This window comes from Enterovirga sp. CN4-39, assembly GCF_049446235.1.
Lineage (GTDB): Bacteria > Pseudomonadota > Alphaproteobacteria > Rhizobiales > Beijerinckiaceae > Enterovirga.
The window spans coordinates 1-115,343 of record NZ_JBMSEF010000017.1; the positions used below are offsets into that span (position 1 = coordinate 1).

The following is a 115,343-nucleotide window of genomic DNA, read 5'->3' on the forward strand; positions in this document are numbered from 1 at the left end:
TGGCGGCGACGGCCGCGAGCCGCGGCCCCGCGCCGGCGACCACGATGCGCCGCCCCGGCACCCGGCCTTCCGTCTTGAGCAGAACCGTCGCGGCCGCGCGGCCGATCACACCGGGAAGCGTCCATCCAGGAAACGGAACGACCCGCTCATGTGCCCCCGTCGCGGCCACGAGCGCCTGCGCCCGCACCGTCTCCGGTCCGTTCGGGCCGAGCGCCTCGATCCGGAAACGCTCCGTCACCGACCAGATGCGCCGGCCGAGGCGGGCCGACACGGAGGAAGCGGCCAGGGAGGACCGCAGCGCCTCGCCTTCCCGTTCGACGCCGGCGCGGCCGCCCGCCGTGCGCGGGGCGCGATAGATCTGGCCGCCGGCTTCCTCCTGCTCGTCGAAGAGGACGACGCGGGCCCCGGCCTTGGCCGCCGCGACCGCGGCCGCGCAACCGGCGGGGCCGGCGCCGATCACCGCGAGGTCGAAGGAGGTCGGATCGCTCATGCGAGGCTCGGCCGCGACACGACCATGCCGTCCTGCGCCGTGACGAGGCAGGCCTGGCGGATCACCCCGTCGATCGTCAGCACGCATTCCTGGCACACGCCCATGAGGCAGAAGGCGCCGCGAGGCGTGCCCGCGCGCGGCGAGCGCCGGAGAACGCGCACCTCGTTCGCCAGGAGCAGGCTGGCCACGGTGGATCCGACAACGCCGCTCAGCGGCTCTCCGTCGAGGGTGAGCGTCACGGTGCCGGTTTCGGCTAAGGGAGGCATCTGGCGCGCGGATGTGTCTTTACACGGTGCCAGGATTGTATACCGTCTGTGGACCGCGGGGCAACCGTTTCGCCCCGTGCTACACGTCGACTACTTGCACGGAGATCGCGTTATGGTTCGTCGGTTAGCCCTCGCGCTCAGTCTCGGCCTGGCGGCCGTGACGGCGTTTGGACCTGTCGGGGCAGCCGCCCGTTCCCTGGACGAGATCCTGAAATCGGGCACGCTGAAGGTCGGCGTGAACCCGACGCTTCCGCCGCTCGGGAAGTTCGACGACAAGAACGAGATCACCGGCTTCGACGTCGATTTCGCCAACGAGGTCGGCAAGATGCTCGGCGTGAAGGTCGAGATTGTCCAGACCGGCTCCCCGGACCGCATTCCCTTCGTCGCTTCCGGCAAGATCGACGTCGTGATGGGCGCGATGACCCGCAATCCGGAACGTGCGAAGGTGATCGACTTCACGGTCCCGGTGCACACGGAAGTGTTCGGCGTGCTGACGACCGAGGGCAAGCCCTACAAGGACTGGAAGGAGCTCAACAATCCGGGCGTGACCCTGATCCAGGTCCGCGGCACCACCCCGGTGAAGTTCATCGAGGACAACCTGAAGCAGGCCAAGGTCACACTGCTCGACAACTATCCCGACGCGGTGCGGGCGCTGGCCCAGGGCCGCGGCGACGCGATGGTCGACGTGATCGACTTCGTGGGCGAGCAGATGAACCTGCACAAGAACGTCAAGTGGCGCATCGTCGATACGCCGGTCGACGTCTATTACTGCTCGATGGGCCTGGCCAAGAACGCGACCGGCCTCAAGGACTGGCTCAACGTCGCCATCTTCGAAATGCACCGCCGCGGCCGTACGGACGCGCTGTGGGAGAAGTGGTTCGGCATGAAGATGATCAACCCGACCGGCTTCACGCCCTACTTCTGACGCCGCTTCCTCGACCGCGCGAGGTGGTGCCCACGCCACCTCGCGCATCGCAGCAGCCAGGCTGCTCCTGACCAGAACACAATCCGATCGCGATGGCCTTTCTCGAAATCCGGAACCTGTCGGCCTCCTACGGCGCCGTGCCGGTCCTCAACGACGTCTCGCTGTCGGTGGAGCGTGGCGCCATGCTGGGCCTCATAGGCCCCTCGGGCTCCGGGAAGTCCACGCTTCTGCGGTCCCTGGTCGGCCTGCTGCCGCCGAGTTCCGGGCAGGTCCTGGTCGCCGGCACGCCGATCGACTACCGGCGGCGCGAGGACCTCAAGGCGGTCCGGGACCGGTTCGCGATCGTCTTCCAGCAGTTCAACCTGTTCCAGAACATGTCGGCGATCGACAACGTGACGATCGCGCCCGTGAAGGTGAAGGGGCGTTCCAAGGAGGAGGCGCGGGCCGAGGGCGAGCGCCTGCTCGCGAAGGTGGGGCTCGGCCACAAGCTGAACGCCTATCCGGACGAACTCTCGGGCGGCCAGCAGCAGCGCGTCGCCATCGCCCGCGCGCTTGCCCTGAAGCCGGACGTGCTGCTCCTTGACGAGGTCACGGCCTCGCTCGATCCGGAACTCGTCAGCGAGGTCCTGGACACCATCCGGGCGCTCGCGGCCGACGGGATGACGATCCTCATCGTCTCGCACGAGATGAGCTTCATCCGCGGCGCCTCCAGCGAGGTCGCCTTCATGGCCGACGGCAAGGTCGTCGAGATCGGCGACCCGGCCTCGATCTTCGCGGCTCCCCGGGAGACGCGGACGCGCGACTTCGTCAACAAGATCCTCCACCACTAAGGTGGGACGGCAGCTTCCGCCCGCCTACCTCGCGGGGGCGGCGCTCATGGTGCTGTCCGTCACCCTGACGAGCTGCCTCGACACCATTCTCCGGAGTCTCTCGGCCCGGCACGACCCCATCTTCCTCGCCTGGGGCCGCCATGTGGTGCAGGCCGGTACCCTCGCGGCGATAGCGCCCTGGCTCGGACCCGCCCGGGTCTTTCGTACGACCCGGCTCTGGTTGCAGGTCGGGCGGGGGGTATGCCTTCTCGCCTCGACGGTCTTCATCATCCTGGCGCTACAGCGTCTCCCGATGGCCCAGAGCTATGCCATCGCATTCTCGACACCGCTCATAGCGACCGCGCTTGCGGCGCTGCTCCTGCGGGAGCGGGCCACGCCGCGCCAGCTCGCCTGCATCGGTGGCGGCTTCATCGGTGTGCTGGTGTCGCTCGACGTCACTGCGCCGACGGCGTCACTGGCCCTTCTGCTTCCCCTCGCGATGGCGGCTTTCAACGCCGGCTTCCAGGTGCTGACGCGCCTGGGCGGACGCGACCAGGACCCGTATTCCCTGATCTTCTACGGCGCGCTCTCGGCGGCCCTCGCGGCGACGCCTCTTCTGCCGTGGACGGCTGGGCCGATCGGGGCGGCCGATCTCGGCCTCCTGGCGGTCGGCGGCCTGTTCGGCACGGCAGGGCACCTTTGCCTGGTGCACGCCTTCCGCCTCGCGCCCACGGTGATCGTGTCGCCGATGGTGTACCTGCAGCTGATTGCCGTGAGCCTGCTCGGATACGGCCTCTTCGGCGAGGTGCCGAGCCTGCCGACGGTGCTCGGTGGGATCGTCGTGGCGATCTCCGGGATCGCTCTGCTGCGCTCGCCTATGAGGTGACGCTGGCGACCGCGAAACGGGTCAACGAACGCAGATGGGCCTGCACGGCGCGCCTGGCGCGGCGCGCGTCCCCCGATTCGAGCGCGGCGAGGATCTCCAGATGCTCCGCCGAGTCGGGCTCGAGCCTGTCCGACAGCCGCGCGATCTCGAAGAGACGGGTCGTGACCCGAAGGGAGGCGATCATCTGGGCCAGGACGGCATTTCCGCAGGCCTCGGCGTACAGCCTGTGGACCCTGTCGTCCGAGCGCCAGTGCGCATCCGTGTGATAGGTGGTCGCCGCCATCAGTTCGGCGATCTCCCGGCGCGCGGCCGCGATGCTGCCCGGCGGCACGCGGTCGATCGCCATCCCGGCGGCTTCCGCCTCCAGGATCTCGCGCACCTTGAGGCTCTGGAGGTACTCGGCGAGATCCACCGACCGGACCATGAAGGACCGGTTGGCGGCCTTCACGACCAAGCCTTCGCCCTCCAGCCGCTGCAGAGCCTCGCGCAGGGGCGTGCGGGAGAGGCCCAGCCCTTCGGCGAGCTTCGCTTCGACGATCGGAACCCCGCCCTTCAGGCGACGCGTCCTGATCAGCTCCGAGATGCTGTTGTAGGCAAGGTTCGAGAGATTGTAGCCCGGCTTCGCGGCGAGGCCGGGCTCCTGCACGGCGCGCTCGTCCGTCTCCTCCACGGCATCGCCTTTCCTGGCCGAATCCATGGCTCGCGCTCCCCGGATCAGGTGTCTGCGCCCGCGCCTGGTAGGGTCAAAAGACGACGAGGCGTGTCGACGAGCAGGGTTTCGATCTCGCCCTGTCCGAAGCCGCGCTCGCGCATGAGCGGAACGACGTTCTCCAGCAAATGACCATAGCCGTGCCCGCCCTGCGATTTCAGCCGCGCACGGGTACAGATGTCATGGGAGATCGCGACCCGATCGCCCAGCCCGGCATCGAACAGCCGGCGGATCGCCCGCAGCCGCATCCAGTCAGTCGGAAGATCCGCCACGCCGGCCCAGTACTTCGAGGTCTCGATCCCGAAGAAGTCGAATTCCACCACGCAGCCGCAGCGCGCAAGCGAGACGACCTCTCCGTCGTCGAAGAACGTGCGGTCCATATGGTCGATGATCGTGCGCGAGATGTCGCCCCCGGCCTCGCCCACGATGCGCAGGATCTCGAACGGCGCGGCAGGATGGCGGCCCGGATGGATCGTCAGCGCGGCGCCGGTCCTGGCCTGCGCCCGCGCGGCCGCCTCGAGGCAGCGGCGCTCGAAGGGCTCGAGGGGCCAGGAGCAACCGATCTCGCCGATCAGGCCGCAGCGGATCTCCGTCCCCCAGGCGCCCTCGGCAAGCTGGCGGAGGATGATCTCCTCCAACGCCTCGACAGGCAGGCCGAGCGTCTCCTCGTCCTGGAACTCCGCCGTGTAGAAGCCTGCGCCCAGCACCACGTGGACGCCGCTCCCGCGCGAGATCGTGGCGAGCCCTGCCGGATCGGGCACGATGCCGCCGGTCGTCACGTCCACGACCGTCCCGCCACCGGCTGCCGCAAAGTCCCTGGCCTCCTCAGTCGCCCGGCTGACATCCTGGAGGCGGTAGTTTCCGCGGATCCCGCCCGGCCGATAGGTGGCGGCGAATGCGTTCGCGAGCGTAATCTCGGTGTCGGGTTCCGCGCTCTGGCGCTCGGCGAGCGGGCGCAGGTCGCAGAGGAGATGCTCGTGCATCAGTGTCGATCCGAGTGCCGCTGGCTCGACCGGGCCGAGCACCGTCATGACGTGACCGCTAGCAGCCAAGCAAAAACCCTCGTCGCACTCGCATTGCATACACACTGTATGCGAAAGTTTCGGCTCCGTCGATGGATGCCGCCGTTGCGGTCGGGGCGTAACCAGTTCAACGAATGCTAGAACGTAACGGTGATGGGGCGCCGGGCATCATCAAGGTGCTCAGGGCGACGGCCCGGAATTGAGCTTGAGCCCCGGCCGGCCTGAGCCGGCTGGGCAGGAGTGGGGAGGGAGCGAGATGGTCTACGAGGAACGCGATTATCGCATCAAGGCGGGCAAGCTCGCCCAGTTCGTCAAGATCTACGGCGAGTACGGCCTGCCGCTGCAGAAGAAGCATCTTGGGACCTTCGTCGCCTATTTCACGACCGAGATCGGCGAGTTGAACCATGTCGTCGCGCTCTGGGGCTACGAGAGCCTCGGCGACCGCGAGACACGCCGGAAGACCATGCTCGCCGATCCCGAGTGGCAAACCTATCTCGACCGGGTGACGGACCTGATCGACATTCAGACCACCCGAATCCTGAACCCGGTATCCTATTCACCGCTTCAGTGAGCGTGCGCCGCGGGTCGTGAGGTGCTGACGGGACGGGGAGGGGGCATGTACGGTCTGGAAGGGCGTCGAGCGATCGTAACCGGCGCCGCCTACGGCATCGGCAGGGGGATCGCGTCGCGTCTCGTCGCCGAGGGCTGCGATGTCGGGCTGTTCGATCTCGATCTGGCCGCTGCCGAGCGCGTCGCAGCCGAACTGTCGACCTCCGGCCGGCGGATCGTGGTTGCGGCAGGTGACGTCTCGTCCAAGGCGGAGGTCGAGGCGGGAATGGGCAAGCTGCTCGCCGGGCTCGGCGGCGGGGCCGACATCCTGGTCAACAACGCTGGTATTTGCCGGATCGGCAGGCTCCTCGAGATGCCGGAGAGCGACTGGCGCGCGACCTTCGGCACCAATGTCGATGGGCTCTTCTATGCGACCCGCGCCGTCGTGCCCGGGATGGTGGAGCGGCGGTCCGGCGTCGTCGTCAATCTCGCCTCATGGATGGGCAAATCCGGAGTGGAGGCCTATGGCGCCTATTGCGCCTCGAAATTCGCCGTCGTCGCCCTGACGCAGAGCCTCGCGCTCGAGCTTGGCGAGCACGGCGTGCGGGTGAACGCGGTCGCGCCGGGGCTCGTGGTTCAGACGAAAATGCGGGACGAATCCGAGGAGAAGCGGCGGCGCGAGGGGCTGCCGCTCGCGGAGGAGCGCGCCAAGGCCATTCCTTTGCGGCGCGCCGCCATTCCCGACGATATCGCGAAGGCCGTGGCCTTCCTCGCCTCCGACCAGGCGGCGTACATCACCGGTGAGACCTTGAACGTGACCGGTGGGATCTGGAACGACTGACCCGAAGAAGGAAAAGAGAGTGCCGAGGTTCAAGGATTTCCAGCCGAAGGGCGTCATTCCGGCGACCCTGCTCGCGCTGAACGACGACATGAGCATCGACGAGGCGTCGACGCGCAAGCACCTCCGCGATTGCGCGCTGGTCGAGGGGGTCTCGGCCGTGACCGTGAACGGCCATGCCTCCGAGGTCCATGCCTGCTCGTTCGACGAGCAGCAGCGCATCCTGGCGGCCTCCCTCGCGGAGGTTGGCGACCGGGTGCCGCTGATCAACGGCATCTACGCGGATGGCAGCCTGGAGGCGGCTCGCATCGCCGCCATGGCGGCCCGCGAAGGCGCCTCCTGCCTCCTGGTCTTTCCGCCGAACAGCATGTCCATGGGCGGGCAGCTGCGGCCCGAGATGGCGATCGAGCATTTCCGCCGGATCGCGGACGCCACAGACCTGCCGATCATCTGCTTCCAGTACCCGATGGCGGGCGGGCTCGGTTACACGTTCGACACGCTGCTGAAGCTCTTCGAGGCCGTCCCGACCATCCGGGCCATCAAGGACTGGTCGAACGACGCGATGCTGCACGAGAAGCACATCCGCACCTTCCAGAACCTGCCGAAGCCCGTGACGGTGCTGACGACGCATTCGTCCTGGCTGATGGCCTCCCTGACCATGGGGGCGGACGGGCTGCTGTCGGGCGCCGGCAGCGTGATCGCGGACCTGCAGGTTGCGCTTTTCCGGGCCGTGAAGGCCGGCGACCTAACCCAGGCTCAGGCAATCAACGACCGCATCTACCCGCTGGCCCAGGCCTTCTACGCGCCGCCCTTTCTCGACATGCACAACCGCATGAAGGAGGCACTCCTCCTGCTCGGGCGGCTGGACAAGGCTGTCGTGCGGCCGCCCTTGCTGAAGCTCCCGGAGGCCGAGATCGCGCGTATCGGCGCGGCCCTTCAGGCGGCTGGCGTGACGCGCGAGGGCGGCGGGCTGCGCCTCGCCGCCTGAGGTTGCCGGCGGCGCGCTTCCTAGCGCGCCGTCCAGCCGCCATCGGCGACGAGCACCGTTCCGGTGCAGAACGACGAATCGTCGGTGGCGAGGTACAGGATCGCCTTCGCGATCTCGATCGGCTGGCCGAGCCGCTCCATGGCCTGCCGCATCTCGAGGCCGCGGCGCAGCTCCGCGCCATCCGGCCCGGCGAGGATCTGGGCGAAGTAGGGCGACTCGATCGTGCCCGGGGCGACGGCATTCACTCGGATCTTCGCGCCGACATGGTCGATCGCCATGGCGCGCGTCAGCGCCACGACAGCACCCTTCGAGGCGACATAGGCCGCCCGATCGAGGATGCCGACATTCGCGACGGCGGACGCCGTGTTCACGATCACGCCCCCGCCCTGCTTCTCCATGACGGGGATCGCGTATTTGCAGCCGAAGAAGACGCCCTTCACGTTCACGGCGAAGAGCGCGTCCCAGTCCGCCTCGGTCGTGTTCACGACGGTCCCGGCAAAGCCGTAACCCGCGTTGTTGACCAGGACGTCGAGCCGCCCGTGCCGCTCGGCAACGGACTTGATGAGGGTCTCGACCTCGGCCTCTCTGGCGACATCGACCGCCACCGCCTCGGCGCGGGCGCCGGTCGCGGCGAGCTCGTCCCTTACGCGCTCGGCTGCCTCGCGATTGCGATCCGCGACCACCACGATCGCGCCTTCGCCGGCGAAAAGCCTCGCTGCCTCATGGCCGATCCCGGACCCCGCGCCCGTGATGATGGCGACCTTGTCCTTGAGCTTCATGTGCGTCTCGCGTGTCTGAGGATGCCGTGTCGGTTACAGGAACTGGACCGTCGAGAAGTGCTGCTCGATTGCGGAGAGCAGGGAGCGGCTGACGATCCAGGACGTCTTGGGGTTGTCGGGCGAGGGGCGGTTGGCGACCGCGAGGTCGAGCGTTCCGAGCTCGCTGGTGACGCTGATCCCGTGCGTGTTCCCGCGGGCCTGGGGATCGACCACGACGGATACCTCCGTCGCCTCGAAGCCGGTCCCGGCCAGGGCCAGCGTCGCCGCCACATTCAGATTGGCGGGATAGCGCGCCGCGGCCTCCCGTGCGTTGCCGTTCAGCAGCGTGATCGTCTCGGGCGGCTGGTCCGGATGGCCGAGCCGCCGCAACTCGTCGGCCCAGGCGGCAGGCGGCTTTCGCGACTCGTAGCGGACGCGCAGCTCGCCGGCACCGCGCGCGGCCCGCACGTAGTCGAGCCCCGCGAGCGCGCCGGACGGCAGGTAAAGGCGCGTCCCTGCCGCCTCCGCGGCCGCCAGAAGCGCTGCCCGCAAGCTGTCGTCGTGCAATGCGCCGACGGAAGACAGCAGCAGCGGAACGCCGAGCGCGAGGGCCGCTGGTCCCCATTCGCGCACCGCCTCCGCGCCGGCCGCCTCGACGACGATTTCGGGCCTAAACGACGCCAGGGCGGCGCGATCATGAATAGCCGCACAGCCGGGCTCGACCCGGCCCGCGCTCGGCGAGCCCGGCCTCAGCACCACGGCAAGCTCATAACCGCCTCGCGCGGCCAGCGCTGCGGCAAGCTCGCGGCCGATGGCGCCGTACCCGATGATGGCCACGCTGCGCATCAGGATGCCCTCTGCGCGAAGGCCACGAGGTCGAGCAGGAACTGCTCCGTACGGGTCACGGGAAAGAAGTGGCCCCCGTCCGGATACATGACCACCTGCGGGTCGCCGGGCAGAGCCGCCGCGAGCTCTTCCTGCAGGAATGCCGGCACGATGACATCGTCGCGCGCCCCCAGGACGAGCGTCGGGCAGGGGATGGACGAGATCCAGGCGGAGCCGTCGAAGGAGACCAGGGCATCAATGCGCTCGCGCACGACACGACGGGCATCCTCGGAAACGGGCGGCTTGGCCAGGGCTGCCTCGTAGGTGCCCCAATGGGCCTCGAGCCATGCCGGCGCATAGCCCAGCACCGCCCCCGTCGCGGCATAGATCGCGGGGTCGAGGTCGAGGATGCGGCGGCGGGCGCCGAAAAGCGCCTCCATGTAGTGGGAGGGCTTCAGCCAGGTTGCGCTGAGGGCCAGCCCGCGCAGGCGGTCCGGCGCGATGCGCGCGAGCGCCTGGCCGATCGCCCCGCCCGTCGAGTGGCCGACGAACACGGCCTTCTCGATCCCCATCGCGTCCATGACCTGGAGGCAGTCGAGGGCGAGCTGGTCGATGCTGCAGGCCGCCGAGCCGCGGCTGCTCGCCCCGATGCCGCGCTGGTCAAAGCGCGTCACGCGAAAGTTGGCGGAAAGCCCGGGTACGACCGGTGACCAGAAGCCGGCCGTTCCGCCCAGCCCCGAGACCAGGAGGATGTCAGGACCGGCGCCCTCCGTGGTTGCGACGAGCCGGGCTCCATCGGGCGTGTCGAGGTGAGGCATCAGCGTCTCTCCGATCGGGCTACCAGGCCGTCATGCCGCCATCGACCGTGTACATCGCACCGGTCACGAAGGAGGCCTCGTCGGAAGCAAGCCAGAGCATCACGTTGGCGATCTCGGCAGGCTCGGCCATGCGGTTCATCGGCGAGCGCGCGCCAAGAGCCGCCACGAACCCCTCGGGATCGTTGTGGGAGGCGATCATGCGGTCGAAATAGGTGGATCGCGTCACGCCGGGGGCAACGCAGTTGACGCGAATGTTGTCTGCCGCGTGATCGAGCGCCATCGCCCGCGTGAGCGCCGCGACGCCGCCCTTCGACGCCACATAGGCGGCGCGATCAGCGATCCCGACCGCCGCGACGTTGGACGCCGTGTTCACGATCGCACCGCCGCCCTGGGCGACCATGACGGGAACGACGTATTTCGAGCAGAGGTAGACGCCCTTGAGGTTCACGGCCATCAAGGCGTCCCAGTCCTCCTCCTCGGTGGAGACGACCGAGCCCCGGATGCCGTAGCCGGCATTGTTCACCAGGATGTCGATCCGGCCGAAGCGGGAGACGGCCAGTTCCGCCATCGCCTTCACGTCGGACGTCTTGGACACGTCACCCACGAACGGAACAGCGGCGACGCCGAGCGAGGACGCCACGCTCCCCGCCAGCGCTCCGTCGCGATCCGCCACGAGCACCCTCGCGCCTTCCCGGACGAAGATCCTCGCCGCGGCTTCGCCCATCCCGGCGCCAGCACCGGTGATTATGGCGACCTTCCCTTCCAGACGCATGGCAGCTCCAAACTGAATACAATATCCGTACTCCCGGCCCTGCGGCTGCTTCAAGCCCCTCTCTGCTGCACATCTGAGCAACGGGTGCGCGCAGATTGCGCTTGCGGCAGAACGGCACTGTTGAATATCGTATTCAATCATGCCCATCGGTCGACAATCACTCACGGACCAGATCGTCGGCGAGCTTCGCCGGCGGATCGTGTCCGGCGAGCTCCCCGAGGCCACGCCTCTCCGGCAGGAGAAGCTCGCGGCCGAGCTTGGCGTTTCCCGCGTGCCCCTGCGGGAGGCGATCCGGCAGCTCGAGGCGGAGGGGCTCGTCAAGTCCGAGGTGCACAAGGGCACGGTCGTCTCGTCGCTCTCCTTGGCCGAGATCGAGGAGCTGTTCGAGATCCGTCTCCAGCTCGAGCCGTGGCTGTTCGGCCTCGCCATGCCGCTGATGTCGGAAAGCCATTTCCGGGCGGCGGAGGACCTCATCGCCGAAGCCAGCGCGACGGAGACGGTCGATTCCTGGGGGGAACTGAACTGGCGCTTCCACCACGCCCTGTATGAGGCGTGCGAGCGGCGGATCGCCCTCAAGGTCCTGAAGACGGTCCACGACAACGCGAACCGCTACATCAACCTCCAGCTGGCCGTGGCGGCCGATGTCGAGAACGAGCTCCTGGATCACCGGCAACTCGTCGCTTTCGCGCGGCTGCGCGACGTGAACGGGGGCGTTGGGCTTCTTCGGGACCACATCGGACGCGTCGCGCAGAACCTCACGCGATCGATCGGGCGCGAACGGCAAGTGGCGGACGTGGCATGAGGGGGCCTTCCTTCCTGACGGGCTTCCTGCGCGCGATCGGCTGGATGAATGTCGGGCTGCGCCACCTCGCCGGCGCGACCCTCGGTGTCATGGTGCTGATCGTCGGCCTTCAGATCGCGGTCCGCTTCGCCCTGCCGCCTCTCGGCGTGATGGTCTCGGTGCCCTGGTCGGAGGAGCTCGCCCGCTACCTCATGATCTGGTGCATCTTCCTGGGGGCTGCGGTCGCGGCACGTTCCGGCGCCCTGATCGCGGTGGATTCCCTGCCCGATGCGCTTCCCGAGCGCTGGGGCGATCTCCTCCGCCTGGCCGCGCTCGTGATCACGATCGCCTTCTTCGGCCTGATGATCTGGCTCGGCTGGCGATGGGTCGAGTTCGGCGAGACCGAGACCTCCACGGTCATGAACATGCCGATGGCCTGGGTCTACTTTGCGCTGCCGGCAGGATCGGTCGTCGCCATCCTGAACATCCTCGCCTTCATCGTCGAGCACCGGATCACGTCCAGGACGCCCCTGGTGGTGGCGCCTGAAGACAACCCCGAAGCCTCGCTGGTCTGATTCCGGAGTAAGATCGTGGCGATCCTGTTCGGATGGATGACCATCCTCCTCGCGATCTCGGTGCCGATCTTCGCCGTCATGGGGATCTCGTCGGTGATCGCCCTGCGGGCCAAGGGGATCGACCTGATCAGCGTTCCCCAAAACGTGTTCGAGGCGCTGGATTCCTTCGCGCTGCTCGCGGTGCCGTTCTACGTGCTCGCCGGCAACATCATGAAGGTGGGCGGCATCTCCGACCGCCTGATCCGGCTCGCAACCGCTTTGCTCGGCTGGATGCGCGGAGGCGTCGGCAGCGCCGCGATCCTGACCTGCATGTTCTTCTCGACCATCTCGGGCTCGTCCTCGGCGACCACCGCGGCGGTCGGCTCGACGATGGTCCCGGCCATGGCGCGGAAGGGCTATCCGAAGAACTTCGCGGCCGCGACCGTCGCGGTCGGCGGGGAACTCGGGGCCATCATCCCACCCTCCCTGCCGATGGTGATCTACGGCCTCGTTGCCAATGTCTCGATCGGTGGCCTGTTCATCGCCGGCATCGTGCCGGGGATCCTGATCGGGGTCAGCCTCATCGCGACCGTCTGCGTGATGGCGAAGGTGCAGAACTTCGACCAGACGCAGCGGGTGCCTCTCGGCGAATGGGCCCGGAATGTCGTCGCGGTCAGCCGCGAGGCGATCATCGCCCTGATGATGCCCGTCATCATCCTCGGCGGGATCTATTCCGGCGCCTTCACGGCGACCGAAGCCTCCGTCGTGGCGGTCATCTACGGCTTTGTGGTCGGCCGGTTCGTCTACAAGGAGATCTCCTTCGCCGACATGGTCCGGATCCTGAACGATTCGGCCGTGATGACCGGCATGGTGATGCTGATCGTCGCCTTCGCGGCTCTGTTCGGCTACGCGATGACGATCAACCAGATCCCGCAATATTTCGCGGAACTGATCGGCAAGGTCGCAAGCGGGCCGATCGGCTTCCTGATCCTCGTGAACATCCTCCTCTTCGTCGTCGGCACCTTCATGGAAGCCTTGGCGACGATCCTCATCCTGGCGCCGATCCTCGGCCCAATTGCGATCGCCTACGGGATCGATCCGGTCCATTTCGGCATCATCTTCATCGTCAACGTGGCGACCGGGATGATCACGCCACCGGTCGCCGTGAACCTCAACATCGCGAGCCAGGTCTCCGGTGTCCCCATGGACGCCATGATGAAGCCGGTCCTGGTCTTCCTCGCCGTCCTGACGATCGACGTCCTGATCATCAGCTACGTCCCGGCGATCTCGCTCGCCCTGCTCTGGTAGGCGCGCGCCCGTTCACCAGCCGCCGCACGCAAGTCCGGCATCGATCCCCGCGGGAATGGTCCCGCCCATAAGGAGCTTGAGATGAGGTGGTCCCTAAGTTCGACCCTCGCGGGAGCAGCATTGCTCTGCGCGGCCCACGCCGCGTCTGCCCAGACGGTCGAGCTCAATATCGGCCACGTCCTGACGACGACGAGCCACTACCACGCGGCAGCGGCCAAGCTCGCCGAAGTCGCGGCCGCGAAGTCGAACGGCCAGATCAAGATCAACGTCTTTCCGGCGGCGCAGCTCGGCGGCGAGGTGAAGCAGATCCAGTCCGCCCGCACGGGCACGCAGGACATCGTGGTCACGGGCGAGGCGCCGGTCGAGAACACGGTCAAGGAATACACCGTCTTCTCGTTCCCTTACCTCTTCAACAGCGTCGACCAGGCGAATGGCGTGCTGCAGGGGCCGGTCGGCCGCGAGATGCTCGACCTCTTGCCGAAGTACAACCTCGTCGGTCTTGGCTTCATCTCGGCGCTCGAGCGCAACATCTTCACCAACGGCAAGGTCATCAAGTCGGCCGCCGACATGAAGGGCCTGAAGATCCGCGTCATCCAGGGCCCGGGCTACGTGAAGGCCTACGAGGCGCTCGGCGCCCAGCCGACCCCGATGGCCTATACGGAGCTCTACATGGCGCTCCAGAACGGGGCCGTGGATGCCGCCGAGAACTCCCCGGACGTCTTCCTGCAGGACCGCTTCGTCGAGGTCTCCAAGACCTACGTGATGGCCAAGATCATGTACATGCCGGCCCTGATCATCATGTCGAAGTCGAAGTTCGACGCGCTCTCGCCCGAGCACAAGAAGATCATGCAGGAAGCCGCCGCGGAGGCCGTCGCGTTCGCGAATGCGCACTATAAGAAGGACTACGCCTCGAGCCTCGAGACGATGAAGAAGAGCAAGATCGAGATCATCGAGCCCGACCTCGAGAGCTTCCGCGTGACCGCCCCCGCCGTGCACGGGGCACTGCTGAAGGAATTCCCGATGGCGAAGCCGTGGCTCGAGAAGATCAAGGCCGCGGTCGGGCAGTAAGCCCGGTCACCGCCTTGGCCCGATTGTACAGGAGCATCGACACATGAGCGTGCTGGACCACGCGAGGCAGGACATCGAGGTGTGGCGGGATGGGGTCAACACGCGCATGCGCGTGTCGGCTCTCACCAACTCGCACCAGCTCCTGATCTTCGAGCAGTTCTGCGACCCGGGGCACGGCGCCCCGATGCACATCCACGCAGTGGAGGAGGTGCTCGAAGTGATGGAGGGGATCGCCGAGATCTACCTCGGCGACACGGCCCATGTCGTGACGCCCGACCAGTCGGTCATCGTCCCGGCCGGCGCGCGCCACGGCTTCAAGAACATCGGGGACGGCATCCTGAAGGTTCGCGCCACGATGGCGGCCTCGATCTTCGAGGCGAGCTACGATTCCCGTAGCGAGCTATCCCGCCGCTACAGCCCGGCCTGAACGGCGGCTGTCGGGAATCTTCCCTATTCCACGGGACGCGCTCCTATCGGTGCGCGTCCCTGATTGGTTGGGTCGGCCGATGCAGAGCCCTGCATCAGGCGCAGAACGCAGGCCATCCTACGGCCGCATTGGTGCTCATCCTCGCGCATCCTTTCGACGCCCTCTCGAGCGTCCGCGTGCGGGGACCAGGCCATGCTCATGGAGATTGTACGACCGGCGACGGTCGGGGCCGCCCGGGAGAATGTCGCGGCTCGCTGCCGAGACGTGCGGGCCGCGACCGAGCATCTTGCCGCCAGGCTCTCGGCGGAGGACCAGACCGTCCAGTCGATGCCGGATGCGAGCCCGACCAAGTGGCACCGCGCCCATACGAGCTGGTTCTTCGAACAGTTCCTGCTGCGCCCCAGGTTGCCCGGCTATCGGCCCTTCGACGAACGCTTCGCCTTCCTGTTCAACTCCTACTATGTCGCGGCTGGCCCGCGGCACGCCCGCTTCCAGCGCGGCCTCATCACGAGGCCGAGCACCGAGGACGTCCGGCGCTACCGGGCACACGTCGACGCGGGGCTGGAAAAGCTCCTCGCCGGCGCGGCTGCTGACCCGGAAGTCGAGGAAATCCTCGAGATCGGACTCAACCACGAGCAGCAGCACCAGGAATTGATCCTGGCGGACATCCTGCACGCCTTTGCGCAGAACCCGCTGCTCCCGGCCTATGATCCCGACTGGGTGCCGCCGCGCCCCTCGGCGAAGGGCGGCGAGGTCGCGTTGCCCCGCGGCATCTATCCGATCGGGCACGAGGGCGAAGGCTTCTTCTTCGACAACGAGGGGCCGGCGCACGAGGTTCTCATCCATGACGTGAAGCTGTCGCGCCGGCTCGTGACGAATCGCGATTGGCTCGCCTTCATGGAGGACGACGCCTATGGGCGGCCGGAGCTGTGGCTTTCGGACGGGTGGGCAACCGCCCAGGCGCAGTCGTGGCAGGCGCCCGGGTATTGGCAGAACGAGGGTGGCGCCTGGCGCCAGATGACGCTGGGCGGCCTGCGCCCGATCGATCCCGACGCGCCGGTGAGCCACGTGAGCTTCTACGAGGCCGATGCCTTCGCGCGCTGGTCCGGCAAGGTCCTGCCGAGCGAGTTCGAATGGGAAGCCGCTGCGCGGGAAGGCGAGCTGGAGGATGCCTTCGGGATCGTCTGGCAATGGACGCGAAGCCCCTATGTCGCCTATCCGGGGTACAGGCCGGTCGAGGGAGCCCTCGGCGAGTACAACGGCAAGTTCATGTCGAACCAGATGGTGCTGCGGGGCTCCTCCCTGGCGACGCCCGCCGGTCATAGTCGCATCACGTACCGGAACTTCTTCCAGCCGGGCCAGCGTTGGCAGTTCACGGGCCTGCGGCTCGCGGATGATGGCGCATAGCGGCAGGGCGAGGGTGACAGCGGGGTCCAGGCTCAAACCTCCCTCACGGAGCAGCGCTGGCGCGAACCCGGCGTTCTTGGCCGACGTGCTGTACGGCCTCGGGCGGCAGCCCAAGACGCTGCCGGCCAAGTACTTCTACGACCTCGAGGGCTCGCGCCTCTTCGAGGAGATCACGAGGCTGCCGGAATATTACCCGACCCGCACGGAGCTCGGGATCCTGGACGCCTCCGGCCCCGAGATCGGCTCGCTCTGTCCTCCGGGCGCCGCGCTCGTGGAATTCGGCAGCGGGTCGACCGCGAAGTTTCGCCGCCTGCTGCCGCACCTTCCGCGGCTTTCGGCCTACGTCCCCGTGGACGTCTCGGCCGACTTCCTCGGCGCGGAAGCGGAGCGGCTTCGGGCGGATTACCCGGATCTGCGTGTGCTGCCGGTGGAAGCCGATTTCTCAAGGCCCTTCCGGCTGCCGGCAGGAATTGGCGAGAGGCCGCTTGTCGGCTTCTTTCCGGGCTCGACGATCGGGAATTTCGAGCCGGAGGATGCCGGATTGCTCCTCGCCCGTTTCCGGGACCTCCTTGGCCCCGATGCCGTGCTCATCGTCGGGGTCGATCTGGTGAAGGACGTCGGGGTGCTCGAGGCCGCCTACGACGACGCCCAGGGCGTGACCGCGCAGTTCAACCTCAACATGCTCCGAAGGATCAATCGCGAGCTCGGCGCCGATTTCGACCTGGACGGCTTCTCGCATCGGGCCGTCTACAACGCCCCGCTGAGCCGGATCGAAATGCATCTCGTGAGCCGTCGCGCCCAAACCGCGCAGGTTCGCGGGCACCCGATCCATTTCGCCGCCGGCGAGAGCATCCACACCGAGAGCAGCTACAAGTACACGACCGATAGGTTCGAGGAACTGGCAGATCACGCCGGCTGGCCGAGGGCCAGGATGTTCACGGATCCACGGCGGCTCTTCGCGGTCTTCGCGCTCCAGCCGCGCTAGCTGTCCACCCCGCGACGGAGTGGAGGCCGGTCGGGCGCACATGCCTTGGCGCCGCTGGCTGGCGACGCGTGGCGTGCGGCCGCATGGCGGCAACTGGCTGAGTGGCGCGACGCCCGTCAGACGGCGTCGCCGCGCATGCCTTCAGGCTATCCGGGTGATTATCATTTGATATAGAGGTCGGCACGAAACGATACGCCCACCTCCCTCCTCAAGCTCTCCCACCTGGAAAGATGATGATCTCCACCCGATCGGTCGCGGCGGCCTTTTCCGCTGCCTTCGCGATGCTTGCTGCCGCCGGCGCCTCTGCCGGACCGACCGTGGACAAGATCAAGGCCCGCGGCGAAGTCGTCTGCGGGGTCAGCCAGGGCTCGGCCGGACTGTCCCTTCCGGATTCAAATGGTCGCTGGGCCGGACTCGATGTCGATTACTGCAAGGCGCTCGCGGCGGCCGTGATCGGCGATGCCGGGAAGGTCCGCTACGTGCCGGTCAGCTCCGCCCAGCGCTTCGCCGTGCTGCAGAACGGCGAGATCGACGTCCTGTCGCGCAACACGACCTGGACGTCCACCCGGGACGCGTCGCTCAACCTCTCGTTCGTCGGCACGATCTTCTACGACGGCCAGGCCTTCATGGTTCCCAAGAAGCTCGGTGTGACGAGCGCACGCCAACTCGACGGGGCCACCGTCTGCGTGCAGCCGGGCACCGTGAACGAGCAGAACCTCGTCGACTACTTCTCGGCCAACAACCTCAAGTTCAAGTCGGTGGTGATCGAGAGCCTGCCTGAGCTCGAGTCGGCTTTCTATGCCGGGCGTTGCGACGTGTACCTCTCGGACGCCTCCACGCTGTCGGCGAGCCGCGCCGTCCGGGCCCCGAAGATCGACGATTTCGTCATCCTGCCGGAGCGCATCACGAAATCTCCCCTCTCGCCGGTCGTGCGCGCCGATGACCCGCAATGGTTCGCGATCGCGCGCTGGACGCTCAACCTCCTGATCGAGGCGGAGGAACTCGGCCTTACCAGCCAGAACGTCGAGGCGCAGAAGCAGTCGAAGAACCCGTCCATCCAGCGGCTGCTCGGCGTCTCGGCCGGGATCGGCAAGGCCTTCGGCCTCGACGAGGCCTGGGGCGCGCGGGTCATCGCCTCCGTCGGGAATTACGGCGAGATCTTCGACCGCAACCTCGGCCCCGCCACGAAGCTCGGGCTGGAGCGCGGCCAGAACGCGCTCTGGTCGAAGGGCGGCCTGCTCTACGCGCCACCCTTCCAATGATCTTCTCGGCCGTCCCGGCGCGACCGCGTGGGTTGGCGGTCGCATTCGGGGCGCTGGGAGCGGCGCTCGCCACCGCCTATGTGCTGACCGGCGGGCACGAGCTTGCGCTTCCCGCCCTGCGGCTCGACTTCCTCTGGCAGCAGGCCGGGTTCCAGATCGCGGAATCCCTGGTCCCGGTCGGGCCCGCGGATCCGGTCTGGCGGGTCCTGCTCGCCGGTGTGCTGAACACGCTGCTCGCGGCGTCGATCGCCGTGAGCCTCGCCCTGCCGATCGGGATCGCGCTGGCGCTCGGGCGCGAGGCGCCCGCCCGGCCGCTCGCCTGGTGCGCGACGGGGGTCGTCGAGGCCATCCGGAACACGCCGGTCCTCCTCCAGCTCTTTCTCTGGTACGCGATCGTCACCCAGGCGCTGCCGGGGCCCCGGGAAGCGCTGGAGATCCTGCCCGGCGTTCTCCTTTGCAATCGCGGCCTCTTTCTTCCCTGGTTCGCCGAGGGCGGGATCGACTGGCCCCGCTTGGGTGGATTCAACATCTCGGGCGGGCTGGCGCTCTCCCCGGAAATGACGGTCCTGGCGGGCGGCCTGGCGCTGTTCCACGGCTGCTATCTGGCGGAGATCTTCCGTGCGGGCATCAGGGCCGTTCCGGCCGGCCAGCACGACGCGGCGCGCGCGCTGTCGCTCGGGCGGGTGCTGGCTTTCCGGAGGGTCGTGCTGCCGCAGGCGCTCGGCTTCGCGCTGCCCTCCGTGGCGGTCCAGGTTCTCGCCCTCCTCAAGAACACCTCGCTCGCTGTCGCCATCGGCTTCCCGGATTTTGTCGGCACGCTCGCGACCGTGGTCAACCGGAACGGCCGCGCGCTCGAAGGGCTGGTCCTGACCGCGATCGTCTTTCTGGCGATCAACGCAGCCCTCGGGGCCGTTATCGACAGGCTCGCCCGCAGGCCCGGGGCCGCGCTGACCGTGGAGCCCGGCCGTGCCTCCGGCCGCCGCGCCATCTCCGTCGGGGAAATCGCCTTCGGGCTTGCGCTGCTCGCGCTCGCTGCCCCGCTGCTGTGGAACGCGCTCCGGTGGGGCGTGCTCGATGCCGTCTGGACGGGGCAGGCGAGCGCATGTGGGGCCGCGGCAGGAGCCTGCTGGGCAGTGGTGCCCGAGAAGGCGCGGCTCCTGCTCTTCGGCCTCTATCCATCCGGTGAGACTTGGCGGGCGGCCCTCGCGGCCGCGCTCGTGGTCGTGGCCGCGATCGCGGCGATGTCTGGGGGACAATGGCCGCTCCGCCGCGTGGTGGCTCTCGTCGTCGGGGGCGTTGCGATTCCGCTCTGGCTGCTGGGAGGCGGCGCCGGGCTCCGGGCTATCCCGAGCAGCCAGTGGGGCGGTCTCTCGCTAACGATCGCGCTCGCCGCCTCCGTTGTGGTCGCGGCATCGGCCGCCGCGATCCCCCTGGCGCTGGCGCGCATGTCCGGCTCCGCCTGGATTGCCCTGCCCGCGCGCGGCGCGATCGAGCTGTTCCGCAGCGTGCCGCTCGTTGCGCTCCTGCTCGCGGCGGATCTTCTGCTGCCGCAGCTCCTCCCCGCGGGCACCGAAGTGCCGAAGCTGCTGCGCGCCTTCGCGGCTGTCGCGCTGCTGGCGACCGTGAACCTCGCCGAGGTGCTGCGCGGGGCGTTGCGATCCGTTCCGCCCGGACAGCGGGAAGGTGCGAGGGCGCTCGGCCTCTCCCGGCAGGCAACCTTCCTCCTCGTCGTGCTGCCGCAGGCGCTGCGCATCGCGACGCCGGCGGCCGTGAACGTCTATGTCGGCGCCATCAAGGACACGTCGCTCGTGGTCATCGTCGGCATCTTCGACGTGACGGGCGCCGCCAAGGCCGCGATGGCCGATCCGAGCTGGATGCGCTACGCGCCGGAGCTCTACCTCCTGCTTGCCGCGACCTACTTCTCGATCTGCTTTCCGATCGCGCGCTTCGCTCGCGGGCTGGAACGTCAGGCGAGTTCGGCGAGCGCCCCGAGGAAGCGCTCGATGTCGGCCGCATCGTTGTAGAGGTGGGGCGACACGCGGATCGCGCCGTTGCGGGCCGCGACATGGATGCCCCGCTCGGCGAGACCGCCGACGACGGCGGCAGCGTCCATGCCCTCGCGCCGCAGGCCGATCAGGTGGGCGGCACGCCTGCCGGGCGGCGGCGCCGTGAAGCCGAGGTCGGCCGCGCCTTCGACGATTCGGGCGGCGAGGGGCTGCAGATGCGCCTCGATCTTGGCCGGGCCGAAGGCCTCGATGAGCCGCATCCCGGCGACCGCCATCGGCAGGGTGACGAAGTTGCTCCGCTCCCCCATGTCATAGCGACGAGACCCCTCCATGAACCGCAGCTCGCGCGCGTAATGGTTGGTGATCTGGTCGGCGCCTAGCCGAGAGAAGGTATGCTCCTCGAGCGGGATGCCCGCCTGGCGCTCGGGATCGGCGTACAGGAAGGCGAGGCCGTAGGGGCCGAGCAGCCACTTGTAGGTCGGGAAGACCAGGAAATCCGGCCGGACCTCGTGGACGGAGAAGGGCTGCGCTCCCACGGCTTGTGTGCCGTCGACAACGAGCGCGGCGCCCACCCGGTCGGCGGCCCTCCGGATCGCCGGGAGATCCACGAGCCCGCCATCGTTCCAGTGGAGCGGCGTGAGGGAGAGGACGGATACGCGTGGCCGGTTCTGGTCGGCGAGGCGCTCCAGGATCGCGGCCGTCCAGTCGTGGTCGGCCGGGCGGGCCAGCTCGTCATGGACGGCGCCGTTCTCCTCGGCTGCGCGCAGCCAGGCATAGACGGGGGAGGGGTGTTCCTCCGCCAGCGTGACCACGGCCGTCCCGGCCGGAAGCGGCAGGTTGCGGCAGGCGGTGGCAATTCCGTAGCTCGCCGATCCCACGATCGCGATGTCGCCCGGCTGCGCCCCGATCAGGCCCGCCGCAGCCGCGCGCGCCTCCTCGACGATATCGTAGAAGCTCGCGCGGGACAGCTTCCAGGGCTCGACCTTGCGGGCGACGCCCGCTTCGCCGGCCGCCCAGACCGGCACCGGGATCGGCGAGACGCCGGCGCTGTTCAGGTAGGTGACATCCTCCGGGATGGCGAAAAGCTTGCTGCGCCCGAAAGACGGCGTTCCGAGTTGACCCACGATCTCTTCCTTCACGGAGCCGGGTTGCGCAACGCGTCCCTACGCGCCCGCCCCGCCCGCGGCTTCGCCCGCTGGCTTACCCAGTCCGCGCTCGCCGGGCCAGGGCTCCCGGGCCGAGCGGAGCCGGGCGGGACCCGCCGGATGACGCAGGCACGCCTGTTGCCTCGGCGGGTTCGTTGCCCAGGCGGGTCTTGCTGATGAGCAGCCGAGGCGGGGAGCGCGGACAGCTTCTGCTCAGGGCTTCGCGGCGGCGGGGAGTTCCCAGGCCCTCTTGATGTTCGTGAGCGTCTTGGCGCCGAGCTTCAGGGGCGGGACGGAGCCGCTGCCGTCCGCCGGGAGGGTTTTTCCGTTCACGGTTCCACCCACAGCGATCACGAGCTTTCCGATGAACACGTCGTCCTGGCTATGGGCGGAGTTCGTCAGGCCGATGCAATGGATCAACTCATGCACCAGGATGTGGAGCCGCACGGGGGCGCCGACGTCGACTCCGTTGATCTGAGGGGTGGCCGGTACGCGCAGCTTCAGCGAACCGAGGCGTTCCCGATCACCGGAGCCGACCAGTGACAGCACGGCGCTGCCGTGCAGCCCGGTCCCTGTCATGGTCTCGGCCGTGATCTGGCTGCCCGCCTCGGTATCGGATTTCCGGAAGACGAGAGCCACGCTCTTGTCCTTCAGGAGCTGGTTGATCGCTGCGATCGCCCGGTCGAGGTCCGTACCCCATACGCTTCCGCCGAAACCCGGGCCGGGAAAGACCTTCAACTCGCCGCCTCGACGGATCCGGTCGGGCCAGGGGATGATCTCCGGCTCTGCTGCGGTCTTCACGTCGCCCATGGGCCGGCCTCGCGAAGGTGAGGGCATCATTCTAGGACGGGCTCCATCCGTCTCAAACCGCGCAAACTGAGTAGCGGCTCGATCCCCGGCACTGTCCCGGCGAGCAGGCTGCCCTCGGGACGTCTCTCGCCCGTGTTGAGACTTTGCGAGCGATCGCGGTTTTTTCCGCCGGCGTAGCGGCCTGTTGGGGCGGCCGGTTGCATTGAGCCCCGCCGGCAACCAAGAGTAAGTGCCCTAGCCAGAGTACAAGAATTGGAAAAATTCCAATCAGGCTTGAATTAGAACGAATACAAACTTCAATGTCCCTTCTTTGGAACTGTTGTATCTAGAAATCCACGTTGATTGCTTGCAGAATCTCTTTCCTCTGCTACAGCCCAAATCCCGGCCTTTCTTGCTGCCCGTTCGCTAATTCTCTGCGTGACGGGCGCACCTGGCCATCTCGGACTGTTCCAGGGATTCAGAGGTATGCACCGCGTTCACGGCAGGGTAGGGCCGCATCTGGAGGGCTGTGGACCCGGCCGATCGAAGGTGAAACCCGAGGCCCGCATCTCCCGTCTGGGGCAGGCCCTGGGAACTGCCGGCTTTGCGACCGGCAGCGTCCTTGCGGGCGCTCTCCTGATTTCTCCGGCTGCTGCCCATATCGGGGATCGTCCGGCCGTTTCGGCGGCGGCGCTGCTGGGACCGGGTGCCCTCCAGTCCGAAAGTGCCGCTCCGCTGCGCGACGAGGCACTCCGCCTCCAGCAGCGTGCAGGCGCCCGCAAGCTGCGATTCGCGCAGGCCGCAGGAGCGACAACGGGCGTCGCGTCGGATGCCCAGGCGCTTCCGAGCATCGAGGTCTCGAGCGAGGGCGCGCGTCGCCCCGGCGACCTGCCCGCGCCCTATGCCGGCGGGCAGGTGGCGACCGGGGGCTCGCTGGGCATCCTCGGGACGCAGAACACGCTCAACACGCCGTTCAGCACCGTGAACTTCACGCAGAAGCTGATCGAGGACCAGCAGGCGCGCACCGCCGCCGACACGCTGATCAACGATTCGTCAGTGCGCATGACGACGGGCAGCAACGGCTTCGACGACACGTTCCAGATCCGCGGCTTCCAGGTTGGTTCCGGTGACGTGGGCTTCAACGGCCTCTACGGGCTGATCTCGTCGAACCGCGTGGCCACGCCGTATGTCGAACGGATCGAACTCCTCAAGGGACCAGCCGCCTTCATCAACGGCATCCCTCCGGGCGGCAGCATCGGCGGCAGCATCAACATCGTCACGAAGCGGGCGCTCGACGTTCCCCTCATGCGCGTGACGCCGTTCTTCATCAGCGCCGGCAGCTACGGCGTCCATGTCGACGCCAGCATGCGGGCCGGCGACAACAAGGAATGGGGCATCCGGTTCAACGGCGTCGGCCGCAACGGGGAGGCCTCGATCAAGGACGGAAACTGGCAGACTGGGCTCGGCGCCCTGTCGCTCGATTATCGCGGCGAGCGGCTGCGCTGGGCGCTCGATGCCATCTCCCAGAACGACGACACCAAAAACTTCCGTCCGCAGATGACGATCCAGTCGACGGTGCCGTTCATCCCGCGCGTGCCGAACCCGCGCGGCAACTGGTACCCGGGCACCCAGCTCAAGCAGCGGGACAACACGATCGCCTCCTTCGTCGAGTACGATCTGACGGAGTCGCTGACCGCCTATGCGGGCCTTGGCTACCGAAGCGGCCTGAACCTGCAGACCTTCCCCGATTCCCGCGTCGCCGGCTACTCCAGCGGCATGGACGCGCTCGGCAATTTCCGGCTCATCAACGCCTACTACGATTCCTACAGCAGCACGGTCAGCGGGAATGTCGGGCTGCGGGCGCGCTTCGACACAGGGCCCATCAATCACTCCCTGAATGTCGTGTTCACGGGCTTCAACGAGGAAGCCGGCAACGCCTATGTCGCGAACACGCCGGCGCAATCGGTCGCGTCGAACATCTACAATCCGTCGCCCCTGCCGGTCGTCACGGGGGTGCGCACCGATCCGCGACGTGCTTCGGAGACGACGCTCACGAGCGTTGCCCTCGCCGACACCATGTCGTTCTTCAACGACACCGTCCTGCTGACTGCTGGCGTTCGCCATCAGATGGTGAGGCAGCAGCAATACAGCACGACGACGGGCCTGAGGACGAGCAACTACAACGCCGAAGCAACGACCCCTCTGGCCGGCATCGTCATCAAGCCATGGGAGAATGTCTCGCTCTACGCGAACTACGCCGAGGGCCTTACCCGCGGCACCATCGTGGGGCCCGGCTACAGCAATGTCGGCGCCGTGCTGGCTCCCTACAAGTCGGACCAGCAGGAAGTCGGCATCAAGGTCGATTGGGGAACGATCACCACGACGGCCGCGCTCTTCCAGATCTCCCGGCCCAACCAGGTTCGGACGGCCACCAACGCCCTGGCCTATGACGGCGAGCAGCGGAACCGGGGCCTGGAGCTCTCGGCCTATGGCGAGGTCCTTCCCGGCCTGCGTGCCCTCACCAGCGTAACCTTCCTGCACCCTGAGCTGACGAAGCCGACCAATCCTCTCGAGCGCGGGAACGATGCAGCCGGCGTGCCGGACCTGACCGTCTCTGCCGGCCTCGACTGGGACACCCCCTGGGTGCCCGGCCTCGCCTTCAACGGCCGCGTGATCTACACGTCCGGCTCCTATCTCACGTCCGCCAACACGCTGCGCTTCCCCGACTGGACGCGCGTCGATCTCGGCGTTCGCTACGCGACTTCGGTCGACAATCGGCCAGTCACGATCCGGTTCAACGTCGAGAACGTCGCCGACAGCCGCTACTGGCTGACCACCGGAACCTTCGTCACCGTCGCGTCGCCCCGGACCTTCGTGCTGTCAGCCGCGATGGATTTCTGACCCCCACCCGCAATTCGACAAGAGCATCGCATGATCAAGCTATCCGTCGCCCTTGCCGCGCTGCTGAGCCTCGCCGGTCAGGCGCAGGCCCACCAGATCTGGATCGAGCAGCCGGAAGGGCAGAACGCCGTGATCCGGTTCGGCGAGTTCGGCGACAACCTTCGCGAGACGACGCCCGGGCTTCTCGACAAATTCGTGAAGCCGACGGGAAAACTCATCTCCGGCGGCAAGGGCGAGCAATCCTCCCCCGCAGCCAAGACGTCAAACGGCTTCATGCTGCCTTTCAAGGCCGGGCAGGGCGACAGCATCGTGGCGGAAGAGGCGGATTACCCGCTCTATGCCTGGAAGCGTGAGGGCAAGGACACGACCAACCGGTACTATCCGGCCGCCCGGTTCATCACGAGCTTCGCCGAGCAGCAGCCCGCGCTGACGCTCGACCTCGTGCCGGCCGGGGAGCCGGGACGGTTCAAGCTCCTGTTCAAGGGGCAGCCCCGCGCCAAGACGAAGGTCACGCTGGTCACGCAGTCCGGGTGGGCCAAGGAGGCCCAGACGGACGAGCAGGGCCTCGTCTCGTTCGACCTGCCCTGGCAGGGGACATACGTGGCCGAGGTCAGCGTCGATGACCGGACGCCCGGCGAACGCGCGGGCGCCCAGGGCAGCGAGAAGTTCGACGGGACGAGCTACGCCACGACGCTGACCTATGTCAGCCCGAACGGCCTGCCCGCGGTCCCGGCCGGCCCGGCGGCCACGCCGAACAAGTGAGCTCCGTCGCGCACCGGGCCGCTCGCGTCGGCCCGCTGCTGTCGCGGATCGTAGCCGCCCTGTTCGGCGGCTACGCGCTGGCCGCGCTCGCGAGCGTCGCTGTGCTGGCCTTGCCGATCAGCAAGCCGCAAGCCGTGATCACGGGGATGCTGGCGAGCTTCGCCATCTATGCCGGCGGCGTGATCTGGGTCTTCGCGGTGCGCAGCGCCCTGCGCGCGTGGCTCGGCCTCGCGGCAGTGGCAGCGCCGCTCCTGGCGGCCGCATGGACCGTGTGGTGACGATGAACCGCGAGCCGATGGAGGACGAACCTCGCCTTTCCGGGCGCGGCATCCGGCAGAGCATGTCGGACCTGCACACCTGGGCGGGTCTGCTGTTCGGCTGGATCCTTTTCGCCATGTTCCTCACGGGGACAGTGGCCTATTTCAAGGACGAGCTATCGCAGTGGATGCGGCCGGAGCTGCCTTATCAGGCGCAGGTTCCGGATCAGGCCGAAGTGGCCCAGCGGGTCGCCGACGAACTCGGCAGGCTCGTGCCCGGCAGCTCCCAATGGAGCATGAAGCTCCCCGATGCGCGCAACAACAGCGTCTACGCGTTCTGGCGGACGCCCGCCCGCACCGCCGGCGGGCGCGGCTTCGGGGAGGGGCACTTCGATCCCGCCACCGGCCAGAAGGTGGGCTCCCGAGAGACGCAGGGCGGGGACTTCTTCCTCCGCTTCCACTTCCAGTTCCACTACCTGTCGGCGCTCTGGGGGCGTTGGATCGCGGGCGCCGCGGCGATGTTCATGCTGGTGGCGATCATCAGCGGCGTGATCACGCACAAGAAGATCTTCACCGACTTCTTCACCTTCCGCTGGGGCAAGGGGCAGCGCTCATGGCTCGACGCGCATAACGCGCTCTCGGTGTTCGGCCTGCCGTTCCACCTGATGATCACCTATACGGGGCTGGTCACGCTGATGGCCATGTACGTTCCCTGGGGGGAGCGCGCAGCGATCAAGACGCCCGCCGAGCGCCAGCAACTCACCGCCGAGCTCAGCGTCTTCATCCAGCCCGGCAAGGCTAGCGGCCAGGCGGCGCCACTCGCCTCGATCGAGGACATGGTCCGCCAGGCCCAGGAACGCTGGGGCCGGGACAATGTCGGCCGCGTGACAGCCGTGCATCCCGGGGACGCGGCCTCCCGGGTCGCGGTGGCGCGCGGGGAGGCCGGCCGCGTCTCTATGAGCCCGCAATACATGGAATTCGAGGGTGCCACCGGGAAGCTGCTTGGGATCCGCGACACGGTCGGGGCCGCCGCCGAGATACGCGGCGTGATGTACGGGCTCCATCTCGGCCGCTTCAGCGACACCGTGACGAGATGGCTCTACTTCCTGGTGAGCCTTGCCGGGACCGCCATGGTGGGAACGGGAATCGTGATGTGGACGGTGAAGCGGCGGCAGAAGCTGCCCGACCCGGATCGGCCGCATTTCGGCTTCCGCCTCGTGGAGCGGCTGAACATCGCCGGCATCGCCGGCCTGTCGATCGCCATGGCCGGATTTCTCTGGGCCAACCGCCTGCTCCCGAAGGATCTGACGGGGCGCGCGGACTGGGAGATCCACGTCTTCTTCCTGGTCTGGGCCGCGGCACTCGCGCATGCTGCCCTGCGCCCGCCGAAGCGGGCCTGGCTCGAGCAGCTCTGGACGGCAACCGCCTTGCTGGCGCTTGTGCCCGTCCTGAACGCCGTGACGACCGACCGGCCGCTCTGGCACAGTATCGCGCAGGGGGACTGGATCTTTGCCGGCACGGACCTCCTGTGCTTGGCGCTGGCCGGGCTCCACGCGATGCTCGCCATACTCACCGCGCGGCACCGGCCGAAGGCTCGCCCCCGCCGAGATGCCAACCGGGTGCCGAAAGCTGACGCCACGTTGGCCGGGACGGCAGCATGAGCCATCTGACGGCGCTCCTGCTGAGCCTCGCCGGCTTCGGCGGATTGGCGCTCGCGACGGATCGGCAGCAGCAGATGGTCCTCGAAAGGCCGCTGCCGTCAGCGGCGAAACTTGGGGTCCGCGTTGCGGCGGCGTGCTCGCTGGCGCTGGCCCTGGCGGTCCTTGCAGGCGGGCACGGATGGGGGCTCGGCCTCGTCATGTTCAGCGGCCACACAAGCCTGGCTGCCGGCCTCGTCTATTGCGCCCTGCTCGCCTACGGCCGATTCCGAAGCTGATTGGGCAGGGTTGCACGCCGAGGAAAACGTGGTGCGGAGACCGCCGACGACCGCATCCTGGTGCAGCTACCCGAACACCAGGACAAGGGATGCCGCGATACAGACAAGGAACACGATCGCCCACACCCAGTCCCAGAACGCGCTGTTCGGCTTGCGTACGGAGATGCTTTCCAGGGGAGCCTGCGTCGAACTGGTGTCGGTCGAGCGGTCGATTTCCGAACGCATCGCGGCGTTGATCTGGGAATCTTTCGCCGGTCGGTCAGGCATGACGTCATCCCTCCAGCTGTGGGTTCCGGGCACATGACCGCCTGCCCGAGCCTGGCCGTCCGGAGCCTGGCCGATGCATGCCAGCTACTCGACCCCCGGTGCCTCGAGCGCCACGCCCTCGATCTTCGCCCCTTCCGCGAGGCGTAGGATGTAGGCGGCGGTGTTCATGGTCCAGGCGCGGGCCTCCAGCATGTCCGCGATCTTCCCGGCCACCATCTCGAACGGAAGAACCCTGCCCGTGATGGTCCGCTGGTGCCGCAGCACATGCCAGCCGAAGCGCGAGCGGATCGGAATGCGTGACGTCGTGGACTCGGGCAGGGCCTCCAGCGCGCGCTGGATTTCGGCAACGAGATCCCCACGGCGCACCTGGCCCAGGGAGCCGTCCTGCTGCGCGGTCGGACAGGAGGAGAATTCCCGCGCGGCGGCTGCGAAAACCGTGGGATCGTCCCCGATCTCCTCCGCGATCGCCCGGGCCTTCGCCTCCGCCTCGCGCCATCCCTCCGCATCGTCCGAGGCCGGTTCGAACAGGATGTGTGATGCCTCGATAAGGTCGGCTGTGCGGAAGCGGTGGAGGTTCGCGTCGTAATATCTCCGGCATTCCGGCTCGCCCGCTTTGGGCGGGGCGAGCGCCTGGTCGAGGAGTGTCCGGATCATGGCCTCCTCCGCGGTTTCCGCACGTCCCGCTTCGTCGCGCTCGGGATGCACCGACAGCCCCGCGGAGTGGGCCGCCTGGAGCATCAGCTCGCGCACCACGAGCGCCTGGGCTGCGGCCTTCCAGGCCGTATCTCCGTCGGGCGCGGCGTGATGCTGGATCTCGCGTGCGATCGCTCCCGCCTCGATCTCCACGCCGTTGACGGAAACCCGGCCATGAGGCGGGATCGGAGCTTGCGGCTTTGCCGCGGAGGCGCAACCGCAGCCGCTGCCGCAGCTGCTCGGGATCTGCGTATCAGCGCGATGGTCAATGTTCAGGGTCGTGCTCATTGCGCGCTCTCCGCGTGCGCCCGGCTCATCGAGGCGGAGCCGCTCGTCGCCCCGAGGAGCGTGTTGCGGGCTCCCACCGGCACGCTCCGCCGCATCCGCACAACCTGATAGCCCGGCCGGAACAGGTACCAGACCGGTGCGCTGAAGGCGTGGACGAGCCGCGTGAACGGCGTGATGAGGAAGATTGTGAGCCCGATCACGATGTGCAGCCGATAGATGAAGCCCGTATCCAGCAGGAGCTCCGACGCGCCCGGCTGGAAGGTGATCAGGCCCTGGGCCCACCCCATGAAGCGCACCATCTCGTGGCCGTCGAGCCCCTGCAGGGTCCAGTAGAACGACGCGATACCGACGACCAGTTGCAGCCAGATCAGCGACAGGACGAGAATGTCGCCGATCGAGGAACTGCGCCGGATCCTAGCGTCGAAGAGCCGGCGATGCAGAAGGAGGGAACTCCCGACCAAGGCCGCGATCCCGGCGATTCCCCCGATCGTGACGGCCATGAGTTGCTTGGCCGTGTGCGTGATGCCGAAGGTCTCGAAAATGGTGATGGGCGTGAGAAGACCCACGAAATGGCCCACGAGGATGACCAGGATGCCCAGGTGAAAAAGGTTCGAGCCGATCAGCATCTGCTTGCGACGCAGGAACTGCGAGGATTCCGATCGCCAGGAATACTGCCCCCTGTCGAACCGCAGAATGCTGCCGAAGAACATGACCGTCACGGCGAGGTACGGGTACCAGCCGAACAGGAGATAGTTTACGACCTCACGCATGCCCGCCTCCCTTCGCTTGCGCCACCGCGTCGCGCTGGACGGCGCGCAGGCGCGTCATCAGCCTGGACGGCTGCGTCGCTTCCCCGAGGGGCGCATTGAAATTGACCGGAGCATCTTCCCACGCCTGGTCGATCTCCTCCGGAGTGACCGGGTCCTGGTGGTCGCTGAGGCCCCGAATGTCCTCGGCAGTGGGCGCTCTCCGCGACAGGACCAGGAGGCACTCAAACACGCCGGCATAGCGGCTTTCCCGGTTGCCGAGGCGCTCGGCTAGAGCGGCCAGCACATGAGCCGGTTGGGACAGCCAGGTTCGCGCCTCTTCCTCCGGCAGGATGGAGAGAAACTCCAGGAACATCGGCAGGTAGTCGGGCAACTCGGCCCGTTCCATCATGAAGCCTTGCGCGAGATAGGACTGCCCCAGATCGATCATCGCCTGACCGCGCTCGCGACTGTCGCCGTGGACGTGTTCGAAGAGATGAAGCGACAGCGAGCGGGAACCGTCGAAGAGATCGCAATAATCCGACTGAAGATCGTAGATGCTGTCTGTCTCGAAGGCGCGAAAGAGGGGCTCGAGCTGATCCAGGAGATCTTCCGGAAGCAGCGCATCCTCGTGCAGGGCAGACCGGATGACGCCGATGTTCGCCTGGATATCCTCGCTCGGGTAGGCGGTGAGCGCCGAGAGAGCGCGCAGCGTGTACCTCATAGCGGAACATCCATGTAGGGCTTCCGCGGCGTCGCCTTGGCGCCCCCGAACAGGTTCGTCCGGGTCGCGCCGTTGGTCGGTTCGTCGAAGGAGAAGCCGGTCGAGCCGCGCAGGTGATAGGCGTTCTCGTCCACCTCGCGGTGCGTCGTCGGGATGACGTAGCGGTCCTCGTAGGCCGCCAGCGCCATGTAGCGGTACATCTCCTCGACCTGGGGAACCGAGAGACCGACCTCGCCGGGGATCGCCTCGTCGATGCGCCCGTCGACCGTCTTCGCCCGCATGAAGGCCCGCATGGCGAGCATGCGCTTCAGCGCCATGACGATGGGGTCCTCCTGGCCCGCCGTCAGCATGTTGGCGAGATACCGCATGGGAATGCGCAGACTCTCGACGTCGGGCATCCCGTTCTTCGCCGAGATCTTGCCCGCCTCGGCGGCCGATTGGATCGGCGACAGCGGCGGGACATACCAGACCATCGGAAGCGTGCGGTATTCAGGATGAAGCGGGAACGCGACCCGCCAGTCCATCGCCATCTTGTAGACCGGCGACAGGGTAGCGGCATCCAGCCATTCCTCCGAAATGCCGTCGAGAAGCGCCTGCTCGCGCACGGCGGCGTCGTTGGGATCGAGAAAGATCGAAAGCTGCGCTTTGTAGAGGTCGGCGGTGTCCTCGGCGGAGGCGACCTCCTCGATGCGGTCCGCATCGTAGAGCATGACGCCGAGATAGCGGATCCGCCCCACGCAGGTCTCGGAGCAGACTGTCGGCTGTCCAGCCTCGATGCGCGGAAAGCAGAAGACGCATTTCTCCGATTTTCCCGACGACCAGTTGTAGTAGATTTTCTTGTAGGGGCAGCCGGAGACGCACATGCGCCAGCCGCGGCACTTCTCCTGATCGATTAGAACGATGCCGTCTTCCTCGCGCTTGTAGATCGCGCCGGACGGACAGGAGGCCACGCAGGACGGATTGAGGCAATGCTCGCAGAGGCGAGGCAGATACATCAGGAAGGTCTTCTCGAACTGACCGTAGACCTCCTTTTCCACGCCCGCGAAGTTGTAATCCTGCGATCGGCGGGAAAACTCGCCGCCGAGATCGTCCTCCCAGTTGCCCGACCACTCGATCTTGCTGAGAGCCTCGCCGGTGATCAACGAGCGGGGCTTGGCCGATGGTTGCGCCTGCAGTTCCGGCGAGTGCTGCAACCATCCGTATTCGAACGTGTAAGGCTCGTAGAAATCATCGATCTCCGGCAGGTCCGGATTTGCGAAGATCTTCGACAGGACCCGCCACTTCGCGCCGATCTTCGGCTCGATGCGGCCATTGGCCTTGCGCACCCAGCCGCCTTTCCAGCGCTGCTGGTTTTCCCAATCCTTCGGGTAGCCAATTCCAGGCTTGGATTCGACGTTGTTGAACCATGCGTATTCGACACCCTCCCGATTGGTCCAGACATTTTTGCAAGTTATCGAGCAGGTATGGCAGCCGATACACTTGTCTAGATTGAGAACCATCCCAATCTGCGCGCGCACTTTCATTTGACGGCCTCCAAGGACTGGTTCTTCTTGCCCCAATCGGCAGCGAACCGGTTGTCATCGCCGTCTTCGACAACTTTGTCGAACCAGTTCACCTCGTTCATCTTGCGGATGACCACGAACTCGTCGCGGTTCGCGCCGACTGTCCCGTAGTAGTTGAAGCCGTAGGCAAACTGGACATAGCCGCCGATCATGTGGGTCGGCTTCATGTTGATGCGCGTGATCGAGTTGTGCACCCCGCCGCGCTGGTTCGTGATTTCGGAGCCGACCGTGTTCACGATCTTTTCCTGAGCGTGGTACATGATGGCGGAGCCCTGCATGACGCGCTGGGACACGATCGCTCGGGCGGTCACCGCCCCGTTCACGTTGAACGCTTCGATCCAGTCGTTGTCCTCGATGCCGGCTTTCGCGGCGTCCACCTCGCTGATCCAGATCGTCGGACCTCCGCGATTGAGGCTGAGCATCAGGAGGTTTTCGGTGTAGCTGGAGTGGATGCCCCACTTCTGGTGCGGCGTCAGGATATTGAGCTGAATCTCCGGATTGCCGTTCGGCAGCTTGCCGGCGACCTGTGCCACCGTCCTGGTGTCTATGGGCGGACGCCACGTGACGAAACCTTCGCCGAAGGCAAGCATCCACTGGTGGTCGAGGAACAGCTGCTGCCGTCCGGTCAGCGTGCGCCAGGGTATGAGTTCGTGGACGTTGGTGTAGCCTGAATTGTAGCAGACGTGCTCGCTTTCCAGCCCCGACCAAACCGGTGACGAGATGATCTTGCGCGGCTGTGCGACGACATCACGGAAGCGGATCTTCTCCTCTTCTTTCCCAAGGGCGAGATGCCTGTGGCTGCGGCCCGTGGCCTTGCTCAGAGCCTCCCAGGCCTTCACGGCGACTTCGCCGTTCGTCTCGGGCGCCAGCATCAGGACTGTCTCGCAGGCGTCGATCTCGGTCACGACCTTCGGCCTCCCCGAGGTCGGCCCCTCCTCGACGCGACCATTGAGCTTCCCGAGGAGTGCGATCTCGTGCCTAGTGTCCCAGTTCAGCCCCTTGGTGCCGTTTCCGTGTTCGTCGAGGACCGGCCCAACGGACGTGAACCGTGCATAGGTGGCCGGATAATCGCGCTCGACCGCGGCGATGCTTGCCATGGTCAGGCCCGGTACGGGTTCCGTCTCTCCTCGCCCCCAGTCGAGCGCAGCATAGGGCTGGGCAAGCTCGGTGGCCGTGTCATGCTGGATGGGCGTGAGCACGATGTCCTTCTCTACGCCCAGTTCGCCTTCGGCGAGCCGTGAGAAGGTCTGCGCAATGGTCCGGAAGATGTCCCAGTCGCTCCGCGCCTCCCACAGCGGATCCACCGCGGCCGTGAGCGGGTGGATGAAGGGATGCATGTCGGAGGTGTTGAGGTCGTGCTTCTCGTACCAGGTCGCGGTCGGCAGCACGATGTCCGAGTAGAGGCTCGTCGTGGACATCCGGAAGTCGATGTTCACCATGAGGTCGAGCTTTCCCTTCGGAGCCTCCTCGCGCCACGTCACTTCCTTCGGGCGGATCCCGTCCTCGTTTCCGACCACGCCGTGCTGCGAGCCGATGAGGTGTTTGAGGAAGTATTCGTGCCCCTTGCCGCTGGCCCCGAGCACGTTCGAGCGCCAGAAGAACATGTTCCGCGGCCAGTTCTGCGGCGCGTCCGGGTCCGCCATTGCGAGCTTCACCTCGCCCGACTTGAGCATTCCGGGCAGGACCGCGACGGGGTCTCCGCCGCGCGTCTCGATGTCCCGCGCCAGCTTCAGCGGGTTGGTGCCGAGCTGGGGCGCCCCGGGCAGCCACCCCATCCGCACCGCGCGCAGGTTGTAGTCGAGCATCGAGCCGGACCAGTCCCCGGCGGGTGCTGTCGGCGAGAGGATGTCCGAGACGTCGAGCGTCTCGTAGCGCCACTGGTCGGAGTGAGCGTAGAAGAAGGACGTCCCGTTCATCTGCCTTGGCGGGCGGGTCCAGTCCGTCGCGAAGGCCAGCGGCAGCCATCCGGCTTGCGGGCGAAGCTTCTCCTGGCCGACGTAGTGAGCCCATCCCCCGCCCGACTTGCCGACGGTCCCGCACATGACGAGCAGCGCGATGATGCCGCGATACGTCATGTCCATGTGGTACCAGTGGTTGATGCCGGCCCCGACGATGGCCATGGCGCGGCCGTTCGTCTTCTCGGCGGTCTCTGCGAACTCGCGGGCCGTCTGCAAGATGGCCTGGCGCGGTACGCCGCAGATGTGCTCGGCCCAGGCAGGCGTGAAGGGCACATCGTCGTCGTAGCTTTTAGCCACGTCGCCGCCGCCGAAGCCCCGGTCGAGGCCGTAATTGGCGCACATCAGATCGAAGACCGAAGCGACGCGGGCCTCGCCCTCCTTCAGGGGAACGCGGAGGACGGGCACATGGCGGGTCAGCACCTCCGGGTGGCTCGTGGACACGAAGCTCCCGGGCGCATTGCCGCCGAAATAGGGGAAGGAGATCGGGACGCGGTCGTCCTCGATTCCTGCCAGCGAGAGGCGGAGCCTCGCCTCCGCGCCACGCCCCTCCTTCTCCTCGAGGTTCCACTTCCCGGGGTCGCCCCAGCGGAAACCCGCCGAGCCGTGGGGGCAGACGATGTCGCCCTCCTCGCTCATGGCGACGGTCTTCCAGTCCGGGTTCTTCGCCTCGCCCAGGGCGTCGGCGAAATCCGCCGCGCGCAGGAAGCGCTCAGGGACGAGCCGGCCATCCTGCTCGACGATTTTCACGAGGAACGGCATGTCGCTGTAGCGGCGCGCGTAGTCTTGGAAGTACGGCACCTGCCGGTCGAGGTAGAACTCCTTCAGCACGACATGTCCGAGCGCGAGCGCGAGCGCCGTGTCCGTGCCCTGCTTGGGGTGAAGCCACATGTCGGCGAACTTGCAGGCCTCGCTGTAATCCGGCGAGACCACGACGCTCTTGGTGCCCCTGTAGCGGGACTCCGTGTAGAAGTGGGCGTCGGGCGAGCGGGTCTGCGGGATGTTGGATCCCCAGACGAGCAGGAATCCCGCATTGTACCAGTCGGCGCTTTCGGGAACGTCCGTCTGTTCCCCCCAGGTCTGCGGCGAGGACGGGGGCAGGTCGCAGTACCAGTCGTAGAAGCTCAGGCTCGTGGCGCCGAGGAGGGACAGGTAGCGCGACCCCGCCGCGTAGGAGATCATGGACATCGCGGGAATCGGCGAGAAGCCGACGATGCGGTCCGGCCCGTATTCCTTGATGGTGTGGATGTTGGCCGCCGCGATGATCTCGGAGACCTCGTCCCAGGCGGCGCGCACGAAGCCGCCGCGCCCGCGGCGCGTCACCCAGCTCGATCGGGCCTCCGGGTCCGCAACGATCTTGCGCCAGGCATCGACCGGCTCGAGCGACCGGCGCGCCTCGCGCCAGGCCTTCAGCAGCCGTCCGCGGACGAGCGGGTATTTCACGCGCGTGCCGGAATACAGGTACCAGCTGTAGCTCGCGCCCCGGGGACAGCCGCGCGGCTCGTGGTTCGGCAGGTCCGGCCGCGTACGGGGGTAGTCGGTCTGCTGCGTCTCCCAGGTGACGATGCCGCCCTTGACGTAGATCTTCCAGGAGCAGGACCCGGTGCAGTTCACGCCGTGGGTGGAGCGCACGATCTTGTCCGACGCCCAGCGCTTCCGATAGGCGTCCTCCCAGGCGCGAGGCTCGTCTGTCGTGATGCCCCAGCCTTCGGAGAATTTGTCGCGTCGCTGGCGGAAGAACGTCAGCCGGTCCAGAAAGTGGCTCATGCGCGTTGCTCCGTCGTCCTGAAGAGCCCGCGCGGCCCGGTATAGAAATACCAGGTGGCGAAAGCGCAGGTGATGAAGAAGAGGGCGAAGCCATAGAGCGCAGCATCCGCCGTGCCCGACGCCTCGATCGAGGTGCCGAGCGTCTTCGGGATGTAGAAGGCGCCGTAGGCCGCGATCGCGGAGATGAAGCCGGTGATCGCCGCGCTCTCGCGCTCAGCCTCGTGGCGCCGCTCCTCCGCGCTCATCCCGGGTTCCGCGTCCACGACGCGCGCCATGATCCCCGGCACCATCTGGAACGTGGAGGCATTGCCGATCCCGCTCGCAAGGAAGAGCAGGAGCGTCATGGCGAAGAAGAAGGGGAAGCTCTGCATCCCGAGCGCCACGATCATGAGGATTGTCGCGATCGTCATCACGATGAAGACCCAGAAGCTGACGCGCTCGCCGCCTAGCCGGTCGGACAGCCCGCCCGAGAATGCGCGCGACAGCGCGCCGACGAGCGGCCCGATGAAGGCGAAGCGCAGGACGTCGATGTCCGGAAAGACCAGACGCGTGAGCAGCGGAAAGGCGGCCGAGACCCCGATGAAGGTGCCGAATGTGCCCGTGTAGAGCCAGCACATCACCCAGGTGTGCAGGCGCCGGAAGATCACCGCCTGCTCGGTGAAGGACGCCTTGGCCGAGCCGATATCGTTCATGCCGAACCAGGCGAGGATCACGCCGACGCTGACCAGCGGCACCCAGAAGAAGCCGGCATTCTGCAGCCATATCGGCGTGCCCTGCGCGGTGGTCTGCGGGCCGCCCGCGAGATAGCCGAACAGGCTCATCGAGACGACGATCGGCACCACGAGCTGCATGAAGCTGACGCCGAGGTTCCCGATGCCGGAATTGATGGCGAGCGCGCGCCCCTTCTCCTTCTTGGGGAAGAAGAACGAGATGTTGGCGACAGACGAGGCGAAGTTGCCGCCGCCGAATCCGCACAGGAGCGCAAGCGCCAGAAAGACGAGATAGGGGGTTTGGGGATTCTGCACCGCGTAGCCGATGCCGAAGGCCGGGATCAGCAGCGAGGCCGTCGATACCGCGGTCCACAATCGCCCGCCGAAGATCGGCACGAGGAAGGAATAGAAGATGCGGAGCGTCGCACCCGAGATGCCTGGGATGGCGGCAAGCCAGAAGAGCTGGTTCGGCGTGAAGTCGAAGCCGACCGCAGGCAGGCGCGCCACGACGATGCTCCAGACCTGCCAGACCGCGAAGGCCAGCGCGAGGCAATAGGTCGAGATCCAGAGATTGCGCCGCGCGATGCGTCGCCCGGTCTGCTCCCAGAAGACGGGATCCTCCGGCCGCCAGTCGGTGAGAAGGTAGTCTTCCTTCGCCTGGCGTTCCGGCGCCTGGAGTTCGCCGGCCACCCGCGCCGGTGCCGCGGCGGGTATCGCTCCGGCTCCACGCTGCGCCGCCGCGAGACCGCTCGGTGCGAAGGTCGCCGCGCCGGTGGCCGCACTCCGCTCCAGGCCCTGAATGGCGACATGCATCCAGATGAGGGACGCGGTCACGACCAGGAACAGGAGGGCGAAACAGGCCGTACGGATGCCGATCAGGTCCTCGAGCACCCCGAAGGCCAGCGGCAGCAGGAAGCCACCCAGGCCGCCAATCATCCCCACGAGGCCGCTGACCGCGCCGACCTGTTCCGGATAGTAGACCGGCACGTGCTTGAAGACGGCGGCCTTTCCCAGGCTCATGAAGAAGCCCAGCACGAACATGATCACCAGGAACGGCACGAGATCCATGCTCGTCGAGAAGGTGATCGGCCCGTTGATGCCCTGGATGATGTAGGTTGTCGGTGGGTAGGACAGCATGAAGGTGCAGACGACGCCGACACCGAATGTCCAGTAGAGCACCGCGCGTGCGCCGTAGCGGTCGGAAAGCGATCCGCCATAGATGCGAAAGATGCTCGCCGGGACCGAGTAGAAGGCGGCCAGCATGCCGGCGGTCTTGATCGAAAGACCGTAGACTTCGATCAGGTAATGCGGGAGCCAGAGCGAAATCGCAACGAACCCGCCGAAGACAAAGAAGTAGTACAGCGAGAAGCGCCACACCTGCGCGTGCGCCAGGACCCTGAACTGCGACAGGAACGGCTCGCGTGCGATCTGGGCACGGGCCTCGTCGCGCGGCTCGTCCTTGGTCAGCAGGAGAAAGATGACGGCGGAGATCGCGAGCCCGGCCGCCCAGACGTCGGCGACGCCGCGCCAGCCCATCGCGACCATGACCATGGGCGCCAGGAACTTGGTGACGGCCGCGCCGATGTTCCCGGCCCCGAAGATGCCGAGCGCCAGGCCCTGCTGCTCCCGCGGAAAGAAGCGGGACACATAGGGGACGCCGACGGAGAACGTACCACCCGAGAGCCCGACCAGTAGCCCGGCCAGCAGCATCTTCGGGTAGGTGTCGGCCCAGTTCAGCGCGTAGGTCGCGGCCGCGGATATGAACATCAGGGCCGCGAAGATCTTCCGGCCGCCGTACTTGTCGGTCCACACTCCCAGCACGATCCGCGACACGGAGCCGGAGAGGATCGGGATGCCTGCGAGGAGGCCGAACTGCGTCTCGGAGAGGCCGAGCTCGGACTTAATCCCGAGACCGATAATGGCGAAGATCGTCCAGACCGCGAAAGAAGCCGTGAAGGCAAAAGTGCTCGTCCACAGGACGCGATCAGCACCCTCAGCGACTTCAAAGGGACGAGCGATTGAAGTCGACAAACAGCTTCTCCGCCATCTGCGCCTCCTTAGGGAGGGGCGGGAAATTATTGATCTAGTCTAGAACCCATCGTATCTCGGAAGTCTAGCCCCGTTTACTGTTCCAAAACATACACAACGATCGGAACTACGGAGGGCAAGATCAGATCTTTGCTGGCTATAGAGCAGCGCCGCAGATCGACCCGCGCAGCGCTGTGGTGGCGCGGCCCCCAGTCCGGCATCTGGGCCGTCCGGTGAGCTTACGGCCCTCGAATTCAGCCGGCGACAGCCCCGGGTGGCGCCATTCTGACGCGGGAGTTGCGTTCGCGACGGCACCGGCGAATTCTAGCACTTCGCCGCGCATCAGGTACCGCGCTGCCGCTCTTGCCGGCGAAGATCCCGAGTGCGGCTTAGGCCTAACCGGCAACGAAAGTGCGTTCGGTCCTGGACTGAACTCGTCCTGCCGGAACGCTAGTCGATCCTGCTGTTTCTCCTGGGCTGGTTCAGACAAGCGGCGCGATGTCCGGCAGGTTCGAGATCCGCATGCGTGTAGTGCTCGCAGCACTATGCGCATTGTGTTTTCCCGCGGTCTCGACCGCGTTCGGGCAGGCCGGGCCGGCCGGCCCGCCTGCAGTGGGCGTCATTGCGGCTCAAACGGAGCCGATTACCCAGACAGAGCAGTTCATCGGCCGGATCGAAGCGGTGCAGCGCGTCGACGTCGTGGCCCGCGTGACGGCATTCCTGGACAAGCGATTCTTCGTCGAAGGCGCGGACGTGAAGGAAGGCGATCTGCTCTATCTTCTTGAGCAGGGCCCGTTCCAGGCGGCGGTCGCCGCGCAGCAGGCGCAGATCGCGCAGGTCGAAGCGCAACTGGAGAACGCGCGCCTCACCACGCAGCGAGCCAAGACCCTTCTCGGCGGGCCGGCCGGGCAGCAATCCACCTATGATGCGGCGCTCGCCAACCAGCGCGCCTTGGAGGCCCAAGTCGAGGCGGGCCAGGCTCAGCTCAAGGTAGCGGAGATCAATCTCGGCTACACGGAAATCCGCGCACCGATCAACGGCCAGATCGGACGTACCGCCCTCACGATAGGCAATGTGGTGGGGCCGAGCTCCGGCGTGCTGGCCACGATCATCAGCCAGGACCCGATGTACGTGACCTTCCCGGTTCCCGTCCGGGAGGCGATCGATCTGCGGGCGCGATATGCGCCGGCCGGCGGGTTCGACGCGGTATTGATCAGGGCGAGGCTCCCGGATGGGCGCCTTTACGACCACGCCGGGAAGCTCGATTTCGTCAACAACACGATTGCCACGAACACCGACACGATCCTGCTTCGCGGCGTGCTGCCGAATCCCCCGATCTTCAATCCGGCCCGGACACCCGTCACCGTCCGCGAGCTGACCGATGGCGAATTCGTGACCGTTCTCCTCGAAGGGGTCGAGCCGGTCGAAGTGGTCGCGATCCCCCGAGCAGCAGTGCTTGCCGACCAGCAGGGCAGCTACGTCTACGTGCTCGGGCCGGGGAACAGGGCCGAGGAGCGCCGAATCCAGCTTGGCCAGTCGACCACGACGGTCGCGGCAGTGACGAGCGGGCTGCGGGCCGGCGAGCAGGTGATCACGGAAGGACTTCAACGCGTCCGGGCGGGCGAGACGGTCATGCCTGGTCCCGCTGACGCGGCCCTTCAGAGGATGATGCGGGACTCGGCTCGAACCGGGATGATGCCGGCCGACTTCCAGGGCGGACAAGCTTCTGGAGGGGGCGCGGCGCGGAGAAGCGGCAGCGCAGGGCAGGCAGGTCCGGGAATGACGGGCGGCGAGGGAGGCGGCAAGCCGCCGGACGCCCCGGGTGCATCCGTGTCACCGCCGGCCGGGCAGGCTTCGGGAGGGGCTGCCGGCGGCGCGATACCGAGCGCCGGCAGCAGCCCGAGCAAGCGGCGTTAGCCCAGCATGGGACGCCGCCTGCCTCGCGCCGTCCCGTTCCCCGCTCCGCGGTCCGTCGTCCCGGATCGAACTCCGGTAGTCCCTGGTGATTTGGCCCGAGGCGCGTCATGATCTCGTCGATCTTCGTCGACCGCCCGCGGCTCGCGATCGTCATCGCGCTCGTCATCACGATCGCGGGTGGGTTGGCGCTGTTTCGGATCCCGGTCGCGCAGTTTCCTGACATCGTGCCGCCGCAGGTGAGCGTGTCGGCGAGCTACCCGGGCGCTTCCGCGGAGGTCGTCGAGGAAAGTGTCGCCCAGCCGCTCGAAGCACAGATCATCGGTGTCGACCGCATGATCTACATGAAGTCCACCAGCGCCAATGACGGCAGCTACAGCCTGTCGGTGAGCTTCGAGCTCGGCTCCGACCCGGACATCGATGCCGTCACTGTCAACAACCGCGTCCAGACCGCCCTGTCCCAGCTCCCCACCGAGGTGCAGCAGCAGGGCGTCGCGGTGGAGAAGAAGTCATCCGCGATCCTGCTCTTCCTCGTGCTCTACAGCGAGACGGGCGCGCAGGATCCGCTCTTCATCACGAACTACGCGATCATCAACATGCTGGACGATATCTCGCGTACGTCGGGAATCGGCCAGGCGAGCCTGTTCGCCAAGATGAATTACTCGATGCGCATCTGGTTCGATGCGCAGCGCCTGACGAGCCTGAACCTCGCCCCCTCGGACGTGGTGAGCGCGATCCGTGCCCAGAGCGTCCAGGCCCCGGTCGGCCGCATCGGGGCGCCTCCCATCACGGACGAGCAGCAGTTCCAGATGAACGTCCAGACGCAGGGTCGATTGTCGACCCCTGCGCAGTTCGGAGCGATCGTGCTGCGGACGAACCCGGACGGCTCCGCCTTGCGCGTCCGCGATGTCGCTCGGGTTGAGCTCAGTGCACAAAGCTTCGACAGCGAGTCCCGCCTCGATGGCCGCCCTGGCGTGCCGATCGGCATCTACCTTGCCCCGGGAGCCAATGCGGTGCGGGCCGCGACCGCCGTCAAGGCAACGCTGGAAAGGCTGTCGACGCGGTTTCCGGCGGGGCTGCGATACACGATCGTGCACGATTCGACGACCTTCGTGCAGGACACGATTTCCGAGGTGCTGCGGACACTGGCCGAGGCTTTCGTCCTCGTCGTGATCGTCGTGTTCCTGTTTCTCGGGAACCTGCGCGCGACCGTAATCCCTGCGGTCGCCGTGCCGGTGAGCCTGATCGGCACCTTCGCGGTGCTCTACGTGCTCGGCTACTCGGCCAACACGGTGTCGCTCCTCGCGATGGTGCTCGCCATCGGCATCGTGGTCGATGATGCGATCGTGGTCGTCGAAAACGTCGAGCGCGTGATGGAGGAGCGTCCGGAACTGTCCCCGCCCGAGGCGGCGAAGCTCGCCATGACGCAGATCACGGCGCCCATCATCGCCATCACGCTCGTGCTCCTGTCCGTCTTCGTTCCGATCGCCTTCATACCGGGCGTCTCGGGGACGCTGTTCCGGCAATTCGCCGTCACGATCAGCGCGGCGATGATGATCTCGGCGATCAACGCCCTGACCCTTTCGCCCGCGCTCTGCGGGGTATTCCTGCGCCCGACGGGCCCGCGGCGCGGCATCATGGGCCGGGTGCTCGGCGGGATCGACTGGGCGCGGGACCGTTATACGGCGGGCGTTCGCCGGCTCGTGCGCGTCTCGGCGCTCTCGCTCGTGGCGGTCCTCATCTTCGCGGGTGGCGTCTTCGGCCTCTCCCGGATCACCCCGGCCGGCTTCCTGCCGGAGGAGGATCAGGGTGCCTTCTTCGTCTCGGTCCAACTGCCCGACGGAGCATCGGTGGCCCGCACGAGCGCGGTCGTCGCGCAAGTCGAGACGCTCCTCAAGGACATGCCCGGCGTCAACCAGGTGCTCTCCATCATCGGGTTCTCGCTTCTGGACGGTGCCGCCGAGCCGAATGCCGCGTTCATGGTGGCGCAGCTCAAGCCCTTCGCCGACCGCCGGAGCGCCGCTGAGTCGGCGCGGGCCCTGATCGGGCGGACTTACGCCGCCGCAGCGCGGATCCAGCAGGCGACGGTGCTGCCGTTCAACCTGCCGCCGATCATCGGGCTCTCGACCAGCGGCGGCTTCGAGTACATGCTCGAGGCGCGGGAGGGCCAGGACCCGGCAGCGGTGGACGCCGTGATGCGCGGTCTCGTGGCGGCTGCGAACCGCGATCCGCAGCTCGCGCGCGTCTTCTCCACCTTCACGGCGTCGAATCCGTCGATCTTTCTCGATATAGACCGGACCAAGGCACAGGTGCTCGGGCTGACGCTCAGCGATGTGTTCAGTTCGCTCCAGGCGACGCTCGGCGGCGCCTATGTGAACAATTTCAACCTGTACGGCCGCACCTGGCAGGTGAACGTGGAGGGCGAGGCAGCCGACCGCGGCGACATCCGCGACCTCTGGAACATCTATGTCCGTGGCGGCTCGGGCCAGATGGTGCCGCTCCGCTCCATCGCGAGCGAGCGCATCGTGCTGGGGCCGCAGGTCCTCACCCGCTACAACAATTTCCGGGCCGTGACCGTGAACGGCAGCCCGGCACCCGGCGTCTCCTCCGGGGCCGCGATGACCGCGATGGAGCAGATCTCGGACCGGACCTTGCCGGCAGGCTACGGCTATGAGTGGACCGGGACCGCGTACCAGGAGCAGCAGGCCTCGGGGCAGACCTGGATCGTCCTCGGCCTCGCCTTCCTGTTCGCCTATCTGTTCCTGGTAGCTCTCTACGAGAGCTGGACGATCCCGATTCCGGTCCTCCTGTCCGTCGCGGTCGGCGCCTTTGGCTCCTACCTCGCCGTCAAGCTCGCCGGCCTGTCGCTCGACCTCTACAGCCAGATCGGCCTCGTGGTGTTGATCGCGCTCGCTGCGAAGAACGGCATCCTGATCGTCGAGTTCGCTAAGGACCAGCGGGAGGCCGGCGTGCCGATCAGGGAGGCGGCCATCATGGGCGCCCAGATGCGGTTCCGCGCCGTGATGATGACGTCCGCCGCCTTCATCCTCGGCCTCGTCCCGCTCGTGATCGCGACCGGCGCGGCCCAGATCAGCCGCCGCGACGTCGGAACCGCGGTCTTCGGCGGCATGATCGCCGCGAGCTCGATCGGCATCTTCCTCGTGCCCATGCTCTATGTCGTGTTGCAGACCCTGCGCGAGCGCGTGAAGTTCGGGAAGGCGACGCCGCGAGCAACCGCCTGACTACGGGCCCATCGATAGCATGTCCGATCAGTTGGTCGGGCTCTGGGCGTTGGCAGGCCCGGGGAACATGTGCACGTGGAAGCTCGCGTTCGTGGACTCCGGACGGAGGCGAGTTGATCTCCGCGCCGGAGCACCAGCGCTGCCTGAAGCTTAGGGCATCGGACCCCCGTGTCTGTCGATCGCCATCGACAGCAGTGCCGAACCGAGTTCTTAAATGATTGCGGCTTATGGGAGCCCCCGATCGGATGTCGTTTGAGATCGGCTCCGTCCACATCGCCACCGCCACCGCCGAGGTGACCGAGGGCTAAGCTCTACCTTCCTGTCTTGGCCTACGCCGAATGCGACGTTCCGGGCCATCTCGCGGCCGCCCTCAAGGGGCTAGGTCGCAATTCCACGGGCGCGCGTACTGAGACAGCGGCGCGGCCGCAGCGCAAGCGCTTCGCGCGTGCAAATAGGACCGTCAGAACATCCTGAGTGACCGCTAAGTCTGGTTCGAGAACCTACTCGGCCTCAATCTGGTCCGCCTCGCCGTCGTCCCAAGGCTTAGACCTAGAGCACGATCGCGCGCGGACCTGCTAAAAACTCGCGCAAATTCGTGGGGACGGGCCGCCACTCGCTGCGCGCAACTGCAGCAAAGGCAAGATTGCATAAAGGTAAGCAATTGCGGTGCGGTCTACATATCCCATTCAACCGGAGACACGAAGCACGTTTCGGGAAATAGTGCAGACATATCCTCGCGTAATGCGCAATTAATCGTGATGACAATGGTCGCATCACCGTAAAAGGGATCCATCATGCCTTGCCAAGCCGTGAAGTTGTAGAATTATCTGGGAATGGAGCAAACTCAGCAAGCTCAACTTCGCGAATAATAGGAATTTCTGTCCAAACACAGTCCGCCGATTTGCGCCAAGCTACTCGGTGGTTTATACCGTTGGCGGCTGATCGGTTCGGCAGTGCAGGAAGGTCGAGAAGGGTTCGATGGCATGGAGTGTCAAGATCCTGTTCGTTAAGGAAGACCTTTCGACTGGATTGCAGAAAGAGGTTGCCGATGGATCTGTGTCTACGAATGCAGCCTTTGAGGATGTTGTCAGGACATCCCAGCCCGATGCGATCGTTCTCAATCTCTCCTCCGTTGACACAGTCAGCGTCGGTGCGGAAGCCGTCCGGAAAGTCAGAAGCTTAACTGCGTTGCCGCTTGTTGTGGTCAGCGCTGGAGGTCCGGAGGAGGCCTTAGCGTACCGCCTTCATGGAGCGACTGAGTGCGTTCAGGTTCCGGTCGACCTCGGGGCGTTCGCGACTCTGATGCAAGAGCTTGTGCGGCGGTCTGCCGCAGGGGTCGACAAGGATGCGCGACAGTCCGCGAGCCAGGCCGAGCAAGTGGGTTCAGTCTCGCCTGAAGGTGTTCGCTTGAGTCTGCGTGGCAACATCATTAGGGGCCCAGCCCAAAGAGATGTTCTCCTGACTACGGCAGAAAACCGCCTTCTCCGAACGCTTGCGATGCGGCCTTGGTGTGTGTTGAGCCGCGCTGAGCTCGGCACTGCAATCTACGGAGCGCAGCAGCCGGCCAACGACCGTGCAGTAGACGTCCTCGTCACTCGTTTGCGCAAGAAGCTGATGCTTGCCGGGGGGGAGGCTGCTCGCGCATTGGTGAAGACCGAGTTCCGTTTCGGCTATAGCTGGACCGCGGACGCGCTGGCGGATTCCGAGTCTGAGCTGCAACTCCGACAAGGACGCGCCGAGATGTCTGTTTCACAAGATCCGCCCCCGCCGGCCGTTCGGTGGGCTGCTCGTTAAACCGTGCGACTACGCGTTTCCGCGGCTTCTGTATTCCCTGGCTGAGACAACGACCGCATCTGCATGGCTGAAGTCCGCAACCCGGTCGAACTGGAGGTCGATGAACGCGACACTCACCAGTTGCTCGCTTCGCTCGCCATTGTCGCGCGTCATCTCGGGGTCGCTCTCCCCGGCCGTCTCCAGGAGATCGCGCCCGAAGCCATCGCGTTTGAGGAAGGGACGGTCGCTTCATCGGCCTCGGCCGCGCGCGCACTCGGACCGCTCGCGGAGCGGTCGGGGTTACGGCTCGCTCCGATCTCTGGTCAGCGCGCCGACGACCTGCTGAAGTTGAGGTCGGCATTGCCTGCTGTTCTCATCCTGAAGAACGGCCAAGCTCTAGTGCTGCTCCGGGTCGAGCAGGCATTCGTCAGTCAGGAAGATCCATCTCCGGCCGCCAGGCGGCATGCTGCGCGATTCATCCTTGTCGACCCGGTCGTCGGAGAAGGGCGGCCGATTATCTTGGACGTCCTCGCCTTGGAGCGCGGGTGGAATGGGGAATTGCTCTTGGTCAAACGGGAGTTCCGAACTCCCGAGCATGGCAACCAGACGGACGCCCCATTCGGGATGGGGTGGCTCGCGCGAGAGATGCTTCAAGAGCGGGGCACGATTCGAGACATCGTGATCGCGGCGCTAGCGCTCGCAATCCTGTCTCTCGGCCCGATCATGTTCATCCGCCTGTTGGTGGATCGCGTTCTTCATCATAACAGCGCGAACACTTTCGCTGTTTTGTGTGTCTTCATGGCAGTGTTTATCTGTTGTGAAGCCGTATTAACGTTTTTGCGGCGCATCGTGATACTTTACGTTTCGGCGCGACTGGACGGAAAGCTCTCGGCGCACGCGTTTTCAAAGTTGCTCAGACTCCCTCTGGAATTTTTCGAGAGCACTCCGGTTGGAAACGTCGCCCGCGACATGAACGAGATCGGGCGAATTCGTGGCTTCATGACGGGTCAGCTCCTCGGCACGGCCATCGACATGATCGGTCTCGTCATCTTTCTGCCGATCATGGTCATCATCAGTCCTGTCATGACCGCCTGGGTTCTGGCGATCTGCTGCCTCATCATTCTGTTTCTTATCATGGTTTTGCCGCGATTGCGGCGGCGTTCGCAGGACGTTTTCGAGGCTGAAGGTAGGAAGAGCGCATTCTTGTTCGAGACGCTGCGTGGCATTCATACGGTGAAGACACTCGCCTTGCAGGAGCGCCAGCGGCGGGAGTGGGACCAGCGTGTCGCGGCGTCGATCCGCCTGCGGATCCGCGAGGGGAGGCTGGCGGCCGTCGTGCAGGCCACGGTCCTGCCGATGGAGCGCCTGATGACCACGGGAGCAATAGCTTTCGGGGTATGGCTTGTTCTGAGTGCCGAGGGGACCGTGTATGTGGGCGCCCTGATTGGCTTCATGCTCCTCGCCAACCGAGTAGCCTCGCCCCTCATCCAGCTTTCCTACCTGGTTCAGCAATACGACGATGCGAGAATGGCGGTCAGCACCGTGTCGGGCTTGCTCAACAGGCCTGCCGAGGAGGCAGACAATCGCGACGGACTTCGATCTCCAGTGCGGGGCGAGATCGAGTTCAACAACGTTACATTCTCGTACCTGCAATCGCCGACGCCGGCCCTGAGGGGCGTCAGCTTCGTCGTCCCCTCGGGAAAGGTGCTCGGGATTGTAGGAAGGAGCGGCTCCGGCAAGACTACGATCACCCGTCTGCTGCAGCGGCTGCACACTGATTATTCGGGGCAGATCAAGATTGATGGAACGGAGCTCAAGGAGTTCGACGTCAATCACTTGCGCGCCGGGATGGGGGTGGTCCTCCAAGAGAGCTTCCTGTTCTCGGGCTCAATTCGGGACAACATCGCCATCGGCGAGCCAGGCGCACCGCTCGAGCGTGTGATCGAGATGGCTCGCCTCGCTGGAGCCGACGAGTTCATCAGCCAGCTTCCGCGCGGGTACGAGACTCAGATCCTCGAAGGCGGGAGCAACTTCTCCGGGGGACAGCGGCAGCGCCTCGCCGTTGCTCGCGCTCTGATGCGCAATCCTGGGATGCTGCTCTTCGACGAAGCAACCAGTGCACTCGACGTGGAAAGCGAGGCGGTCCTCATCGCTAATTTTCGGCGGATTGCATCGGGTCGGACGGTCATCATGATCTCGCATCGACTCGCGTCGTTGTCAGTGGCCGACAGCATCCTCGTCATCGACGGAGGGCTGGTTATCGACCAAGGCACCCACGACGAACTTCTCGAGCGGTGTGAAATGTATGCTCGCTTGTGGCGGCAGCAGAACAGGACGGCACCACGCCCGCCGGAACCGCGTGCCCTCGCCAAGGACGCCGTCCCGCTCCTGGCGAGGTCGGCGTAGATGGGTGCCGTAGGTTCTGGATTGCCAGCCACGCATGATCGCGGGAATCGTGCCCTGGCAACCTTCCAGTCGGAGGTTGGGGAGATCATGCAGGAGGGCGAGCCTCCCGCCGCCCGATGGGTTCTCCGTACGATCGTGGCCTTCGTGTTCACACTGATCGCGCTCTCGGCCGTGATGAGGCTCGATCGGGTCGTGACGAGCATCGGTGGCGAGGTCACCGGCGTGGAGCCCAACCTTGTCCTGCAGGTGCTCGAAGACTCGATCATCCGTAGCCTCCTGGTGAAGGAAGGGGACGTCGTTACGGGCGGACAACTTCTGGCGAAGCTTGACCCCACGTTCACGACTGCTGACGTCAATCAGCTTGAAGTGCAGGTTGCGGCAGCGAATGCGCAGATTGCGCGGCTTGAGGCAGAGCGCGCGGGTCGGGATTTTCAGATGGAAAGCGCTGGTGCGGGTACAGACGCATTGAACGGGTACATTGCGCTCCAGCGTAGCCTCTATGTGCAAAGGAAGTCGCAGTTCCAGGCTCAACAGCGAAGCTTCGATGAGAAAATCGCTCTGACGAAAGCCACTATGGATAAGACTCGCGAGGATGAGCGCCAGCTTACGGACCGTCTCGCGATCTTCAAGGAGATCGAGGCGATGCGCACGGCGCTTGAAGCCTCTAAGATCACGAGCCGCCTGCAACTGCTTCAGTCGACCGACCAGCGGATTGAGATCGAGCGCAACCTGGAGCTCAGCCGGAACAGTCTGCGTGAATCCGGCCATCAGCTCCAGGCGCTGATCTCCGATCGTGAGGCATTCAACCAGCAATGGCTCGCGCAGGTGGGACAGGAGCTGGTCACCGCTAGCCAGAGCCGCGACGCCGCATTGGAACAGCTGGCGAAGGCAAAGAGGCGTCAGGACCTCGTTGTTATGACCGCGCCAGAAAACGGGATCGTGCTGCGTCTTGCGAAGGTGTCGCAAGGCTCGATCCTGAAAGCCGGCGAGCAACTGATGCAGATCGTGCCGACCCGCGCTCCGCTGGAGGCAGAGGTCAAGGTCGCTGCGGGCGACATCGGATTTATACGTCCGGGGGACCGTTGTGTGATCAAGCTCGACCCCTTCAATTTTGTCGAGCACGGATGGGCGGAGGGACGTCTGCGCTGGATCAGCGAAGGCGTGTTCACGACCGACGCAGACGGGCGCCCCGCTCCAGCGTACTATAAAGCGCGGGTCACCATTGATGACCTGCAACTGAAGAACCTCCCGGAATCGGCGCGCCTGATTCCAGGGATGCAGCTTAATGCCGACATACATGTGGGCACGAGGACGGTTCTTGCCTACTTTTTCCACGGATTGATCCGCCAGTTCGGCGAGGCGATGCGTGAGCGTTAATCGCGGCACCGCTACGGAACGAAGCATCCTCGCCCGCCTCACAGGGGGCAGAGACTTCTTTTCCCGTCAGAGGCCGGACCGCGTTGTAGCGGCATATGATGCTGGGAACACGAGCGAGCTCCTGCGTCTAGCGCAAGGGGGAGGCCTGGAGGCTCAGTATCGGCTCGGCTTAGCTTACGCGACCGGGCAAGGCGCTCAGCAGAACCTCGCAGAGGCAGCCTTCTGGTACCGGAAGGCCGCAGAGGGCGGCCATAAGGAGGCTCAGTTCCAGCTTCATCTGGTCCTCTTACACGGCGGTACGAAACGAGGGGGGGCGAATGCTGGCTGGTACGCGGCGGCAGCCTCGGGGGCACCGGCGCGTACGGACGCATTGTCGGCGGCGCTCTTTCCTAATGGGCTGGCAATCTCAGAAGATCCCGATGAAGCTTTGAGATGGGGCTTGGCTGCCGCGAGCGCAGGTCACGTCGCTGCTCAGGCGAGTGTCGCGAGGATGCTGGCGGATGGGCGGGGGTGTCCTCCAGACCGGCAGGCCGCCCGCCGGTGGTATGAGGCCGCCGCCGAGGGAGCTGATCCCGACGCAGAATTCGCTCTCGGCGTGATTTACGCCAACGGCCTTGACGTTCCTATCGACTTCGAGCGCGCGGCTTCATGGTACAAGCGCGCAGTCAGGCAGGGCAACGTTCGGGCAATGACCGCTCTGGGCCTCCTGTATCAAACAGGTCAAGGGGTTGAGCGCGATCTCGAGCAAGCAGCTCGTCTTTTCAGGATCGCTGGTCGAAAGGGAGACCCGAGGGCCAACTACCATCTGGCGCTGTTGCATCTAAGTGGAGAGGGCGTCCCTGCCGATCTGGATCAGGCAAAATCCCATCTCGAGCTTGCCGCGATGCATCAGTATCTCCCGGCAGTGCTGGTGCTTGCGAGGCATAATCGAGCGGAAGGAAGAACGGGTGTAGCGATCACGTGGGTCAGGCCGGCCGCGGAGGCGGGTGATCCTGAGGCGCAGTGCCTTCTCGGCTCCCTTCTACTCGAATCCGGTCGTGCCAATCTCGAGGAGGCTCTGAATTGGCTCGGCCTGGCAGCCGAGAAGGGGCACATACAAGCCCAGGTCTTGATGGCAAAGGCGCTGCGAGAGGTACCCACACAACGAGCCAGCGCTGTTGCGCTGCTCAGCAAGGCAGCCGCCGCAGGATCTGCCGAAGCAAAGTTCATGCTGGCCGGGGAGCATCTCAAAGGCGAGCGTCTCGACTACGATAAGGCCGTTCGAGCCCTGCGGGAATCTGCCGAACTAGGGCATGTTCCCGCCATGATGAGATTGGGACACCTTTACTCGGAAGAGCGCGCCGGGGTCGACATCGACGGTCACCGGAAACAGGCTGCATACTGGTTTCAAGCCGCGGCTGATGCTGGCAGCCCAGACGCTGGTTTCATTCTCGGATGGCTTTATCTCGATGGGAAGGGCGTTGAGCAAAGCGACGAGCGAGCCGTCGAGCATTTCGTTCTCGCGGCTGACCGAGGCAACGTTCGAGCTGCGTTTCAGCTTGGCGCGATGTGCGCCTCGGGGCAGGGGACAAGAAGAAATCCGAAGCAGGCAGTGTATTGGTACCGAATTGCCGCAGCTGGAGGGGAGCGCCGGGCGCAGTACAATCTTGCATCCATGCTCGCTCGCGGCGATGGCTGTGTTCAGGACATCGAGGAGGCCGTGAACTGGTACGAGGCTGCAGCCGCGAACGGTCTGCCCGAAGCTCGCTCTGCGCTCGCCAGACTGCAGCGAAATCAGGAGATGAGCACAGCCGGGCTCCCGGGCGCGCAGGTCTCGGTCTCAGAGATCTCCGTTCACGATCGCGCAAGCTGACACGATGTGCCGATGCGATCTAGCGAAGCTCGCTGTGCGAACTGCACGCGCGAGGCGTGTCACGGAGAATGCCGCAGTGATCGAGATCAGGGTTCGATCAATGCATCGCTCCTGACCGCCGATCTTTGGCGCCACTGATGCCACCCGCACTCCGTAATCATCCGCGTACCATCGGCAACCGCGCTGCTGGGGCGGCAGATCGCGTGTCCCGCCAGCGTGGGCGAATCGTCGAGCTCTCGTCTGAAGGTATCGAAATTCAAGTCGCGCAAGGCGCTGATTTAGTAGGGAGGAGTGCCAAGCTCGTTCTCAACAAGCGTTTCCCTCTCACGATCGGTGCGGAGGAAACCATCGACGGGGCGGCGGCAGGCCTTGAGACGCGCTCCCTGAGTAAACGTGTGCCGTTCTCCGAACTGGTTGCTTCCGTACGTGGACATTTTCCGGATTGGACGCCGGCGGATGAGGGCGCGCATCGCCTTGAACTCTGGCGCGGTGAAAACATCGATGACTGGCTGGAGTTTTGCTATGCTCCGGCCCCCACGGGAAAGGTGGAGCTCTACTCGGCCGAACTCGTTCAGGGTTGGGCAGTCGATACGGTCAGTCCAAACATACCGGTCACCGTCGAGTTGTTTATCGACGGAGTTCGATACAGTTCCGTCCGGGCGAGCGGCGATCGCCCCGATCTCGTGAGGGCGGGCATAACGGCCCAAGGCGGTGGATTCCGTTTGCCCCTCTCGAGCTATGCACTTGGCGAAACCTCGGAACACGAGCTGGAAGTGCGGGCGGCCTATTCAAGGCAACCGCTCCTGAACGGCATGGTAAAGGCCGAGAACCTGCCCCCGCTCAAGCCCGTCGTGCCGCATCCGCTGCAAATGCCGGATTTCTCGCAGCGCGGCGTTACGATAATCGTGCCCATCTACAATGCGCCTGTCGAGCTTCGAGCGTGCCTTGCATCGCTCTTCCGGCACACAAAAGCTCCGGCTCGCTTGCTTCTCATCGACGATGCGAGCCCGGATCCTGAGATCTCATCTATCCTCCTGGAAGCGAGGCGCCGCGCGAACGTTCGGGTCCTGCGCAACGAGGCAAACGCGGGTTACACCCGGACGATCAACAGAGGCCTGTCAGAAGCGGGACGTGATGACGTCGTCTTGCTGAATTCGGATGTCGTGGTCACGCCCGGATGGCTCGAGAGCCTACGGGTGGCGGCCTACCTCTCCCCCGAGATCGCGACAGTCACTCCGGTCTCCGATAACGCAGGCGCGTTCTCCGTGCCTGAACCAAACGTGGCCAACCACTTCCCGCCGGAACTCGGCCCGGACGACGCTGCCCGCCTGGTCCGGCAGGAGGCAGCAGGCATCCTGCCCTCGGTACCGACCGGGAACGGCTTCTGCCTCTTCATCCGGCGAACATGCCTGGACGCAATCGGTGCATTCGACGACGCAGGCTTTCCACGGGGATACGGCGAAGAGAACGACTTCTCGATGCGGGCCGTGCGCGCCGGGTTTCGACATATCGTCGATGACCGCACCTTGATCCAGCACACGCGCTCGGCCAGTTTCGGCTCTTCGAAGTATGCGTATTTGTCGTCGGGACGACGCCTCGTCGACGAGCGATATCCCGAGTACTCGCATCTCGTAGATCGCGCGTTCAACGGGCAGGACGTTCTTGCCACACGCTGGCGCGTCCGGCGTGCCCTCGCCAGGTACAAGATCTCGCGGTGCAGGCCGAAGCCGCGCATTCTGTACGTGATATCGACCACAACGGGGGGAACGCCTCAGACGAACCTCGATTTGATGGCGGGGGTTTCCGACCGATACGAAGCCTGGGTGCTTCGCTGCGACACCCGCATTGTCGAACTAACGAGGTGCACCACGGGAACTCAGGAGACGGTCCGGCGAGTGAAACTCATGACCCGATTGGATCCGATAGCCCACGGAACGGCCGAGTACGACGCTATCATCGCCGAGTTCGCGTTCCTGTATGCGTTCGAGATCGTGCATATCCGCCACATAGCGTGGCACAGCCTGAACCTTCCGGCGATATTCCGAAGATCCGGCGCCGATGTCATTTTTTCGTTCCACGACTACTATGCGGTTTGTCCGACCGTGAAGCTGCTGGACGATAGGCGCGCTTTCTGCGGCGGCACGTGCACGGCCGGACACGGCGAGTGCATCCCGGAGCTGTGGCCTGCGCACGAGATGCCGCGGCTCAAGCATAGATACGTCACGGAATGGCGGACGAGGATGTCACGTGCGCTGAGTTGCTGCGACGGCTTCATCACGACGACCGCTCCCGCTTTCGACGTGATCTTCCGCAGCTTCCCCGATCTTTCGAAGCTGCCACACACGGTGATCCCTCATGGCCGTGATTTCGATGGGTTTGTTCCCCCGCGGCCGGCAGTAGCGCGATCCAGCTTGCGGGTCCTCATTCCAGGCAACATCTCCGTTGCCAAGGGAGCCCAGTTGATCAACGAGATCGCTGCCCTTGCTCCTGTGGGGGAGATCGAGCTCCATATTCTCGGCGATCAAGGCACCGTCAGGACGGGCCCTGGCGTGATAGCGCACGGCAAGTACGACAGAGCCGAGTTCGCAGACCGCGTGAAGGAAATTGCCCCAGATATGGGGGCGATATTCTCAATCTGGCCAGAGACTTACTCTCATACACTGACTGAGATGTGGGCCTGCGGCCTTCCGGTTCTTGGGTTGGACATCGGCGCCGTCGGAGAACGGCTGCGCCAAGCCGGGGCTGGATGGCTTCTTCCGGTTAGCTCACAACCGTCCACTATCGTCGCTGAACTTCGCCGTATCAAATCGGACGTTGCAGGCTTCAGATTAGCCGCTGAGCGGGTCGCATTGTGGCAGCTTGGAGAAGGAGCGCACAATAGTGTAGCGTCGATGGCCCTTCGTTACATTGAGTTCTATGAGCTAGTTCGTAAATCGCGGCTTTCGTTCGTTGAGCAATCAGCGGCCTAGTGACATCAATGATCTGACGCGTTCGTCGCGTGCAGGAAGAGGTTGAAGACGGCGCAGTTGTGGAATGTCATCGCCGCCAAGCTCCATGAGCGCTCGATCTTGGCGATGGACTGCCTCTCCTCGTGAAACATTGAGTTGGTCCGAACGATTCCGATCTCTGCCCCCGCTGACCGAGCGCGAAGGCAAAGCTCGGCGTCTTCGAAGTCCCCCCTCACGAAAAGGGGAGAGAAGCCGCCTATGTTCTCGAACAAGGTTCTCGAAATCAGCAGTGCCGCGCCGGTTACGAACTCTGTCGCGGGAATGCGCTCGACGTTCTCTGCTGTCCCGCGTGTCGGCCGCGTGCCCTTTCCCGGGTGGTCCAGAACATGGAGATTGCCGAACGGCGGGTGCTTCACGAGCGTCATGCCGTCATGCTGGAGACCACCGCCCGGATACAGCAGCCGGAACCCCACGACTCCCATTTCGCCACTTGCAATCGATGCTCGTGCAGTCGCTATGGCTCGGTCGTCGTGAACCGAAACATCGGAATTCAGCAGAAGTAGAACATCACCCGTCGCGACCAGCGAGCCGATGTTGTTTGCCGCTCCATAGCCGTAGTTCTCCGAATTTTCGACCAGTATGGTGCGGTGGCGTATGCGGCCCGCGTGGCGAGCAACGACGTCTCGCACTTCATGGGTGCGTTCGGGATCATCGCACACGATGATCATCTCATAGAGGCAGCTCGAAAGACGGGATTGCATCGCCAGAATCTCGGCGAGCAGCGCCGTATTAGCGAAGATTGGGACAATGACGCTGATTTGCGGCGTGGTCGTGCTGTCCGGATCGGAGATGGTTTGAACCTTGGCAGAATACCGGGCAGGCCTGCGGGCGCCGCAGAGAAGATGAGCGAGAAGTTTCTGAAGGGTGAAGGGGCGATCGATCTTACCTGCCGCGCTTGCCCACAAACGGGCGGTCATGGTTTCGGGAGAAGTCAGGCTGGGAAGTTCGAGCCGAGCAATCGGGGCTAGGCTGCCGGCTGTGAGCCGACATAGAACGAGCTCCACGGAGCGGTCCCGGCTCAACGGGGCCACTGCCGCGAAGACGGGCGTGCCAGAGCGCACGCTCTGCTTAGCTCCGGCGAACGCTATGCGGGATTGCGATGACGACGCTGCTGTCCCATCCGCGGAGAGGATGACAAGGTCGTCGGCGGGCAGTCCGGTGAGATGAAGCTCGAGCACAAGGGTCGATCCTACCCACGCTGCGGCCTCGGCGGAAATGATCGGCAGCTTCTCGTCTCGAAGGGCCGGCCCGCCCGCGAGGAGGGCGCGAGTGATTGGGTTTCGGGAGCGGTCGATCGCGCGACGAACGTCGAGCGGAGCATCCGCCATTTTTCTGGCGTCGCTAAACTCCACCGCAAAGACCTGAGGGTCGGTGCGGGAGGGCGGCGTGAGGCAGATCTCTACCTGGGTCCGGGAGAAAATGTCGATTGCGACGAGTGCCTCTCCCGCGATCGCGAGACATAAGCCTTGCTGGCCAGGATGGCTTGGCGGGTGTTCCCAGGGGAGAGTTTCGATCTGATGAGCGCCAATGGTTGCAAGGCGCCCATTCTCGTCAGAGATGCTGATGCTCTGGATTTGGCAAGCCGGCCCACCGACGGCGAGCAGATACGCGCCACCCCCGAAGGCGTAGGCCGAACGCATGACTGTCAGCCCTTCGGCGCCAGACAACTCACCCAAAGCGTTGGCTTGCCTTCTGTGCACAGGCATCAAGGCCCGCGCCCGTTTTCCGACTGGACGAAACGCCCCTAAGCCACTCGGGCACTGCCAAAGTGCCGGGCGGATGGCTGCTTGGAAGATGCCTGATCAGCCTGCGTGAAATGTGCTTCGAGCACGTCGCAAATCCGTCTGGCTGCCTGACCATCCCCGTACGGAGACACGTGCTTCGCCATTGATCTGTAGTGGCGCGGATCGGTCAGCAGTCTTGCGACCTCACGAACGATTGCGTTCGCATCTGTTCCCACCAGCTTGACGACACCCTGGTCAACCGCCTCCGGTCGCTCAGTCTCTGTGCGCAGTACGAGCACTGGCTTTCCGAGCGCTGGCGCCTCCTCCTGCAAGCCACCACTGTCGGTGAGCACGAGATCGGCGCGCGTCAGAGTTGCGACCAGATCCTCGTAGGAGAGCGGTTCGCACAGGTGTACACGCTCTTCAGCGGAGAGCGTAGCATAGGCCAGTTTACGCACGTTCGGGTTTGGATGAACCGGATAAACGAATTCGAGCCTCGGAAACCGCTCCAACAAGGACCGTACCGCGGCAAACATGCCGCGCATCGGATCGCCGAGATTCTCCCTTCGATGCGTTGTCAGGAGAACGACTTGGGCCCCCGGAGCGAATTGAAATGGCGGTTCGGGGCGTCGATCACGCATCCATAGTAGCGCGTCGATTACGGTGTTGCCGGTGACGGCAATCACTGGGTCGCTGACGCCCTCGTTTAGCAGGTTTTTGCGCGCGCTTTCGGTTGGAGCAAAGTGGAGACGCGTCGCCAAGCTCGTAACGACGCGATTGAACTCTTCCGGGAAAGGGTTTCCAGTGTCGAACGTCCGCAAGCCCGCCTCAATATGGCCGAATGGTACGTTGCGATAGAAACAGGCGACCGCTGTTGCCAGTACGGTCGTCGTATCGCCTTGCGCGAGCACGAAATCGGGCTTCTCGCGGGCAAGATACCCATCCGCTCGGAGGAGCAGCCTCGCGGTGAGAGAGGCTAGGCTCTGGTCTGGTTCCATCACGTCGAGGTCGTCGTCGATCTCGATGCCGAACGATCGCATCGCCTGGTCTAAAAGCGAGCGATGCTGCCCGGTTGCAAGGACCCGCACATCGGCCCAGGGCCTTTGGCGAAGTGCCATGACGACAGGCGCCATCTTGATCGCCTCGGGCCGTGTCCCGACCACACAGCAGACACGGCTTTTCTCGCCGAACGCCACCATCAAGCGTATCGCTCCGGCATCGGCCAAGTCAGGAGCGGGCGGCCTTCGACAACGAGCGAGAAGTAGGAGGCGCTCATGCGCTCAGCTGAAATGGCCCCGAGAAGACTTGGATCAGGTTGGCTAGCGGTTGCGGGGCGTGGCCTCTTGGCGGCGATCAGGTTGCGCATCGCGACAATCATCGCGTCCAGATTATTCGTCTGATCCATTTCGCTCAGCCGTATGATCATATCCGGTGTGAGGGTCGCAACATCTTGGTACGCTGGCGGAATGACCGTCACATCTGCTGACAGGATCTCCGCCTCTCGTGCGTTGCCAACATCTGTGAGTATCATGGGGCGACCTGTCGCAAGACCCTCGAGAACCACATTGCTGCAGCCCTCCTGCAGGGACGGCAACAGGATCGCGTCGACGGCTTCGCCATAGAAGGCGCCCATTTGCTCATGCGGTATTTGGGGGACGATTTGAATCTTGTCGTTGGCCGGCGAGGCAAGCATGCGATCTCTGACGAGGGAAGCGTATTGGGGATCGCCTCCGCCTCCGACGAGAAGAAGGCGCAGATTGGCCCCCTCAAGCGCCAGCCGCTCCGCCGCCGCGATCGCGACCAAGTGGTGCTTGTTGCGATGCAAGGATGCGACTGTGGCGAATACGAATGTCTCTTGAGAGATGCCCAGTGCGTTCCGAGTTTGAGCGCAGGCTGCGCTACGGAGTCCACTGAGATCGATGCCGTTCTGAATGACGCTGACCCGATCGCCGTCGACCCCGGCGCGAAAGCAGAAATAGTCCCGCACCCAGCGAGACACAGCCACGATGTCATCAGCCTCGAGGATCTGCTCCGCGCGAGCCGCGAACGCCTCGTCGTCCAGCCAAGTATATATGTTGTGCAACGTGTAGACAGTCCGCACCCCAAGGCGACTCAGTTCACGTAAGCCGAATGTCGAGTAGTGGTAATGCACCAGATTGATGCGGCGCTCGAATAATTCTGAGAGGAAGGCTTCCTCGTTGCCGTTGAATATGAAGACTTCCTCGCGTGCCACCTTTCTGGCAAGTTCACCGTAGTTGTTCGCCTCGATTAAAATCACCGACGGCACGCCGGCAGCCCTGTAAGCTCGGTGCAGGTTCAGAACGGTCTGCTCGAGCCCCCCTGTATCGAAGGCAGGAACCACCAGGGCAACCGATAGTGAACGTAGGGAGTTCATTGCACGAACCGTGCTGCGCGCGCTTGCGCGCCGTCGCGCCATTCGCCGAGCGCAGTCTCCGCATCGGTGACCTGTGCCGATAGCTCACTGAAGAGCTTTCGATTGCGAGCTGCCATTTCCATGCGAGCAGTTGCGTCCGGCCATCGGCCGAGCAGGAAGGTCTCCAACGGCACGTATGCCATTCCGCGTTCAACGAAATCGCCAACATGAGGACTGTCGAGCACGGGAATTACGCCGAGAGCCAAATATTCGATCAACTTGGTAGGGCAGGATACCCGATTGATTATAGATGTATCTCGCAGCAGAAGACCAAAGTCGCAGGTTTCCAGTCGGGAAAGTACCTCATCGTGCTCGAGAGCCTGGAGTACGATCCCGGCCTTACGATAATCGAAGGCCCGGTCGTTGAAAGCACGCTCGAGTTCCTCAATTTGGGGAGTGAAGATCGAGTGATCGCAGAACCTGTGCGTCGCAATAACGGCCTCTACGATCTTCCCGACTTGCTGCCAGGCCTGGGTGCCGCCAGCGTAGCACGCCCGAGGCCGCTCTTTGGGGCGAGCGCGCCTGTAGGCCCTCGCTGCGAGGTGCTGCGGCATGATCGGAAGCACAACCGGAGCAGTGTCGCGGCTGTCGTGCTTTTGCCCGAGATGCTCAGTCATGGGCAGGCCGACGCATACCACGCCTTCGAACTTGCGCCATGCCGTGCGCTCAAGAGCGTCAAAGGCTTGGCCTCGGTATGGGTCGCCCAGTAGATTCGTCTCCTCGGGCACTGCACCGTGAATATCGATCGTCGCGTGGCTTGCATGCCGCATAGCGGCGCGCCGAAACCCCTCCCATTCAAGCGATAGAAGGCTGTGCACGTAGATCTTCGAAAAATTCGCTACGGCCTCGATCAGTGCGCGCCCTGCGAGATCGGCGTCAGCGACCCACAGCGTCCAAACTCTATCGGCGATTGCGGTCAAGCTCGGCCGGTCCTTCTCGTCGGTGAGCAAGCGGACGTAGATGCGAGCGCAGGGCTCGAATAGACGGTCCATGGCAATGACGCGTTGGTTGTAGCCGTCCTTCTCATCGCAGGTGATCGGATCGAGGTTGGCGAAGACCAGGATTGCGCCGCTGGGCTCCATAGCCCGGGCGATCTGGTGCAGGATGCTTCCCGCCGATGCGAGCTCCTTTAGGTTGGCGCACCCCAACTCCTGTAGCGCCGCCCAGTAGGTTCTCAGCAGCCCCGCGTAGATCGCCCGAGTCTTGGGGGCGGGATCCCGGACGCGGTTGGACGAGAATCCAAACCTGAGGGTTTCGCGACTGCCCTTCGGGGCGGCTGGCCCTGCGACGGCGTCTCTGGCCAGTTGCTGGCGCAGTTCCCGGATCTCAAGGTCGCGGCGCTCGAGCGTGCGCCGGAGACGCGCTGCACCCGAAACATCGCGAAGTGCGTCTCGGGCGACTTTCAGAGCAGCTGCACTATGTGCCGCCATGGTGGCGCTTTGATACGCACAAACCGCTGTGTCCGCGGTGATAACCCGTTCAGCTTCGTCCTGCTGCCAGGACTGAAGAAGACCTTCTTCGCGCGAAACCGGCGACCGACCGTGTCGCCAGTCGAAACGTTCGAGATCGCGGAGGCGGTCAGGCAACTGCGCTGGCGACTCTGCTACGGTTGTGACCGGAACCAAGACTGCCCGCGCGACGCTCGACTCGAAACCGGCCGCATTCACCCGCAAAGAGAAGTCGGCCTCGGAGCTCACGACGCTAGAATACTCCGGATCGAAATAGCCTGCGCGACCTATCACCTCTCGCCGGAGGAGCAGACAGGACACGCTCAGATGCTCGCTAAGGAAAGTCCGGTTCCGCCATCCCGCGTTCCGGAGTTGAACATGCTCCTCAGCTGACCGCGCCATGTCGGTCGGCAACGGAACGTTCTGACCGGGCGCACCCCGATCCGTTACCGGTCCAACCACCGATTCGCAGGTGTCGATCAAGAGGTCGAGCGAGGATGGGGCAGGCTGAGCGTCTTTGCCGAGAAACCAGAGATGACTTGCCCGCGATTCGAGCGCTGATCGCGCTGCGATGTTAAGGGCCGCGATCCCGATCTCGTCGACAACGATCTCGTTGGCGAGCTTTCCGTCCCCGGCCTTGTCGTCGGGATTACGCACGACATAAAATCGATGTGCGACCCGCGGAGGCTGGCGGAGAAGCGCGTGGAGTGCGTTCGGGTATTCCCCCCCACATCCTCGAGCATCGACAATGATTGCTACCTCAGGATGCGCTAAGTCTATGCTCGACAAGTGCGGATGCGGTCGGCGCCCTTCCGTGCGGCCATGATGGATGAAGTGCGCGAGCGGTTGCGATCCCGCCTCTGCTACGTCTGGGTTCTCTTCGAGGTAATAGCTGGTCGAGAACGCGGAACTCGGATCTCGGCGCTCACGCCAGCCATGCTGCGCATAGTGGAGTAACGGCTCGACGCCTGCGGCGTCGACATCGCGGTACCGTGCCCGGTACCATTCGGGCTGAAACCACGGGTTAGGGCGCCGGCCCTGTCGCGAGCCATGCCGGAGATAGTGTCTGAGGGGCGATAATCCCGAACGTGCAACGTCCGGATATCGCGACACGTACCATTCTGCGATAAAGAGGCCGGCATACGCGTTCGCCCCGGACAGCCGTCGTCGTGCCCCGGGGATCGGCCATTGCGGTGAGAGCCGACGAAGCTTCGCGAGAATTCCCATCAGGTGCGAGGTGACTGTTAAAGCGGACGAGCGGACATCTTAGGAAGCTCGCCTAGGGTATGGTTAGTCGAGTGTCAAACTTCCGGATCAACGGTTTTCGCAAATTCGTTTTCATACCAAACCGGCTCGTCAGAGTCTTTCGAGCCCCAGGCAAGACAGTAGAATTCACCTTCGCCTGATGGCTCGGTTTCAAGGTGAACGAAATGTCTTGAGGACTTGGCGCGCAGCCATGACCTGATCCGGGCTTCCGAGAATGGCGACGGATGCATTCGGCGATGCTCCTCGTCCTGCGGCACGTCGGACCGACTCAGATTGACTTGGATGAGGAAGCGGCCGCCCGGCGATAGCTTGTTGAAGAGCGTATCGAACCACCACGCCGGATCATCGGTGTGGTCGATGACGTTATGGCAGATGGCCAGGTCGAAGCCCCCGGGAAGATCCGCGAGCACCTGCCTGTCCGACTCGTATCGGATGTTCTCGTTCCTGCAATGCGCGAACAGGCGCGCGTAAGCTGGATTGAGTGGATCGAACGCCACTCGCTCTCGACCCGGTAGAAACTCGATCATGCCAAGTGGCCCGCAGCCGAGTTCGATCAAGCGCGATTGATGGAACTCGGATCGTGACCAGCCCGTCCTGTAGAAGGTCGACAACATCAGATGTTGCTGGTGAAACGGGAATAGGCGTGGGTCTCTATTGCCGTACCCCTCGAACGCAACCCAGCGCCAGAAGGCAAGCTCGCGCAGCTGTGCCTCCCGGTACCGCGAAAGTCTCGGAGGAGAGGCGGAAAAGAGCTGCTCGATTGCCTGGAGATCGCCCGGGTCGATATCGAGGCCCAGAGGATTTTCGGTGGCAGCGATGGAAAGCCGTGCCTCGAGGCTGCGACGCAGGCGTCGCTCCTGAAGCATGTGGGTTCCGGTGATGTCGATCACCGCTTGCGAGAGAGTCTGAAAAACAGCGGCTCGTTCTTCCGCGTTGCTGCCCATAATCATCCCCGAGTGGGTGCGCCGATTGAACGGGCATGTGAAATGGCTGAGAGATAGCTATCGACCATGCGAGGGACCGAAAACTCGTCGGACAGCCGAGAACGCGCCAGAGCGGCGCCTGCCATCGCGCTTTCCCGATCGCGCGCGATGTCGCTAAGGGCGGCGGCAAGCGTACGCTCGAAGAGCGGAACCGGGCGGCGGAGAGCATCCCACATTCGCCCATTCGCCATGCCGTCGACCGAGTCGAGGGCGGGGATCAGCCGAATGCCAGACGACCGGCTCGCCAGGTCGCGCGCCGATCCGACATCCGTTACGACCGCCGGCATTCCGAGCATCGCGGCCTCCAACAGGCTAATGCTCCAGCCCTCGACGAGGGAGGGGAGTACGAAACAGTGATGGCTGCGCATCAGTTCGTGCACCGCCGACCGATGCCCGCCGGGGATGATTGCAACTCGATCGGCGAGCCCGAGGCCGCTCCGCAGGGCGGTCACCTCCTCGAAGAAGGACTCGTCGGCTGCCGCGCCAATCAGGGTGAGGTGCACGTCCGGAACCTCCCGGGCCACCGCCGCAAAGGCACGCAACAGGCGGTCCTGAAGCTTTACCCTGTTGAAAGTCGCAACATTCAGAAACGAGAAGCGATCCGGGCCAGGCAACGGACCGTCCCAAGCTATCGTTTCGGCGCGATTGGCCGCTGCGCCCGACAGCGTTGTGCCGTTTGGAATGACGACAAGGCGCGAGGCGTCAACACCGAAGGTTTTTCGCCCGTATTCTGCCACCTGGCGCGAGACCGCGATCACAGCCGACATGTGGGACAGCTCGGAGCGTAATTGTTCGTGTCGAGCCTCGTCGAACCAGATGTAAGCGTTGTGCATCGTGTAGATTGGCACGGCGCCGGCACTGTGGATTTGATCCGCTGCCAAGGCGCAATGATGATAATTGACGACGCCAACTCCGGTTTGCGTGACGTACTCGACGAGCCTGTCGGCCTGTCCTTCGAGAGCGACAAGATCGATGGTCTGCTCCGCACATATAGTCTGCAGATCGTGCGGAACGTCGCCGTGGGCGACGGCAAGGGTGACGCGGCTGCCGGCCTGTTGCAGGCCCGTGCAGAGGTCAACGACGACCTGCTCCATTCCGCCCTTACCCCAAGCCGGCAGAACGATCATCGCGCGGAGCCCCGGCGCATTCGTCACAGGGGCGGCGGGCGGCTTCGTTGCGAGGACATGCCCGCTCGCCTCCAGCCCGCGTTCATGGAGGCGCAGGGCGCAGGCATGTGCCAGCGCGTCGGGCATGTCGTCAGGCGTGCCCGCAAGGAGCCGTACGTGCCAAGGAAGATCGCACCTCTTGAGCCAAAAAAAGGTAAGATCGTCCGGCACGACGACAATATCCGCGGTGCTCACCACGGCCAAATCGACGATTCTGAGCGCAACGTCGATGACCAGCACACGCACGCGGTCGACGGACGGGCCGATAGGCCTTGTGGCCACCAATTCGGTGTAGAGCAGAGTCTCGACAGCCTCCGTCACGCTATCCCTGTACTGATCGGACGGCCGCCACGATGACCTTAAGGGGGGAGCTAGGCTTTCCGACTGTTTTAAGAGTGTCGATCGCCTATCGCGATCTACGGACAGCAGCCGCTCAACATTGCCGCGTATATTGAGCTCCTTGGCGCGGGCATTCAGCGTATTGTCGTGGACTCGGTACTTGTAGAGGGAGTCCGGCACGTGCACGAACGCCGTGACGGTGTTCATGCGGAGCCAGAAGTCATAATCCTCTCCGCCGAACAGATTCTCATCATGGCAGCCCACAACCGCGTGTATGTCCGCCCGCCAGAGAAAGCTTGCGCCCAGGAAGTTGTCCTCGCTCGCGTGGAAGTTGTCGACCGCTACGAACGCCGGCAATCGGACGGAAGACGTGCCATCCATCCGATTGTGCTCACGCCATTTTGGGTCGGTAAGCGGCGCGCCGCGGTCGTCGATCGCCTCATAGTTGGAGTAGGCAAGGCCAGCCGTCGGACTCGATTCAAGAGCTCGAAGCAGCACTTCCAGCTGGTGAGGCAGCATTACGTTGTCGGCTGATGTCCAGGTCAGGAACGAGCCGCGGGCTCGTCGAAAGCCATTGTTCAGAGCGGACGGCAGACGCTGGTTGGGCTGGTGAAAGAGGCGGACGCGAGGATCGTGAGCGAAACGGGAGACCGCATCGGCAACATCGTCCTTCGACCCGTCGTCGACGATGATGAGTTCCCAGTCGGAATAGGTCTGGGCCAGCACGCCTTCGACTGCGGCCGCAAGGTAGTTTGCTTGATTGTAGACCGGCAGGACGACACTCACCAGGCCCGGCACGCCGCCGGACAAGGAGGCGCTCGCGCGGCTCATCTCGGTCAGCCGCCGGCGCGAACGGGCGGCGGTGAACGGTTTCAGGCTCGCCGCCCCGGTGGCCCCGACCTCGTTCGCCGACGATCGGCGATCGGGTCCGGATGAAATCGCGGCGGGGCGAGCCAACGCGGCTGCGAGGCGCTCCTCGAGAACCCCGCGGGCACTTTGCGCCTGGATCCGGATCAACTGCTCGGTCTCGAGCAGCTTTTCTGCCGCATCGAGCCGTTCGCGCAAGTCTGCGCAGGTTTGTCGGGCCTCCAGCTTCGCGGTCCGCTCCGTATCAGCATCGGCGAGAGCCGCCTGCCGAGCTGATTGCGCGGTTGCGAGGTCAACTCTCGCCGCGGTGGCAGCGGCCTGCTCGGTCTCTGCGAGCCGCAGCGCGCCGTCGAGTTCCGCACTAATGAGCGCCCGTCCCGTCCGCTCCGCGGTGAGAGCAACGCAGAGGGCTTCCGACCGAGCCGTCGCTTGCTCCAAGCGCCTTTCAAGCTCCCGCTGATCGACGCGTTGCGCAGTCAGCGCGATCTCCCGATCCGCTGCCGGTTTTAGCTCTCCAAGAGCACCTGCCGTCGCCGTCGGGATCTCGCCGCTCAACAGTGCAGCGAATGTCTCGCTGCCAAATAGCGGCCCCGCATCTGGTCCTTGGCGAGCGATCGCACCGAGGAGTAGGGCGGCACCCCGGGACCCGACAGGGCGGAGGCCGGTCGTGGTCGATGTGAACTGTTCCCAAATCCTTCCTTCGGCATGCTCTGCTTCGACCTGGAGCCGCAGGTCGAATCGCTCCGGCTCAGCGGCGAGCATATCGAGTTGCTCCCGCAACTCGTCGCCAGAGATCGTCGGCATGCCTCGTCCGGAGAAATTTGTTCTCGCGGCAGCCGTGAAGCCCTCACGGTGAAGCAGTCCTTTTACACCGTCCGCGCCGACGAGAAGCGCCGGCCGACCCGCCGCCCCAGCTTCGAGCACCACCCGGCCCATGCCGGCTACCAGAGAGTATCCAGACAGCAGCCGCTCGATCTCGTGCGACCACCCCATGTACTGACCGCAGGCTCTCCCGGCCGCGGGCATCTCGGCGAGGATCGTCTCACGAGCATCACCGTCCCCGTAGATGTGTAGAATCTCCGGGGCAAGGACATCACACTTGCGAAACAGGTCCGCGAGACCGGGAAGCCGTGCTTCGTCGAGTCGTGAGATGACTGCAACCGAGCGAGCGGTCGTTCGCCCAACCGCTGGCGAGATCGCGACGGGGTTTCCCAAAATCTCGCACGCCGTAGCTCCGCAGAGGCGTGCTGTCACAGCCGCCTCTGGAGAAACGCAGACCACGCGGCCAGCGCCGGGCAACACATGGTCCCGCAAGAGTATGTCCCATGCGGGGCCGAAAGGTGCGAGGAGGGATAGTGGCGCGTGAACGGTGCAAACGAAGCTTGAGCGCGCCTCGGACGCGGCAAGGTAGCCAACGACGTAGCTTGAGAAGGGGTGGGCATGAACTAGTGGAATGTCGTGCTCTTGCAGGTACTCCGCTAGTCGTTGGGTCGAGCGAACGATCGCCTTCGCAGGCGCGAACGGCCCCATCTCCAGCCCGGTCACGAGTTCCGCAACGCCCACCGGCACGAGCGCCCCTGGGGCGATGTTGCCGACGCCGAGGTGCACCTCGATGCCTCGCCCGCTGAGTGCTCGGATCTCGCTCGCGATATGGGTCTCGATCCCGCCTCGCGTGAAAGCGTCGACTAGAATAAGGATCTTGTTCATGCCGCCTTGCTTACGCCTCCCGCGAGTGCCGGATCCGTAGTGGGACCTAGGCTCGGCTCATCGGGCGCAATGAGCGCCGGGTGCGCTCATGAAAGTGTGAAACGCTGGTCAATCCGGTCGGCTCACCGAAAACTTGCCCCATGGCCAGCCCGTTCGTAGGGCGATTCCGCGACTCCATTCCATAACCCAACACAAGTGACAACCCGCGCGTACGTCTTCGCATGCTGCCACGCCACGGTCGTCGTAGAAGTTCAGAAGGTAGGCCGGCGACGAGTCCGTCGTCGAATAAAGTGCCCGAAACCAATCCGCTGTGAGCAAGGCGTTGAGAAACTGGTTTAGGTGAAACGACCCGCGGCGACATTTTGAGGAGGTCGGCGCTTTGGATGGCGCAAGGGACCCGGTTGCGAATGATGTCGCGATGTAATCTGGCTATCGCATAGAATGCCTGAACCAGAAGGGGAATGATGAAGAGCATTCGTCAGAGGTTCGGCGCAGCCGCAACTTGTGTGATGGCGAGCTAGATTGTGCTTTCCGCGTTGTCCCGACCTCGGGTTGCGCGGCGCTGATGGATAGGTGGCCGGGTTCTTGTCGCCATCTTATCGTAAAGCTTGAGTTGCGCGGGCAGGCAGACCCGGCGCAGATCGTAGCGATCGAGGATGGTCTGGCGCGCCTGCCGTCGGAGTTCGCGAAGCGAGCTACGGTAGCGCACGGCATAGTCTAGCTGTCGGGCTAGTGCCTCGACGTCAAAGAAATCAACGAGCAGGCCATTGTGTCCATCTTCGATAACCTCTTCGACCGGTCCCGTCCTCGAGCCGATTATGACGCAACCGATCGCCATTGCCTCCAGCAACGACCACGAGAGTACAAAGGGGTAAGTCAGATATACGTGGGCCGAAGAGACTTGAAGCAGGTTGATGTACTGCCGGTAGGGCAGGGGGCCTGTGAAATGTATGCGGGAAAGATCGAGTTGCCCGCGCAACTCGGTCAGCATTTGATCGCGGTATGTGGCGTAACCCGTCGGCCGGCGTCCATAACTAACGCCGTCGCTGCCAACAATGACGGCCTGAGCGTCAGGGTTGCGCTGCTGCAAGCGAGCAAGCGCTCGCATGAAGACGTGGAACCCGCGATAAGGCTCGAGATTGCGGGCTGAGAAGGTGATGACTGGATCTCCGCTCGTGAGGCGGATTCCGGAGCCGAGGGCGATCTCGGAGTAGTCGACCGGCTGCGCTGCCTCCGCGTCGATCCCCTCGTGCAGGACCTGCAGGTCCCCCCCTTGCGACGGAGGAAAGAGGGATCGCTGCCATTCCGTAGGTGTTACGCCGACATCCGCTGCTTCAAGCGCAAGTTGGATCGGTGCGTTCATCCCACGAATTCGCCACGGATCTCGCGCAGTCGGTGGAAACTCTGGGTCGAAGGTGACGTCTGAGCTAGCGTAACGGTAATAATATTCGAAATAGCCCAGGAGCGGCGTACCTGGCCAAACGTCCTTGATAAACAAAGTCTCGCCCCAGCCGGTGTGACCGACGACCAGGTCGGGCACTAAGCCATTTTTCTTAAGCTCACTGCAGATCTCGGCGACTGCTTCTCCGTTCCGGACGGCCGCCTCAAATGTTCTCACGAAGGGATGGATGCCTGGCTCTGGCGGGGGCGATTTGTACTGCAGGCTCTTTATTCGGGGGTGAACCCGTCTCCCCCTTTGGGACACGGCAACAACCTCGTTCCCCCGGTCCGCGAGAATGGAGCTTGTATGTAGGAATTGACCGGGGAAGTTTTGATGGAGAAAAAGATATCTCACCGTCTATCGTCACACGTCACGGCCGCAATGGATCCGGCGCGAGAAGAGCAGGACCAAGTTCTACCGCACACGAGGCGAGATCCAGATCTTAATGGCGAGAAGCGGATCATTGGCAATTTCGGAACGGCAAAGCTCGCCGTCCCGAAAAATACCGCTCTCCCTGGCGCCGAGGAAAAAGCCTCCATACGAGACTTCGTAGATGTCCCGCGCCGGACCGGCGAGACGAAGTGCGAAGCCCAGAACAGGCCGTCCCTGGCGTCGAGTGCCGGAGTATGCACCGCCCTGAACCCACTTCCCTTCCTTCCCGCCCGACCCCAACGTTCTGTATTCGAGGTCGGATGGTTGCAGCACCTGCGAGGGGAGAAGCGCTAGGCCCTCGATCCACGCGCGCTGACTTGGATCGCCAATCCAGGATCCGGGTTCCACGGCGAGTCGCCTGTCTCCAGCCCTTTGGATGTGAAGCAGGGCACTTAACGGGACATCGTTCAGAGCGGCGGGCCGTCTGACCAGGAAGGGTGAAGTTCTCGCGGGCGCGGCCCCGTTGGGCTCCTTCCTGACCTGCGAGGGCACCGGAGCGGCCGGAAGAACCGCGTTCATTCTAGGCGCCGGCGCGTCGATGCGGAAAGCGTCGCTACCGACATTCTCCAAGCCTTCGTCCAGCTTCAGGATCTCGATCGGAGCAGGGGCTATGCCGTGGCCCTGCCGCTCGCCGAAGCTTGTGACCACAACAGTGCCGGTGCTTCCATCAACCCGAACCACGGCAGCCCCGCCTGTGTTCTCCAGCCAAGCCGCGCCTTCTCCGGGATGGGATAGCACTTCAACATGAGTTTGCCCCGGCGCCGGCGCGATCTGGCACGCTGGTAAGGGGATGCCTTGGACCTCGTATTTTGCGTCGGAGCTTGGTCCAACTCGGATCGCGTAGAGTCCTGGCGCAAGACGAACGAGGCGAGCCCGGCAGTCGTTCACGGGTGATATGTCGAACCGAGATAGCCGGCGTTCGTCTCTGTGGCCAACCGCGTCAAAACCCTGCTCAGCCGCTGAGGCAAGGTGCCGTAGATCCCGTGACATCAAAGCCGCTCGAAGTCGAATCTGGAGGGTCGTACCTTCCGTAAAGTGGTATGGTCTAGGACGCAATTAGCGATCGACGGTTGGCGCTACAGCCGGGAAGCGCTCACGCACAACCTTTCAAGTCCACTAGGCAGTGCCGTCGGGCCGGCATACATCGCGTTTCATGAGAGTTCTGATCATGGCTCACGGTCACCCGGAGCGGTTTCCGGGAGGCGGAGAGATCGCAGCCTACCGGCTATTCAGCGCGCTCAAGGGGGTCGAGGGCTGCACGACCATGTTCGCCGCGGCAGCGCCGGTCGACTTTGTGCGGCAGTCCGGAGAGGTCGAGTTTTTTGAAGGGCGGTCGGACGAAGTATCGATAAAGACTAAAATGAGTGATTATTTTTCACTCGATGCGAGGTCGGCCGTTCAGGCAAAGGCGATCTCGCTTGTGATCAAAGCATTTGATCCCGATATCGTTCATTTCCATCACTACATGCAGTTTGGTGCGGACGTATTTCGTAGGTGTCGCGAGGATGCGCCGCGCGCGAAGATTTTACTTACCTTGCACGAATTCATGGCGCTCTGTCATCACAATGGGCAGATGGTGACCCGTCCTGATTTCAGTCTTTGTACGAGGCCTGATCCTCACGCGTGCGCGAATTGTTTTCCGGAGCATAGTCCCCTGGCGTTCGCTGGGCGGGCGGGGTATCTGCTTGAAAGCCTCGCGCCGGTTCACCGCCTCATCGCTCCTAGCCGCTTCCTGATGGAACGCTATGTCAGTTGGGGCATCGAGCCGGGAAGGATCACCCAGGTCGACAACCTCCCCCCGGTGTTCGCGAGCGGACCGCCGCCTCCGAGGCGGCTCGCGACCGGTGAGGGGCGTCGCAAGTTCGGGTTCTTCGGCCAGGTTACACCCTACAAGGGCCTCCTTCGACTGCTGAAGGCACTCTTGAGTGCGCAGGAGAGCGAGACCCGTATACGATTTCCGGCGGAGGTCTCAATCCACGCGGCAAACTTGACGCTTAACACCCCGGAATTGCAGTCGGCCGTTGCTGCCGCGGTCGCTCGCGCTAACGGGCGGGCGCGCTTGCGGGGAAGCTATGGAGCAGACGAGTTGCCGGAGTTGATGGCGGATGTGGACTGGGTGATCGTTCCGTCGATCTGGTGGGAAAATTCGCCTCTGGTGATCGAGGAGGCGCTGGCGCTCGGTCGACCGGTGATCTGCAGCGGCATCGGCGGGATGGCGGAGAAGGTCAGGCCCGGGATCGACGGCCTGCACTTCCCTGTCGGGGATCACGTCGCCCTCGGTCGCCTCATCGCGGATCTCGCGATCGACGTTTCCGTCTGGGATCGAATCCGCGCCACGATGCGTCGCCCTCGGCCCGATCGACATTCCCTCCGGCCCCATCTCGATCTGTACAAGGAGGTCCTTCGTGAGCACAGGACTTAAGAGCAGGAACGTGGCTGACCGCTGATGTCAAATCCCTCTCAACGTGAACAGAAGGCGGCATCGGTGCCGAGGTTGCCGGGAATCAGTTATCGAACGCTACTCGATCTGATTCATCAGGCTCGATCACCTCAGTTGTACTTCGAGATTGGAATCGGCACCGGCGCGTCGCTGGCGTATTCCAGATGCAGCTCGATTGCCGTCGATCCAGACTTCCGCCTCAGAGCCGATGTGATCAGCAACAAGCCGGAGTGTCACCTGTATCGGCAAACCAGCGACGACTTCTTTCGGCTCTCCGAAAGCCGGGTGCTGTTCCCACGACCCATCGATCTCGCCTTTCTAGATGGGCTGCACTGGTTCGAGGTCCTGCTTCGAGATTTCATCAACACGGAGCGGTTCTGTGCACCGGACGGGTTGATCCTGCTGCACGACTGTCTTCCGTACTCGGTGGAGATCGCGGAGCGGATTCATCAGCCTGAGCAACGGTCCGACCAGTTGCGGCGGATGCACTGGGCGGGAGACGTCTGGAAGCTTATCCCAATTCTATCGACATATCGCCCGGATTTGCGAATGGTGTCGTTCGACTGTCCTCCGACCGGACTCGTTACCCTTCAGGGGCTGAACCCTCGGTCCACGATCCTGCGAGACGCCTACGATGACATCGTGCGCACCTTCCAGGAGCTCGAACTCGCCGAGTTCACCATTGAACGCTTGTTCGAGATCAGCAATGTTAGGCCTTCGCGGGGGATCAAGACGCCCGCCATGGTCGCGGAGCGCCTGGGCTGATCGGACGGGTTACTTGGGCTCGATCAACAGCCGGGTCGCCTCGTGACCAAGATGAGGGCGTTGTCGACATCGTTGACTGCGTGCGGAAGCTCCACGAGGACGGCTGCGTGTCCGCTATTGCGCACGAACGCGAGGTAGTCATCTGACTGCGCGAGGGGGATATCTTCGATGATGTAGACGCCATCATGTTCGAGTCGGCCGATCGAACTCTCGAATGTCAGCCGCGCTGCGTCGAGAGTATGCAGCCCGTCGTCGATGAAGATGTCGAAGGTGATGGGGCCGATAGCTCGCCAGAGGTCGTCGAATGACGATCGATCCGTCTGGTCCACAAAAAAGGTCCTTATTCTATCTTCGGTGAAGAGTATGCCTCGGTCGATGTCCGCGCCGTAGACCGTCGCGGATGGGAAATATTCTCTCCAGGCGCGTAACGATGCGCCTGGCACGCCATCTTTGCCCATGTTCGACGGAATCGATATATTGTTGGTACCAAGTCCGATCTCCATGAGGTTCGAAACCGGCTTGCGGTGGCGACGAAAGATCTCCGCGTAGAGACGCGCGTAGTTGTGCCAGCCGGCTCCTTTGTCGCTGCCATGGCGCATGAGGAGAAGCGAGAGATCGTCCAATGTCGAGCTACGTTCCACTTCGGCCTGGTACCGGCGGAGGGTGGAAGCGAAGAATACCTCTCCCATGTTGCAGAAGGTGGCGCGGATTTTTGTTAGGTCGATAATATGGGGTGCGATACGTTCTTCGAACAGACGGCGGCACCTGTGGCCGGCTGCAGCGCTCAGCATAAAGCGTCCAACTGAGGCGTCGACATGCCGGATGTGGTAGGCGTCGGTTGGGCGGAGGGCCGCCTCGAGTTCGCTTGCAGCCGCGGGTGCGAACCAGAAGCCGGGCCAGAGCTCTTCACCGCCCAACCGTTCCAGCCTCAGCCGAACTTTCCGAGCGACAGCTTCGTCTCTTTGGCTGAAGGAGGCTAGATACGGCGCGCCGGGGTATGCGCGATGGTGGTCGGTTCGTGTCTTTGCACGAGGAGAGACTGACCTCGCTGTATCGTGTTGGTGAAGTAGCCTCTCCGCGGAAGAGACAAGGCTGTGGACAGTCGAGGAAGTGACCGGTCCCTGAGGCGGTGCCATTCTCTCAATCTCCCTGCGCCAACTTGTGGACGCCTCGGTGTCCGGCGGAAAACCGACAGCCTGCTCAACTCGCATCTCCATCGCGCGATGGGAGGCTCTGGTCGCCAAGATCCATTGGGTTTGGCCGAAATCGACATCGAGCTCGGAACTCACCGAGTGAGAGAGAGCCACCTGTCCAGCCAGGAGACCTCCAGCCTGAAATTGCTGTGCACGGTAGGCGGCGCATCATACGCTCGGCCGAACACAGTAGAGAAGCGTGCACCCGTGATATTCGCGAGGTCCCAAAAAAAGAACTCGCCCGGGGCGTTCGGAGACAGGGAGAGGACGTCGACGGGGCTTCTTGCCCAGATAAGGTTTGTGAGGGCCGCCCCTGAGACACCCACGATGTACCGCGCTTCCGCGAAGGTGCGAACCTGTTCCCGAAAGGCCATCTGTTCCGGATGAACGATTTCAAATCCCTCATCGGCTAGCCGGGACGCGATTTCGTCCTCATTGAGCAGCCGCCGCTTAAGGTGGTCAGGACGCCGCACATACAGGCGGCGCTCCCCAGAGAGCGGGCCCGCGGCCGCCCTGGCGCGAGACACGAGATCCCTCACGCCGGCGGCATCATGTGTGTGGCTGTGGATCGAATTCGACGTCATGAACATCAAATCGTCGACGACGACCGCATCGTTCGAGAGCCAGACCACGTCCTCGCGTCCTATACCATAGAGCGCGAGCGTATCGAGTCTGAGATCCGACATGCTGATCGGGTGCGTAGGGACACCGAAGCGGAGATGCGCCTCCGGAGCCGCCTGCCTGAAGTCCCGGATGCGAGGGAGAAGCTCGACGAGCCAGTGGCCGAAGTTCATGTCACCCGGCTTCCTGAGCAGAGCCAACGTGCCTTCGATCCGCTTGTGCGGCTCTCGTGAACCGCCCGGGACAACATTTCTCAGGAGGGTTTCGGGTACAACCCGGCCCTCGGCCGTTACGACGGCGCCGGTGTCGTACACCACGGCGTCACGAAGCCGGTGGACTTTCGAGTCTGGCAGGGAAGACCGGCCGCTGCTCCAGACTGACGTGTTTCGCTGGCCTCCGCTCACGTCAGCGACGTCGATGTTGTGGAAGAAGGGCGTGCGTCGCTCGTACTGTTCACGAACGATCACGTGCTCGGCGCTCAAACCATTCAACCCGGTCTCCTTAGCGACCATTCAGACATCTTTCCTGGCCTTGTTGCGCTCTGCGCGTCATCTAGTCAGCGCCATCCTCGTGAGCAATCGGACCGTGCCGACCCTTCGACAGTCCGGGGGGAGGGGGGATCGTCCGCGAGCCGGGCCCCTCGCAGGGCAGATCCTGGAGACAGCGCCCTTCAACCCACTCGTTTGGACTATTGCAGCCATTGCGCTGCGCGGGAGCACGCCGTGGTTACAACATGAAACAACTTCGCGCATGACACCGTCCGGTCGGGCGGCGTAAGGATTTCAGCAACCTTACTCAATCGTAGCAGGCGGTCATGGCCACAATCCCCGGCGGCACGCAGATTCCCGGAACGGCAGGTCCGGATGATGTCACGTTCACGGGGCCGGGTCAGAACTACTATGAGGCCGGAGCGGGCAATGATACCGTCCGGGGTGGAAATGACGGGAACTATTTCAACCTTGGCGAGGGCGATGACTTCGCAATCGGGGGAACGGGTTCCGACACCATTATCGCCGGTACTGGCGATGACTATGCGGAGCTTGGGGCGGGAGACGACCTCTTCGTCGGCGTGGAGGGCAACAACTATGTTGCCGCCGGTGAGGGTAACGACAGTGTTTTCGGCGGCAGCGGCCAGGACACCGTGTTTGCCGGTGAGGGCGATGACTACGTTGACGCTGGTGCCGGAAACGACTTCATCAACACCGGCGAGGGGCGCAACTACGTATACACGGCGTCCGGCAACAATACCGTAATGGGTGGGTCCGGTAATGACACCGTCATCAGCGGCGACGGCAACAACTATATCGAGACCGGCGATGGCAGCAATCTGGTCGGGCTCGGGACAGGCAGCAACTACGTGGCTGCAGGCGCGGGTGCGGATTCAGTGTTCGGCGGATCCGGCAATGATACGATTTTTGCCGGCGCCGGGAATGACTATATCGACGGGGGATCCGGTTCGAACTTCATCAATGCTGGCGAAGGCGACGACTACGTCGCTGGAGGTGCGAGTGCGGATACGATCATCGGCGGCGCCGGCAATGACACTGTGTTCAGCGGCGACGGCAACGACTATGTCGAGGGTGGTGCAGGTATCAATTACCTGAACCTCGGAGGGGGCGACGACTACGCTGCCGGCGGAGAAGAGGCCGACTCGGTAATCGGGGGCTCTGGTAACGACACAATCTTCGGGTATGGCGGCGACGACTACGTCGAGGGTGGCGACGGTAACGACTTCATCAACGGCGGCGCGGGTAACGACTACCTGTTCGGCGGGATCGGCAACGATACGATCTACAGCGGGACCGGTGCGGACACTCTGATCGGCGGCGGGGGAGATGATCTGTTCGTACTTGATCAAGGTGCACAGCTACTCGCCTACACCGGCGACAACGCTGGCAATGACACGGTAGTTGGGTTTGATCAGGCCGGGGGCGATCGGATTTCCTTTGCAGGCGCGGACAGCGCGGCAATCGAAAATGTTGTGTCGACCGCTCAGGTTTCGGGTGGTTCGACCACTATCACGATGCCGGACGGCACGACTATCACGCTTCTCGGCGTGACCAACCTGAACAGCGGCTTCTTCAGTTAGGGCTTACACCCATGGGGCTGGCTGGGCGGTGTTCCCTGGCCGGTCCCCAGCGTGTGGCCCAGGCTGAACGTTACTGCATTGTCGGCCTCGTCTGACCCCGTTTGTGGTCCAGAGTCTATGCAAGTCGCCGGGCTTCGGTAGCTTGGTTGGATACGCGCTCGGGGTCGAACCGCCGAGTGCGGGCGGGGTCAGTCTTCGCTGTAGTTTGTCCTCCATTCCTCGATCCGGTCGCGGGGATCTCCATCGACAGGAACCATGGCGCGTTGCGGCATGCCATACGCAGGCGGCCCTCGAACGCCTCGGTGTCGGCATTTTTGTCTGTTTTGTAGCTGGGAGAAGGTTGATCTCGACGCGGTTGAGATACGCCCCTCGCTGAAGCATTGCTGCCAGCGAAGTCGGGCCCGTTGTCCACTCCAAGGCTCTTCGGCCTGCTCCGCTCTCCGGCGAGCCGGTCGAGCACTTCGGTGACTTGGTACGCCCGGAAGTCCCCTCTCTGGACTATCGCGAGCGACACTCGCGTGTAGCAGTCCAAGACGGGCGGGGTCGGGCGTCGAACCCTCCCGCGGCATCACCCGGCCCAGCGACAGGTCGACGACCAGGCGCCTCAACTCCGCGTTTCCGTCTTCGAACTGGTTTAGCCCCGGGCACGCCCGGCCCGACGTTGCTTGTTCTATCGGTCAAAGCTGGGCTCGGAGACACCCATCTTGCGGCAGATCTACTCGACCGCCGTCTGAGTTTCCGCTCCGCAAGGCGAAGGCGATCTGCTCGTTCGCGAACCGCTTGCGTGGCATGGCATCCACCCTCCTTCACGAATCGGGATGCCCGAAAAGCTTGCGATCAAACGGACCGATTCCGGGGTCCGGACGACGACTTTGTGCGATGTGCATGGTGAGGGTAGTTCCGTACCGGAGGGCGGAATCACGGGATCGAGACTGTCACTCGCTTCGTCGCCGGTCGTGTCGTCGAGAGCGCCCGCCGTTATCTGCCGAGCGCGCATCGCTTCGTCGACGTGCCGGTCCACGACGAACACTGGAATGTACGCCCGAACGTCGGGCACCTGAGGCTCGCTGAGACAGGGCATCTAAACGACCCCAGCTCGTTGCAGTGCCCGCGCGGGCGAAGGGCCTGGGAACGGCCGATCCACCGTAAGGTCTTGGCGAATCGCTGGCCAAAGCACCGCCTTCAACGCTGAGACTGGCCCTTTCGAGCGGATAGACATTCCCGTAGGCATCACGATGCCCGCGCTGTCACCCGGTTGTCCCTCGTATGGGCAGGCCGAGCTCGTTCCGGGTCGTCCCGATTCTCTTTCGAGGAAGTCCCGAAGCAAGGCGCAGCAGCGCCGGGGCCGAGGAGCCAGCCTGCGATGATGTTATCGATCGATGGGCCGCGGACGCGACCTGTATCACGCAGGCGCAGCCGCCGAGTAGAAGGAGCAAGGGTGCAACGGGCACGAACGCCCAATTCCGTCGACGAGAGATGCCGCGGATGAGCGACGGCGAGTGGTCGCCATGTGGCGCGTTTGAGGTCGCATTCAGAGGGGCCCGCCCCTGCGGGCCCGATACAGGCTTGATCCCTCCCACGGGTGGCCGGAACAACCGCCGGCGAGAGGAACCCGCTCAGGTCGGAAACGGGGAAGTGCCGGGCACCTTGATTCGCACTCGATAGAGCGAGGTCGAGGCGGTGATGAAGAGGCTTCGGAGGTCGTCGTCTCCGAAGGCGAAATTCGCCGCGACCTCGGGCGTGTGGATGACGCCGAGGCATTCGCCCGATTCGTGGAAGACGTGGACGCCACCCGGGCCGCAGCAATAGAGGTTGCCCTCGCTGTCGATCTTCATGCCGTCGGGCGCGCCGTCACCCTCTCCGGTCGTTTCCGCGAAGACATGGCCGTTCCCGAGCGTGCCGTCTGGCCCTACGTCGAAGCGCCGGATATGCATCCGCTCGGTGTCGTTGACGTACAGGCTGCGCTCGTCGGCGGAGAAGCACAGCCCGTTCGGTTGGCCGAAATCCTTCGCCAGTAGAAGCGGCGCGCCGCCTTCCGGGGCGAGCCGGTAGACGCCCTGGAACCCGAGCTGGACGGGGCGCTCGATGCCATAGAAGTCCATCCGCCCGTAGACGGGATCGGAGAAGTAGATCGCCCCATCGCTCTTCACCACGATGTCGTTCGGGCTGTTCAGCTCCTTCCCTTCGTGGTGGCTGGCGAGCGTCGTGAGCGCTCCGTCCGCCTCCGTGCGGGTGACCGTGCTGGTTGCATGCTGGCAGGCCAGGAGCCGGCCCTGGCGGTCCCAGGTGAGCCCGTTCGACTTTCCGCTCGGCGACCGGAAGGTCTCGACCCCGCCAGCCGCCGTCCAGCGCCGGATGATGTCCCCCGGCATGTCGCTGAAGAGAAGCGAGCGCTCGCCCGGATGCCAGAGCGGCCCCTCCGTGAAGAGGAAGCCGGTCGCAACTCGCTCCAGCTCGACCGATGTCCCGACGACGTTTCCGAATGCAGGATGGCGGACCGAGACGTTCATCGGGCGCTGCGCTCCGCGGCCTTCTTCTTGAGCTCGCTCACCCGCTCCGAGCCGACATACCAGTCCTCGGCCTCGACATCCTCGAACACGACCCAGATCGCCTCCTTGGGCAGGGACGCTACCTCGCTGATGGCCTCTGTCACGCGCCGGGATATCTCGTCCTTGCGCTCCTGCGGGTGGCCCTTGAGGATCTTCACGCTCACGAACGGCATCTCTGGCTTCTCCCTCGTACGATGATGTGATTCAGGTGCCGGCCGACAGGGCCAGCAACTCGTCGCGGAGCTTGGGATCGTCCCGCAGCGCGCTCGATGGGCCGGAGAAGCGGCACGCCCCCTTCTGCAGCACATAGACCCTGTCGGCGAGCGCCAGCGAGAAGTGCAGGCCCTGTTCTGCGAGCAGGATGGTTAGGCCCTGGCGCTTCAGCTCGGCCACCTGCTCGAGGAGCGCCTCCACGACGAGCGGCGCCAGGCCTTCGGACGGCTCGTCGAGCAGGAGCAGTTCGGGGTTGCCCATCAACGTGCGGCCGATCGTCAGCATCTGCTGCTCGCCGCCCGAGAGATGTCCGGCCCTGCGGCCAGACAACTCGCGCAGCTTCGGAAAGAGCCGGAACACCGCCTCCACCGTCCAGCTCCCCGGCCGGGCGGCGGCGCGCCCGCCGACATCGAGGTTCTCGAGCACGGAGAGATCCGCAAACACGCGCCGGTCTTCCGGCACGAAGCCGATGCCGGCGCGCGCGATCTCGAAAGGGCGACGGCGGGTGATGTCCGCGCCCTTCCAGAGGACCTGCCCCGAAGAGGGGGGCGTCAGGCCCATGATGGACCGCATGGTGGTGGTCTTGCCGACGCCGTTGCGGCCGAGCAGGCAGACGCAGGATCCCTGCTCGACGACCAGGGAGACGCCGAACAGCGCGCGCGAGCGACCGTAGGCGGTGTGGATGTCGCGAACCTCGAGCAGGGGGCTCACGGCGCGTGCTCCCCGAGATAGATCCGCTTCACCTCCGGATCGGTCCGCACCTCGTCGGGCCGGCCGACGGCGATCATGCGACCCTGGTGCAGCACCGCGATCTTGTGCGCGATCGCGAAGACGACCTCCATGTCGTGCTCGGTGAACAGCAGCGTCAGCTCGCGCTCGGACGCGATGCGCTCGAGAAGGGCGATCGTCTCGCCCGTCTCGACGGCCGACATGCCGGCGGTGGGCTCGTCGAGGAGCAGGAGCTTCGGGGAGGCTGCGAGCGCGATGCCGAGCTCGAGCTGTTTCTGGTTGCCGTAGGACAGCGTCCCGCTCGTGGCGTCCGCCTGACGCAGGAGACCCAGCGAGGCGAGCAGGGCTTCGGTTTCCGCCCGAAAGATGTCGCGCGAGGAAGCCCACAGATTGGAGGCGGCTCCCTTATGCGCGATCAACGCGGCCTGCACGTTCTCGAACACCGTCAGCTTCGGGAAGATGTTGGCGCGCTGGAATGACCGGCCCATGCCGAGCCGGCAGATCACATGCGGGGCCGCGCCCGTGATGTCGCGGCCCTCCAGGCGCACCGTGCCGGAATCCGGCCGGACATGTCCGGAGATCAGGTTGAACAAAGTGGATTTGCCGGCCCCGTTCGGGCCGATCACGGCCGCGATCTCCCCCCGGGCCACGGACAGGCTCACGTCCGCCGTCGCGACGAAGCCGCCGAATGCCTTGCGGAGCCCCGAAACCTCAAGCATCGCGGCCTCGCCGCCGGAGCGTGCCCATGAACTCTGCCGCGGTGCCGACGATCCCGGCCGGGAAGGCGTAGAGCAGGACAATGAGGAGCACACCGAGCACGAGCGGCCAGTACTCGGTATAGGAGGTGATCTGTTGGTTCAGGGCGACGAGCGTGAACGCTCCGACGAGCGGGCCCCAGAACTGGCCCATGCCGCCGAGGATGACCATGATCAGGACCTCGGCCGACTTCGCCCAGTAGCCGAAATCCGGGAAGACGCCGCGATTGAAGATGCCGAACAGGGCGCCCGCCAGCCCCGCGAAGAGGCCGGCGATGACGAAGGCGGCAAGCTCGAAGCGCCGCACGTCGATGCCGACGAACTCGGCCCGCTCCGGGTTCTCCCGGATCGTGGTCAGGATGCGGCCGAACGGCGAGCGAGTGATCCTGCGCAGCGCGTAGAGGCACAGGCCGACGACGACGAGCACGATATAGAAGTAGAGCTCCCCCGCCCGCATGCTGCTCAAGCCCGGCAGCGCGCCCATCCAGGCGAGATCCGGGTAGGGAACGTTGGAGAAGCCCTGCTCGCCGCCGGTGACGTCGTTCCACTTGAAGCAGATGGCCCAGACGATCTGCGCGAAGGCGAGCGTCAGCATCGCGAAGTAGATCTTCGTCAGCCGAACGCAGAAGAAGCCGAAGACCAGCGCCGCAAGGGCCGAGGCGATCCCGGCCAGCGGCAGGGCCAGCGGGAACGGCACGCCGAAGGTCTTCATGGCGATGGCGCAGACATACGCGCCGACCGCGAAATAGGCCGCGTGGCCGAACGAGACGAGGCCCGTCGTGCCCAGCAGCAGGTTCAAGCTCGTCGCGAACAGCCCGAGGATCAGCACGTCGGTTGCGACGGAGGTGTAGAAGCGGGTGCCGACGATCGGGACCAGGAGCGCGGCCGCGAAGGCGATCGCCGCCCACGGCACGGATCGGGTGGTGAAGCGGCTCATCGCGAGAGCGGCTTTCCGAACAGGCCCCACGGCCGGACCATGAGGATGATGGCCATCAGGGCGAAGACCGAGAAAGCGGAGAAGCGCGGGAAGACCAGGATCCCGAAGGACAGGAATTGCCCGTAGATGAGCGCCCCGACGAAGGTACCCCAAAGGGACCCGAGTCCGCCGATCACGATGACGATGAAGGCCTCGACGATGATCTCGACGTCCATGCCGGGATTGACCGTCTTGATCGGCGTGACGAGCGCACCCGCGAGGCCGGCCAGGAAGGAGCCCAGCGCGAACATCGCCGTGTAGAGGCGGCCGACATCCGCGCCGAGGGCGCCCAGCATCTCGCGGTCCAGGGCAGCCGCGCGGATCATGCGCCCGATATGCGTCCGGTGAAGGATGAGCCACAGCCCGAGCGCTACGAGCGGCCCGAAGGCCATGATGAAGATGTTGTAGTGCGGGACGACCGTCCCGAAGACGGTACTCGAGCCGGCGAGGAGGGGAGGGCGCGAGACGGAGAGCTGCTGTGTCCCCCAGACGATCTTCGCGACATCGGCCAGCACGAGGACGAGCGCGTAGGTGAAGAGCAGCTGGTACAGTTCCTCGCGGCCGTAGAGCGGGCGGAGCAGCAGGCGTTCAATCACCGCCCCGAGCAGCGCGACGGCGGTTGCAGCGCCAAGGACCGCGATCCAGAACGAGCCCGTCCGGGCGTCCAGCACATGGACGATCTGCCAGGCGAGATACGCCCCGATCATATAGAACGAGCCGTGCGCGAAGTTCAGGATGCGCAGCACGCCGAAGATCAGCGCGAGGCCGGACGCGATCAGGAACAGGAACATGGCGATGCTGACACCGCCGACGAACTGCCCGAAGAGGAAGGAGGGCTCGAGCATGGCGATCAGCCCCCGCCGGACAGCGAAATCCCGCGCGAGATCTGCGCGGAGGCGTCCGAGAGCATGCCGACCCAGTTCGCCACCTTTTCCGAGCGGAAGCGCGCCTTCGGCATCGCGAGGCTGAGGGCCGCAACGACTCGCCGGGCTCTGTCCCGCACGGGCACGCCGACGCAGCAGACGTCGTCGCAGAGTTCTTCTTCGTCGACTGCGTAGCCGGCCTCGCGCACGCGCACGAGTTCGGCTGTGAGCTCGGCCGGGTCGGTGATGTTGCGGGGCGTCAGTGCGGGCAGGGGCCCGAGGGAGAAGAAGCGGTCGAGATCGGGCGGCGGCAATGCCGCCAGGAGGACCTTGCCGGTCGCCGTGCAATGGGCCGGGTCGCGACGCCCGGTCCCGCGCGTCACCGTCACGGCCTGACGACCGGCCGCCGTGCAGATCTCGACGACGTCGCGTTCCCGAAGGATCGCGAGATGGACCGTCTCGCCGGCCCGGTCGCGCAGCTCCTCGAGGCGGGGGCGCGCGGCCCCAACCAGATCGAGGCTGCCGGAATACGCGGAGCCGAGTTCGAGCAGGCGGGAACCGAGCGAATAGGCCCGCGTCGAGCGGTCCTGCTCGACATAGGAGCGCCGGGCGAGCGTTTGCATGAGGCGGTGCGCCGTAGAGATATTGAAGCCAGTCATGGAGGCGAGTTCGGAGATCGAGACCGGCCGGCCAGCGGCGGCAAGATGCTCGAGCAGGTCGAGCACCTTGCCGACGGTCTTGACGGCCGAGCCTTCGGGCGCACGTGCGCCTTCAGGGGATTCTGTCACGCGGCTTCAGTCGAGGAAGGGCGTCGGATCGACGTAGGTCGGCTTCTCCATCACGGCGAAGGAGTAGCGCGGGTCCTTAACCATCTTCCCCCAGAACTGGCCGCGATTGGCCGAGTGGTTCTTCGGGTTGATGGTCTGCTTGCCGATCGGTGTGTCGACCGTGATGCCGGGCAGGGCCTTGGCGACATCGTCCGGCTTGGTGCTGTTCGCTTTCCGGATGCCCTCCGCCAGGACCTGTATGGCGACGTAGCCTACCGTCGGCCACGACGAGGGATGCTCCTGTCCCGTGTATTTCCGCAGCCGGTCGATGAAGTCCTTATGCGCGGCCGGGCCATCCTCCCAGTTGAACACGTCGTAGGAGTTGCCCCAGATACCCAACGGGTAGTCATCACCGATCGCCTTGGCCGATTCGATTGAGCCCGCTTCACCGCCCGCGATGAAGTTGTTGCTGATGCGCTCGAAATAGCCGAGCGGCTTTGCCTGTTTCAGGAACGTCACGAAGTGGCCGCCCCACAGCGAGCTGAAGACGGCCTCGGGCCTCTTCGCCATTTGCGCATTGATGAAGGGGGTGTAATCGGCCTCGCCCAGCTTCGGCCATTGCTGGTCGATGATCTCCATATCCGGCTTGATCTTCTTGAGGTGTGCGACGAAGGCCGCCGTGACCTCCTGGCCGTAGGCGTAGTCCGGGCTGATCGTGGCGATCCGCTTGACCGGCAGCTTCGCGATCAGCTCCGCGGCGGAGCGGCCCTCGATCGTGGTCGTGGTCGCGGTCCGGAACAGGTAGGGGTGGAGGTTCTGGGGTGAGGTCAGCGCTTCCGGCTTGGAGACGGGAGCGATGAAGACGACCTTGTTCTCCTTGGCGATCGGCGAGACGGCCGGCCCCTCGGCAGCCGTGAAGGTGCCGACGATGAATTCGACCTCGTCCTTGAGGATCATCTCGCGCGCGACGCGAACTGCCTCGTCGGCGTTGCCCTTGCTGTCCTTGAAGACCAGCTGCAGCTTGCGGCCGAGCAGGCCGCCCTTTGCGTTCGTCTCGTCGACGAACATCTGCGCACCTTTGAGGGTGGGTTCCCCGAACAGCGCACCCGGACCGGACAGGATCATGGGCATCCCGATCTTGATCGGGTCAGCCGCCTGCACTGTTCCGGCAGACAGCACAGTAACGGCCGCAGCGGCCGCGAATATACGCGCCTTCATGTTCTCCCTCCCTGATTTCACATTGTGAAATCTTATGTTGTTACTTGAAAACCTTGCATGATCGGGGTTCCGTTTCAATACCTCTCTCATCGGCGCGGAGGCGGTGCTCCTTCCCGCCGGACGAGGCGCATGACCGGTTGTCCCGCGGCAACTCAAATCGCGCGCAGGCGTCAGGTCCGAGATCCGGACTGGTGGATCGAGATTGTGCGGGCGGGAGGGAGCATCGCAGTCTCGGGGCGCAGCACATGTGCGGTCCCGCCACGGGCCGATCTGGCGGTCCGATCTCGTAGGCTGCCCATCGAGCAGAACATGGTCTCTCCGCCAGGAAGGCGAGCCATCCCCGTGTGCTGGATCACGCCCAGCTTGGAACGGCCGCCACGGGGGAGGAGGCGGCCGGTTCTGGAGGAGCTTAGGCTAAGAGGCTGTCGCCGGCTGGACTCTGCCGACTGCGGACTTACGCCGGTGGCGCGGTGCCTTGTCGAAGGTGACCTCCGGCCTTCGGCGAAGCCGCATTCCGGAGCCGTCGCATAAGCGAAGGCGTCCTTGCAGCTACTACCCTGAGCCGCCCCTGCGCCCGCTGCTCTCTCCTCGCTCCGCGCACGGCACGTTGCTCAGCCGCGAGGAGCGGGCTTCTGCTTCCGGACGAAGCGGCGATAGCCCTCCTGGTATTCGTCGGTATCTGCAAAGGCGTAGACGGAGTGCCTTTCCGCCGCGCTGACGGGCGACGAGTCACGCACCAGGCGTCGTAGCTGCTGCTTGTGCGACCGGGCCGCCCAGCGGCCGCTCTCGCAGATGCTCTTCACGCACCGGGCGACATCGTCCTCCAACTCCACGGATCGGGAGACGCGAGTCACGAGGCGCCGGTCGAACGCGTCCGCGGCGGACAGGATCCTGCCCTCGATCAGCAACTCGGCACTGGTCGCCCAGCCGACCAACGCGAAGAGCGATTGCGTCTCGGCGAAGGCAAGCGGAAAGCCGAGTTTCCCGACGGGCGCCCCGAAGCGGGCGCTGTCGTCGGCGAGCCTGAGATCGCACGCACAGGCGATCTCGAGTCCGCCGCCCATGCAGACGCCCCGGATTTGGGCGACGACAGGGACGTCGCAATCGAAGATCGCCATGAGGGCGGGCCCAACGATCTCCTCATGAAAGCGCGTGACCTGCTCGCGGTTGGACCGGGTCGCAGCGAATTCCGAGATGTCGGCGCCGGCCGAGAAGGCCTTCTCGCCCGCGCCGCGGATCACGATGCAGCGCAGCTCGGCGCGCCTCGACAATTCCTCGAATTGCGCCCGCAGGCTCCGCCACATCACGACGTCGAGGGCATTGAGCTTCCGATCGTTCTCGATCGTAACGAACGCGACCTCGCCCTGTACGTCAGAAAGAATCCTGCCGACCATCAACCTTTTCTCGCGAACGACTGCAGCCGGGTCGCATGTGACGGCCCGGCCGGTCGATCCTCGACGATGGGAGCCCGCCTAGGCTGCGTTATTCGCGGTGGTCGGGCTGAAGGCCGCCTCCATCTCGCGCCTGAACCGCACGGCGGAGTCGGACGCGTCGACGGTCACGTCCGACCAGCGGACCACCGCGCCTTCCTCCACGTCGCGGACGAGGGTGACGTTGTGCGCGAGGCCTAGCGGAAGGTAGCCCTCGCGCAGGGAGACGTCCGCAGGGGCCTGCCTGCCCCAGACGCAGAAACCGCCCTCGCCATCGAGCACCTCGCCCTTGCGCAGGCCGCGCTTGGCCGTGGCCACCACATCCGCGCTGAAGCAGGTCGGCGCGCCCGTCGGCTGGCCCATCAAGGCCGCCCAGGCGACCGAGATGCCGAGCTCGAGCCCGCTGAAATGAATCGGGCGATACAGCGCTGCGTAGCGGCCGCTCGAATCCGGAAGCATGTGATACTCCCGGAAGCAGTCTCGCGTGTAGGAGCTGTCCTCCGCAGCCTCCACCACGACGAAGGTGCCGTGGGCGAGGTTGTAGGAGACCGACGAGCCGTCGCGGGAGAGCGACGATACGCATTCGGTCACGCCAGCCGTCTCGAGCGTGCCGCCGGCGCTCCGCGGACGCAGCACCTCGGCGAGTTCGAACCGGCTCGAAGGAGGGAATGCGAGGCCCCCCGACTGCGAACGGAGCCCGGTCGCATTGGCGATCGCCGTCATCTCGATCGCGGACTTCGTGCCATCCACGAAGCTGTTGAACATCTTCGGGTTGATCGACGACCTGTCTTTCACGTCGATCAATCCGGGAAGGTTGTCGAAGACCGTCTCGGGCGTCGACTGGTGGAAACGCGGCAGGTAGCGGGTGCCCTTTCCGGCCGCGACCACCTGGAAGCCGCACGCCCGCGCCCAATCGACGTGCTCGCACACGATCGCCGGCTGGTCGCCATAGGCGAGCGAATAGACGACGCCCGCCTGCTTGGCGCGACGCGCGAGAAGCGGTCCGGCGACGACGTCTGCCTCGACATTGACCATCACGATGTGCTTGCCGGCCGCGATGCAGTCGAGCGCCAGCCGTATGCCCGTCCGCGGGTCGCCGGTCGCCTCGATGACGACCTCGATCCCGTCCGCGCCCACCACGTCGTCCGCGCTGTCCGTCAGAAAGGTGCGGCCCGTCCGGAGCGCCTCGTCGAAGGAGCGCGCACCGTATTGCTCCGCGGGCCAGTTGCCGGATTGCAGTTGCGAGGCGGCGCGCGCGACGTTCAGGTCGGCGACCGCGACGATGTGCATGCCGGGCGTCGTCCTGGCCTGAGCCAGGAACATCGTGCCGTACTTGCCGGCCCCGATCAGGCCGACGGTCACGGGCATTCCGGCCTCCTGTCGCGCCCGCAGCAGATGGGAGAGGTTCATCGATCGCGTTCCCGTATCAATGCGCAGAGGAGGGAGGAGGGACGGCGAGGTTCACGTTGACGCTCTTGGTCTCCGTGAAGCTGTCGAGCATGCCTTCGAGCGACATCTCGCGCCCGATCCCGCTCTCCTTGACGCCGCCATAGGACTGGCCGAGCGATTGTCCGCCGCCCTGGTTGACCTGCACCCATCCCGCCTCGACGGCATGGGCGGCCCGCAACGCCTGGCCGATGTCGCGCGACCAGATATAGGCGGCGAGGCCGTAATGGCTGTCGTTCGCCATGCGGATTGCGTCCTCCTCGTCCCGCCACGGAATGGCGACGAGGACCGGCCCGAAGATCTCCTCGCGTGCGAGACGCCACTCGTTCGAGGTGTCGGCGAAGATCGTCGGCAGGGCGAAGTAGCCCTTGGTGAGCGGGCCTTCCGTCGGGGGCAGGCCGCCCGTCAAGAGGCGGGACTCGGCGCGGTTGAGGCCGTCCGAGACGTAGCCGCAGACCTTCGTGAACTGCCGCTCGTTGATGATCGACCCGATATCGGTTTCCTCGTCGAGAGGGTCGCCGATCTTCAGGGCCGAGGTCTTCGAGACCAGCCTCTCCAGGAACGAATCGAAGATCTTCTCGTGGAGGAACAGGCGAGACCCGGCCGTGCAGGACTGGCTCTGGCGCGTGAAGCGCATCGAGGCCACGATCCCGTCCAGCACCCAATCCTCGTTCGCATCCGGGTAGACGATCGACGGGCTCTTGCCGCCGAGTTCGAGCGAGACGGGCGCGATGCGGTCGGCCGCTGCCCGCATGATGGCCTTGCCGACGGCGGTCGAGCCCGTGAAGCTGACCTTCCTGACGAGCGGATGCTCGGCCAGCGGCTCGCCGCATTCCTTGCCGTAGCCGGTCACGACGTTGACCACGCCGGGCGGGAGATGGTCCTGGCAGATTTCCGCGATGAGCAGCACGGCGAGCGGCGCGTCCTCGGCCGCCTTCAGCACGATCGTGTTGCCGGCGCAGATGGCGGGCGCGATCTTGAGGGCCGCGAGCTGTGCGGGTGCATTCCAAGGCACGATCGCGCCGACGACGCCGATGGGCTCGCGCCGGGAATAGCTGAGCTGGCCCTCGCCGAGCGGGACGGTGATGCCCTTCAACTCGCCGGCTAGCCCGCCGAAATAGCGGAACGCGTCGGCGACCATCCTGGCCTCGCCGCGCGCTTGGGTGCGGAGCGCGTTGCCGGTCTCGCTCGCGATGAGGCGGGCCAGTTCTTCCTGCCGTGCCTCCAGTTCGAGCCCGATGGCGACCAGAAGGCGACCGCGGTCGCGCGCAGCAACGCGGGACCAGCCGGGGAAAGCCTTCGCGGCCGCCGCCACGGCGAGATCGACGTCTTCCTTCTCGCCCCTCGGAACTTCGCCGAGCGGCTCGCGCCGGCCCGGATTCTCGACCGCGATCGTGCGGCCGGAGACGGCAGGCCGCCACTCGCCGCCGATCAGCATGCTCCTGGACAGGATTTCGGGCCCGCCTGCCTGCGCCGTCCCCGGGGCGGCTGCGGGCCGCTCGCTCGTCAGCGTCGTCATGTCGTTCTCCTTGGCTGGCCGTTTCGCGTCAGGTTTTCGCCGTCCCCGGCTCTGCGCCCTCGATCATCTTGATGATCGCCGAGTAATCGAGCCCGCCATTCCCGGATTGGCAGAACAGGTTGTAGATGCCAGCCGCCAGGGTTCCGAGTGGTGAGCTCGATGCGGTGTCCATCGCGGCCCGTTCGGCGAGCCGTAGGTCCTTGAGCATGAGGTCTGCCGCGAATCCGTTCTGGTACTCGCGGCTAGACGGCACGTTCGGCAGGATGCCGGGCACGGGCGGATAGCTCGTGAGGGCATGGCAGCTGCCCGTGGAGGTGGAAACGATCTCCCGCATCGTCAGGGGATCGAGCCCAAGCCGCTTGGCGAGCGTGAACGCTTCCGACACGGCGATCATCGAAATGCCCGCGAGGAGATTGTTGCAGATCTTCGCCGCCTGCCCGTTCCCGGCCGGCCCGGCCCGAACGATATTGCGCCCCATCGCGGCCAGGATCGGACGGGCCCGCTCGAAATCGGCCTCTTCCCCGCCGACCATGAAGGTGAGGGTGCCGGCCTGGGCGCCCATGACGCCCCCAGAGACCGGTGCATCGAGGATCGCGATCCCGTGCTCGCGCCCCGCCTCGTGCAGAGCGCGGGCCTCGGCCACCGCGATGGTGGAGGAATCGATGACCATGCTGCCCGCGGCCATGCGGCTTAGGAGGCCGCTCGGTCCCCCGAAGATGTCCAGCACATGGCGTCCGGTCGGCACCATGGAGATGACGAATGGGGCACCCAAAGCCGCATCCTCGACCGAGGGGCAGGCCTGGATGCCGGCCTGGCGGCCGGCCTCCAGGGTCTCCGGGCTGAGATCGAAGGCGCGGACGCGGTGCCCGGCCTTCGCGAGGTTGGCCGCCATCGGCAACCCCATCCGCCCGAGCCCGATGAACCCGATCTCAGCCATGCTGCACCTCGTTCCTGTTCCGACCCTAGAAGGTCACTGGCTCTTCGCCACGAGCGGGCAGCCGCCTTCGGCCAGCGGCCACCTCGGCGGAGGTCGTCGCCTTGTACTCGTAGTAGTCCCAGGGATAGCGGGACTCAGACGGCTTCTTCACGATGAAGAGGTGCATCGGGTGCATCTTGCGGCCATCCGCCCGGACATAACCCTTGCCGAAGAGCGGATCGTCAGTCGGCATCTCCTTCATCTTGGCCACCACCTTCGCGCCGTCCTCGGCACCGCCGACCGCTTCGACAGCTTTCAGGTAATGGAGGACGGACGCATAGACGCCGGCCTGGACCATCGACGGCTTCGCACCCCTGTGCAGCTTCGCGAACCGCTCGGAGAACTGGCGGGTCCCCTCGTCCTTGTCCCAATAGAAGGGGGAGACGAGCGCAAGGCCCTGCGCGAGCTGGAGCCCGATCGCGTGCACGTCGGTGACGTAGATCAGCAGCCCGGCCAAGCGCTGCTTCGATCCGGCAAGTCCGAATTCCGCTGCCTGCTTGATGCTGTTGACCGTATCGCCGCCCGAATTCGCGAGGCCGATCACGTCAGCCTGGGAGGCCTGGGCCTGCAGGAGAAAGGACGAGAAGTCCGACGTATTGTTCGGGTGCCGGACCTTGCCGATGACCTTGCCGCCGCTCGCGAGCACCATCTTCTCGGTGTCCCGCTCGAGGGCGTGACCGAAGGCGAAGTCGGAGGTGAGGAAGTACCAGGTCTTCCCGCCGGTCTCGACGACCGCCTTGCCGATGCCGTTCGCGAAGGCCCAGGTGTCATGCGTCCAATGCACCGTGTTCGGCGTGCAGGCCGGGCCGGTGAGGTCGGAAACGGCGGGCCCCGAGGCGAGCATCACCTTGTTTTTGTCGCGCACGATCTGGCTCACCGCGAGCGCGGCAGCCGAATTCGTGACGTCGGCCACGACGTCGACGCCCTGCGTGTCGAACCAGGTCCGTGTGATCGTGGAAGCGATGTCGGCCTTGTTGGCGTGATCGGCGACGACGACCTCCACCTTCCAGCCCTTGCCCAGCAGACCGGAATCCTCCACGGCCAGCTGCGCTGCGATCAGCGATCCGGGTCCCCCCATGTCGGCGTAGAGGCTCGACTGGTCGTTGATGACGCCGACCCTGACGCTCTTCCCGGTGGCAGCGGCGCCTCCGGTCCCAAGCAGAAGCGCGATGCTCGCGCACGATAGAACTCGACCAATCACCGTTCTTCCCCCTCTGGATGCGATCTGAGGCCGCTTGGTGCGGGCCGCTCGGGCCCGGTTCTCGATCTTCCGAGGAGGCGAAAAAAGCGCACAGCGCCGCGATGGTCTATGTCAATTTCTGCACAACGATGGATCCTGGATTGACACATGGCTGCAGAGCATCGGTGGGACGACCTGAAGGCCTTCCTGGCGGTCGCCCGGTCTGGCCGATTGACGGAGGCAGCGCGGCTGATGGGCGTAGAGCACACCACGCTCAGTCGCCGGATCACGCGGCTCGAGGACGCCCTCGGCGTCAGGCTCTTCGACAGGCGGCCAATCGGCTACGACCTTTCCGCCGAAGGCGAGCAACTCCTGCCGCGAGCTGAGGACATCGAGCGCGCGGCGTTGGGGATCTGGTCGGAGCGTGTCGATCCCGAGGTGGGCCTGACCGGCTCCGTCCGCATCGGCACGCCTGAGGCATTCGGCACGTTCTGCTTGGCCGACCGGCTTGGCGAGCTTTCGGCCCAGCATCCGGGCCTCTCGATCGAACTCGTAGCGATGCCGCGGGCGTTCAGTCTCTCCAAGAGAGAGGCGGATCTCGCCATCGGCCTGTCGCGCCCGGCGACCGGCCGCCTTCATGCCCGCAAGCTCGGCGACTACGAACTCGGCCTTTATGGCGGGGCAGAATACCTGGCCTGCAAGGGGAGCCCAGAGACCGAGAGCGACCTCCGCCAGCACCGCTTCCTCGGCTACATCGACGAGTTGGTCTTCGCGCCCGAACTCGACTACTTCGAGGCGGCGCTTCCCGGCTTGCAGCCGACCATCAGGATCTCCAACGTGATCACTCAGATGGCGGCGACATGCGCGGGGGCCGGACTTTGCATCTTGCCCTGCTTCATGGCCGACCGGAGGCCGGACCTCGTCCGCATCCTGCCGCGGAGCATCTCGATCATTCGCTCCTACTGGCTCCTGACACATTCGGACATGCTCGGCCTGAAGCGGATCAAGATCGCCTCAGACTTCATCACCTCGGTCGTCCGGGCCTCGCGCCCGGCATTCCTGCCCTCCGGCCAGTCAAGCGGCGGCTAGGGTGCTGGCCGGCTTCCTTCGGTCGGAAAAGCCTCTATAGCGACGCCGCCGAGTTCTGGAGGTATCGCAGTTGGCTCAAGGCTATTGGATCGTCACGTACCGTTCGGTGAGCAATCCCGACGCTCTGGCTGCTTATGCCAACCTCGCCGGCCCCGCGATCGCCGAAGCGGGAGGTCGCTATCTCGCTCGCGGCATGCCGTCCCATGTTTACGAGGCTGGGCTCGAGCAGCGAACGGTCGTGATCGAGTTCGGGTCCGTCGACCAGGCCCGTGCGGCCTATGAGAGTTCGGCCTATCGGGCCGCGGCCGCTCTGCTGGCCGGCAGCGCCGAACGCGACATCCGCATCGTCGAAGAGGCCTCATGAGCACGCTTTAGCCCCGAGGCCATCAGGGTCCGGGCATCCGGCACGAAACAGCCCGGGTGCCCGAATCTTTGTCTCCTGGGAACTTTGGGTAAGTGGGTACCGTGTCCGTTTCCACGATCACTCCCGACGCCGGATTCTTTCTCGACCTCGCGGCCCGCAACGGCCTCGTCATCGATCCGTCCTCGCTCGCGCTGAACGAGATGGGGCTCGACTTCCGGGTCGGCTTCGCCACTGACGTGGACGGGCAGCGCTGGCTTCTGCGCGTACCCCGCCGCCCCGATGTCATGGTTCGTGCGAGGTCGGAAGCCGCCGCGCTCGCGATGCTGCGCCGCTATCTGCCGGTCGTCGTGCCTGATTGGCGGATCTTCAGCGACGATCTCATCGCCTATCCGGTCCTGCCGGGGCTTCCTGGCCTCACCTTCGATCCTGCGAGCTACGCGGTGACCTGGCACTTCGAAAAAGACGCGCCGCTCTTTGTCGAAACCCTGGGCTCCACTATTGCGGCACTCCACGCCATCCCGAGGGCAGCAGCCATCGAGGCCGGCATGGCGCCTCATACGGTCGCCGACGTTCGGGACAAGCTGCGCGCCGATCTCGGTCGCGTCAGAGGCGAGTTCGAGATTCCCTCCGCCAAATGGGAGGGTTGGCAGGCATGGCTTGCCGATGACAGCTATTGGCCGCTGGAGACCACCGTCGTGCACGGCGACCTCTATGCCGGCCATGTCATGGTCGATCGTGATGGCCGCGTCCGGGGTCTGATCGACTGGACCGAGGCGCGGCTAGGCGATCCGGCCATCGATCTCGTCGGCCACATCAAGGGCTTTGGGATCGAGGCGCTGCCTGCCCTGATCGAAGCCTATGGCGCGGCGGGCGGCCATGTCTGGCCGCGCGTCATGGATCACTGCCTCAAGCTCCACTCCGCCGCCCCGGTCACCTACGCCCTGTTCGCCCTGACGCCCGGCGCCGAAGGCCATGGCGAGGCCGCCCAGGCGCAGCTGCTCGAATCCTGACCACGGCATCCGCGCGCAATCCGGAGCGCTCCCGCTGAACGGGGGGGAGGACTGGACAGGCACGGCGTTCGCGGTAGAGCGCGTGTCGCGTTCGAGGACCATGCATGACCTATGTCGACGCCTACCTCATCCCCTTGAGGACCGAGAAGCTCGCCGATTACGAGCGTTTCTCCAGGCAGGTCGCAGCAGTGTACCGCGAGTATGGCGCGCTGCGGATCGTCGATTGTCGATTGGACAGCGATGCAGCCGACAGCTTGGCGTTCCACGCGGAAGAAGCGCGGGCGAGCCTTGAAGATGACGGGCCGCTCCGTGACTTCGAAGTCGCCGCAGACGTGCGCAGCGGCGAAACCGTCATCCTGTCGTGGACGGAGTGGCCCAGCAAACAGGCCCGGGACGAAGGGCTGGCCAGGGCGCTCGCCGACCCTCGCGTGCAGCCTCGCGAGGAGGACGGCATCCTGTTCGAGGGCCGGCGCCTCATCGCCGGGGCCTTCGCCAAGCTGATCGAGGTCTAAGGCAGCTACTGGTCCTGGGAGGCGGCCCCGGTCACGCCCGGGCTCGGGCCGGGATCACCTTCACCTCGGTCGTGTCCGCACTCGTCGGGAGCGCGTCGGAGATCCGGCGGAAGGTCGCGAGGGCCTGACCCACAACCTGGTCCATGTTGTAGTAGCGATAGGTGGCGAGCCGGCCGACGAACCAGACGTCGGGCGTTGCGAGCGCAAGCCGCTCGTACTTCTTGAACAGCTCGGCGTTCTCCGGCCGTGGGATCGGGTAGTAAGGATCGCCTTCGGCGCTCGGGTACTCGAAGGTGATGCTCGTCTTCGGGTGAACCTGGCCGGTCAGGTGCTTGTACTCGCTGATGCGCGTGTAATCCTCACTCATCGGGTAGTTCACGGTCCCGACGGGTTGGTGCTGCTCCCGGTCGAGCGTTTCGTGCCGAAACTGCAGCGACCGGTAGGGCAGCTTCTCGAAGCGGAAGCCGAAATACTCGTCGATCGGACCAGTGAAGATTGTCCGCCGGTGCGGGATGACGTCCTTGATGTCGCGGTAATCGGTCTGCAGCAGCACATGGATGTTTGGGCTGCGGAGCATGTTCTCGAACATGCGCGTGTAGCCCTGGGCCGGCATGAACTGGAACTCGTCGGTGAAATATCGGTCGTCCCGGTTGGTGCGGGTCGGCACGCGGGCCGTGACCGACTTGTCCAGCTCGGAGGGGTCGATGCCCCATTGCTTGCGCGTGTAGCTGCGAAAGAATTTCTCATAGAGCTCGCGGCCGACCTTGGAGACCACTACGTCCTCCGAGGTGCGGATTTCGGCGACCGGCTCGGCCCGGGCAGCGAGCCATCCCTCGAGCTCCTCCGAGGTGAGGCTCAGGCCATAGAGCGTGTTGACCGTGTCGAGGTTGATCGGGATCGGCACGAGCCTATCGTCCACCTGTCCGAGCACGCGGTGCTCGTAGGGCCGCCATGCCGTGAAGGCGGACAGATAGTCGAAGATCGACTTCGAGTTGGTGTGGAAGATGTGCGGCCCGTACTGGTGGATCAGGATCCCAGCATCGTCGTACCGGTCATAGGCGTTGCCGCCGATGTGGTTGCGGCGGTCTACCACGAGGACCCGTTCGCCGCGCTCGTTCGCCAGGCGCTCCGCCAGCACGCTGCCGGCGAAGCCCGCGCCGACGATCAGCCAATCGTACATATCCGGCCTCTTTCGACGGCTACTCGGCAGGAAGAGGCGCTGGCGCTCCCGCAAGGTTCGCCGACCCCGCCGCAAGCTCGGGCTCGCCCATGGCATGCGAGACGAGCCGGCGCATGGCGGCCCAGGTCGCGTCCCAAGACCCGGTGGCGAGGTGGCGGTCGATCCGCGCGAGCCACTGCGCCCGCGGCCGCGCCATGAGGCGCTCGGCCGCCGCGACCACGTCCGCTTTCGTCTCGGCGATTTCGACGAGGCCTTTCTTGCCATAGGGCCGGATCACGTCCGTGATCGGCGTTGAAATCACCGGCACGCCCGCGGCAAGGAATTCAGGGGTCTTGGTCGGGCTGATGAAGCGCGTCGACTCGTTGAGCGCAAAGGGCATGAAGCCGATGTTCCAGCCCGAGAGATAGGCCGGCAATTCGTCGTAGGTCCGGCCTCCGAGCCAGTGGATGTTCGGGCGTTGCGGCAGCGTCTCCGGGTCGATCTTCACGACCGGGCCGATCATGACGACCTGCCAGTCCGGACGGGCATCCGCGACGCCGGCGACGAGGTCGAGATCCATCCGTTCATCGATCACGCCGAAGAACCCCAGCCGCGGTCCCGGGATCCCGGCCTGGTCCGGCGGATCCCGCCGGTCGATGCGGGCGCGCGCGAAATGGGCGGGGTCGATGGAGGAGGGGAAGGGGTGCACGCTCGGGTGCCGGTGCCGCTTCGCCTCGTAGAGGCTCATGCCGCCCGTGAAGACGAGGTCCGCCCGCGCGAAAAGATCCTCCTCGTTCGACAGCATCTCGGGCGAGGCCCCCCGGAAGGCGGAGAGCTCGTCCATGTTGTCGTAGATCACGGCGTCGGCCTGGAGGTGGCCCGAGAACGCCATCGCCATCGGAGTGTAGTACCAGAACACCCGCGATTCCGTCGGCTCGCTGGCCAGAAAGCGCTCGAGGAGCCTTCGCTGAGCCATAACGGCGTCGAAGTCCCAGACCCCATGGGGCAAGTGCGGAGTTGCAACGCGGATGTCCCCCGGCCGGCGCGTAATTTCGAGCTCGGCTGCCGCAATGTCGTCCCGCCAGACCGGCTCTTCGAAGAACACGACGTCGAAATCGGCCGCCGCCCGGCTGAGGAGGTGCTGCGGGCGCTGCCACACGAAATCCCAGCGCAGGTGGGACAGGCAAATAAGAAGGGGCTTCCTGCGAGCCCTCGGAGCGGTGCGTGCTGGGTGAGGTTTGACGGTGAGGCTCCCGAGAGGGAACGCAAGCTCTCCATCACGCCGGACCATGCGCCATCCTTCCAGTCAGCCGATTGGGGTTGCCCGAAAGAAGCTTGGTCGGAGCCACCGTTTCGCAAACCAGACGCGGGAGACCTCCGGGGAGTTCCCTGGTGCGGTGCCGGACCTTCCGCGCGTCCAGGATCGTACTCACGTGTCGGCTGCGCCTTGAGCGAGCCTGCATCGCGGCCGGGCTGGCTGCCCGAAATGGCGGCACCGCTCGGTACGGCCCGAACCTTGGCGGCTCCACCCGGTTAGTGTCGCGCCGACCGACAGCAACCGCTTTCCATGGGACGGCCGCAACCCCATGACGGCGTTTCAGACCTTCTTCCTCGCGGGCTTCGAATGCTCGACCCAGCTCCGAGCGGACGGGCGCCGTCTCGACCTTCTCCGGTCGACTGGGCACGACCTGCACACGCTGGACGACTACCGGGCCGTCGCGGAGCACGGGATCGGAACCGTTCGCGACGGGTTGCGCTGGCACCTCATCGAGAGGAGCCCCGGTTCATACGACTGGGGTAGCTTCCTTCCGATGCTTCACGCCGCCGAGGAGGCCGGAACCCAGGTGATCTGGGATCTCTGCCATTATGGCTGGCCTGAGGATCTCGACATCTGGTCGGACGCGTTCCCCGAGAGGCTCGCGGCCTTCGCGCACGAGGCGGCTGGGCTGATCGTGAGGGAAACCGGCCAGGCTCCTTTCCTCTGCCCGGTGAACGAGATCTCCTTCTGGGCCTGGGCCGGCGGGGAGGTCGGGCGGTTCGGCCCGAGCCGGACCGGCCATGGGGCTGCTTTGAAGCGGCAACTCGTGCGGGCCGGCATTGCGGCGACGCGAGCCGCCCGGAATGCCGCCCCTGCCGCCCGCTTCATCTGTGCCGAGCCGCTGATCCATGTCGACCCGGGCTCGCATGACGACCCGGCGCATGTCGCGGGCGCGACCGGTCATCGGGAGTCGCAGTTCGAGGCGCTGGATCTCCTGACCGGACGACAGGAGCCGGAACTCGGCGGCAGCGAGGACTGCCTCGACATCCTCGGCGTCAATTTCTACTCGGACAACCAATGGTACCACGGCGGAAGCACCATCCCGCTCGGGCACCATGCCTATCGGCCGCTGCACGAGATGCTGCAGGAAGTCTCGCGGCGATATCGACGCCCGGTCCTGATCGCGGAGACCGGCGCGGAAGGATCCGGCCGCGCGTCGTGGCTGCACTACGTCTGCGGCGAGGTGCGGGCCGCGATGGCGGCGGGCGTCCAGGTCGAAGGAATCTGCCTGTATCCGATCCTGGATTATCACGGCTGGGAGAATGATCGCGTCTGCACGACGGGCCTTCTGTCCGCCGCGGATGCGTCGGGAGCTCGGCGGGTCCACGAGCCCTTGGCGGAGGAGTTGAGAGCGCAGATCATCCGGTTCGCGTCGGTCCCGGAGATCCGAGACCGGCTCGAGGCCGCGGCCTAGCCCCGAGATGACGGCTGCGGCAGCACCTCGCCGACCGCCCGCATATCTGCGCGGCCCGGCGGCGTTCATCCTTCACTACGTCCGGAACTGGGCCTGGGGGTTCACGGCGATCTTTTTATTCGTCGTCCTGGCCGCCGGGGCCGCGATCGGGCTGCAATACGTCCTAAAGGTCCTGGTCGACATCATGGCGGGACCGGCGGAAGGCCGGGCTCATGTCTGGACGGCGCTCGCCTTCTTCGTCGGGCTGATCGCCGCGGAAAGCCTCTCCTGGCGTGTGGTCGGCTGGCTCACCTGCCGGACGACGGTCGGCGTCGGCGTCGACATGCGGCTCGACCTGTTCGAATACCTGAACCGGCAGCCGATGCGGTACTTCGCGGAGAACCTCGCCGGCTCGCTCGGGCAGCGCATCACGGCCACGGCCGGGAATTTCGGGGCCCTCGCCAACACGCTCATCTGGCGCGTCCTGCCCCCCTGCATCGATTTCGCCGGCGCGCTGATCATCTTCAGCAGCATCAACCTGGCCATGATGGCGGCGCTCGGCGCCGTGGTGGTGCTCGTGACGACGCTCCTCGTCGTCTTCGGGGAGCGCGGTCGGTCGAGGCACCGGCGTTATTCGGGACTGGCCGGCGAGGTGGCGGGCGAACTCGTCGACACGATTACCAACACGTGGGCCGTGAAGGCCTTCTCGGCCCGGCAGCGGGAATATGCCCGGCTCGAGAGAGGGTTTCGGGAGGAGGCCGCTGCCCAGCGCCGCAGCTGGATGCATATCGAGAAGGCGAGGGCGCTGAACGACCTCGTCCTTACGGTCGCGGCCGGAAGCATGCTCGTCTGGGCCGTGACCCTGTGGACCGAAGGCCGCGTCACACCGGGCGATGTGGTGGTCGTGTCGACCCTGACCTTCCGGATCCTCCACTCCTCTCGCGACCTGGCCCTCTCCCTCGTCGACCTGTCGCAGCAATTCGGCTTCATCGACGAGACGCTGCGAAAAATCGCCCAGCCCCGGACGGTCGTGAACGCGCCAGACGCCCGCACCCTGGTGCCCGACGGCGGGAGGGTGGAGTTCCGAGGCGTGTCGTTCTCGTATGGAGGCCCGCGCGAGGTGACGCACGAGCTCTCCCTGACCATCCCGGCGGGGCAGAAGATCGGCATCGTCGGCCCGTCCGGCGCCGGCAAGTCGACCCTCGTGAACCTCTTGCAGCGGCTATGGGACGTTGACGAGGGCGAGATCCTCATCGACGGGCAGCCGATCGCGGAGGTGACTCAGGATTCCCTCAGGGCGGCCCTGGCCGTCGTCCCGCAGGAGATCATCCTGTTCCACCGCAGCATCATGGAGAACATCCGTTTCGGCCGGGCGGACGCGACGGACGAGGAGGTGATCGAGGCCTCCCGCGCCGCGTATTGCGACAGCTTCGTGCGCTCCCTGCCGGAAGGCTACGACACGATCGTCGGCGAACGCGGGGCGAAGCTGTCGGGCGGGCAGCGCCAGCGCATCGGCATCGCCCGCGCCTTCCTGAAGGACGCCCCGATCATCATTCTCGATGAGGCGACTTCGGCCCTCGATACGGAATCGGAGATCGAGATCCAGCATTCGCTGGTGCGGCGGATGCAGGGCCGGACAGTGATCGCGGTCGCGCACCGCCTGTCCACTCTCACGGCATTCGACCGGGTCATCGTCATCCAGCATGGGCGGATCGTGGAGGACGGCACGCCGGCTCAGCTGCGCAAGCAGAACGGCGTGTTCGAGGCGATGTGGCGCCTGCAGGCCCGCGGGTTGTCGGTCGACGAGCCGGCCGAAGAGGCCGCTTGATCGCAGGCTCTCGCCCCGGCTTCGCCGCGGATCCTCGCTCCTAAGCCATTGCGCGCAAACGAGGCGCGTCGACCTCGCGCCGAACCAACAGCACCTGGAGGCCCTGCTTCCGGCCGCGAGGCTGAAGCTCGACTTCCTCATCGAACCGCTCTCTCCAGGCCTGCCCGGCGGCGGTCACGCAGGTCTCGGACGCAATGATCGCGGCGCCGTACTCCCTTGTCGCGCCCTCGATCCGGCTTGCCACGTTGACGACGTCCCCGACGACGGTGAACTCGCTTCTGGTCTGCGAGCCAAGATTTCCCGCAACCACGGGACCGAAATGGACCCCGACAGAGACGTCGATCCGCGCGGCGCCGCGTCTGGCGCGTTTCGCGTTCCACCGGGCCATCTCGTCCTGAAGCGCGAACGCGCAGCCGAGGGCGCGTTCGGCCGCGTTCTCCTGTGCCTCGATGCCGCCGAAGGTCGCCATGAAGCCGTCGCCCAGATACTTGTCGAGCGTTCCGCCATGATCGAAGACGACGCGGCAGGTGCGCTCTCGAAAACTGCGCAGGAGCGCGAAAATCCGCTCGGGCGGCAAGCGCTCGGTCAGCCCCGTGGAACCGACGATGTCCGCGTAGAGGATCGCGACCGTCCGGACGGCGGGTTCCCCGAAGCCTTGGGGAGCTCTCACGGCTAGGGCGTCGACGACATCCGGCGAGACATAGCGGGCGAGGTCCGCTCGTACGACCTCGGCCTCCACATGGGCGAGGACGCTGCGTCGGCTGCGCCAGACCGCGACGGCGATGATGACCGTGAACAGGCCGGTCGCGATCAGTTGGGTGCGCCATGCGGTCAGCCCGACAAAGGTCGGGTCGAAGTATGCGCGCAGCGCGTCGCTCTGGTTGACCGGACCCGCCTCGGTCAACCGCGCGAAGGTCGTGCTCCCGGGTAGCGAGTAGATGATCTGGAATCCGATCGACCAGATCGAAGCGATCGCGGCGCCCGTCCACAGGACCAGCAGCGGGGAATAGGTCAGCGCCGCCTCCGCCAGGAGGAGCAGGAGGTACAGGTATTCCTGCCCGCGCAGGCGCGCCTGGACCGGCCAGTCACCCGACAGCCACGCAGGAGGGGGCATCAGGATCGCCGTCGTCATGAGCGCCACGTCCAAGATGACGAAGGCGAGCTTGATCATGAAGGCGTGGCGATGATGCCGAAGCCGATACGGCACGAAGCCGAGGATGAAGAAAACGACCGCGAACGTCGCGTAATACGCGTCGCGTGGCCAGGGCACGAGCGAGACCAGCCAGAGCGTTACCACCAGAACCCCGAACGACCTCGCCCAGAATGCGAAGGCCAGCCCGTCGAGTTCGGCGGCGCGGACGCTCTCTCTGAAGCGTCCCGTTCCGAGTGGGTTGAACGGCAGCCCGAATATCGCTTTGAACCTGCCCGGAACCGTCAAGTGCATGCGCGGCCGCTCCCTTGCCTTGCTCCACATCGCGGTACTGCGTGGCGGCAGCAAGGCCCAACACGCAAGCCCGACGGGCGCGGCGGGCGCGGTTCTGACAATTCGGCTGCTCCACTCGATGCGCCGCCGAGACGGGTTTCAAGCGAGGATGGTCACGCTTTGCATTGACGGTGGACAAGCCATCGCGCTCGCGCTCGAGTCTACCTGAAGGCCGACCAGCGGCAATTCCCAGTTTCAACCAGGAGCAATCAGCGATGGCTTACAGGATACTCGTGGTCGGGGCCGGGGCGGTCGGCGGTTACTTCGGGGCGCGTTTGGCGCAGGCTGGTCGTGACGTGACCTTCGTGGTCCGGCCGGGGCGGGCCGACCAGATTCGTCGGGACGGAATCCGGGTTCGGAGCCGGCACGGCGACCTGAATCTCACCCCCAAGATCACGACCGCTGCCGAACTGGCGGAGCCGTACGACCTCGTGCTTCTCAGCGTGAAGGGCTTCGCCCTGGACGCCGCGCTCGACGACGTTGCCGCCGCGATCGGCCCGGCAAGTGTCGTGTTGCCGGTGCTGAACGGTATGCGCCACATGGACAGGCTCGCGGAGCGGTTCGGCACGGGTCCCGTCCTCGGCGGCGTATGCATGGTCGCAACGGAACTGGATTCCGACGGGCAAATCATCCAGCTCGCGGACATCCAGAAGCTCATCTACGGCGAACTCGGCGGAGAGCTCACGGAGCGCATCGAGCGGGTAGACGAGGCGATTCGAGGCGCCGGCTTCGATGCGGCCATCTCGCCGGACATCGTGCAAGCGATGTGGGAAAAGTGGGTGATGCTCGCGAGCCTCGGGGCGGCCTGCTGCCTGTTACGGGGATCGGTGGGGGAGATCGTGGGCGTTCCGGGTGGGACGCAAGTTGCCCGCGCCATCCTGGACGAATCCGTGGCCGTCGCCAGGGTGTCTGGGCATCCGCCATCCCCAGCCTTCATGCAGCGCACGGTCTCGATGATGACCGCGCCGGGATCGCCGCAAACCTCGTCGATGTATCGCGATCTGCTCAAGGGCGGCGAGGTCGAGGTGGATCCGATCATCGGAGACCTTGTCCTCCGGGCGGATCGGGCCGGTGTGGAGGTGCCTCTTCTTCGTGCGGCCTCCGTCAACCTGTCCGTGTATTCCGCGCGCCGCGAGGCTGAACGAGGACGATAGGGGATGACACCGGGTTGGCGAACTTCTCGCCCGCGAGCGCACCAACCTCTCCGACCTCAACGGCACCCTAAGGGCTCATGCTCGGCCCGCTGCCGAGACCTCGACAGATCGAACAGGCCGAACTCGGTCACATAGTCGGAAGCATAAGGCCAGCAAGCATGTTGAGGCCGTTCCGGATCTAGAGCGGCTTTCTCGCTCGGATGCCGCCGCCCCTTTGCTTCGAGCCTATTCCGGGGGGCGGCGGAGGTGCCATTCGGTTGCGGCCTGGAAGGCCCAGCCGACACGCAGGGCCGTGGCTTCGTCATAGGCGCGGCACACGATCTGAAGCGAGGTCGGCAGGCCGCCGCTTCCGACGCCGTTGGGCAATGCCACGGCGCAGAGATCCAGGAAGTTGCCGAACCGCGTATAGTGAGCCGGCGCCTTGGTCTGGTCGACCTCGTCGACCAGGAGGGCCGTGGTCATGGTCGTGGGCGTCAGCAGCGCATCGATGCCATCCATGGCCGTGGCAAAGGCGCCCTTCATCCGCTCGCGCTCTTCCAGCGCTTCCAGATAGGCTTGTGCCGTTAGGCTCCGCCCGGCCGAAATGCGCGGTCGCACATGAGGATCGAGCGGGGCACCCTCGTCGTCGATCAGCTCGCGCAGGATCGTGTAGCTCTCCGCCGCCATGATGCGAAGGTTCAGCGCGGCGACATCCGCGAAGCCGAAGGGCAGCTTGATGTCGACGATCTCCGCACCGAGCCGCTCGAGTTCGAGGAGGGACGCGTCATACGCGTCCAGGACCTCCGCCGAGGCGTAGCTCCGCTCCGATTCCGGCATCCGGGCGAGGCGCAGGCCGCGGACGCCCCGCTTCAATGTCGGCAAGGGGTCCGTCTGGGCGAGCCCGACGGTCCTCGGATCCAGAGGGTCCGGCCCCTGCATCGCCATGTAGAGGAGCGCTGAATCCTCAACGTCCCGGGTCATCGGCCCCGGCGTGTCGAGCGTGGGCGAAAGCGGCAGTACCCCGTACGTGCTCACCCGTCCTATGGTCGTCTTCAGCGAAGTGATGCCGCACCAGGAGGCTGGCATCCGCACCGAGCCTCCCGTGTCGGTCCCGATGGCCCACGGCGCCATCCCGGCCGCAACCGCCACGCCCGAGCCGCTGCTGGAGCCGCCCGGCGTCCGGGGGCGCTCCAGGTCCCAAGGATTCCAGGGCGTGCCGAGGTGGGTGTTCGTGCCCCACCCGCCCATCGCGAACTCGACCGTGTGCGTCTTCCCGAGCACGATCATGCCCTGCGCGATGAGCCGCCTGGCGAGGGTGGCGGTCCGTGTCGCTCTGCGCTGGCGCCACGCCGCCGTGCCGCCCGTCACGACGCGACCCTCGAGCTCGACCAAGTCCTTCAGGGCGACGGGGATCCCGTGCAAGGGCCCGATCGCGTGGCCGGAGCGGATAGCGAGTTCTGCAGCTTGTGCGGCCTGGCGTGCGTCCTCGGAATAGACCTCGACGAAGGCCTGGAGCTTCGGCTCGCGGCTTGCAACTCGACCGAGATATGCCTCGGTCAGCTCCACGGGAGACAGGCGGCGCGCCATGATCTCCCGCGAGAGCTCGTGGACGGGCAGGAAGTTCAGGTCGGTCGAGGTCATCAAGGGCCCTTACGGCAATGCGGTTCTCGATTGAGAGCTCGTCAGGTGGCGGAGAACATGGTGCGCGGGAGCCACGTCGCGATCTCGGGAAAGATCGTGATGAGCAGGATGCCCAGACACAGCACCAGGAAGAACGGCAACACCGCCCGGGCGACGCGCAGGATGTCGTATCCCGTCAATCCTTGTACGACGAACAGGTTGAACCCGACCGGCGGGGTGATCTGCGCGATCTCGACCACGAGCACGATGAAGATGCCGAACCAGATGAGGTCGATATGCGCCGCCTCGACCATCGGCATGATGACGGCCGTGGTCAGCACCACCATGGAGATCCCGTCGAGGAAGCAGCCGAGGATCAGGAACAGGATGGTCAGAGAGAAGATGAGGCCGTACGGTGACAGTTCGAGCGTGCCGATCCAGGTAGCCAGGGCGCGCGGGATGCCGGCATACCCCATCACGACGGACAGGAAGGCCGCTGCCGCGATGATGAAGCCGATCATGCAGGAGGTGCGGGTCGCGCCGTAGAGGCTCTCCTTGAAGTTCTCCCAGGTCAGGCTGCCCGAGAAGAGCGCAACCAGAAGGGAGCCGACCACGCCGAGCGTGGCAGCCTCGGTCGCGGTCGCGACGCCGCCATAGATCGAACCGATGACGGCGATGATCAGGAGCACGGTCGGCAGCAACAGGCGCAGCCGCTTGATCCGCTCGCGCATGGGCAGGCTCGGCTCGGCGGGAGGCATCCTGTCCCGGTTCAGCAGCGACCAGATCATGATGTAGCCCATGAACAGCGCCATCATGAGGAGGCCCGGAAGCACGCCGGCCAGGAAGAGGCGGGCGATCGAGACGTTCGCGGACACGCCGTAGACGATCATGATGATCGAGGGCGGGATCAGGAGCCCCAGCGTACCGGACGCCGCGAGCGAACCAATGCTCGTGCCCTCGTCGTAGCCTCGCCGCTTCAGTTCCGGCAGGGACATCTGCCCGACGGTCGCCGCCGTCGCCGCGGATGAGCCGCTGACGGCCGCGAAGATGCCGCAGCCGATGACATTCACGTGCATGAGCCGGCCCGGGAGCCGGTTCGTCCAGGGCGCAAGGCCATTGAAGAGATCGTCCGCCAGCTTCGTCCGGAACAGGATCTCGCCCATCCATACGAAGAGCGGCAGGGCGGTCAGCGTCCAGCTGCTGACCGCGCCCCAGATCGAGGAGGGCATGACCAGCTCGATAGGCGCGTCGGCGAAGAGCAGCATGCCGAGAAGCGCCACGCCGATGAGCGAGACCGCCACCCACAACCCGGAGGCCAGGAGGAGTACGAGTGCTAGGGCGAGAACGGGGCTATAGAAAAGCGGGTCCATGCTCATCCTATTCGGTGAAGCCGTCGCCCTCGGCGCGGGCGTAGGTTGGCTCGCGTCCCGTCAGGGCCCGGGTGAGTTCCTCGATCGCGGCAATCTCCAGAAGGACGGCCCCGACGGCCATCGAGAGCTGCGGGATCCAGAGGGGGATCGGCATCATGCCCGTCGAAACGTCGCCGAACTCGTAGGAATCGAGCACCAGCTTGACCGCGAACGCGGCAAACAGGGCCCCAATCAGGCACAGGAACGACACGCACCACACCTCCAGGACCCGCCGCGCGCGGCTCGGGACGTGGATCAGGAGCAGGTTGACGCGGATGTGCCCGCCACTGCGAAGCGTGTGCGGCAGGGCCAGGAAAATCGACCCGGCCATGGCGTAGCCGGCGATATCGCCCGCATCCGGCACCACCATTCCGAAATAGCGGCCGACGACCTGTGCGAGGGTCAGGGCCGCAATGAAAGCCATGAAAATCGCGGCGAGGACGATCCCCGCCGCGTAGAGCTTGTCGAGAAAGCGCATCCGCTTCAGCTTTTGCGGTAGGCCGCGAGGATCTTCTGACCGTCTTCGCCAGCCGCCTTTGCCCATTCTTCAATGAGCTTGTCCCCGATGGCCTTGAGCTCCTTCATCAGTTCAGGACTGGGTTGGCGGACCTCCATGCCCTTTGACTTGAGGGTCTCGACGAGCTTGCCGGTCTCCTCGGCCTGCAACGCCCAACCCCGCTCTTCGGCAGATTTCGCCGCGGCCAGGACGGCGTCCTTCGTGGCCTGGTCCAATCGGCTGAACACACGTTCGTTGACAAGCACGACGTTCCAAGGGGCCATCGCCTTCACTTCGTAGAAATACTTCACGAAGTCCCAGGCCTGCGTATCGACGCCGGTTGCCGGCGAGGTGATCATCGCCTGGATGACGCCGGTCGAGAACGCCTGCGGCACTTCCGATTGCTGCACCGTAACCGGGACGGCGCCCATCAACTCGGCCAGGCGGCCCGTGACCGGGTTGAAGGCCCTGAACTTCAGACCCTTGAAGTCGGCGACGGACTTGATCTCCTTCCCGGCATAGAAAGAGTTCGGCGGCCACGGCACCACGAACAGAATGCGCATGCCCTGCCGCGCCAGCCGCTCCTCGATGAAGGGTCGCGCTGCCGCGAGAAGTTTCCGGTTCTCCTCGTTGTTGCTCGCCAGGAAAGGAACAGCATCGACGCCGAAGACGGCATTCTCGTTGGAATGCATCGACATCAGAAATTCGCCGAGCTGGACCTGTGAAGTCTGCACGGCCCGCTTCACCTCCGGCTGCTTGGTGAGCGAGTCTTCCGGATGGATGACGATCTCGATCTTGCCCGCCGTCCCTTGCTTCACGTCCTGCACAAATTGCTGAATGTTGCGCGTGAAGTAATTACGCTCGTTCGAGCGGACCGGCATGTTCCATTTGTCTGCCGAGGCGGCAGAACTCGCAAGGATTGCGCAGGATAGCCCGACGCTCGCCAAAAACGCCCTGATGTTTCGCACGTTTCCCCTCCATGATAGAAGCGACAGAGTTGCTGGATGACGACGGCCTAGAGTTCGCCCTTCACAAGGTCCCACAAGAGCCGATACGTGCCGGTGGTGACAACAGATACGCCCGCTGCCTCGAATCTCGTCTCGATGAGCCGTGCGATGGCGTCCACGTCCGTCCCGTCGATGAGCACGTACCAGTCCGCGGCACCCGGATTTGGCGCATCCGCATTGGTCAAGGTCTTGGACAATTCGGGATCGCTTTCCACCAGGTGAAGCGAAATGATGCCCGGAAGCATTCCCGGATCAAGCAGGGGAAGGAGTTTCGCGCGAGCGGAGTCCCGGTCTTCGGACGGAGGGCGAAGGCGAACGACGCCGAGTGCGCCGCCGCGGCCCTGCCCGCGGCTATGCGTGATCCTGCCGATCACCCGTCCGGGGTTCTGGAAGCGGGAGATATGCTTGTTCGACCACGCCGTCTGGTTTGCCAGGACCTGCTTATAGGCGGGGCTGCTCAGGACCTCGAAAGCCTGTGTCGAGTACGTGCAGAAGTATTTGGTCGGCCCCTCCACGGCGATCCAGCGGCGGGCCTCCATGAAGCCCTCGATCGCCACCCGCTCGGCGAGATGCTCCCGATCGTACCAGAGGTTGAAGTCGGCCTCCTCGGACGGATCCACATCCATCCACGTTATCAGCATTCCCTTCCCGGCGATCGGCATCTCAATCCTCCTTGTTCTGGTTCGGCAGCAGCTGCCGGGTGAGTTCGGGCAGGCTACCGCCGGTCGCGAGCGACAGCGCTGCGCGTGCGATGTCCGCCGCAGCTGCAGGCCTCGTTCCGGCCGCCTCCAACAGCGAATGGGCCTTCGCGATGACAGCGTGCTCCGAAAGCGGGTTTTCAGGGTCCCCGAGCGCATCGGGAGCGGCCGCCGCAAGGGTCGTACCGTCGGCGAATTCGGCCTCCAGGCCGGAGCCGAACCGGCGTGGATAGGCCGAGGCGTAGGGTTCGGCCAGGCGGACCCGAACGCAACGCCGGAGGGCGGCGACGTCGGGCTGGTCGATGCCGTCCTTCTCGAAGGCGGAAAGCGGCGGGGGGCCACCGAGCAGTGTAACGGCCACGGCATGCTGCAGGCTGAACCGCGCCTCGATGCTGCTTCGAGGCTCCGGGCGGTCGCAGAAGGTGATCGCGTCGGCGAATGTCAGAACGGTGATGCGTTCCGGGAGGCGGGAGCCGCAGGCTTCGCGGAGCAAGAGCGCGGCATCGATCGCCGCATGGGCGTGCCGGCACGCCGCCCAGGGCTTGATGCTCGTCTCGGTCACGAGCCAAGGCCCGTCCGGATCGGCCAGGAAGCGGTCCGGCGCTCCATCTGGCGCCATCGCGGCGAAGAGGCCCTGTGTACCCTCCAAGATGTATCGCGGGCCGGTGAGCCCTCCCGCTGCCAGCGCTGCGGCCGCATAGCCCGCTTCCGCCGCCCTTGCGGTGTGCAGTTGCTTGGTCATGACCGGCTCGTGCCGGCACTGCCAAAGCCCGGCCGCCTGGGTTGCTGCGTTGCCAAGGGCGGATACGAGCGCGGCGTCGTCGAGGCCGAGGATGTCGCCTACTGCCGCCCCAGCACCGAAGGCGCCGCAGGTGGCGGTGGGATGGAAATGCCTGTAGTGGCCCGGCCCCATCGAGCGGCCGAGCCGGATCATGGCCTCGTAGCCGCGCACCACCGCGTCGAGAAATGCCGGCCCGCTCGCGCCTGCGGCCTCGGCGGCGGCCAGCGCAGCCGGCACGACGACCGGACCCGGATGTGCGATCGCCTCCTTGTGGAGGTCGTCCATTTCGAACACGTTGCCGAAAGCACCATTGGCAAAGGCAGCCGCGCGCCCGGGATGCCGCGCGCCTCCAAGCACGAGTGCCGGACCCGGACCCCAGGCGCGCGCATCCATCCCGAACACGCGGCCCACCTCCGTCGTGGCACCGAGGGAGGCGCAACCGATCCAGTCCAGGACATGGAGCGCCGCCCGGCGGCGCACGTCGGTCGGGATCGGCCGACGGAGGGCCGGGAGGAGTTGCTCAGTGAGGCTTTGGGTCACGATCCGCGCTGCACTCCCAGGAGGCGCGGCAGAACCGAAACATCCTCGAGCTTGTCGAAATCGGCGACGAGAGTCACCAGCCGGTCCCGGAGTTCCGCCGGGACCGGTGGGTCGGCATAGCGACAGCAGCGGCCGAATTTCTCCAGGTTCTCCGCCTCGGTGAGAGGGGAATCCGGATGACCATAGATCGCCGGCACGATCACCTCGAACTGCTCACCGCCGTTCAGGCGAACTGTGACGCGCTGAGGTGCAATTGCGTTCTGGCTCGGGTTGTCGTCCGGGAGAAGGCGAACCCGCTCGGCAAAGGCGTGCACCGCAGGGTCGTTCCGCATCTCGGACGTGCTGAAGTTGGGCACATCAACCCGGCCGCGAGCCAAAAACGTGCCAACCACGAAGGGCAGGCAGAGCTTTGCATAGTTCGACGATGGGTTAGGCACGTTCGGCCGCCCCATGAGCCGCATCACCACCGGCGGCACATGCACCACGACCTCCTGAACCGCCTCCCGCGCGAAGCCATGCTCGGCGATCAGACGGCGCAGGCCGTCAACTGCCCCGTGGCTCAGGCGCCCGCTCGGAAACGGCTTGTGCGAAAGCCGAGTGAGTTGTGGCACGCGGCCCAGCTCCGCCTCGATGGGCCCTGGGTCGAACGAACCGCCTTCCATGAGCGCGTAATAGCCGAAGGGCCCGTTCAGGACGTCCCGCGGGCCCGTCAGGCCAGCGTCGACGAGGTCGATTGCCGTCACCGCCGCCCGCGCGTTTGCCGCGATCTGCAGCCCTAGCGCCGGCGAGCCCTCCACATGGGCCTGCATGGTGCCGGAGACCTGCCCGAAATGAAGGCCGAGGACATTGCGAGCACCGGCCTCATCCAGGCCCGCGACATTCGCAAGCGCCGCGGCGGCGCCGAAGCCGCCGGCGGTTGCCGGGCGGAAGAAGCGCAGGCCGGAATCGGTGGCTGATCCGAGCAGGCCCGCGACATCCACCCCGACCGACATCGCCGCGATGAAACGCTCCCCATTCACCGGCCGATCCCGCCGGGCCGCACGTTCCGACCAGGCGAAGAGCGCCGAGAGCAGCGTCGCCATCGGGTGGACGATAGCCCGCTCGTGGATGCAGTCGAACTCCAGGGAGTGGATGAGATAGGCGTTGACGAAGGCTGCAGAAGGCGCGGGCAGTTGCTCGCCGCTGCCCCAGGCGGTCGCGTCTGCGCCCGAGCCCCAGCTAGAGGCCGCCGCTAGTACCCGGCCCGCGTTTCCGTCAGAGGTGCCGGCGAGCCCCACCCCGAGGCTGTCGAGCAGGAAGGTCTTCGCTTTCCGGACGGCATTGGCCGGAAGATCGCCGAAGCGCGTTCGGACAGCATGGCGAGCGAACGCCGCGGCGGCGTCATAGGACCGAGGTAAGCCGACCGCAGGATCCCCCATGCCGCGATTATCCAGCCGCTTCGGGGGACGCAGTTGCCGGCTCGCGCCGGGTGGATCCACCCGCGGTCGCAGCCAGCCCTACAAGCTCCAGCCGCAGCCGCATCTCGATCGGATGCAGCAATGATGCATCCGCGACACCCCGACATTCGTCTGTCGAGAGCGTTCTCCAACTGGGAAAGCGTGGCTCAGTCATCGGTCGCGCGTGCAGCCAAAAGCCTTCGGGCCGGGTCGAAGCACCGACCTTAGGGGCTTGGTCACCAGCGTAGAATTTGAATTGGGCGTTGTCTGTCTTCGAAAAATTCGAAGCAGGACCGTCGCCTGCTGGCGATCAGAGCGCTCCGACAGGTGCTAAGCGGGTCAGCATGTCGGGTCCCATCTCGGCGATATAGATCGAACCGTCGGGCCCTCGCGCTAGCCCATGCCCCACGGTGCCGAAAGTGCGGCATCGTCCGACGAGTTCGCCAGCCGAGTTGAACAGCGACAACCTCGGGGTCTGATCCGTTACGAGCAGAAAGCCCCCCGGGGCCGGTTCGACGGCCATCGGCTTGAACACGCCTCGGATCTCGCCGAGCCAGCAACCATCGCGGCTGATGACCTGTAGACGGTTGTTCTCGCGATCAGCCACAACGAGGCGGCCAAGTGGATCGACCGTGATCGCGTGCGGCGTGCTGAACTCCAGAGGGCCGGTTCCCGGCCGCCCCCAGGTAGCGAGCCACTTTCCGTTCGCGTCAAATCGATGAATGCACGAGTTGCCGTAGCCGTCCGAGACGAAAACATCTCCGTCAGGGGCTTCCACAGCGTCGGTCGGGTGATTGAAAGGTTCGCCGAAGCGCGGGCGATCCCGCGCCCCGAGCACCCATTCGCGACGCCCGGCTTCGTTGAAGCAGTGGATCCGGTGCCCATCAAAGTCCGACAGCAAGATCTGGCCGCTCGCACTCGCCCGGATGAAATGTCCAGCCACGATGTCCGGGCAGGACCATCGATCGACGAGCGAGCCGTCCGGCGCGAAGATCAGCACCGCAGGGTCTCCGCGGACGACAACAGCGACATTTCCGGAGGGAAGCACAGTCACATCGGAGATGCCGAGATACGAGAGCCCGGCGGGCAGCCTGCCCCACGGGCGCTCGACGCGATAGAGTTGCGGTCCCAAACCGACGAACTGTCCATCGCGCTCGGTGGGAAACTGCTCCACAGATGCAAGCGTGCGGTTGATGGGCGGCATTCGACGTTCCTACGATGGACAGAAAGCTGTGTGGGTGAGCGGCACACAAGAAGCCTTGAGTGCGCCGGCCCGCGACTGAGGAATTTCGCCCAGGATCGCCTCAGAGGGCGTCATCCGCGGCGGGCTTCCATCAGCTTGACCATGACCCAGAGCGCCCGGTTCGCCGGCGCGGCGATCCCAAGCTCGGCCGCCTTTCGCACCACGTATCCATTGAGGTGATCGATCTCACTGGTCTTGCCGCGCGCCAGATCCTGGGCCGTTGACGAGAACTGGCTGGGCATGGAGGCGGCAAGGCCGCGGACGGCGGCAGGCACGTCGCCGGGCAACGTAACCCCGGCCCTGGCCGCAACCTGGAGGCATTCGGCCACGACGTCGTCCATTACCTCGGGCACGCCCGCGACCGCCACGAGGTGGCCGTAGGGAAGATGCGGAATGGCCGAGAGGGCGTTGTAGGCGCAATTGACGATCAGCTTGGCCCAGAGAACGCCGACGACGTTATCGGAGACCTCCGTCGGTATTCCCGCCTCCCGGAGCAGCATCGCGACTGCGCTGCTCGATGGCCCCGACCCGATCACCAATTCGCCGCGGCCGTGATGCCTCACGTGCCCCGGCCCGGTCATCTCGACCGCCACATAGACAGCGGACGGGATCACGGGCCGGCCGATCGCCTGCTCCAGCCGCTCGGCCGTATCGACGCCGTTCTGGAGGCTGACGACCTGCGCTCCCGCGTCGAGGTAGGGAGCGATGCCGCGACCGGTCGCGTCCACGTCGTTCGACTTGACGCTGACGAGCACGAGGTCGGCGCTGGCGATTCCGGCCGGCTCCTCGCTCGCCTCCACGCGGACCGGCTCGGTGCCGGTGGCGGTCTCGAGGATGAGGCCACGCTCCCGCATGGCGGCGACGTGCCCCCGGCGTCCGATCATGGTGACGGAATGGCCCGCCTGCGCGAGCCTTGCCCCGTAGTAGCAGCCGACGGCACCGGCGCCCATTACGGCGATCTTCGACATCCTCCCCCCGGCCCCGGCGCCCGAGTACGCGCGCCGACAGCCTATGGCTTAGCCATTCGAGGAAGCAGGGCCAAGCCCATCGACTCGGCGGGACGTCAGGGCAACGCCGGAGACGGCGCGACGCGGCTGAGGGACACCGCGTCGGTCCGCGTCCTCGGAAGCGGCGAGCGCCGCCCATCGAGGCGGTGGTGAGCCGTGGCGCGCGGCCCTCAACTCCGCAGCGCGATGTCCAGCCAGCCGTACCGGTTCACGCTCACAACATCGCCCTCGCCGGCGATCACGGTCGTCGTTTCCGCCTCGAAAATGGCGGGGCCGGCAAGTGTCGCGCCCGGCTGCAGGGATTCGATGCGGTAGACCGGAACGGAGCGCCAGCCATCGAAATAGGCGCGGCGCTCGGTCAGGGCTGGCACCTCCGTCGGTTGCGTCACGACGAATTCGCCCTCTGCCGAGGGCACGGCCCCGACAGCCGCGACCCGGGCGTTGACGAACACGACCTCCTGGTCGCGCGACGCGTAGGTGAAGAGCTCCTCGTGCCGCGTGTGGAACCGCTCATGCACGCGGGCAACGAGATCCGGCGCATCCCACGCAACGTCATCAAGCGCCACGTCCACCTCGAAGACCTGCTCGCCGTAGCGCATCTCGGCCGAGCGCTCGATCCGGATGGGGCCATCGAACCACTCGCGCAGGCGAGCGGTTGCGCGGTCTTCGAGGTCCGCGAAGATCGTCCGCAGGCCGGCATCGTCGATGGCCGCGCCAGACCCGGCATGGGTCTGGCTGACTTCGTAGCGAAGGTCGCTCGCCAGCATGCCCCACGCGGAGAGGACGGACGCGACCGTCGGGACGATCACACGTGGAATTTCCAGTTCGCGAGCGACCTCCACGGCGTGCAGACCCGCCGCCCCGCCGAAGGACAGGAGCGCGAACTTGCGGGGATCGACGCCACGGCGAAGGGTCATCAGGCGGATGCCATCCGCCATCTGCAGGTTGATGAGACGGTGGATGCCGAGGGCCGTCTCGTCGCGCGACATGCCGAGACGTGCCGCGAAGCCGTCGACGACCTTCTCGGCAGCCGGAAGGTCGAGCGTCTTGCGGCCACCGAGGAAGGTGGTCGGGTCGAGATAGCCGAGAAGCAGGTTGGCGTCCGTCACCGCCGGAGTGGTGCCGCCACCGCCATAGCAGGCGGGCCCGGGCACGGCCCCGGCGCTCTCCGGTCCGACCCTGAACTGGCCGCCATCATAGCTCGCCAGCGACCCGCCGCCTGCCGCGACCGAGGCGATATCGAGCGACCGGAGCGCGATCCGCTTGCCCGCGAGCCCACGTGCCCCGGACAGCGCGGCCTGGCCGTTCGCGATCAGCGAGATGTCGGTCGAGGTGCCGCCGACATCGAACGGAACGAGGTCCGCGACCCCGAGCATCTCGGCGCAGCGCCGCGCCCCCGCGACGCCGCCCGCAGGGCCGGACAGCACGGTGGCGGCGGCCAAGCGTCCGGCTTCCTCGACCGGCGCCATGCCGCCATGGGAAAGGATGATGAAAAGGCTGCCCGCAAGCCCGCTGTCGCGCAGCCGCCGCTCGAGGTTGGTCAGGTAGCGCCGGACGGCAGGCCCGACATAGGCGTTCACCACCGTCGTCGAGACGCGCTCATATTCCTTGATCTGCGGCAGCACGTCGGACGAGCGCGAGACGTAGAGGTCGGGCAGCTCGCGTGCGAGGCGTTCGACCGTCGCGATCTCATGCGCGGGGTTGCGGTAGGCGTGCAGGTAGCAGACGGCGACGGATGTCGCGCCCGATGCCCGCACCTGCTCGATCGCATCCGCCAAGGAGGCCTCATCCAGCGGCGTCAGGACCGATCCGTCGGCCCGAAGCCGCTCCCGCACGCCGATCCGCAGGCTTCGCGGCACGAGAGGCGCCAGCGGTGGCGAGCGCAGGTTGTAGCGATCGTCCTTGAGCCCCTCGCGCATCTCCAGGACGTCGCGGTGCCCTTCGGTTGTAAGCAGGGCGACCTTCGCGCCCTTGCGCTCGAGAAGCGCGTTCGTGGCGACCGTCGTCCCGTGGACGATCCGCTCGGTCCGGCCGAGCATGTCGCGGAGCGTCACGTCCAGCCTGCGCGCAAGCTCCTCGAGCCCCGCCAGCACGCCGATGGACTGGTCCGCCGGCGTCGAAGGCGACTTTGCGAAGACGGTGCGGCCGTTGACGTCGACAGCGACGAGATCCGTGAAGGTCCCGCCGACGTCGATCCCGATCCTGAAAGACGTCACTTAGCGGTCCCCCTTCACCGTCACGAAACCCTCGACCAGATCACGCTCACGCGCAGCGGGATCGCGCTTCTCCCGCGGGCCCCATCCGCCGCCCCCGCCGGAGCGAACCTCGAACATGTCCCCGGGCTGCACCGGAATGTTCGTTTCCTTCGTCTTGAGGTCCCGGGGCTCCGCCCCCTGGGACAGAAGGCGGTAGCGGTGTGGAGGCGCGTCGCGCCCGCCGAGCATGCCGCAGGCGCCGTACCGGACCCCATCCCCGGCCGTATTGGCGAGGGCCGGCTTCTCCGTTTCGACCACGAGGTCGAGCGCTGCTCCGAGCCCGCCCCGGAACTGCCCCTCGCCGCCGGAATCCGGCAGGAACTCGTGGCGGCGGAAATGGAGCGGGAAGCGCACCTCGGCGAATTCAACGCTGCCGAATTTCAGGCCGCCGACCGTGTGCCACTCGCCCGCCGAGGACCACCCGTCGCCGCCTGGGGATGCTCCGCCCCCAGGCCTTGCATGAAACATGTGCCAGATAAAACCCCGGCCCGTACGCGGATCCTCCCCTTGCAGGGCGATCCGGAAGCGGCGACCCCAGCCCGCCATGGCGCGGTCGGGGCAGGAGCCGGCGAGCGCCTTCACGATCGCCTCGACGATCTCGTCGGACGGGTGGCTGGTGCACATCGTGACCGGCCGGCCGGGCTCGGCCCACACGATCGTGCCCTCGCGCGCCTTCACGGTCACCGGCCGGAACGCGCCGGCGTTCTTCGGAATGTCGGGATCGAGCAGGTAGGCGATTGCCATCACGCAGGCGGACTGCATGTTGGCGTGCGAGGAGTTCACGAAGCTCGACGATTGCGGATCGGAATCCGAGAGGTCGATTTCGATGTCGCTGCCGCGTTTCGTCACCCGGGCCGCAATGCGGATGTTCTCGCGTCCATGGCCGTCGTCGTCGAGGAACGCCTCTCCCTCGAACACACCGTCCTTCCAGGTGGAGATGATGGCCCGGCTTCGCGTCTCGGCCGCATCGAAGAGGCCCTCGACGGCATCGACAACGGTCTCGCCGCTGAACTCGGCGAAGAGCTTCGCCATGCGGCGCTCGCCGAGGCGGGCGGCGCCCACCATGGCGGCGAGGTCGCCGCGGAAGTCATGGCCGATGCGGGTGTTGAGCGCGAGCAGGTCGAGCAGGTCGTCCCGGAGCTTGCCGGCCTCGTAGAGCCGGACCGGGGGAACGCGCAGTCCTTCCGTCCAGATGTCGCGGGCATCGGGGTTGTAGGCGCCGTAGGTCGAGCCGCCGATGTCGCTCTGGTGAGCCCGCACGATCGTCCAGAACAGGCGCCTTTCGCCATCGAACACTGGAACGAACGCGGTGAGATCCGGGAGGTGCGAACCACCGTGATACGGGTCGTTCATCAGGATGACGTCGCCCGGGACGACATCCTTGAACCGCTCCTCGACGGCCTTCGTCGCCCAGGGCAGCGCCCCGACATGGACCGGGATGTGGTCGGCCTGGGCGACAAGCCGGCCCTGA

General features: G+C 65.3%; 90 protein-coding genes and 1 pseudogene (1 of these 91 running past the window's edge). 38 read left to right on the top strand and 53 right to left on the bottom strand.

All coding sequences use genetic code 11. From position 1 onward, the window contains the following. Both ACO2SS_RS22230 and ACO2SS_RS22235 read right to left on the bottom strand, forming a co-directional pair. Positions 1-490, bottom strand: a 490-nt coding sequence (locus ACO2SS_RS22230) for an FAD-dependent oxidoreductase (protein WP_423280016.1), incomplete at its 3' end; no start/stop codon positions are given. Continuing rightward, positions 487-756 carry a (2Fe-2S)-binding protein gene (locus ACO2SS_RS22235; RefSeq protein WP_423280017.1) on the bottom strand — a complete coding sequence of 90 codons (270 nt, stop codon included), beginning with the start codon at positions 754-756 and terminating at the stop codon, positions 487-489. The genes ACO2SS_RS22230 and ACO2SS_RS22235, both read right to left, overlap by 4 nt. 112 nt (positions 757-868) lie before the next feature. Here ACO2SS_RS22235 and ACO2SS_RS22240 point away from each other — a divergent pair, with 112 nt between their 5' ends. The 3 genes from ACO2SS_RS22240 to ACO2SS_RS22250 all read left to right on the top strand — a co-directional run bounded on the left by ACO2SS_RS22240 (position 869) and on the right by ACO2SS_RS22250 (position 3,376). Further along, positions 869-1,681: a transporter substrate-binding domain-containing protein gene (locus ACO2SS_RS22240; protein WP_423280018.1), complete on the top strand. Its 813-nt coding sequence runs from the start codon at positions 869-871 to the stop codon at positions 1,679-1,681. 92 nt (positions 1,682-1,773) lie between these two features. Continuing rightward, positions 1,774-2,511 (top strand): amino acid ABC transporter ATP-binding protein, encoded by a 738-nt coding sequence (locus tag ACO2SS_RS22245; RefSeq protein WP_423280019.1) that lies wholly within the window; start codon positions 1,774-1,776, stop codon positions 2,509-2,511. A 1-nt stretch (position 2,512) separates the two neighbouring features. Continuing rightward, a complete protein-coding gene (locus ACO2SS_RS22250; RefSeq protein WP_423280020.1) occupies positions 2,513-3,376 on the top strand; it encodes a DMT family transporter in 864 nt (287 codons plus the stop codon). Here ACO2SS_RS22250 and ACO2SS_RS22255 read toward each other — a convergent pair. Next, positions 3,366-4,073, bottom strand: coding sequence for a GntR family transcriptional regulator (locus tag ACO2SS_RS22255; protein ID WP_423280021.1), 708 nt, complete (start codon positions 4,071-4,073; stop codon positions 3,366-3,368). The two genes, ACO2SS_RS22250 and ACO2SS_RS22255, sit on opposite strands and share 11 nt — an antisense overlap. A gap of 17 nt (positions 4,074-4,090) precedes the next feature. Then, positions 4,091-5,137, bottom strand: coding sequence for a phosphotriesterase family protein (locus tag ACO2SS_RS22260; RefSeq protein WP_423280022.1), 1,047 nt, complete (start codon positions 5,135-5,137; stop codon positions 4,091-4,093). A gap of 226 nt (positions 5,138-5,363) precedes the next feature. On the opposite strand from ACO2SS_RS22260, the gene ACO2SS_RS22265 reads away from it, so the two are divergent. The 3 genes from ACO2SS_RS22265 to ACO2SS_RS22275 are packed head-to-tail and all read left to right on the top strand — an operon-like array spanning position 5,364 to position 7,482. Beyond that, complete coding sequence (locus ACO2SS_RS22265) at positions 5,364-5,678, top strand: NIPSNAP family protein (protein ID WP_423280023.1); 315 nt, start codon at positions 5,364-5,366, stop codon at positions 5,676-5,678. A 45-nt stretch (positions 5,679-5,723) separates the two neighbouring features. Further along, a complete protein-coding gene (locus ACO2SS_RS22270; RefSeq protein WP_423280024.1) occupies positions 5,724-6,497 on the top strand; it encodes an SDR family NAD(P)-dependent oxidoreductase in 774 nt (257 codons plus the stop codon). Between the two features lie 19 nt (positions 6,498-6,516). Further along, positions 6,517-7,482 (top strand): dihydrodipicolinate synthase family protein, encoded by a 966-nt coding sequence (locus tag ACO2SS_RS22275; protein WP_423280025.1) that lies wholly within the window; start codon positions 6,517-6,519, stop codon positions 7,480-7,482. A 20-nt stretch (positions 7,483-7,502) separates the two neighbouring features. Here ACO2SS_RS22275 and ACO2SS_RS22280 read toward each other — a convergent pair whose 3' ends face one another. From ACO2SS_RS22280 to ACO2SS_RS22295, 4 genes are read right to left on the bottom strand one after another with little or no spacing between them, the layout of a single operon-like run. Then, positions 7,503-8,261 (bottom strand): SDR family oxidoreductase, encoded by a 759-nt coding sequence (locus ACO2SS_RS22280; RefSeq protein WP_423280026.1) that lies wholly within the window; start codon positions 8,259-8,261, stop codon positions 7,503-7,505. 33 nt (positions 8,262-8,294) lie between these two features. After that, positions 8,295-9,086: an aspartate dehydrogenase gene (locus tag ACO2SS_RS22285; RefSeq protein ID WP_423280027.1), complete on the bottom strand. Its 792-nt coding sequence runs from the start codon at positions 9,084-9,086 to the stop codon at positions 8,295-8,297. Next, positions 9,086-9,883: an alpha/beta fold hydrolase gene (locus tag ACO2SS_RS22290; RefSeq protein ID WP_423280028.1), complete on the bottom strand. Its 798-nt coding sequence runs from the start codon at positions 9,881-9,883 to the stop codon at positions 9,086-9,088. The genes ACO2SS_RS22285 and ACO2SS_RS22290 overlap by 1 nt, the downstream gene beginning before the upstream one ends. A gap of 19 nt (positions 9,884-9,902) precedes the next feature. Further along, positions 9,903-10,655 (bottom strand): SDR family oxidoreductase, encoded by a 753-nt coding sequence (locus ACO2SS_RS22295; RefSeq protein WP_423280029.1) that lies wholly within the window; start codon positions 10,653-10,655, stop codon positions 9,903-9,905. Between the two features lie 139 nt (positions 10,656-10,794). Between ACO2SS_RS22295 and ACO2SS_RS22300 the strand changes: the two genes are divergently transcribed. From ACO2SS_RS22300 to ACO2SS_RS22340, 9 genes are all read left to right on the top strand, one after another. After that, positions 10,795-11,457 (top strand): GntR family transcriptional regulator, encoded by a 663-nt coding sequence (locus ACO2SS_RS22300; protein ID WP_423280030.1) that lies wholly within the window; start codon positions 10,795-10,797, stop codon positions 11,455-11,457. Continuing rightward, positions 11,454-12,011, top strand: a complete 558-nt coding sequence (locus ACO2SS_RS22305) for a TRAP transporter small permease (RefSeq protein WP_423280031.1) — start codon at positions 11,454-11,456, stop codon at positions 12,009-12,011. Before ACO2SS_RS22300 ends, ACO2SS_RS22305 begins: the two co-directional genes overlap by 4 nt. A 15-nt stretch (positions 12,012-12,026) precedes the next feature. After that, the gene (locus ACO2SS_RS22310) at positions 12,027-13,298 is read left to right on the top strand and encodes a TRAP transporter large permease (RefSeq protein WP_423280032.1); all 1,272 of its coding nucleotides are present in this window, start codon (positions 12,027-12,029) and stop codon (positions 13,296-13,298) included. A gap of 81 nt (positions 13,299-13,379) precedes the next feature. Beyond that, complete coding sequence (locus tag ACO2SS_RS22315) at positions 13,380-14,366, top strand: TRAP transporter substrate-binding protein (RefSeq protein ID WP_423280033.1); 987 nt, start codon at positions 13,380-13,382, stop codon at positions 14,364-14,366. A gap of 43 nt (positions 14,367-14,409) precedes the next feature. Then, the gene (locus tag ACO2SS_RS22320; RefSeq protein ID WP_423280034.1) at positions 14,410-14,793 is read left to right on the top strand and encodes a cupin domain-containing protein; all 384 of its coding nucleotides are present in this window, start codon (positions 14,410-14,412) and stop codon (positions 14,791-14,793) included. A 198-nt stretch (positions 14,794-14,991) separates the two neighbouring features. After that, positions 14,992-16,200, top strand: coding sequence for an ergothioneine biosynthesis protein EgtB (gene egtB / locus ACO2SS_RS22325; protein WP_423280125.1), 1,209 nt, complete (start codon positions 14,992-14,994; stop codon positions 16,198-16,200). Further along, positions 16,190-17,185 (top strand): L-histidine N(alpha)-methyltransferase, encoded by a 996-nt coding sequence (gene egtD / locus ACO2SS_RS22330; RefSeq protein WP_423280126.1) that lies wholly within the window; start codon positions 16,190-16,192, stop codon positions 17,183-17,185. Before egtB ends, egtD begins: the two co-directional genes overlap by 11 nt. Before the next feature lie 230 nt (positions 17,186-17,415). Then, positions 17,416-18,447, top strand: coding sequence for an amino acid ABC transporter substrate-binding protein (locus tag ACO2SS_RS22335; protein WP_423280035.1), 1,032 nt, complete (start codon positions 17,416-17,418; stop codon positions 18,445-18,447). A gap of 32 nt (positions 18,448-18,479) precedes the next feature. After that, complete coding sequence (locus ACO2SS_RS22340) at positions 18,480-20,471, top strand: ABC transporter permease subunit (protein ID WP_423280036.1); 1,992 nt, start codon at positions 18,480-18,482, stop codon at positions 20,469-20,471. On the opposite strand, the gene ACO2SS_RS22345 is transcribed toward ACO2SS_RS22340, so the two are convergent. Beyond that, complete coding sequence (locus ACO2SS_RS22345) at positions 20,414-21,577, bottom strand: aminotransferase class V-fold PLP-dependent enzyme (protein WP_423280037.1); 1,164 nt, start codon at positions 21,575-21,577, stop codon at positions 20,414-20,416. The two genes, ACO2SS_RS22340 and ACO2SS_RS22345, sit on opposite strands and share 58 nt — an antisense overlap. 234 nt (positions 21,578-21,811) lie before the next feature. Further along, on the bottom strand, positions 21,812-22,408 hold the full coding sequence (locus ACO2SS_RS22350; protein WP_423280038.1) for a hypothetical protein: 597 nt from the start codon (positions 22,406-22,408) through the stop codon (positions 21,812-21,814). A gap of 528 nt (positions 22,409-22,936) precedes the next feature. Here ACO2SS_RS22350 and ACO2SS_RS22355 point away from each other — a divergent pair. Genes ACO2SS_RS22355 through ACO2SS_RS22375 form a run of 5 tightly spaced genes read left to right on the top strand, consistent with a single transcriptional unit; the run spans position 22,937 to position 28,243 of the window. Beyond that, positions 22,937-25,288, top strand: a complete 2,352-nt coding sequence (locus tag ACO2SS_RS22355) for a TonB-dependent receptor (protein ID WP_423280039.1) — start codon at positions 22,937-22,939, stop codon at positions 25,286-25,288. 30 nt (positions 25,289-25,318) lie between these two features. After that, entirely contained in the window at positions 25,319-26,050 is a 732-nt protein-coding gene (locus ACO2SS_RS22360) for a DUF4198 domain-containing protein (RefSeq protein WP_423280040.1), read from the top strand. After that, complete coding sequence (locus ACO2SS_RS22365; RefSeq protein ID WP_423280041.1) at positions 26,047-26,328, top strand: DUF3649 domain-containing protein; 282 nt, start codon at positions 26,047-26,049, stop codon at positions 26,326-26,328. Before ACO2SS_RS22360 ends, ACO2SS_RS22365 begins: the two co-directional genes overlap by 4 nt. After that, the gene (locus ACO2SS_RS22370; protein ID WP_423280042.1) at positions 26,313-27,968 is read left to right on the top strand and encodes a PepSY-associated TM helix domain-containing protein; all 1,656 of its coding nucleotides are present in this window, start codon (positions 26,313-26,315) and stop codon (positions 27,966-27,968) included. The genes ACO2SS_RS22365 and ACO2SS_RS22370 overlap by 16 nt, the downstream gene beginning before the upstream one ends. Further along, complete coding sequence (locus tag ACO2SS_RS22375) at positions 27,965-28,243, top strand: DUF3325 family protein (protein ID WP_423280043.1); 279 nt, start codon at positions 27,965-27,967, stop codon at positions 28,241-28,243. The genes ACO2SS_RS22370 and ACO2SS_RS22375 overlap by 4 nt, the downstream gene beginning before the upstream one ends. 66 nt (positions 28,244-28,309) lie before the next feature. Here the strand turns inward: ACO2SS_RS22375 and ACO2SS_RS22380 are convergent, their stop codons facing one another. The 7 genes from ACO2SS_RS22380 to ACO2SS_RS22410 form a co-directional block, all read right to left on the bottom strand. Next, positions 28,310-28,510: a hypothetical protein gene (locus ACO2SS_RS22380; protein ID WP_423280044.1), complete on the bottom strand. Its 201-nt coding sequence runs from the start codon at positions 28,508-28,510 to the stop codon at positions 28,310-28,312. 84 nt (positions 28,511-28,594) lie between these two features. Further along, the gene (locus ACO2SS_RS22385; protein WP_423280045.1) at positions 28,595-29,491 is read right to left on the bottom strand and encodes a peptidylprolyl isomerase; all 897 of its coding nucleotides are present in this window, start codon (positions 29,489-29,491) and stop codon (positions 28,595-28,597) included. Further along, positions 29,488-30,261 (bottom strand): respiratory nitrate reductase subunit gamma, encoded by a 774-nt coding sequence (narI, locus tag ACO2SS_RS22390; protein WP_423280046.1) that lies wholly within the window; start codon positions 30,259-30,261, stop codon positions 29,488-29,490. Before narI ends, ACO2SS_RS22385 begins: the two co-directional genes overlap by 4 nt. Next, complete coding sequence (gene narJ / locus ACO2SS_RS22395) at positions 30,254-30,961, bottom strand: nitrate reductase molybdenum cofactor assembly chaperone (protein WP_423280047.1); 708 nt, start codon at positions 30,959-30,961, stop codon at positions 30,254-30,256. The genes narI and narJ overlap by 8 nt, the downstream gene beginning before the upstream one ends. Beyond that, positions 30,958-32,484 (bottom strand): nitrate reductase subunit beta, encoded by a 1,527-nt coding sequence (narH, locus tag ACO2SS_RS22400; protein WP_423280048.1) that lies wholly within the window; start codon positions 32,482-32,484, stop codon positions 30,958-30,960. The genes narJ and narH overlap by 4 nt, the downstream gene beginning before the upstream one ends. Beyond that, a complete protein-coding gene (locus ACO2SS_RS22405; protein WP_423280049.1) occupies positions 32,481-36,245 on the bottom strand; it encodes a nitrate reductase subunit alpha in 3,765 nt (1,254 codons plus the stop codon). Before ACO2SS_RS22405 ends, narH begins: the two co-directional genes overlap by 4 nt. Continuing rightward, positions 36,242-38,974, bottom strand: a complete 2,733-nt coding sequence (locus tag ACO2SS_RS22410; protein ID WP_423280127.1) for a nitrate/nitrite transporter — start codon at positions 38,972-38,974, stop codon at positions 36,242-36,244. Before ACO2SS_RS22410 ends, ACO2SS_RS22405 begins: the two co-directional genes overlap by 4 nt. Before the next feature lie 531 nt (positions 38,975-39,505). Here ACO2SS_RS22410 and ACO2SS_RS22415 point away from each other — a divergent pair. From ACO2SS_RS22415 to ACO2SS_RS22450, 8 genes and pseudogenes are all read left to right on the top strand, one after another. Next, positions 39,506-40,900 (top strand): efflux RND transporter periplasmic adaptor subunit, encoded by a 1,395-nt coding sequence (locus ACO2SS_RS22415; RefSeq protein WP_423280050.1) that lies wholly within the window; start codon positions 39,506-39,508, stop codon positions 40,898-40,900. 107 nt (positions 40,901-41,007) lie between these two features. Beyond that, a complete protein-coding gene (locus tag ACO2SS_RS22420) occupies positions 41,008-44,139 on the top strand; it encodes an efflux RND transporter permease subunit (protein WP_423280051.1) in 3,132 nt (1,043 codons plus the stop codon). Positions 44,140-45,441: 1,302 nt separating this feature from the next. Continuing rightward, positions 45,442-45,933: a winged helix-turn-helix domain-containing protein gene (locus ACO2SS_RS22425; protein ID WP_423280128.1), complete on the top strand. Its 492-nt coding sequence runs from the start codon at positions 45,442-45,444 to the stop codon at positions 45,931-45,933. A 63-nt stretch (positions 45,934-45,996) separates the two neighbouring features. Further along, positions 45,997-48,318 carry a peptidase domain-containing ABC transporter gene (locus ACO2SS_RS22430; protein WP_423280052.1) on the top strand — a complete coding sequence of 774 codons (2,322 nt, stop codon included), beginning with the start codon at positions 45,997-45,999 and terminating at the stop codon, positions 48,316-48,318. An 87-nt stretch (positions 48,319-48,405) separates the two neighbouring features. Continuing rightward, on the top strand, positions 48,406-49,695 hold the full coding sequence (locus ACO2SS_RS22435) for an HlyD family type I secretion periplasmic adaptor subunit (RefSeq protein ID WP_423280053.1): 1,290 nt from the start codon (positions 48,406-48,408) through the stop codon (positions 49,693-49,695). Further along, positions 49,685-49,936, top strand: a pseudogene (locus tag ACO2SS_RS22440) (SEL1-like repeat protein); the annotation flags it as partial. The gene ACO2SS_RS22435 and the pseudogene ACO2SS_RS22440, both read left to right, overlap by 11 nt. A 198-nt stretch (positions 49,937-50,134) precedes the next feature. Continuing rightward, on the top strand, positions 50,135-51,547 hold the full coding sequence (locus ACO2SS_RS22445) for a tetratricopeptide repeat protein (protein WP_423280129.1): 1,413 nt from the start codon (positions 50,135-50,137) through the stop codon (positions 51,545-51,547). A gap of 137 nt (positions 51,548-51,684) precedes the next feature. Then, positions 51,685-54,516 (top strand): glycosyltransferase, encoded by a 2,832-nt coding sequence (locus ACO2SS_RS22450; protein WP_423280054.1) that lies wholly within the window; start codon positions 51,685-51,687, stop codon positions 54,514-54,516. Between the two features lie 5 nt (positions 54,517-54,521). Here the strand turns inward: ACO2SS_RS22450 and ACO2SS_RS22455 are convergent, their stop codons facing one another. From ACO2SS_RS22455 to ACO2SS_RS22485, 7 genes are all read right to left on the bottom strand, one after another. Further along, complete coding sequence (locus ACO2SS_RS22455) at positions 54,522-56,195, bottom strand: glycosyltransferase family 2 protein (protein WP_423280055.1); 1,674 nt, start codon at positions 56,193-56,195, stop codon at positions 54,522-54,524. Between the two features lie 104 nt (positions 56,196-56,299). After that, positions 56,300-57,478 (bottom strand): non-hydrolyzing UDP-N-acetylglucosamine 2-epimerase, encoded by a 1,179-nt coding sequence (gene wecB / locus ACO2SS_RS22460; protein WP_423280130.1) that lies wholly within the window; start codon positions 57,476-57,478, stop codon positions 56,300-56,302. After that, the gene (locus ACO2SS_RS22465) at positions 57,478-58,674 is read right to left on the bottom strand and encodes a glycosyltransferase family 4 protein (protein ID WP_423280056.1); all 1,197 of its coding nucleotides are present in this window, start codon (positions 58,672-58,674) and stop codon (positions 57,478-57,480) included. Before ACO2SS_RS22465 ends, wecB begins: the two co-directional genes overlap by 1 nt. Continuing rightward, complete coding sequence (locus tag ACO2SS_RS22470) at positions 58,671-60,818, bottom strand: hypothetical protein (RefSeq protein ID WP_423280057.1); 2,148 nt, start codon at positions 60,816-60,818, stop codon at positions 58,671-58,673. The genes ACO2SS_RS22465 and ACO2SS_RS22470 overlap by 4 nt, the downstream gene beginning before the upstream one ends. 644 nt (positions 60,819-61,462) lie before the next feature. Continuing rightward, the gene (locus tag ACO2SS_RS22475) at positions 61,463-62,371 is read right to left on the bottom strand and encodes a class I SAM-dependent methyltransferase (protein WP_423280058.1); all 909 of its coding nucleotides are present in this window, start codon (positions 62,369-62,371) and stop codon (positions 61,463-61,465) included. Positions 62,372-62,373: 2 nt separating this feature from the next. After that, positions 62,374-66,489, bottom strand: a complete 4,116-nt coding sequence (locus ACO2SS_RS22480) for a glycosyltransferase (protein WP_423280059.1) — start codon at positions 66,487-66,489, stop codon at positions 62,374-62,376. 517 nt (positions 66,490-67,006) lie between these two features. Continuing rightward, a complete protein-coding gene (locus ACO2SS_RS22485) occupies positions 67,007-68,284 on the bottom strand; it encodes a glycosyltransferase family 4 protein (RefSeq protein ID WP_423280060.1) in 1,278 nt (425 codons plus the stop codon). A gap of 1,246 nt (positions 68,285-69,530) precedes the next feature. Between ACO2SS_RS22485 and ACO2SS_RS22490 the strand changes: the two genes are divergently transcribed. Together ACO2SS_RS22490 and ACO2SS_RS22495 are read left to right on the top strand one after the other, a co-directional pair. After that, positions 69,531-70,784: a glycosyltransferase gene (locus tag ACO2SS_RS22490; RefSeq protein ID WP_423280061.1), complete on the top strand. Its 1,254-nt coding sequence runs from the start codon at positions 69,531-69,533 to the stop codon at positions 70,782-70,784. A gap of 24 nt (positions 70,785-70,808) precedes the next feature. Continuing rightward, positions 70,809-71,567 carry a class I SAM-dependent methyltransferase gene (locus ACO2SS_RS22495; protein WP_423280062.1) on the top strand — a complete coding sequence of 253 codons (759 nt, stop codon included), beginning with the start codon at positions 70,809-70,811 and terminating at the stop codon, positions 71,565-71,567. 23 nt (positions 71,568-71,590) lie between these two features. On the opposite strand, the gene ACO2SS_RS22500 is transcribed toward ACO2SS_RS22495, so the two are convergent. Continuing rightward, entirely contained in the window at positions 71,591-72,484 is an 894-nt protein-coding gene (locus ACO2SS_RS22500) for a hypothetical protein (RefSeq protein WP_423280063.1), read from the bottom strand. Positions 72,485-72,852: 368 nt separating this feature from the next. Next, complete coding sequence (locus tag ACO2SS_RS22505) at positions 72,853-73,893, bottom strand: glycosyltransferase family 61 protein (protein ID WP_423280064.1); 1,041 nt, start codon at positions 73,891-73,893, stop codon at positions 72,853-72,855. Between the two features lie 302 nt (positions 73,894-74,195). Between ACO2SS_RS22505 and ACO2SS_RS22510 the strand changes: the two genes are divergently transcribed. Next, a complete protein-coding gene (locus ACO2SS_RS22510) occupies positions 74,196-75,470 on the top strand; it encodes a calcium-binding protein (protein ID WP_423280065.1) in 1,275 nt (424 codons plus the stop codon). A gap of 1,616 nt (positions 75,471-77,086) precedes the next feature. Here the strand turns inward: ACO2SS_RS22510 and ACO2SS_RS22515 are convergent. From ACO2SS_RS22515 to ACO2SS_RS22575, 13 genes are all read right to left on the bottom strand, one after another. Then, entirely contained in the window at positions 77,087-77,980 is an 894-nt protein-coding gene (locus tag ACO2SS_RS22515) for an SMP-30/gluconolactonase/LRE family protein (protein ID WP_423280066.1), read from the bottom strand. Further along, a complete protein-coding gene (locus ACO2SS_RS22520) occupies positions 77,977-78,192 on the bottom strand; it encodes a tautomerase family protein (protein WP_423280067.1) in 216 nt (71 codons plus the stop codon). The genes ACO2SS_RS22515 and ACO2SS_RS22520 overlap by 4 nt, the downstream gene beginning before the upstream one ends. A 31-nt stretch (positions 78,193-78,223) precedes the next feature. After that, the gene (locus ACO2SS_RS22525) at positions 78,224-78,943 is read right to left on the bottom strand and encodes an ABC transporter ATP-binding protein (RefSeq protein WP_423280068.1); all 720 of its coding nucleotides are present in this window, start codon (positions 78,941-78,943) and stop codon (positions 78,224-78,226) included. Beyond that, on the bottom strand, positions 78,940-79,680 hold the full coding sequence (locus ACO2SS_RS22530) for an ABC transporter ATP-binding protein (RefSeq protein WP_423280069.1): 741 nt from the start codon (positions 79,678-79,680) through the stop codon (positions 78,940-78,942). Before ACO2SS_RS22530 ends, ACO2SS_RS22525 begins: the two co-directional genes overlap by 4 nt. Next, on the bottom strand, positions 79,673-80,653 hold the full coding sequence (locus tag ACO2SS_RS22535; protein WP_423280070.1) for a branched-chain amino acid ABC transporter permease: 981 nt from the start codon (positions 80,651-80,653) through the stop codon (positions 79,673-79,675). Before ACO2SS_RS22535 ends, ACO2SS_RS22530 begins: the two co-directional genes overlap by 8 nt. Next, positions 80,650-81,537 (bottom strand): branched-chain amino acid ABC transporter permease, encoded by an 888-nt coding sequence (locus ACO2SS_RS22540; RefSeq protein ID WP_423280071.1) that lies wholly within the window; start codon positions 81,535-81,537, stop codon positions 80,650-80,652. Before ACO2SS_RS22540 ends, ACO2SS_RS22535 begins: the two co-directional genes overlap by 4 nt. Positions 81,538-81,542: 5 nt before the next feature. After that, complete coding sequence (locus ACO2SS_RS22545) at positions 81,543-82,343, bottom strand: IclR family transcriptional regulator (RefSeq protein ID WP_423280073.1); 801 nt, start codon at positions 82,341-82,343, stop codon at positions 81,543-81,545. 6 nt (positions 82,344-82,349) lie between these two features. Continuing rightward, positions 82,350-83,540, bottom strand: a complete 1,191-nt coding sequence (locus tag ACO2SS_RS22550) for an ABC transporter substrate-binding protein (RefSeq protein WP_423280075.1) — start codon at positions 83,538-83,540, stop codon at positions 82,350-82,352. Between the two features lie 611 nt (positions 83,541-84,151). Then, on the bottom strand, positions 84,152-84,934 hold the full coding sequence (locus ACO2SS_RS22555; RefSeq protein ID WP_423280076.1) for an enoyl-CoA hydratase/isomerase family protein: 783 nt from the start codon (positions 84,932-84,934) through the stop codon (positions 84,152-84,154). Positions 84,935-85,012: 78 nt separating this feature from the next. After that, entirely contained in the window at positions 85,013-86,380 is a 1,368-nt protein-coding gene (locus tag ACO2SS_RS22560) for an NAD(P)H-dependent oxidoreductase (protein WP_423280078.1), read from the bottom strand. 16 nt (positions 86,381-86,396) lie between these two features. Beyond that, positions 86,397-87,935, bottom strand: a complete 1,539-nt coding sequence (locus ACO2SS_RS22565; protein ID WP_423280080.1) for an aldehyde dehydrogenase family protein — start codon at positions 87,933-87,935, stop codon at positions 86,397-86,399. A gap of 28 nt (positions 87,936-87,963) precedes the next feature. Further along, positions 87,964-88,872 (bottom strand): 3-hydroxyisobutyrate dehydrogenase, encoded by a 909-nt coding sequence (mmsB, locus tag ACO2SS_RS22570; RefSeq protein ID WP_423280081.1) that lies wholly within the window; start codon positions 88,870-88,872, stop codon positions 87,964-87,966. A gap of 25 nt (positions 88,873-88,897) precedes the next feature. Then, positions 88,898-90,112 (bottom strand): ABC transporter substrate-binding protein, encoded by a 1,215-nt coding sequence (locus ACO2SS_RS22575; RefSeq protein WP_423280082.1) that lies wholly within the window; start codon positions 90,110-90,112, stop codon positions 88,898-88,900. Positions 90,113-90,259: 147 nt separating this feature from the next. On the opposite strand from ACO2SS_RS22575, the gene ACO2SS_RS22580 reads away from it, so the two are divergent. From ACO2SS_RS22580 to ACO2SS_RS22595, 4 genes are all read left to right on the top strand, one after another. Next, positions 90,260-91,180: a LysR family transcriptional regulator gene (locus ACO2SS_RS22580; RefSeq protein WP_423280083.1), complete on the top strand. Its 921-nt coding sequence runs from the start codon at positions 90,260-90,262 to the stop codon at positions 91,178-91,180. Between the two features lie 70 nt (positions 91,181-91,250). Beyond that, complete coding sequence (locus tag ACO2SS_RS22585) at positions 91,251-91,544, top strand: DUF1330 domain-containing protein (protein WP_423280085.1); 294 nt, start codon at positions 91,251-91,253, stop codon at positions 91,542-91,544. Between the two features lie 116 nt (positions 91,545-91,660). Then, positions 91,661-92,554, top strand: a complete 894-nt coding sequence (locus ACO2SS_RS22590; protein WP_423280131.1) for a macrolide 2'-phosphotransferase — start codon at positions 91,661-91,663, stop codon at positions 92,552-92,554. 104 nt (positions 92,555-92,658) lie between these two features. Further along, the gene (locus ACO2SS_RS22595; protein ID WP_423280087.1) at positions 92,659-93,066 is read left to right on the top strand and encodes a DUF1428 domain-containing protein; all 408 of its coding nucleotides are present in this window, start codon (positions 92,659-92,661) and stop codon (positions 93,064-93,066) included. Between the two features lie 31 nt (positions 93,067-93,097). Here ACO2SS_RS22595 and glf read toward each other — a convergent pair whose 3' ends face one another. Both glf and ACO2SS_RS22605 read right to left on the bottom strand, forming a co-directional pair. Continuing rightward, a complete protein-coding gene (gene glf / locus ACO2SS_RS22600; RefSeq protein ID WP_423280088.1) occupies positions 93,098-94,246 on the bottom strand; it encodes a UDP-galactopyranose mutase in 1,149 nt (382 codons plus the stop codon). Positions 94,247-94,265: 19 nt separating this feature from the next. After that, the gene (locus ACO2SS_RS22605) at positions 94,266-95,384 is read right to left on the bottom strand and encodes a glycosyltransferase (protein WP_423280090.1); all 1,119 of its coding nucleotides are present in this window, start codon (positions 95,382-95,384) and stop codon (positions 94,266-94,268) included. A gap of 427 nt (positions 95,385-95,811) precedes the next feature. On the opposite strand from ACO2SS_RS22605, the gene ACO2SS_RS22610 reads away from it, so the two are divergent. Beyond that, positions 95,812-96,957, top strand: a complete 1,146-nt coding sequence (locus tag ACO2SS_RS22610) for a beta-glucosidase (RefSeq protein ID WP_423280091.1) — start codon at positions 95,812-95,814, stop codon at positions 96,955-96,957. A 7-nt stretch (positions 96,958-96,964) separates the two neighbouring features. Next, positions 96,965-98,764, top strand: coding sequence for an ABC transporter ATP-binding protein (locus ACO2SS_RS22615; RefSeq protein ID WP_423280092.1), 1,800 nt, complete (start codon positions 96,965-96,967; stop codon positions 98,762-98,764). Between the two features lie 40 nt (positions 98,765-98,804). On the opposite strand, the gene ACO2SS_RS22620 is transcribed toward ACO2SS_RS22615, so the two are convergent. After that, on the bottom strand, positions 98,805-100,208 hold the full coding sequence (locus ACO2SS_RS22620) for an adenylate/guanylate cyclase domain-containing protein (protein WP_423280093.1): 1,404 nt from the start codon (positions 100,206-100,208) through the stop codon (positions 98,805-98,807). 254 nt (positions 100,209-100,462) lie between these two features. Here ACO2SS_RS22620 and ACO2SS_RS22625 point away from each other — a divergent pair, with 254 nt between their 5' ends. Beyond that, the gene (locus ACO2SS_RS22625; protein WP_423280094.1) at positions 100,463-101,401 is read left to right on the top strand and encodes a ketopantoate reductase family protein; all 939 of its coding nucleotides are present in this window, start codon (positions 100,463-100,465) and stop codon (positions 101,399-101,401) included. A gap of 225 nt (positions 101,402-101,626) precedes the next feature. Here the strand turns inward: ACO2SS_RS22625 and ACO2SS_RS22630 are convergent, their stop codons facing one another. The 11 genes from ACO2SS_RS22630 to ACO2SS_RS22680 all read right to left on the bottom strand — a co-directional run. Continuing rightward, complete coding sequence (locus ACO2SS_RS22630) at positions 101,627-103,021, bottom strand: amidase (RefSeq protein ID WP_423280095.1); 1,395 nt, start codon at positions 103,019-103,021, stop codon at positions 101,627-101,629. Between the two features lie 41 nt (positions 103,022-103,062). Then, positions 103,063-104,370: a TRAP transporter large permease gene (locus ACO2SS_RS22635; RefSeq protein ID WP_423280096.1), complete on the bottom strand. Its 1,308-nt coding sequence runs from the start codon at positions 104,368-104,370 to the stop codon at positions 103,063-103,065. Positions 104,371-104,377: 7 nt separating this feature from the next. Beyond that, entirely contained in the window at positions 104,378-104,887 is a 510-nt protein-coding gene (locus tag ACO2SS_RS22640; protein ID WP_423280097.1) for a TRAP transporter small permease, read from the bottom strand. 5 nt (positions 104,888-104,892) lie between these two features. Further along, on the bottom strand, positions 104,893-105,786 hold the full coding sequence (locus tag ACO2SS_RS22645; RefSeq protein WP_423280098.1) for a TRAP transporter substrate-binding protein: 894 nt from the start codon (positions 105,784-105,786) through the stop codon (positions 104,893-104,895). 134 nt (positions 105,787-105,920) lie between these two features. After that, positions 105,921-106,574 carry a hypothetical protein gene (locus tag ACO2SS_RS22650; RefSeq protein WP_423280099.1) on the bottom strand — a complete coding sequence of 218 codons (654 nt, stop codon included), beginning with the start codon at positions 106,572-106,574 and terminating at the stop codon, positions 105,921-105,923. Between the two features lies 1 nt (position 106,575). Further along, positions 106,576-107,931, bottom strand: coding sequence for an MmgE/PrpD family protein (locus ACO2SS_RS22655; RefSeq protein ID WP_423280100.1), 1,356 nt, complete (start codon positions 107,929-107,931; stop codon positions 106,576-106,578). Further along, a complete protein-coding gene (locus ACO2SS_RS22660) occupies positions 107,928-109,349 on the bottom strand; it encodes an MmgE/PrpD family protein (RefSeq protein WP_423280101.1) in 1,422 nt (473 codons plus the stop codon). The genes ACO2SS_RS22655 and ACO2SS_RS22660 overlap by 4 nt, the downstream gene beginning before the upstream one ends. 328 nt (positions 109,350-109,677) lie before the next feature. Beyond that, positions 109,678-110,571, bottom strand: a complete 894-nt coding sequence (locus ACO2SS_RS22665) for a hypothetical protein (RefSeq protein ID WP_423280102.1) — start codon at positions 110,569-110,571, stop codon at positions 109,678-109,680. A 110-nt stretch (positions 110,572-110,681) separates the two neighbouring features. Continuing rightward, positions 110,682-111,578 carry a ketopantoate reductase family protein gene (locus tag ACO2SS_RS22670; protein ID WP_423280103.1) on the bottom strand — a complete coding sequence of 299 codons (897 nt, stop codon included), beginning with the start codon at positions 111,576-111,578 and terminating at the stop codon, positions 110,682-110,684. Positions 111,579-111,787: 209 nt separating this feature from the next. Next, a complete protein-coding gene (locus ACO2SS_RS22675; protein WP_423280104.1) occupies positions 111,788-113,833 on the bottom strand; it encodes a hydantoinase/oxoprolinase family protein in 2,046 nt (681 codons plus the stop codon). After that, positions 113,834-115,343, bottom strand: partial view of a hydantoinase B/oxoprolinase family protein gene (locus ACO2SS_RS22680; protein WP_423280105.1) — the 3' portion only. The gene runs 149 nt beyond the window's last position; 1,510 of the gene's 1,659 nt are visible here — the last part of the coding sequence; the start codon falls outside the window, past its right edge; the stop codon is at positions 113,834-113,836.

Excerpts from the sequence above, each read along its gene's own strand:
- wecB (WP_423280130.1), bottom strand. The coding sequence starts at position 57,478 with ATGGTGGCGTTCGGCGAGAAAAGCCGTGTCTGCTGTGTGGTCGGGACA.
- ACO2SS_RS22425 (WP_423280128.1), top strand. The coding sequence starts at position 45,442 with ATGCAAGAGCTTGTGCGGCGGTCTGCCGCAGGGGTCGACAAGGATGCG.
- ACO2SS_RS22350 (WP_423280038.1), bottom strand. The coding sequence starts at position 22,408 with ATGGGCGACGTGAAGACCGCAGCAGAGCCGGAGATCATCCCCTGGCCC.
- ACO2SS_RS22375 (WP_423280043.1), top strand. The coding sequence starts at position 27,965 with ATGAGCCATCTGACGGCGCTCCTGCTGAGCCTCGCCGGCTTCGGCGGA.
- ACO2SS_RS22565 (WP_423280080.1), bottom strand. The coding sequence starts at position 87,935 with ATGACGACGCTGACGAGCGAGCGGCCCGCAGCCGCCCCGGGGACGGCG.
- ACO2SS_RS22560 (WP_423280078.1), bottom strand. The coding sequence starts at position 86,380 with ATGAACCTCTCCCATCTGCTGCGGGCGCGACAGGAGGCCGGAATGCCC.
- ACO2SS_RS22535 (WP_423280070.1), bottom strand. The coding sequence starts at position 80,653 with ATGAGCCGCTTCACCACCCGATCCGTGCCGTGGGCGGCGATCGCCTTC.
- ACO2SS_RS22505 (WP_423280064.1), bottom strand. The coding sequence starts at position 73,893 with ATGGTCGCTAAGGAGACCGGGTTGAATGGTTTGAGCGCCGAGCACGTG.
- ACO2SS_RS22380 (WP_423280044.1), bottom strand. The coding sequence starts at position 28,510 with ATGCCTGACCGACCGGCGAAAGATTCCCAGATCAACGCCGCGATGCGT.
- ACO2SS_RS22430 (WP_423280052.1), top strand. The coding sequence starts at position 45,997 with ATGGCTGAAGTCCGCAACCCGGTCGAACTGGAGGTCGATGAACGCGAC.
- ACO2SS_RS22385 (WP_423280045.1), bottom strand. The coding sequence starts at position 29,491 with ATGAGCACGACCCTGAACATTGACCATCGCGCTGATACGCAGATCCCG.
- ACO2SS_RS22475 (WP_423280058.1), bottom strand. The coding sequence starts at position 62,371 with ATGGGCAGCAACGCGGAAGAACGAGCCGCTGTTTTTCAGACTCTCTCG.
- ACO2SS_RS22660 (WP_423280101.1), bottom strand. The coding sequence starts at position 109,349 with ATGGGGGATCCTGCGGTCGGCTTACCTCGGTCCTATGACGCCGCCGCG.
- ACO2SS_RS22435 (WP_423280053.1), top strand. The coding sequence starts at position 48,406 with ATGCAGGAGGGCGAGCCTCCCGCCGCCCGATGGGTTCTCCGTACGATC.
- ACO2SS_RS22265 (WP_423280023.1), top strand. The coding sequence starts at position 5,364 with ATGGTCTACGAGGAACGCGATTATCGCATCAAGGCGGGCAAGCTCGCC.
- ACO2SS_RS22295 (WP_423280029.1), bottom strand. The coding sequence starts at position 10,655 with ATGCGTCTGGAAGGGAAGGTCGCCATAATCACCGGTGCTGGCGCCGGG.
- ACO2SS_RS22530 (WP_423280069.1), bottom strand. The coding sequence starts at position 79,680 with ATGCTTGAGGTTTCGGGGCTCCGCAAGGCATTCGGCGGCTTCGTCGCG.
- ACO2SS_RS22300 (WP_423280030.1), top strand. The coding sequence starts at position 10,795 with ATGCCCATCGGTCGACAATCACTCACGGACCAGATCGTCGGCGAGCTT.
- egtD (WP_423280126.1), top strand. The coding sequence starts at position 16,190 with ATGGCGCATAGCGGCAGGGCGAGGGTGACAGCGGGGTCCAGGCTCAAA.
- ACO2SS_RS22465 (WP_423280056.1), bottom strand. The coding sequence starts at position 58,674 with ATGAACTCCCTACGTTCACTATCGGTTGCCCTGGTGGTTCCTGCCTTC.
- ACO2SS_RS22645 (WP_423280098.1), bottom strand. The coding sequence starts at position 105,786 with ATGCCGGTCCGCTCGAACGAGCGTAATTACTTCACGCGCAACATTCAG.
- ACO2SS_RS22635 (WP_423280096.1), bottom strand. The coding sequence starts at position 104,370 with ATGGACCCGCTTTTCTATAGCCCCGTTCTCGCCCTAGCACTCGTACTC.
- ACO2SS_RS22550 (WP_423280075.1), bottom strand. The coding sequence starts at position 83,540 with ATGAAGGCGCGTATATTCGCGGCCGCTGCGGCCGTTACTGTGCTGTCT.
- ACO2SS_RS22290 (WP_423280028.1), bottom strand. The coding sequence starts at position 9,883 with ATGCCTCACCTCGACACGCCCGATGGAGCCCGGCTCGTCGCAACCACG.
- narH (WP_423280048.1), bottom strand. The coding sequence starts at position 32,484 with ATGAAAGTGCGCGCGCAGATTGGGATGGTTCTCAATCTAGACAAGTGT.
- ACO2SS_RS22670 (WP_423280103.1), bottom strand. The coding sequence starts at position 111,578 with ATGTCGAAGATCGCCGTAATGGGCGCCGGTGCCGTCGGCTGCTACTAC.
- egtB (WP_423280125.1), top strand. The coding sequence starts at position 14,992 with ATGGAGATTGTACGACCGGCGACGGTCGGGGCCGCCCGGGAGAATGTC.
- ACO2SS_RS22420 (WP_423280051.1), top strand. The coding sequence starts at position 41,008 with ATGATCTCGTCGATCTTCGTCGACCGCCCGCGGCTCGCGATCGTCATC.
- ACO2SS_RS22640 (WP_423280097.1), bottom strand. The coding sequence starts at position 104,887 with ATGCGCTTTCTCGACAAGCTCTACGCGGCGGGGATCGTCCTCGCCGCG.
- ACO2SS_RS22335 (WP_423280035.1), top strand. The coding sequence starts at position 17,416 with ATGATGATCTCCACCCGATCGGTCGCGGCGGCCTTTTCCGCTGCCTTC.
- mmsB (WP_423280081.1), bottom strand. The coding sequence starts at position 88,872 with ATGGCTGAGATCGGGTTCATCGGGCTCGGGCGGATGGGGTTGCCGATG.
- ACO2SS_RS22520 (WP_423280067.1), bottom strand. The coding sequence starts at position 78,192 with ATGCCGTTCGTGAGCGTGAAGATCCTCAAGGGCCACCCGCAGGAGCGC.
- ACO2SS_RS22240 (WP_423280018.1), top strand. The coding sequence starts at position 869 with ATGGTTCGTCGGTTAGCCCTCGCGCTCAGTCTCGGCCTGGCGGCCGTG.
- ACO2SS_RS22415 (WP_423280050.1), top strand. The coding sequence starts at position 39,506 with ATGCGTGTAGTGCTCGCAGCACTATGCGCATTGTGTTTTCCCGCGGTC.
- ACO2SS_RS22235 (WP_423280017.1), bottom strand. The coding sequence starts at position 756 with ATGCCTCCCTTAGCCGAAACCGGCACCGTGACGCTCACCCTCGACGGA.
- narJ (WP_423280047.1), bottom strand. The coding sequence starts at position 30,961 with ATGAGGTACACGCTGCGCGCTCTCTCGGCGCTCACCGCCTACCCGAGC.
- ACO2SS_RS22280 (WP_423280026.1), bottom strand. The coding sequence starts at position 8,261 with ATGAAGCTCAAGGACAAGGTCGCCATCATCACGGGCGCGGGGTCCGGG.
- ACO2SS_RS22245 (WP_423280019.1), top strand. The coding sequence starts at position 1,774 with ATGGCCTTTCTCGAAATCCGGAACCTGTCGGCCTCCTACGGCGCCGTG.
- ACO2SS_RS22595 (WP_423280087.1), top strand. The coding sequence starts at position 92,659 with ATGACCTATGTCGACGCCTACCTCATCCCCTTGAGGACCGAGAAGCTC.
- ACO2SS_RS22450 (WP_423280054.1), top strand. The coding sequence starts at position 51,685 with ATGCCACCCGCACTCCGTAATCATCCGCGTACCATCGGCAACCGCGCT.
- narI (WP_423280046.1), bottom strand. The coding sequence starts at position 30,261 with ATGCGTGAGGTCGTAAACTATCTCCTGTTCGGCTGGTACCCGTACCTC.
- ACO2SS_RS22620 (WP_423280093.1), bottom strand. The coding sequence starts at position 100,208 with ATGCACTTGACGGTTCCGGGCAGGTTCAAAGCGATATTCGGGCTGCCG.
- ACO2SS_RS22360 (WP_423280040.1), top strand. The coding sequence starts at position 25,319 with ATGATCAAGCTATCCGTCGCCCTTGCCGCGCTGCTGAGCCTCGCCGGT.
- ACO2SS_RS22490 (WP_423280061.1), top strand. The coding sequence starts at position 69,531 with ATGGCTCACGGTCACCCGGAGCGGTTTCCGGGAGGCGGAGAGATCGCA.
- ACO2SS_RS22370 (WP_423280042.1), top strand. The coding sequence starts at position 26,313 with ATGGACCGTGTGGTGACGATGAACCGCGAGCCGATGGAGGACGAACCT.
- ACO2SS_RS22515 (WP_423280066.1), bottom strand. The coding sequence starts at position 77,980 with ATGAACGTCTCGGTCCGCCATCCTGCATTCGGAAACGTCGTCGGGACA.
- ACO2SS_RS22285 (WP_423280027.1), bottom strand. The coding sequence starts at position 9,086 with ATGCGCAGCGTGGCCATCATCGGGTACGGCGCCATCGGCCGCGAGCTT.
- ACO2SS_RS22305 (WP_423280031.1), top strand. The coding sequence starts at position 11,454 with ATGAGGGGGCCTTCCTTCCTGACGGGCTTCCTGCGCGCGATCGGCTGG.
- ACO2SS_RS22630 (WP_423280095.1), bottom strand. The coding sequence starts at position 103,021 with ATGACCTCGACCGACCTGAACTTCCTGCCCGTCCACGAGCTCTCGCGG.
- ACO2SS_RS22580 (WP_423280083.1), top strand. The coding sequence starts at position 90,260 with ATGGCTGCAGAGCATCGGTGGGACGACCTGAAGGCCTTCCTGGCGGTC.
- ACO2SS_RS22480 (WP_423280059.1), bottom strand. The coding sequence starts at position 66,489 with ATGAACAAGATCCTTATTCTAGTCGACGCTTTCACGCGAGGCGGGATC.
- ACO2SS_RS22540 (WP_423280071.1), bottom strand. The coding sequence starts at position 81,537 with ATGCTCGAGCCCTCCTTCCTCTTCGGGCAGTTCGTCGGCGGTGTCAGC.
- ACO2SS_RS22615 (WP_423280092.1), top strand. The coding sequence starts at position 96,965 with ATGACGGCTGCGGCAGCACCTCGCCGACCGCCCGCATATCTGCGCGGC.
- ACO2SS_RS22320 (WP_423280034.1), top strand. The coding sequence starts at position 14,410 with ATGAGCGTGCTGGACCACGCGAGGCAGGACATCGAGGTGTGGCGGGAT.
- ACO2SS_RS22270 (WP_423280024.1), top strand. The coding sequence starts at position 5,724 with ATGTACGGTCTGGAAGGGCGTCGAGCGATCGTAACCGGCGCCGCCTAC.
- glf (WP_423280088.1), bottom strand. The coding sequence starts at position 94,246 with ATGTACGATTGGCTGATCGTCGGCGCGGGCTTCGCCGGCAGCGTGCTG.
- ACO2SS_RS22650 (WP_423280099.1), bottom strand. The coding sequence starts at position 106,574 with ATGCCGATCGCCGGGAAGGGAATGCTGATAACGTGGATGGATGTGGAT.
- ACO2SS_RS22510 (WP_423280065.1), top strand. The coding sequence starts at position 74,196 with ATGGCCACAATCCCCGGCGGCACGCAGATTCCCGGAACGGCAGGTCCG.
- ACO2SS_RS22555 (WP_423280076.1), bottom strand. The coding sequence starts at position 84,934 with ATGGTCGGCAGGATTCTTTCTGACGTACAGGGCGAGGTCGCGTTCGTT.
- ACO2SS_RS22495 (WP_423280062.1), top strand. The coding sequence starts at position 70,809 with ATGTCAAATCCCTCTCAACGTGAACAGAAGGCGGCATCGGTGCCGAGG.
- ACO2SS_RS22610 (WP_423280091.1), top strand. The coding sequence starts at position 95,812 with ATGACGGCGTTTCAGACCTTCTTCCTCGCGGGCTTCGAATGCTCGACC.
- ACO2SS_RS22315 (WP_423280033.1), top strand. The coding sequence starts at position 13,380 with ATGAGGTGGTCCCTAAGTTCGACCCTCGCGGGAGCAGCATTGCTCTGC.
- ACO2SS_RS22625 (WP_423280094.1), top strand. The coding sequence starts at position 100,463 with ATGGCTTACAGGATACTCGTGGTCGGGGCCGGGGCGGTCGGCGGTTAC.
- ACO2SS_RS22455 (WP_423280055.1), bottom strand. The coding sequence starts at position 56,195 with ATGCGTTCGGCCTACGCCTTCGGGGGTGGCGCGTATCTGCTCGCCGTC.
- ACO2SS_RS22255 (WP_423280021.1), bottom strand. The coding sequence starts at position 4,073 with ATGGATTCGGCCAGGAAAGGCGATGCCGTGGAGGAGACGGACGAGCGC.
- ACO2SS_RS22405 (WP_423280049.1), bottom strand. The coding sequence starts at position 36,245 with ATGAGCCACTTTCTGGACCGGCTGACGTTCTTCCGCCAGCGACGCGAC.
- ACO2SS_RS22665 (WP_423280102.1), bottom strand. The coding sequence starts at position 110,571 with ATGCCGCCCATCAACCGCACGCTTGCATCTGTGGAGCAGTTTCCCACC.